The organism is Streptomyces sp. NPDC098101 (genome assembly GCF_044760185.1).
Taxonomy (GTDB): Bacteria; Actinomycetota; Actinomycetes; order Streptomycetales; family Streptomycetaceae; genus Streptomyces.
This window is the reverse complement of record NZ_JBIWAS010000002.1, coordinates 780683-893603: the sequence shown is the minus strand read 5'-3', so window position 1 is coordinate 893603 and position 112921 is coordinate 780683. Positions and strand designations below refer to the sequence as shown.

Here is a 112921-nt window from a genome sequence, read left to right as displayed (position 1 = left end):
CACGGTGGTGCGCACGGCGGTCGAGGAGCGGCACCTGGCGCCGCCGGCGACGACCCCGCCGGTGCCCGACGAGAGCCCGGCGCCGTCCCGGCAGATCCAGTCGTACAAGCCCGGGGACGACGGCCGGAAGCTGACGGTCGCCTTCTGGGGCGGGGTGTGCAGCACGTACGGGGTCAGGGCGGAGCAGACCCCGGAGCGGGTCGTCCTGCGGATCGAGGAGTCCGTGCCCGACCCGGACCGGGTGTGCGTCGCCATGGCGGTGGAGGTGGTCCTGACGGTGGACCTGGACGCCCCGCTCGGCTCGCGGCCGGTGGTGGACGGGGCGAGCGGCGAGGCGGTGCCGCGCCGCTGACGTCTCCGTAGACGCGCACGCGTGAGGGCGGGCCCCGGAATTCCTTCCGGGGCCCGCCCTCGTTCACGCGTACGACTTAGCTGAACGAGTCGCCGCAGGCGCAGGAGCCCGTGGCGTTCGGGTTGTCGATGGTGAAGCCCTGCTTCTCGATGGTGTCGACGAAGTCGATCGAGGCACCGCCCAGGTACGGGGCGCTCATGCGGTCGGTGACGACCTTGACGCCGTCGAAGTCCTTCACGACGTCGCCGTCGAGCGAGCGCTCGTCGAAGAAGAGCTGGTAACGCAGGCCGGAGCAGCCACCGGGCTGAACGGCGACGCGCAGGGCCAGGTCCTCGCGGCCTTCCTGGTCGAGGAGGGCCTTGACCTTCGCCGCGGCGGCGTCGGACAGGAGGATGCCGTCGCTGACAGTGGTCTTCTCGTCCGATACGGACATCTGCTTCTCTCCCGGTGTGTACGGAGACTGCTTGCCGACGGTTGAAACCGACGGTGCCCCGGATTCATTCCGGGCCGAGTGGGGTTTTCCTCCTTTCATGCTCGCACACCCTGTCCAGCCGTGCGGAAGGCGAATTCGTCACATCGACACTATGGACATCGTCAACGTGACGTGAAGGGGTTATGATAGATAGCGTCATTTAGACGAAAAGGTTCCCCGAAGAAAGGGTGCGTGACGTGACCACGGCCCAAACCCGTCATGAGCTCGACGTTCAGCCGACGCCGCTCGCCCTCCTCCTGCTCGGCCGCGAGGCGGACCCGAAGAGCGAGCGCGGCGTGGAGTGCCCCGGCGATCTGCCGTCGCCCTCCGACCCCGACCTCGTGGAACGCGCCCGCGCGGCCAAGGAGAAGCTCGGGGACAAGGTCTTCGTGCTCGGCCACCACTACCAGCGCGACGAGGTCATCCAGTTCGCCGACGTCACCGGCGACTCCTTCAAGCTCGCGCGCGACGCGGCCGCCAAGCCGGAGGCGGAGTACATCGTCTTCTGCGGCGTGCACTTCATGGCGGAGTCGGCCGACATCCTGACCGGCGACGAGCAGAAGGTCGTCCTGCCCGACCTCGCGGCCGGCTGTTCGATGGCCGACATGGCCACCGCCGAGCAGGTCGCCGAGTGCTGGGACGTGCTGACCGAGGCCGGGATCGCCGAGCAGGTCGTGCCCGTCTCGTACATGAACTCCTCGGCCGACATCAAGGCCTTCACCGGCAAGCACGGGGGCACCATCTGCACCTCGTCCAACGCCGAGCGGGCCCTGAACTGGGCGTTCGAGCAGGGCGAGAAGGTCCTGTTCCTGCCTGACCAGCACCTGGGCCGCAACACCGCCGTCCGCGACATGGGCATGTCCCTGGACGACTGCGTCCTGTACAACCCGCACAAGCCGAACGGCGGCCTGACCGTCGAGCAGCTGCGCGACGCCAAGATGATCCTGTGGCGGGGGCACTGCTCGGTGCACGGGCGGTTCTCGCTGGAGTCGGTCGAGGACGTACGGGCCCGCATCCCCGGGGTGAACGTGCTCGTGCACCCCGAGTGCCGGCACGAGGTCGTCGCCGCGGCGGACTACGTGGGCTCGACCGAGTACATCATCAACACCCTGGAGGCGGCCCCGGCCGGTTCCAAGTGGGCGATCGGCACCGAGCTGAACCTCGTCCGGCGCCTGGCCAACCGGTACGCCGACCAGGGCAAGGAGATCGTCTTCCTCGACAAGACGGTCTGCTTCTGCTCGACCATGAACCGCATCGACCTGCCGCACCTGGTGTGGGCCCTGGAGTCCCTGGCCGAGGGCAAGCTGATCAACCGGATCGAGGTCGACAAGGAGACGGAGAGCTTCGCGAAGCTGGCCCTCGAACGGATGCTGGCGCTGCCGTAACGATTCCCCGCACTCCCGTACGTACGCCGAAGGGCGCCCCGCGCGTGTCGCGGGGCGCCCTTCGGCGCGTGCCGGGCCAGGACGGCCGGGCTCAGTCCAGGAGGTCCAGCAGGCTCGCGTCCAGCGGCGAGACGTCCGGCTGCTCCGCGTTGTGCGCCATGTCGTCGTCCTTCGCCTTCTTCTTCGCGGCCCGCTTCTCCGCCTTCCTCTTCGCGCGGCGCTCCTTGCGGAGCTCCACCATCGCGTAGAGCGTCGGGACGAGGAGCAGGGTCAGCAGCGTCGAGGTGATCAGACCGCCGATCACGACCACGGCCAGCGGCTGGGCGATGAAGCCGCCCTCGCCGGTGATGCCGAGGGCCATCGGCAGCAGGGCGAAGATCGTCGCCAGGGCGGTCATCAGGATCGGGCGGAGCCGGTGCCGGCCGCCCTCGACCACCGCTTCGACGACGCCGAGGCCCCGCTCCCGGTACTGGTTGATCAGGTCGATCAGGACGATCGCGTTGGTGACGACGATGCCGATGAGCATCAACATGCCGATCATCGCCGGGACGCCCATGGCGGTGTCGGTGACCACCAGGAGGCCGATCGCGCCGGTCGCCGCGAACGGGATCGAGACCAGCAGGATCAGCGGCTGGACCAGCGACCGGAAGGTCGCCACGAGCAGCATGAAGACGATCGCGACGGCCGCGAGCATCGCGAGGAACAGGTTGAGGAAGGCCTCGTTCTGGTCCTCGGAGACCCCGCCGATGGTGGCGGTGGCGCCCGCCGGCAGGTCGAGCGCGTCGATCTCCGACTGGAGGGAGGCGCTGACCGCGCCGGTGTTGTCGCCGACCGGCTTGGCCGTGATCGTCGCGGCGCGGGCGCCGTCGATCCGGGTCATGGAGACCGGGCCGGGCACCAGCTCCACGGTGGCGACGTCACCGAGCCTCACCGGGCCGAGGGGCAGCGCCTTCAGCTCGGCGAGCGTGGTGGCGGGCTTCGCCGAGGTGATGAGGACGTCCCGCTCGCTGTCGTCGAGGGTCGCCTTCGCGGCCGGGGTGCCCCGGACGGCCTGGGCGACGGCCATGCCGAGCGAGGCGGAGTCGAAGCCGGCGTCGGCCGCGGCGGGCTTCGCCGTGACGGAGACGCGCGGGACGGACTGCGAGAGGTCGCTCTGGACGTCGGTGACGTCCGCCATCCCGGCGATCGCGGCCCGGACCTGCTCGGAGGCCTTCTTCAGGACCTCGGCGTCGGCGGCCTTGACGACCACGCTCAGGTCCTGGCTGCCGAAGCCGTCACCGGCCGCGAGGGTGGTGTCGCCGATCCCGTCGAGGCCGGCGAGCCCCTTCTGGAGGGCGTCCCGCGTCCTCTCGTACGAGGCGGACTCCTCCAGGCTGATCTGGTACGAGGCCTGGTTCGCGCCCGTGCCGCCGCCGAAGGCCGCCATGAAGCCGGACGAGCCGACGGTGACCTGGTAGTCCTTGACGCCCTCGGTCTCCGCGAGGACCTTCTCGACCTTCTTCGCGGCCTCGTCGGAGGCGCTCAGGGAGGTGCCGGGCGCCAGCTCCTGCTTGATGCTGAGGACCTCCTGCTCGCCCTGGTCGAAGAAGTTCGTCTTCAGGAGCGGGGTCATGCCGAAGGTGACGACCAGGACGGCGAACGCGATGCCCAGGCTGGCGAGCCTGCGCCGGGTCGCGAACCGCAGGACCGGCACGTACAGGCGCTGGAGGCGGCTCTTCTCCTCCGCCTCCTCGGCCTTCCTGCGGGCCTCGGCCAGGTCCTCGGGCGTGCCCTCGGGGGCGCGCAGGAACCAGTACGAGAGGACCGGGACGACGGTCAGGGAGACGAGCAGCGAGGCCAGCAGGGCCGCCGTGATCGTCAGCGAGAACGAGGCGAACAGCTCGCCGACCATGCCGCCGGTGAGGCCGATCGGCAGGAAGACGGCGACGGTGGTGAGGGTGGAGGAGGTGACGGCGCCCGCCACCTCGCGGACCGCGGTGAGGATCGCCTCCCGGCGCTCCTCGCCGTAGCCGAGGTGGCGCTTGATGTTCTCCAGGACCACGATCGAGTCGTCGACGACCCGGCCGATGGCGATGGTGAGCGCGCCGAGCGTCAGCATGTTGAGCGAGAGGTCGCGGGTCCACAGCACGATGAGGGCGAGGACGACCGAGAGCGGGATGGAGACCGCGGTCACCAGGGTCGAGCGGACCGAGGTGAGGAAGACCAGGATGACCAGGACGGCCATGACGAGGCCGAGGGCGCCCTCGGTGGTGAGGCCGGAGACGGCCTTCGCGACGGCCGGGCCCTGGTCGGAGACGACGGTCAGCTCGGCGCCGGCGCCGAGGTCGCGGCGCAGCTCGGGGAGCTTCTCCTGGACGGCGTCGGAGATCGCGACGGCGCTGCCGTCCTTGTCCATGGTGGCCGTGACGGCGAGGCTGGGCTTGCCGTTGGTGCGGGTCAGGGAGGTGCGCGGGGACTCCTCCTGGCGGACGGTGGCCACGTCCGCGAGGCGGACGGCCCTGCCCTTGCCGGGGGCGGCCGCCGGGATGCGCAGGTCCTCGATCTGCCGCAGGGAGGTGTAGCCGCCGCCGACCTGGATCGTGCGGCTCTTTCCGTCCTCGGCGAAGGAGCCGGCCGGCATCGTGCCGCCGCCGGCGCGCAGGGCCTCGGCGAGCCGCATGGTGCTGAGTCCGGCGGCGGCGAGCTTCCGCTCGTCGGGGGTGACGGAGACCTGGAGGTCCTGGACGCCGCCGACGGAGACCTGGCCGACGCCCTCGATGTCCTGGAGGGCGGGCACGACGGTCCGGTCGAGGAGGTCCGCGAGGGCCTGCGGGTCCCGGTCGGAGGCGGCGGCGAGGACGACGGTCGGGATGTCGTCCGTGGAACCGGCCACGACCTGCGGGTCGACCGTGTCGGGGAGCTGGGCGCGGGCGCGGTTCACGGCCTGCTGGACGTCGGCGACGAGCTGCTTCGTGGACTCGTCGCCGTAGTCGAAGGAGGCCATGACGAGGGCCATGCCCTCGGAGGCGGTGGAGGTGACCGACTTCAGGCCGTCGACGGCCTTCAGGTTGTTCTCCAGGGGCTCCACGACCTGCTTCTCGACCACGTCGGGCGAGGCGCCCTGGTACGGGGCGAGGACCGAGACCACGGGCAGCTCGATCGAGGGGAACAGCTGCTGCTTGAGCTGCGGGATCGCGATCGCGCCGAACACGAGCGCGACGAGGGACGTGAGCCCGATCAGGGCCCGTTGCGCGAGGCTGAATCTGGACAGCCAGGACATGGGATGGGGTCTCTCTTCCGTGGCGTACGCGTCGGCGGTCGGGAGCGGCCGGAACCGCGGCCTTCGACCGGCCCGAGACGCCCCCGTCCATACGATCGGCCATGCGCCGCCGGAATTCCTCGGCCCCCGGGCGCACTTCCCCGTGCCGCGCGTACCGCGTCTGGAGTACGTCCGCGGCCGGGATCACTCCACCCTCGGGCGTACCAGTCCCGACTCGTAGGCGGTGACCACCAGCTGGGCCCGGTCGCGGGCGCCGAGCTTGGCCATGGTCCGGTTGACGTGGGTCTTCACGGTGAGCGGGCTGACGTCGAGCCGCCGGCCGATCTCGTCGTTGGACAGGCCGCCCGCGACGAGGACGAGGACCTCGCGCTCGCGGGCGGTGAGCGCGGCGAGGCGCTCGGAGCGGGCCCGGACGTCCCCTTCCGCGGCGCCCGCGCCGGCGTCCCGGGCGCCCTGGGCGAGGAAGGTGGCGATCAGGCCCTTGGTGGCGGCCGGGGAGAGCAGGGCCTCGCCGGCGTGGGCGATCCGGATCGCGCCGAGCAGCTCTTCCGGTTCGGCGCCCTTGCCGAGGAAGCCGGAGGCCCCGGCGCGCAGCGACTGCACGACGTACTCGTCGACCTCGAAGGTGGTCAGCATGACGATCCGCACGCCGGAGAGGTCGGGGTCGGCGGTGATCGCGCGGGTGGCGGCGAGGCCGTCCGTGCCCGGCATCCGGATGTCCATCAGGACGACGTCGGGCCGCTCGGCGCGGGCCAGCTCGACGGCCCGGGCGCCGTCGGCGGCCTCGCCGACGACCTCCATGTCGGCTTCGGAGTCGACCAGGATCCGGAAGGCGCTGCGCAGCAGGGCCTGGTCGTCGGCGAGCAGCACCCGGATCGTCATGTGTCCTCTCCCTCGCCCTCCCCGGTGCGGGGGGTCACGGGCAGTATCGCCTGGACGCGGAAGCCGCCGCCGTAGCGGGGTGCGGTGGTCAGGGTGCCGCCGAGGGCGCCGACCCGTTCGCGCATCCCGAGCAGCCCGTGGCCGCCGGCCGGGGGCGGGGCGGGGGCGGTGGCGGGCGGGCCGTTGTCGAGGACGGTGATCTCGACCGTACGGCCCACCCGCACGACGCTGACCTCGGCCTCGGCGTCCGGTCCTGCGTGCTTGCGCACGTTGGTCAGGGCCTCCTGGACGATCCTGTACGCGGCCAGGTCGACGGCGGCGGGCAGCGGCTTCTCGCCGTCGGTGCGGGCCAGGGCGACCGGGAGGCCGGCCTTGCGGAAGCTGTCGAGCAGTCCGTCGAGGACGGCGAGGCCGGGGGCGGGCTCGGTGGGGGCCTCGGGGTCGCCGGACTGGCGCAGCAGGCCGACGGTGGCGCGCAGCTCGTCGAGGGCGGAGCGGCTGGCCTCGCGGACGTGTGCGAGGGCCTCCTTGGCCTGGTCGGGGCGCTTCTCCATGAGGTGGGCGGCGACGCCGGCCTGGACGTTCACCAGGGCGATGTGGTGGGCGACGACGTCGTGGAGGTCGCGGGCGATCCGCAGCCGCTCCTCGGCGACCCGGCGCCCGGCCTCCTCCTCGCGGGTGCGTTCGGCGCGTTCGGCGCGCTCCCGGATGGCGTCGACGAAGGCCCGCCGGCTGCGGACGGCGTCCCCGGCGGCGGCCGCCATGCCGGTCCAGGCGAAGACGCCGAGGTTCTCCTGCGCGTACCAGGGGGTCGGGCCGAAGACCATGGCCGCGGCGGTGAGCACCGTCATGGTGGCGAGGCCGACCCGCCAGGTGGTGGGCCGGTCGGTGCGCGCGGCGACCGTGCAGAGCGCGACGACGACGCTCATGGCGATGGGGGCGGGTCGGGTGTCGTCGACCAGCTCGACGAGGGCGACCGCCACGGTGAGGCAGAGCACGGCGAAGGGCCTGCGGCGGCGCCACACCAGCGCGACGGCCCCGGCGACCATGAGCAGCACGCTGCACGCGTCGGGCGCGCGGTCCCCGAAGGTGGGCCCGCTGGGGCTGCCGTGCGGGTCGGTGAAGGACCCGGCGACCATGCAGCCGAGCACGCCGAACGCCAGCACCGCGTCGAAGGCGAGCGGATGCGCCCGGAACCAGTCGAGGAGCCGCCGAGCGGAAAGACCGCCGACGGCGGATCCGGTGGGAGTCACGGGAGGCAACGGTACGGGCCGAAACCGGGGCCGGGCACCGGACCTCCGGAACCGGACCTCCGGAACCGGGCCTCCGGGCCGAGGGGCCTGGGAGGTCGGGGGCCAGGGCCCCGGGGCAGAGGTCGGGGGCCGAGACCAGGGGCCGGGACGCCAGAGGCCGGGAGCCAGGGCTCAGGATCCGGAGGCCGGGGCCGAGGAGCAAGAGGGCCCAGGGGCCCGGGACCGGGCCGCCTGCTCCGGGGTGGGGACGAACGGATGTGCGATACGGGCCCAGGGGCCGGAGGCCCGGGCGGCCCAGGGTTCGGGCCCGGGGGCTCCGGGGCCCGGAGGCTTGAGGTCCAAGGTTCGGGCTCGGGGGCCCGGGAGGCTGGGCCCGGGGGCCCGGGGGTTCGAGCCCAGAGGCTCCGGGGCCCGGGGCCTTGAGGTCCGGGGTTCGGGCCCGGGGGCCCGGGGCCTTGAGGTCCAGGGTTCGCGCCCGGGGTTCGGGGGGCCGGAGGCTTGAGCTCTGGGGTTCGGGCCCGGGGGCTCCGGGGTCCGGGGCCTTGAAGGCCGGGGTTCGGGTGCTTGGCGAAGGGGCCCGCAGCGCGAAGGTCCCGGCCCGCGAGGGGTCGGGACCTTCGGGAGCGAGAAAGGGTCAGCCGGGGATGAGGCCGTCGTCGGAGAGCATCTTCCTGACTTCCTCCAGGCTCGCGTCCGGGGCCGGGAGGATCAGCTCCGAGGGTTCCAGGACGTCGTCCGGGAGCGGAGCGCCCAGGCGTCGGACCGCGTCGAGGAGGGCGCCGAGCGTGCGCCGGAAGCCGGCCGTGTCACCGGTCTCCATCTCCGCGAGCAGTTCGTCGTCGAGCCGGTTCAGCTCGGCGAAGTGGCTGTCGGCCAGCTTCCACTGGCCCTCCCCCATGATCCGTACGATCATGACGCGTCCTGTTCTTCCGGAGAACCGAGGGCTACTTCTCGAAGCGCGGGTGGGACTGCTGCTGGTTCTGCTGCTGCGGCGCCGCCGTGCCGTTGCCGCCCTCCAGCGCCTGCTGCTGCGCCGACGGGCCCCCGGCCAGCTCGGCCTTCATCCGCTGGAGCTCCAGCTCGACGTCCGTACCGCCGGAGAGCCGGTCCAGCTCCGCCTGGATGTCGTCCTTCGCGAGCCCGGACTGGTCGTCCAGGGCGCCCGAGGCGAGCAGCTCGTCGATCGCGCCGGCGCGCGCCTGGAGCTGGGCGGTCTTGTCCTCGGCCCGCTGGATCGCCAGGCCGACGTCGCTCATCTCCTCCGAGATGCCGGAGAAGGACTCCGCGATCCGGGTCTGGGCCTGGGCCGCCGTGTAGGTCGCCTTGATCGTCTCCTTCTTGGTGCGGAAGGCGTCGACCTTGGCCTGGAGACGCTGGGCGGCGAGGGTGAGCTTCTCCTCCTCGCCCTGGAGCGTCTGGTGCTGCACCTCCAGGTCGCTGACCTGCTGCTGGAGCGCGGCCCGCCGGGACAGCGCCTCGCGCGCCAGGTCCTCGCGGCCGAGCGCCAGCGCCTTGCGGCCCTGGTCCTCCAGCTTGGCGGACTGGCCCTGCAGCTGGTTCAGCTGGAGTTCGAGCCGCTTGCGGGAGGTGGCGACGTCGGCGACGCCCCGTCGCACCTTCTGCAGCAGCTCCAGCTGCTTCTGGTAGGAGTAGTCGAGCGTCTCGCGCGGATCCTCGGCCCGGTCAAGGGCCTTGTTCGCCTTCGCGCGGAAGATCATCCCCATACGCTTCATGACACCGCTCATGGGCTTCGCGCGCCCCCTTCTGACGGACTCGGCTCCAGCTCTTCAACAAGGTCCACAGTACGGGCCCCGACTCCATTACCGCACTGTTCGGAGCGGGATGCGCTCCTCCCCAAGGACGACTGCGTGCGGCGCCCCCTCCCGCGCAGGGAGTAGACGGAGTCCGGGGAAACCCGTGGCCTTCCCCCGTACGTACCGCCCAAGACGCAGTCCGTTAGCGGATCGTTCCCGCCCGGCATGGGGTTCATGCCCCCTACCCCGTACCCTTGGGTTTTGTGTTCCGTAGCCGTTCGAAGGACGAGAAGGCCCCCACCGACAAGGTGACGGCGGACCTCTCCACCCAGCAGCCCCGCGACCCCGAGGCCCCCAAGGGCCGCCCGACGCCGAAGCGGAGCGAGGCGCAGTCCCAGCGCCGTCGCGCCTCGACGGTGCCGCTCGACCGCAAGGAGGCCGCCAAGCGCCAGCGCGAGGCACGCCGCTCGGACCTGGCCCGTCAGCGCGAGGCGCTGGCCAGCGGCGACGAGCGTTACCTGCCGGCCCGTGACAAGGGTCCGGTGCGCCGCTTCGTGCGCGACTTCGTCGACTCGCGGTTCGCGATCGCCGAGTTCTTCCTGCCGATGGCCGTGGTGATCCTCGTGCTGTCGCTGTTCGGCAACGCCAACCGGGCGCTGCAGAACATCTCGCTGCTCCTCTGGCTCGGCGTGATCATCCTGATCGTCATCGACTCGATCGGCCTGTGGATCCGGCTCAGGAAGCAGCTCAACGCCCGCTTCCCGAACGAGCCGAAGCGCGGAGCCGTGGCCTACGGTCTGATGCGTACGCTCCAGATGCGCCGACTGCGGCTGCCGAAGCCGCAGGTCAAGCGCGGAGAGCGACCCTGAGCGCCGACCGCTCGGAGTTCGGCGGCCCCCCGTTCGAGGGGTCCGCGTCGGAGGCGGCGGCTCCCGTGCTGCCCGCCGTCGCGCACTGGCCCGCCGGGACCGGCGGGCTGCGCGACACCATCCGTCAGGAGATCGTCGCGCGCCAGCTCGACGAGCAGATAACCGGCCGCTACCCCGTGGGGCAGCGGCTGCGGATCCTCGACGCGGGCATGGGGCAGGGCAACCAGGCCCTGCGCCTGGCCAGGGCCGGTCACACCGTGACCGGCCTCGAAGCCGATCCCGACCTCCTGAAGGCGGCCCGCGAGTCGCTGGCGACGGAGCCCGCCGGGATCCGCGAGCGGGTCCGGATGATCGAGGGCGACGGGCGCGAGACCGGGGTGCACTTCCTGCCCGGCAGCTTCGACGTGGTCCTCTGCCACGGCGTGCTCATGTACGCGGACGAGCCGGACGCGCTGCTCGCGGGCCTGGCCCGGATGCTGGCCCCCGGGGGGCTGCTCTCCCTGGTGGTGCGGAACGCCGACGCCCTGGCCATGCGGCCGGGGCTCGCCGGGGACTGGGCGGGGGCGCTGGCGGGCTTCGACTCGGACGTCTACACCGACGACGACGGGGTGAAGGTGCGGGCCGACCGGCTCGACGCGCTCACCTCGACGCTGGCGGGGATCGCGGCGCCGCTGCACGCCTGGTACGGGGTGCGGGTCTTCACGGACGGCGTCCCGGCCGAGGTGGGCCTGCCGGCCGCCGACGAGCTGGACCGGCTGTTCGCGGCCGAGGAGCGGGCGGGCCGTACGGATCCGTACCGGCGGATCGCGGCGCTGCTGCACCTGTGCGGGGTGCGGGGGTAGCGGGTCCCCGGGGCCCGGAGGCCCCCTGATCGGGTGCGCTCGCCGGGCCCGGGACGGGGAGGAAACGGATACTCCGGACATGGACGTATCCCGTGCCCCTGCCCGTACCCGCCGCATCCTCCTTCCCCTGGCCGCCGGGGCCTGCGCCGCCGTGCTCGTCGGGGGGTGCTCCTCCGCCGGGGAGGCGGGCGGTCCCGAGCGGTCGACCCGGGCGGTGGCGCCGCGCTCGGCCAACGCGCTGGAGGACGACTACCGGGCCGTCATCAAGGACGTCCTGCCGTCGGTCGTGCAGATCGACGCGGCGAACAGCCTCGGCTCGGGGGTCGTCTACGACGACAAGGGCCATGTCGTGACCAACGCGCACGTGGTCGGCCAGGAGAAGAGCTTCAAGGTCACGGCGGCCACCGGCGGGCAGCCGGTGACGGCGCGGCTGGTCTCCACGTACCCCGAGCAGGACCTCGCCGTGATCCGGCTGGAGAACGTGCCGCAGGGGCTGAAGGCGGCGAAGTTCGGGGACTCCTCCGCCGTCGACATGGGGCAGATCGTGCTCGCGATGGGCTCCCCGCTCGGTCTCTCCGGCAGCGTGACCCAGGGGATCGTCTCGGCCACCGGCCGGACGGTCAGCGAGGGGCGGGCCGGCGGCGGTACGGGCGCGACCATCGGGAACATGGTGCAGACGTCGGCCGCGATCAATCCGGGGAACAGCGGGGGCGCCCTGGTGAACCTCGCCGGGGAGGTCGTCGGCATCCCGACGCTGGCGGCGTCCGACCCGGAGATGGGCGGCGGCTCGGCGCCCGGCATCGGCTTCGCCATCCCCGCGTCGATGGTGCGGACGGTCGCGGACCAGATCATCAAGGACGGCAAGGTGACCGATTCGGGCCGGGCGGCCCTGAACATCACCGGGCGCACGGTCCTGGACGACGACTACGAGCCCGCGGGCGTCGCCGTGGTCGAGGCACCGGCGAACGGGGCGGCGGGCCGGGCGGGCCTGAAGCCGGGCGACGTAATCACCCGGCTCGGCGACACGGACATCACCACGATCACCTCCCTGTCGGAGGCCCTGGCCTCCCGGAAGCCGGGCGAGAAGGTCCAGGTGACGTACGTGCGGGGCACGGAGACGGCGAAGACGGAGGTCACGCTGGGCGAGATGTGACGGATGCCGACCGGCCCGTCACGAAGTTGCGGGACCGCCCCGCGAAGCCCCGGCCGGAAGCCCACCGGGCGCCTCGCGCGCGGGCCTAGCGGCCCGGAACCCGAGAAGGGTGCGGGACCCGTCGGCCCAAGGTCCGAGAGCGCTCGGGCCCGTCAGTCCCAGGGCTGAAGGGCGCGGGGTTCGTCAGTCCCAGACCCTGAGGGGGCGGGGCCCAGCGGGGCCGGAGCCCGAGAAGGGCGCGAGACCCGTCGGCCCGGGCCCGAAGGGGCGCAAGCCTCGTCTCGTCCCCGGCGCTCCAGAGGGCGCAGGCCCCATCGACCCTGGCGCCCCAGGGGGCGTAGGGCCCGTCGGCCCCCGGGCTCAAGAGGCCGGGGCCCAGAGGGCTCGGGTCCGTCGGTCCCCGGGGTCGGCGAGGCCGGGGCCCGAGAGGGTGCGGGGCCCGGCGTGGGCCCCGCACCCCCCGGTCGCCGGGCGCCCTAGCCCTCCGCGTTCAGGGGCATCGGGCCGTAGATCTTCGTGCCGTCCTCCGAGAGGGTGACCTGGTCGGCGCCGCCGCCGAGGAGGTCACGCCAGTGCTCGCCGATCCAGCTCTCCGCGTCGCCCTGGGTGGTGAACTCCTCGGGGGTCACCACCGGCTCGACCTCCGTGCCGTCGGACTTCTCGAACCGCCACGTCCATGCCATGTCCGCCTCCTGGCGCTCACCGGATGATCGGTTTCCTGCCCGCAGCGTAGCCGGGCGCGCACGCCTCGCGGCGGCGCGGGAGGATCTGAGGGTGGAACTGACTCTGCTCGGCACCGGCGCCCCGCTCGGCCTCCCCCGTCCCGACTGCCCCTGCGCCGTGTGCGCGCGCTCCCGGGGGCCACGCGCGCGTGCCGCGACCGCGCTGCTCGTGGACGGGGCCCTGCTGCTCGACCTGACCCCGGGGGCCGCCCTCGCGGCGGCCCGGTCGGGGCACTCGCTCGTGGGCGTGCGGCAGGTGCTGCTCACGCATCCGCACGACGGGCCGGCCGTGGAGCTGCCGGCCGGTCTCCCGACGGCCGGGCGGGTGCCGGACGGACGCGAGTTGACGCTCATCAGCGGGCACCGGGTGCGGGCGGTGGCGATGGACTCCCCCGGCACGGGGTACGAGGTGATCTCGGCGGACGGCGAGCGGCTGCTGTACCTGCCGCCCGGCGGGGCCCCGGCGGGGCTCGGGGACGACCACCGGGCGCCGTACGACGTGGTGGTGGCCGACGTGACGGGCCGTCCGGACGGGCTGGCCCGGATGCGGGCGTCCGGGGCCGTCGGCCCGGCCACGGACGTGATCGCGGCGCACCTGGACCACGACGTGCCGACGGGCGCCGAGCTGGACCGGCGGCTGGCGGCGGCGGGGGCGCGGGCGGTGCCGGACGGGGCGACGCTGTACACGGGCGAGTACCACGAGGTGCCGGACGTGCCCCGGCGGACCCTGGTGACCGGCGGGGCCCGCTCGGGGAAGTCGGTGGAGGCCGAGCGGCGCCTGGAGACCTTCCCCGAGGTGCTGTACGTGGCGACCGGCGGGACCCGGGAGGGGGACCCGGAGTGGGCGCGGCGGGTCGGGCTGCACCGGGAGCGGCGGCCGGGTTCGTGGCGTACCGCCGAGACCTGCGACCTCGTGCCGCTGCTGGCGGAGGACGGGCCCGCGCTGCTCGTCGACTGCCTGTCGCTGTGGCTGACGCACGCCATGGACGAGGTGGGCGCCTGGGACGACGAGGCGTGGGAGGACGGCGGGGAGAAGGCGCTGCGGGAGCGGACGGCGGAGCTGGTGGCGGCGGTGCGGGCGACGCGCCGCACGGTGGTGGCGGTGACGAACGAGGTCGGCGCGGGCGTGGTGCCCGCGACGGCGGCGGGGCGCCGGTTCCGGGACGAGCTGGGCCGGCTGAACGCGTCCTTCGCGGACGAGTGCGAGCAGGTGGTGCTCGTGGTCGCGGGCCAGCCGCTCGTACTGCGCGGGTAGGGTGCGAGCACCGATGGCCCTCGCTGATGTGTTTCAAGGCGGAACCGTGAACCTGGACGACTTCTCCGATCTGATCGAGCGCCCCGACGGGGGGATACGGCGTGACGCCGAGGAACGCCGGGAGCGGCTCGTCGTGCCGCCGGGGGCGCTCGGCCGCCTCGACGAGCTGGGCGAGTGGCTGTCCGCCGCGCAGGCCTCGGTCAAGGTGCGGGCGATCGAGCAGCCGAAGGTCGTCCTGTTCGCGGGCGACCACGGGGTGGCCTCGCTGGACGTGTCGGGCCGCCCGGCGGGCACCGCGCACGAGCTGGTGCGGGCTGTCCTGGACGGGGCGAGCCCGGTGGCCGTCCTGGCCCGGTCGATGCGCGTGCCGGTGCGGGTCGTGGACGCCGGTCTGGACTGCGACCCGGAGCTGCTGCCCGCCGAGGTCGTGCGGCACCGGATCCGGCGCGGCAGCGGCCGGATCGACGTGGAGAACGCGCTGACGTCGGAGGAGACCGAGGCCGCGGTCCGGCTGGGCGTCGCGCTCGCGGACGAGGAGGCGGACTCGGGCACCGACCTGGTGGTGCTCGGGGACCTGAGCGTCGGCGGCACGACCCCGGCGTCCACGCTGATCGCGGCCCTGTGCGGGACGGACGCCTCGGTGGTGACCGGCCGGGGCGGCGCGGGGATCGACGACCTGGCGTGGATGCGCAAGTGCGCGGCGGTCCGGGACGCGCTGCGGCGGGCCCGGCCGGTCCTCGGCGACCAGCTGGAGCTGCTCGCGGCGGTCGGCGGCGCGGACCTGGCGGCGACGACCGGCTTCCTGCTCCAGGCGTCGGTGCGGCGGATGCCGGTGATCCTGGACGGCGTGGTGGGGGCGGCCTGCGCGCTCGTGGCGCAGCGGGCGGCGTTCCGGGCGCCGGACTGGTGGCTGGCGGGCCAGGTGAGCGGCGAGCCGGCGCAGTCGAAGGCGCTGGACCGGATGGCGCTCAACCCGTTGCTCGACCACGGCGTCCATGTGGGTGAGGGAACCGGGGCACTGCTCGCGCTCCCCCTGGTCCAGGCCGCGGCGGCGTTCGCCGCGGAGCTGCCCGAGCGTCCGGATCCGACCACTCCGGACGACGGGGGCGACACCCCGGGAACCCCCGGGGCCTGACGGGGAGGACGGCGGACTCACATCGTCTCCGGGGCGGCCGTACGCGACGCGCGTGCGGCCGCCTCCGGCGTCGCCGCACGGCAAGCGGTGCCCCATATGATCGCTTTTCATGGGAGAGGTCCGTTTGTCCGCCGAAGGAGCGCCCCGGGGCACCACCGCCCGTTCACGGCGCAGCGCCGCGTTCGCCGTCTGGTACCTGCGCGTCGTCACGTTCATCAATTTCCTGAGCGCCGTCTGGGTCTCGTTCGGACAGGACCTGCGCCGCCACAACGAGGACGACTACTTCACCCCGTACCTGCTCACGGCCGGTTTCGCCTCGGGGCTCTTCACCCTCTTCCTGGCGATCACCATGCGCCGCCGCAAGCGGGCCGCGTGGATCCTCAACCTGGTGCTCGGCGGGCTCTTCCTGCTGCTCTTCGCGCTGGTGATGCTCTTCCCGGAGATCCGGCAGCACGCCCAGAACTGGGTCTCGCTGGCCCTGACCGCCGCCTTCGTCCTCGCGCTGCTGCTCGGCCGCAGGGAGTTCTACGCGAAGGGCGACCGCTCCAATCCGCTGCTCGCCGCGGTCGTGGCGGTCGGCGGGCTGCTCGTCACCTCGCTGCTCGCGGCCGTCCTGGTGACCGTCACCAACGACTCCCCGGGCCACTCCACCTTCGTGGACCGCTGGCGGTACGGCCTGATGCGCCTGGTCACGCTGGCCTCGGACGACTCGCGGTTCCCCGGGATCGACACCCCCGGCTGGGTGGACGTCACCATCAACGTCCTGTCCACGCTGCTGCTGGTCGCGGTGCTCTTCGCGGCCTTCCGCTCCCGCCGGGCCGTCGACCCGCTGACCGGGAAGGACGAGGAGCGGCTGCGGGCGCTGCTCGACAAGCACGGGGACCGCGACTCGCTGGGCTACTTCGCGCTGCGCCGCGAGAAGAGCGTGGTGTGGTCGCCGAGCGAGAAGGCGGCCGTCGTCTACCGGGTGGTGGGCGGGGTGTCGCTGGCCTCCGGCGATCCGATCGGGGACCCCGAGGCCTGGCCGGGCGCCATCGAGCCCTGGCTGGCCGAGGCGCGCGAGCACGGCTGGATCCCGGCGGTGATGGGCGCGGGCGAGGAGGCCGGGACGATCTACGCCCGGCACGGCCTGGACGCCCTGGAGCTGGGCGACGAGGCCATCGTGGAGACCGACGAGTTCACGCTGGACGGGCGGGCCATGCGGACGGTCCGGCAGGCCTTCAACCGGGTCAAGCGGGCCGGGTACGAGGTCCGGATCCGGCGCCACGAGGACATCCCGGCCGAGGAGATGGCCGCGCTGGTGCGCAAGGCGGACGACTGGCGGGACGGGGCGACCGAGCGCGGCTTCTCGATGGCGCTGGGCCGGCTCGGCGACCCCCGGGACGGCCGCTGCGTGATGCTGGAGTGCACCGACGCCGAGGGCGAGCTGCGGGCGCTGCTCTCGTTCGTGCCGTGGGGTCCGAAGGGCCTCTCGCTCGACCTGATGCGCCGCGACCGGGAGTCCGAGAACGGTCTGATGGAGTTCATGGTCATCGAACTCCTCCAGCGCGCCGAGGAGATCGGGATCACTCAGGTCTCGCTGAACTTCGCGATGTTCCGTTCCGTCTTCGAACGCGGCTCGAAGCTCGGGGCGGGGCCGGTGCTGCGGATGTGGCGTTCGCTGCTCAGCTTCTTCTCCCGATGGTGGCAGATCGAGTCGCTGTACCGCGCGAACGCCAAGTACCGACCGATCTGGGAGCCCCGATTCATGCTCTTCGAGAAGAGCGCCGACCTGTTGCGCATCGGCCTGGCCGCCGGGCGGGCCGAGGGCTTCCTGGAGGCCCCGGGGCTGCCGAAGTGGCTGCACCGCCGGCACCTGGAGGGCGGGCGTTGAGCGGGACCTCCCGGGGCGGGACCTCCCGGGGCGGGGACTCCCGGGAAGGGACCTCCCGGGGCGGCGGCGTCCGGGGGTTCGCCCGCCGTGAGTGGGGGCCGCTGTTCACCACCGTACGGACGGCGCTCGTCACGAAACGGTGGCGGGCGATACCGATGACGCTGGCGGCGGTCTGCCTGACGGCCCTGTTCCAGGTCGTGCAGAACCAGGACTGGGGCTACGGGCCGGTCCACGACATCGGTTTCGTCCGGGCCGAGGACCCGCTCTGGCTCGCGCTGCTCCGCACCCCCCTCTCGCTCTTCGTGCCCGCGCTCGACCTGCCGGTCTGGGGCGCCCTCGCGCAGGTGCTGCTGGTGTTCGGGATCGCCGAGATCTGCCTCGGGCGCCGGCGGACGCTCGCCGTGGCCTATCTGGCGACGCTGGCCGGCACGCTCTACGCGCGCGTGGGCATCGCGATCGGCCCGGACAGCCCGTTCGGCCTGCCCGCGTCCGACGCCCTCGTGGTCGACACCGGCCCGTCGGCGGCCGTGGTGGGCCTCGCCGTCTACGTCTGCTGGCGGTACCGCGCCTACTGGACCGGCGGTCTGGTGGTCCTCGCGATGGTCGTGGAGGTGATCGTCAAGCCGAACCTGGCGGGCAAGGAGCACCTGGCGGCCATCGCCGCCGCCCTCGTCCTGATCGCGGTCGTCTCCTGGCGCGAGCGGCGTCAGGGCGGGGTCGAGCCGGGCCCCGAGACGCGCTCCTGGAAGCCGCCGATCAGGTCCTGAAAGCGGCGGCGCACCTTGGTCCAGCGCCGGTCGTGGCGGTACGTGCGGAGCCGGGAGCGGGCCCTGGCCCGGTGGCGGCGGCGGTAGAAGCGCTTGGACCACCAGGAGCCGGGGCGGGCGAGCCGGACGGCGCCGACGAGCGCCACGAAGGGGACGAAGACCCCCATCACGGCCATCCGGAACTTCCCCTTCACCAGACTGACCAGGATGAAGAGGAAGTTGAGCACGATGGTGGCGATGAAGGCGGCCCGGTCCTGGCGCTCGTCCTCGGACACGTCGTTCACGCCGAGCGGCGAGAAGCCGCTCAGGGCGAGCATGACCAGGGCCGCGGTGAGCACCACCACCTCGACGCTCTTGCGGCCGTCCTCGCTCCAGTACACGTCGTCGAGGTGGAGGATCAGCGCGAACTCGTCCAGGACGAGCCCCGCGCCGATCCCGAAGACGACGGCGAAGACGGCCGCGCCGACGCCGTGCCGGCCGCTGCCCACCGCGCCGAAGCCGCCGACCACGGAGAGGACGACTCCGGGCACGACATGATGGATGTGGAGCCCGCCCGAGGAAACGTTCCCGAAGGGTCCCTTCCCCGCCCGGATGAGACGGGTGATGGTCCGGGTGACCAGGAACGTCACGACAAATGAGGTCAGGGCGAGGAGCAGCGGGAGCTTCCCCGGTTCGAGGATGTTCCGCGAGAACCAGTGACCCATGCCACCCCCTTCCGAAATGGGCGTTATGCGCAATCTACCGTCCGGAACCGGCGATTACCCTGCCCGGATGGACGGCCTGCGTTTCGCCTTCGGCACCCTCACGGTGCTCCCCGCCCGCATCACCCGCTGGGACCGGGACGCGGCGCGCGCCGGAATGCTCTGCGCCCCGCTCGCCGGGCTGACCGTCGGTCTGGCCTCGGCCGCGCTCGGCGGGGCGTTCCTGCTGCTCGGCTCGGGCCCGCTGCTCGCGGCCGTCGTCACCGCCGCCGTCCCCGCCGTCCTCACCCGGGGCCTCCACCTCGACGGCCTCGCCGACACCGCCGACGGCCTCGGCAGCGCCAAGCCGGCCGAGGACGCGCTGCGCATCATGAAGCAGTCGGACATCGGCCCGTTCGGTGTGATCGCCGTCGTCCTCGTCCTGTTCGCCCAGGTCGCCGCCCTCTTCCGGCTGTACGGGGAGGGCTGGGCGCACGGGGCCGTGGCCGCCGTCCTGGCCGCCACCGTCGCCCGCCTCGCCCTCACCCACGCCTCCCGCCACGGCGTCCCGGCGGCCCGCCCCGAGGGGCTCGGCGCGATCGTCGCCGCCACGGTCCCGGTCCGCTCCGCGACCCTGGTGACGGCCGCCTTCCTGGTCCTGGCCGCCGGGGCGGGCCTGCTGCTCTCCCCGTACGACGCGGTCCGCAACGTCCTGGCGGCCGGTGCCGCCCTGGGTGCGGCGGCGCTGCTGCTGCGCCGGTGCGTGCGCCGGTTCGGCGGGGTCACGGGCGACGTGTTCGGGGCGGTGGAGGAGGCCGCGGCGACGGCGGCCCTGATGGCGCTGACGCTGGGCTGACCGGCCTCAGCAGGGCTTGCGCCAGACCCCGAGCTCGTACTTCTTGAGCATGGAGTCGAGGCCGAGCCGCCGGGACTGCGGGCAGAACCGGTCGGTGGTCAGCTCGTACTCGACGTGGAAGACGGCCTTTCCGGCCTTCACGAACGGGGTGAGCCGGTCGCACTCGTCGTACTGGGCGCACTGCTCGTTGACCGCGAAGTCGAAGTCCGGGAGGAGTTCGGGGATCTGGTCGAGGTCGTTCTTGAGGCCGACCGCGAGGCCGCGCTCGTGGGCCAGACGGGCGATCAGGCGGTTGTAGCGGAGCTGGTCGGCGGCGGTGAGGGGGAAGCCGGTGCGGTTCTTGTAGCCGTCCATGTTGTCGGGCTCGACGGCGTCGAAGCCCTTGTCGCGGCACATGTCGAGGCGTTCGGCCATCAGGGGGCCGAGGACGTCGGTGCGGCGGACGTCGAGCCAGCGCTCGCCCTCCCAGCCGTTGCCCCGGCCGAGCACGGCCTTCGGGAAGCGGCCGGCGTCCGGGCGGAAGTCCTCCCAGGCGCCGGTGGAGAGGTAGCAGATCACCTTGCGGCCCCGGGCGTGCAGGTCCTTCACGGCGGACGCCGGGTGGTCGAAGCCGTCGATGTCGTACACGGGGACGTCGACCGTCGGGTCGAGCCGGCCGCTGAGCTGCCACTGCCAGGCCAGGCCGGGCTTCGGCCGCCAGCGCTCGTCGGCCCGCTTGGCGTCGGGGGCGGGGGCCGTCGTGCAGGCGGTGGCGAGGAGCAGCAGCCCCGCGAGCAGGGGTGCCAGGCGTCTCATCGGGCGGGCTCCAGGAGGTGCGGGAGGGTGCCCCAGGGGTGCGCGCCCGCGCCGGGGACGGCGCAGTGCACCGGGGTGGCGGGGCGGAATCCGGCGGGGGCGGCGTAGACCAGGTGGCAGTAGTGGTCGGCGACCGGCAGGTCGAGGGTGCGGTAGGTGTCCCAGGGTCCCTCGAAGGTGACGAGCAGGTCGGCCTGGGCCTCGTAGCCGGGGTCCGGGTGGGCCCCGTGGTTGAAGACCAGGGTCGCGGCCCCGGCGGCCCGGGCGCCGACCGCGATCCGGCGGTAGTGGGCGAGGGCGCCGGGCGCGGTCGCCACCTGGTCCAGGAAGGCGCCGTCGGTGGCGTACCAGTCGCGGTGGCGCAGCAGTTCGCCGACGACCTCGGCCTGCGGGCGGCGCCCGTAGGCCGTGTCCACGTAGCCGAGGACCCGGACGCCGGCCGTCCGCAGCCGGGCGGCCGCCTCGGCGAACGCCGGGTCGGGGGCCGGGCCCGCGCCGCTCGCCGGGTTGAGGACGACGCCGTACAGGGCGGGCGCCGCGTCGGCCAGCGCCGCCCAGGCGTCGGGTCGTTCGGCCGGGTGCTCGTAGAAGGGCACCAGGAGGGACGGGGTCGTCATCACACCACCTAGACGCGATGGGCGGTCGGTCGTACCAGCAGAACACAGGTGAGGACGGCGAGCACGGCCGCCGCTCCCCCGGCGGCCGCCGGGCCCGCCGCGGGCAGCGCGGTCTGCGCGGCGGCCGCGAGCAGGCAGACGGTGGCGGCGCCGAGCACCGCGCCGAAGGCCTGGAGGAGCAGCCCGAGCCAGAGCGCGGTCCCGACCAGGAGCAGGGCGAGCAGGCGCGGGAGCGTCGGCCAGGGCGCCCCCGGCCAGGCCAGGGTGACGGCGAGGGCGAGGGAGACGAGGACGGTGAGGTAGCCGCCGAGGCAGAGGACGAGGGTGCCGGTGACCGCCCGCCGGAACGCGCGGGCGGTGGTGAGGGTCCGCAGCCGGGTCAGGCTCTCGCCCCGGAAGCGGTGCAGCAGCCATTCGGCGGGCCCCATGGAGAGGGTGAGCGCGACGACGGCCCCCGCGCCGCCGACCGGGGTGGCGCCGACGCCCGCGTGCAGGACGAGGAGCCCGCTGCCGAGCCCGAAGAGCCCGTACGGGAGGGAGGCCGCGCGCGGGGGTCCGCCGCGTCCCGCCGCCGCCCGCCGGAGGCCCGGCCGGAGGACCAGCGCGGCGAGGGCGACGGCCGCGGTGAGGGAGGCGAGGAGGAGGCCGATCCGCAGGGGGTCCGGCAGGTCCCAGCGGAAGGCGGGGACGGCTCCGGCGAGCGGCACCAGGGCGCCGAGCAGGGCCCGTTCGCGGCCGAGGACCAGGAGGACGGTCGCGGCGGCGAGGTAGAGCGCCTGTCCGGCGGCGAAGACGGCGGCCGGGGTCTCGCCGGGGGCGGCGACCGCGAGGGCCACGCCCGTCCCGGCGAGGGCGCCGGGCAGCGCCCCGGTGAGCAGGGCGCGGGCGGCGGCGGGCCGGTCGCCGAGACCGAGCCAGGTGTACGCGCGGTGGGACAGGGCCTGGTTCCAGACCCAGCCGGTGACGGCCCCGGCGAGCAGCGGAACCGTTCCGCCGGGGAGGCCGAACCGGCCCTGCTCCCCCGCGAGCAGCGGGGCGGCGAGGACGTACGCGAGGCCGGGCAGCGCGAAGACGAACCCGCGCAGGAGGCAGTGCGCGAGGCCGTCGAACCGGGGCCCGGCGGGCGGCGCCTGCGGCGCGGGGTGGCGCCGCTCCACGCGCGCGTAGAGGTCCTCGGCGAGGGCGAAGGAGTCGGCGCGGCCGTAGGTGAGCCGGATGTGATCGTCGGTCATGCCGTCGGACTCCAGGAGCGCGGCCACCTCGTCGGGGTGCACGGCGGCGGCCACGAACCCGTCGATCCGCTCGGCGAGTTCGTCGAGGGGGTCGGGGGCGAGGTCCGCGTCCGGGGCGCTCTCCGCGTGCGGGGTCTTCTCCGCGTGCGGGGTCTTCGGCGTGTCCGGGGTCTTCGGGGCGTGCGGGGTCTTCGGGGCCTCCTCCCTGCGGGGTCTCGGGATCGCCGGGAGGGTGGCCCCCTCCCGCGGGGGCTTCAGCCAGAGGGAGCCGCTCATGCGGGGGTGCCTCCCGCCACGAGGTCCGCCGGGGTGCGGTGGAGGGCGGAGGGGCGGGCCGTCCGGATCTTCGGGGCGGGGCGGGGGGACGGGCCCGCGCCCGCCAGTTCGCGGTAGATGCGGCGGAAGCCGTCCACCGACCGGTTCAGGGTGAAGCGGTCGACGACCCGCTGCCGGGCCAGGCGGCCCAGTTCGGCGCGCCGGGCGCCGTCGCGCAGGAGCGCCGAGAGCGCGGCGGCCATGACGGCCGGTTCGCGGGGCGGGACGACGAGTCCGGTGTCGCCGACGGCCTCCCGCACCCCGCCGACGTCCGTGGAGACGGTGGCGCGGCCGCAGGACATGGCCTCGATGAGGGAGAAGGGGAAGCCCTCGCTGATGGAGGAGAGCACGACCACGCTGCCGGCCGCGTAGGCCGAGGGGACGTCGGAGACGCGGCCCTCGAAGGTGAGGCCGTCGGTGACGCCCAGTTCGGCGGCGAGCTTCTCCAGGCGGGTCCGGTAGTCCTCGTTCCCGGCGGGCACCGGGCCGAACAACCGCAGCCGCAGCGCGGGGAGTTCGGCGCGGCAGATCGCGTACGCCCGGATCAGGGTCTCCAGGTCCTTGATGGGGTCGACGCGTCCGCACCAGCTGAGGGTGGGGGTCGCGGGCTCGGGGCCGGCCTCGGGGAAGAGGGCCGGGTCGACGCCGTTGTAGACGGTGCGGATGCGGTCGGCGGGGGCGCCGCCGCGCTCCTCCCAGCGCCGGTTGTACTGGTTGCAGGGGGTGATGAGGTCGGCCTTGCGGTAGCCGAGGGTGTTGAGCTCGCGGTAGAAGGCGAGCATCAGGGCCTTGACGGGCCAGGGCTGCGTCTCGGTGCGGTAGCCGAGGTACCGCTCGCGGAGGTAGATGCCGTGTTCGGTCAGCAGGAAGGGGACCCCTTCGAAGTGCTGCGCGGCGAGGGCCGGCAGGGTGGCGAGTCCGCTGGAGACGGCGTGCGCCACACCGCCGGTGGATATCCGGGCGGCGAGCGGGCGCAGGGCGTGTTCGAGCAGGTCGGTGGCGGTGAGCGCGTCGTGGACGGTGGGCCGGGCCGCGCGCGTCGGCAGGTGCGGCATGGCCCACGTCCACATCAGGGAGCGCAGGGCGGCCTCGGAGCGGAGGGCGGCGGTCAGCCGGCCCCGCCGGGCGAGCGCGGCCAGCTCGTAGAGGCTCGTGCCGAAGTCGTAGCCGGTCCCCGGGTCGAGGAGGGAGAGCAGGAGCCGCTCGTACGTGTCGAGGAAGCGGTGGTGGTCCCGCCCGCGCGGGGCCCGGCGCGCGCGGACGGGCGCGGCCGGGCCCCGCGAGGGGCCCCAGAGGGGGAACGCGGTGTGCCGGACGACGTTGGGCGGCAGGTCCCAGGTGACGGGCTCCCGTCCGCTGCCGGTGAGGGCGAGGATCTCGAAGTCCACCTCGGGCATTCCCCGGACGAGTTGGTCGCACCAGGTGCTGACCCCGCCGTGGACGTGCGGATAGGTGCCTTCGGTGAGCATGGTGACGTGACGGCCACTGCTCGGCATGTGCGGTTCCCCCCGGAACGTGCTGGGTCAGCTGGTCGGGATCGTGAGGGTGACGGCGCTCTGGAGCAGTTCGGGCGAGGTCCAGGCGGAGCGGGTGCCGGCGTAGGCCGTGCCGAAGGCGGTGGTGCCGAGGAGCAGCTTCTTGCGGGTGCCCTCGGGGGCGGTCACGGGCGCGGTGACGCCGGAGGGGGCCTTGACGGTGACGGTGGTGCCGATCCGGTAGGCGGTGACCTTTCCGGCGGCGAGGGCCTGGTCCCAGGCGGTGCGGCGGGTCAGCTCGGTGCCGACGTCCCGCTGGGCGGGGTTGACCAGGGGCGCGGAGGGGGCGAACAGGCCCCGGTAGTCGGCCAGTACGCGGTCGAGGACGGGGTAGAGGAGCCGCTCCTCGGCGAGGTTGGACTGGTGCACGTAGTGCGGGCGCGGGTCGTTGCCGAGGACGTGGGAGAGCGCGGTGCGCGCCTCCTGCGGGACGATGTGGTCGGCGTAGCCGGTGGCGAGGGGCAGCGGGGCGGGGAGGCAGGTGGAGGCCGGGTTGGACTCGCAGATGCCGCTGCCGCCGTCGGCGCGGGAGGTGTAGACCCAGTTGTACTCGTCGGCCATCTCGGCGGCGGTGCCCACGTTGTAGTACACGTTCATGGGGTGGCGGGGCACGGTCTTCGCGGCGCCGGAGGCGGTGGTGAGGGCGCGCTGCTGCGGCTCGCGGGAGTTGTCGCTGCCGGTCCACTTCACGCCGTTGTCGGCGAGGGCGCCGGCGAGGTTCGGGTTGTCGACGGGCTGCTGGGGCAGGGTCCTCAGGCCGGAGTGCTCGCCGGTGACGAGTTCGGAGCGGTCGACGGCGATGCCCTTGCGGACGGCCCAGTCGTGGTTGTCGCGGATCTGCGCGGACAGCTCGGCGCGGGTGACCCAGAGGGTGTTGCCCCGGGCGTCCGTGGCACACCGCCAGGGCACGACGGTGGTGTCCTGGACGCAGCCGAGGAAGGGGTGGGTGTAGGTGTGGTTGATCCACCGGTACTGGGCGCGGTCGGCGACGAGCCGGTCGGTGAGCGGGTCGGAGCCGCCGTGCTCGGCCTTCCACTGCTCGCCCTGGCCGCCGTTGTAGACCATGTCGAGGGTGAAGCCGGAGGCCTTCTGCCAGGCGGCGGCGTACTGGGCGTCCGCGACGGTCATGCGGATCGGGTCCGTGCCCTCGCCGTCGTCGCCGGCGCAGTCGAAGTCGCCGGGAGTGCAGTCGAGTTCGGTGTCCCAGCGGGCGTCGGGGGCGAAGACGTCGTCGACGTGGACGGAGAGGTAGTTGCGGCTCTGGCCGAGGTGGACGCCCTGGGTGAGCCATTCGACGATGCCGCGGGCGAGCGCCCGGAACTGCCGCTGGTACTGGTTGTAGGCGAAGGTGACGACGAGCTCGCGGCGCCCGTCGGCGGCGTACTCGCCGACGAGGCTGGCCCGGCCGCCGCCGTCGACGGGCAGGTCGAGGTAGCTGGTGTAGCCGGCGCGGGGGCGGCCCGCGTAGCCGTAGCTCTCGGCGATCGTCGGGTCGTTGTCCTCGAAGGTGAGCGATCCGGCCAGGTAGCGGAAGGGGCCCGCCTTCCCGGCGGGGGTGACGGAGGTGGTGACCCCGTCGAGGACGCCGGACGTTCCGCCCTCGTTGGTGTAGTCGAGGCCGACGCCCGGGTGGGACCAGGTGTAGGCGTCGACCTGCGGGATCCCGAAGGTCCGCTCGTACGTCCGGAGCGCGGTGTGCTCGGCGGAGTCGGGGCCGAAGGCGGTCTCGTGGGGCAGGACGACGCCCTGGTACTTGGCGCGGGGTCGCCCGTCGACCGTGTCGCTGAGGAAGGCCTGGTTCACGACCGGGCGGTTCGGGTCGTTGAGGTCGATCCTGCGGTACGGGACGCCGGAGCCCTTCAGCTCGGCGGTGATCGCCCCGACCGCGCTGCCGCCGTCGTCGACGACCAGGACGGTGAGGTCGACGCGGGGCGCCGGGGCGGTGGCGGCCTGCGCGGACGGCACGACAGTGGCGATCAGCGCGGCGGCGGCGAGGGCCGCGATCCGGCCCGTGCGGGATCCGGGGCGGGCGGCGCGGGACGGGGCGCGGTCGCCCGGGGCGGTGCGGGACGCGGTTCTGGGCGTACGGATTCGGCCGGAGTCCATCGGTGGTTCCCCCCTCTGCAGGACCGCGCCGGGCCGGGACGGGACCGGGCGGACCTGTGGAGATGTTGCAGATGATGCGAAGGCGAGGGCGTCGCCCTTGCGTGAATGAGGCGAGTGTGAAGGGAGCTCCTCGACCCTGGCCGGTAAACATGAAAGAGACACCACGGATGAGTGAATCAACGCCGCCGTGAGCGAACCGGGCGAGCGAGCGTAGGCTCGTTCCCGGCGCTCTCCGGGCCGAAATACGATGCGGCGGGCACGGTCGGCCCATCCCTCGACCGCCACAGAACTCAATGGAAGCGAGAATTCACCACCGTGACTGCTCTCACTCTCAGCACTGCCGGCGCGGCGACGCTGCGCGCCGACGTCCTCGTCGTCGGCGTCGCCAAGTCCGGGAAGGAGCTGATCGTCGCTCCCGGCGCCGAGGCCGTCGACAAGGCCTTCGACGGCCGGCTCGCCGCCGTCCTGGAGACCCTGGGCGCCTCGGGTGCCGAGGGTGAGGCGACCAAGCTGCCCGCCCCCGCCGGTCTCAAGGCCCCCGTCGTCCTGGCCGTCGGCCTGGGCGGCGCCCCCGAGGACGGCGAGGCGTTCGGCACGGAGACCCTGCGCCGCGCCGCCGGCACCGCCGCCCGCGCCCTCTTCGGCACGAAGAAGGCCGCGTTCGCCCTGCCGGTCGCCGAGGCCGAGGCCGTCTCCGCCGTCGCGGAGGGCGCCCTGCTCGGCGCGTACGCCTTCACCGCGTACCAGGAGGCCGGCAAGGACGCGAAGAAGCCGCTGGCCGAGGTGGCCCTGCTCGGCGCCAAGCCGCGCGACAAGGCCCACAAGGCCGCCGCCGAGCGCGCCCAGGCCGTCGCGGAGGAGATCAACCGCGCCCGCGACCTGATCAACACCCCGCCGAACGACCTGACCCCGGCCGCCTTCGCCGCCGCGGTGCAGACCGCCGGCAAGGAGCACGGCCTGAAGGTCCAGGTCCTCGACGAGAAGGCGCTGGCCAAGGGCGGCTACGGCGGCATCCTCGGCGTCGGCGCCGGCTCGGAGAACCCGCCGCGCCTGGTCCGCGTCGCCTACACCCACCCGAAGGCGGAGAAGACCCTCGCCCTGGTCGGCAAGGGCATCACCTACGACTCGGGCGGCATCTCCCTGAAGCCGGCCGGTCACAACGAGACGATGAAGTGCGACATGAGCGGCGCCGCCGCCGTGTTCTCCACCGTCGTCGCCGCGGCCCGCCTCGGCCTGGAGGCCAACGTCACCGGCTGGCTGGCGCTCGCCGAGAACATGCCGTCCGGCTCCGCCACCCGCCCGGGTGACGTGCTGCGCATGTACAGCGGCAAGACCGTCGAGGTCCTGAACACCGACGCCGAGGGCCGGCTCGTCCTGGCCGACGCGCTGACCCGCGCCTCCGAGGAGAACCCGGACGCGATCGTCGACGTGGCGACCCTGACCGGCGCGATGATGATGGCGCTGGGCAGCCGCACCTTCGGGATCATGGCCAACGACGACGAGTTCCGCTCCACGATCCACGAGATCGCGGAGGAGGTCGGCGAGGCGTCCTGGCCGATGCCGCTCCCGGCGGACCTGCGCAAGGGCATGGACTCCCCCACCGCCGACATCGCCAACATGGGCGAGCGGATGGGCGGCGGCCTGGTCGCCGGCCTCTTCCTCCAGGAGTTCGTGGGCGAGGGCATCACCTGGGCCCACCTGGACATCGCGGGCCCGGCCTTCCACGAGGGCGCCCCGTACGGCTACACCCCCAAGGGCGGCACCGGCTCCTCGGTCCGCACCCTGGTGCGCCTGGCCGAGCGGGCCGCCGAGGGCGAGCTCTGAGCACCGCCTGACCCCGTGCGACGGGTACGGCCCCGGGCTCCGCGCCCGGGGCCGTACCCGTCGTGTTCCCCCGTCCGGGTCCTTCCGTACGGGGGATCGGCCGTCTCGGAGAACGGCCCCGCGTCCCGCCTTCCGTCAACAAGTGCGAAGATGGGTTCTCGGCAGGACAGGGCCCCCATCACAGGGCCGGAAAATAAGCGGCCGAACACCAGCCGCCGCCCGGTCATGGACGACCGGCGACGAGCGCACATGCATGGAGGACGTGACGTGGCGAACGACGCCAGCACCGTTTTCGACCTAGTGATCCTCGGCGGCGGTAGCGGCGGTTACGCCGCGGCGCTGCGCGGAGCGCAGCTGGGCCTGGACGTCGCACTGATCGAGAAGAACAAGCTCGGCGGCACCTGCCTGCACAACGGCTGCATCCCGACGAAGGCCCTGCTCCACGCCGGCGAGGTCGCCGACCAGGCGCGCGAGGCGGAGCAGTTCGGTGTCAAGGCCTCCTTCGAGGGCATCGACATCAAGGGCGTGCACAAGTACAAGGACGACGTGATCGCGGGCCTCTACAAGGGTCTGCAGGGTCTCGTCGCCTCCCGCAAGGTGACCTACATCGAGGGCACGGGTCACCTCTCCTCCCCGACCTCCGTCGACGTGGATGGCCGTCGCGTCGAGGGCCGTCACGTCCTCCTGGCCACGGGTTCCGTGCCGAAGTCGCTGCCCGGTCTGGAGATCGACGGCAACCGGATCATCACCTCGGACCACGCGCTGACCCTGGACCGGGTCCCGGAGTCCGCGATCATCCTGGGCGGCGGCGTCATCGGCGTCGAGTTCGCCTCGGCGTGGAAGTCCTTCGGCACCGAGGTCACCGTCATCGAGGGCATGAAGCACCTGGTGCCGGTCGAGGACGAGAACAGCTCGAAGCTTCTTGAGCGCGCGTTCCGCAAGCGCGGCATCAAGTTCAACCTCGGCACCTTCTTCCAGTCCGCCGAGTACACCGACAACGGCGTCAAGGTCACGCTGGCCGACGGCAAGACCTTCGAGGCCGAGGTCCTCCTGGTCGCCATCGGCCGCGGCCCGGTCTCCGCCGGTCTCGGTTACGAGGAGCAGGGCGTCGCGATGGACCGCGGCTACGTCCTGGTCGACGAGTACATGCGCACCAACGTGCCGACGATCTCGGCCGTGGGCGACCTCGTCCCCACCCTGCAGCTCGCGCACGTCGGCTTCGCCGAGGGCATCCTGGTCGCCGAGCGCCTGGCCGGTCTGAAGACCGTCCCGATCGACTACGACGGCGTGCCCCGGGTGACGTACTGCCACCCCGAGGTCGCCTCCGTCGGCATCACCGAGGCGAAGGCCAAGGAGATCTACGGCGCGGACAAGGTCGTCGCCCTGAAGTACAACCTCGCGGGCAACGGCAAGAGCAAGATCCTGAAGACCGCGGGCGAGATCAAGCTCGTCCAGGTCAAGGACGGTGCCGTGGTCGGCGTCCACATGGTCGGTGACCGCATGGGCGAGCAGGTCGGCGAAGCGCAGCTGATCTACAACTGGGAGGCGCTGCCGGCCGAGGTCGCGCAGCTCATCCACGCCCACCCGACGCAGAACGAGGCGCTCGGCGAGGCCCACCTGGCCCTGGCCGGCAAGCCTCTGCACTCCCACGACTGACGCTCACGTCATCACAGGGCGCGACGACCACTTTCCGCAATTCGTTAGGAGCAACTGAAACCATGTCGGTTTCCGTAACCCTGCCGGCGCTCGGCGAGAGCGTCACCGAGGGCACCGTCACCCGCTGGCTCAAGGCCGAGGGCGAGCGCGTCGAGGCCGACGAGCCGCTGCTCGAGGTCTCGACCGACAAGGTCGACACCGAGATCCCCGCCCCCGCCTCGGGCATCCTGGCCTCCATCAAGGTCGCCGAGGACGAGACGGTCGAGGTCGGCGCCGAGCTGGCCATCATCGACGACGGCTCCGGCGACTCCGCCGAGGCCAAGGCCCCGGCCGCCGAGTCCGCCCCGGCGCAGGAGGCCCCCGCGCCGGAGGCCCCGCAGGCCGAGCCGTCCACCGAGACCGAGGAGCCCGCCCCGGCCCCGACGGCCGAGGCCGCTTCCGGCGGCGGTTCCGCCGAGGGCACCGACGTCGTGCTGCCCGCCCTGGGCGAGTCCGTCACCGAGGGCACCGTGACCCGCTGGCTGAAGTCGGTCGGCGAGACCGTCGAGGCCGACGAGCCGCTGCTCGAGGTCTCCACGGACAAGGTCGACACCGAGATCCCGGCCCCGGCCTCCGGTGTCCTCCTGGAGATCGTCGTCAACGAGGACGAGACCGCCGAGGTCGGCGCCAAGCTGGCCGTCATCGGTGCCGCGGGCTCGGCTCCGGCCGCCGCCCCGGCGCAGGAGGCCCCGGCCCCCGAGGCCGCTCCGGCCCCGAAGCAGGAGGAGGCCCCCGCGGCCCCGGCTCCCGCCCCGGCCGCTCCCGCCGCCCCGGCTCCGGCCGCTCCGGCTCCGGCTCCGGCCGCCCAGGCTCCGGCCGCTCCGGCCCAGGCCGCCCCGTCCATCGCCCCGGCCGTGGTCACCCCCGTCCCGTCCGCCCCGGCTCCCGCCGAGGACGGCGCGTACGTGACCCCCCTGGTCCGCAAGCTCGCCACCGAGAACGGTGTCGACCTGGGCTCCGTCAAGGGCTCCGGCGTCGGCGGCCGCATCCGCAAGCAGGACGTCCTCGCGGCCGCCGAGGCCAAGAAGGCCGCTCCGGCTCCGGCCGCCGCCGCCCCGGCCGCGTCCGCTCCGAAGGCTCCGGCCCAGGAGACCTCCCCGCTGCGCGGCCAGACCGTCAAGATGACCCGGATGCGCAAGGTCATCGGCGACAACATGATGAAGGCGCTGCACGGCCAGGCCCAGCTGACCTCGGTCGTCGAGGTCGACATCACCAAGCTGATGAAGCTGCGCGCCCGCGCCAAGGACGCCTTCGCCGCCCGTGAGGGCGTCAAGCTCTCCCCGATGCCGTTCTTCGTGAAGGCGGCGGCCCAGGCGCTGAAGGCCCACCCGGTCATCAACGCCCGGATCAACGAGGACGAGGGCACGATCACCTACTTCGACACCGAGAACATCGGTATCGCGGTGGACTCCGAGAAGGGTCTGATGACCCCGGTCATCAAGGGTGCGGGCGACCTCAACATCGCCGGCATCTCGAAGAAGACCGCGGAGCTGGCCGGCGCCGTGCGCGCCAGCAAGATCACGCCGGACGACCTGGCCGGCGCGACCTTCACCATCTCCAACACCGGTTCGCGCGGCGCGCTGTTCGACACGATCATCGTGCCCCCGAACCAGGTCGCCATCCTGGGCATCGGCGCCACCGTGCGCCGTCCGGTCGTGATCAATCACCCGGACCTGGGCGAGACGATCGCGATCCGCGACATGACGTACGTCGCGCTGTCCTACGACCACCGTCTGGTGGACGGCGCCGACGCCGCCCGCTACCTGACGGCCGTCAAGGCGATCCTGGAGGCCGGCGAGTTCGAGGTCGACCTCGGCCTGTAGTCGCGTGCGGGCGGGCTCCGGCCCGGCCGCAACGTAACGAGCCTCACCTGCGGCGCCCCCGTCCGGAAGTGTTTCCGGACGGGGGCGCCGCCGTATTGTCTAAGGGTCAACACTCCCCGAGGAGCCCTTCATGACCGTCCCCGTCGTCCACTCGCTGCGCGAACAGATCCGCGAGCACATCGTGGAGGGGATCGTCAGCGGCCGCTGGAAGCCGGGCGAGCGGATCGTGGAGCGCCGGATCGCGACCGAGCTGGAGGTCAGCCAGACCCCGGTCCGCGAGGCGCTGCGCGAGCTGGAGTCGCTGCGGCTGATCGAGTCGGCGCCCAACAAGGGCGTCCGGGTCCGCAACCTGACCGCGGCCGACCTGGAGGAGAGCTATCCCGTACGGGCCGGTCTGGAGCAGATCGCGGCCGAGCTGGCGGCCGGACGCCTCTCGGCGGACTGCTCGGCCCTGGAGCCGCACGTGGCGGCCCTGTACGAGGCGGACGCGGCCGCGGACGGGACGGCGCAGGTGCGGCACACGGTGGCCTTCCACCGGGAGCTGGTGAAGGCCGCGGGGAACGCCGTGCTGCTGCACACCTGGGAGACACTCGGCATCGAGGTCTTCACGGCCCTCTCGATCCGCTGGCTGGGCACGGTCCAGAAGTCGTACGCGGAAGAGCACCAGGAGCTGGTGGAGGCCTTCCGGCGGGGCGACCCGAACATCGGCGCGCTGGTGAAGGCGCACGTCCTGGGCTGCGCGCCGCGCGCCTGACCGTACGGCGGGCCCGGCGTACGACCGTACGGGAACACCGGCGGGTCCGTCCTTCGGCGGGCCCGCTTCGTCGTGTCCGGGCGCCCGCTCATCCGTGCGCGGACCCCCTCAGAAAACCGCTCCCACCTGCGAAAACAAGGCACCGGGTGCCCCTTTTCGCGGCACCCTGTGCCGACTTTCTCGATCTGGAGAGGTTTTCGCCTTCAACCCTTTGATCGATCATCGATCGCCGGTTTACAGTCTTCGGCGGGCCACACCCGGCCCTTCGCCCTGTCCTGCCAGACAAGGGCCCATCTCCACCCCCACCTGTCCGGAAGGCGGCGATCATGACCGATCCCGTAGGCAAGATTCCGAGCGAGCTCGACCAGCTCCCGGACCGTGACACCGAGGAGACCGCCGAGTGGGCGGCCTCCCTGGACGCCGTCACCAAGGCCGCCGGCCCCCACCGGGCCGCCTACCTGATGCGCCGCACGCTCCAGCACGCCGAGGGCGCGGGCCTCGCCCTCCCCAAGCTCCTGGAGACGGACTACGTCAACACCATCCCCACCTCCGCCGAGCCCTCGGTCACCGAGCTCGGCGGCGACGAGGAGATGGAGCGGAAGATCACCGCGTGGAACCGCTGGAACGCGGCCGCGATGGTCTCCCGCGGCTCCAAGTACGGCGTCGGCGGCCACATCGCCACCTTCGCCTCCGCGGCCTGGCTCTACGAGACGGGCTTCAACCACTTCTTCAAGGGCAAGGAGTCGCAGGACGCCCCCGGCTCCGGCGACCAGCTCTACATCCAGGGCCACGCCTCCCCCGGCATCTACGCCCGCGCCTTCCTCGACGGACGCCTGAACGAGGCGCACCTCGACAACTTCCGGCAGGAGTCCGGCGGCAACGGCCTGCCCTCCTACCCGCACCCGCGCCGCCTCCCCTGGCTGTGGGAGTTCCCGACCGTCTCCATGGGTCTGGGCCCGCTCTCCGCGATCTACCAGGCGCGCTTCAACCGCTACCTGACCAACCGCGCCATCAAGGACGTCTCCGCCTCCCACGTGTGGGCGTTCCTCGGCGACGGCGAGATGGACGAGCCCGAGTCGACCGCGGCCCTCGCGCTCGCGGCCCGCGAGGGTCTGGACAACCTGACCTTCGTCATCAACTGCAACCTGCAGCGCCTCGACGGCCCGGTCCGCGCCAACTTCAAGATCGTGCAGGAGCTGGAGGCCCAGTTCCGCGGCGCCGGCTGGAACGTCGTGAAGTCGCTGTGGGGCAACGCCTGGGACGAGCTGTTCGCGCTCGACACCACCGGCGCCCTGGTCCGCCGCCTCCGCGAGGTGCCGGACGCGCAGGTCCAGACGTACCAGACCCGCGACGCCGCCTACATCCGCCAGGACTTCTTCGGCAAGGAGCCGGCGCTCGTCGAGATGGCGAAGCTGCTGAGCGACGACAAGATCCTGGAGTGCTTCCACCTCTCGCGCGGCGGCCACGAGCCGCGCAAGGTGTACGCCGCGTACAAGGCCGCCCTGGAGTTCAAGGGCGCGCCGACGGTCATCCTGGCGCAGACCGTCAAGGGCTTCACCCTCGGTGAGGGCTTCGCGTCGAAGAACGCGAACCACCAGATGAAGAAGCTCTCCACCGACGAGTTCAAGAACATGCGCGACCTCCTCGGACTCCCGATCTCGGACGCGCGGTTCACCGACGGCCAGGTGCCCTACGGCCACCCCGGCGCCGACTCCCCCGAGGTCCGCTACCTCCAGGAGCGCCGCGCGGCGCTCGGCGGTCCGGCCCCGGCCCGCCGCGTCCACCCGCTGGCCCCGCTGCCGGCCCCGGCCGACAAGTCGTTCGCCGCCTTCGACAAGGGCTCCGGCACGCAGTCGATGGCCACGACCATGGCGTTCGTCCGCCTGGTCAAGGACCTGATCCGCGACAAGGAGACCGGCAGGCGCTGGGTCCCGATCGTCCCGGACGAGGCCCGCACCTTCGGCATGGAGAGCCTCTTCCCGTCCCTCGGCATCTACTCGCCGAAGGGCCAGACGTACGAGCCGGTCGACCGCGACCAGCTGATGTACTACAAGGAGGCCAAGAACGGCCAGATCCTCAACGAGGGGATCACCGAGGCCGGTTCGATGGCCGACTTCATCGCCGCTTCCACCGCGTACTCCACACACGGCGAGGCGATGATCCCGTTCTACATCTTCTACTCGATGTTCGGCTGGCAGCGGACCGCCGACCAGATGTGGCAGCTCGGCGACCAGCTCGGCCGCGGCTTCCTCGTCGGCGCCACCGCCGGCCGCACCACCCTGACCGGTGAGGGCCTCCAGCACGCCGACGGCCACTCGCCGGTGATCGCGGCCACCAACCCGGCGGCCCTGACCTACGACCCGGCGTTCGCCTACGAGGTCGCGGCCATCGTCAAGGAGGGTCTGCGCCGGATGTACGGCGAGGCCGCCGAGGGCGAGGACCAGGACGTCTTCTACTACCTCACGGTCTACAACGAGCCGATGCCGCAGCCCGCCAAGCCGGCCGGGGTCGACGAGGGCATCGTCAAGGGCCTCTACCGCTTCAACACGGCCGAGTCCGCCGGGATCGACCTGCCGGCGAACCCCTCGCGGATCCAGCTCCTCTCCTCCGGCACGGCCATCCACTGGGCCCTGGAGGCGCAGAAGCTGCTCGCCGCCGAGTGGGGCGTGGCCGCCGACGTGTGGTCCGCGACCTCCTGGACGGAGCTGCGGCGCGACGCCCTGGAGGCGGACGCGGCGCTGCTGCGCGGCGAGGAGCGGGTGCCGTACGTCCGCGAGGCCCTGGCGGGCGCCGAGGGCCCGGTGCTCGCGGTCTCCGACTACATGCGCCAGGTCCCGGACCAGATCGCGCAGTGGGTCGAGCAGGACTGGTCCTCGCTCGGCGCCGACGGCTTCGGCCTCTCGGACACCCGCGACGCGGCCCGCCGCCACTTCGGCGTCGACGCGCAGTCGATCGTCGTCGCGGCGCTCGCGCAGCTCGCGCGGCGCGGCGAGGTGCAGGCGTCGGCCGTGAAGGAGGCGCGCGAGCGCTACGGCCTGTAGGGGTCCTTCCGTTCCCCGGGGCGGGCGGCACGCATGATGGAGTCATGCGCGCCGCCCGCCTCATCAAGTTGGTCCTGCTGCTCCAGTCCCGCCCGTCGATGACGGCGGCCGAACTCGCCGCCGAACTGGAGGTGTCGGAGCGGACGGTCGCCCGGGACGCGCTCGCGCTCTCGGAGGCGGGGGTGCCGGTGTACGCGGACCGGGGCAGGGCCGGCGGCTACCGGCTCCTCGACGGCTACCGCACCCGGCTCACCGGCCTCGCCCGGGGCGAGGCCGAGGCGCTGTTCCTGTCCGGCCTCCCGGGCGCGCTGCGGGACATGGGCCTGGAGGACGCGGCCTCGGCGGCCCGCCTGAAGGTGTCGGCGGCGCTGCTCCCGTCGCTGCGGGACGCGCCCCGTACGGCCGCCCAGCGCTTCCACCTGGACGCGCCCGGCTGGTACCAGGAGCCGGTGACCCCGGAGCTGCTCCCGGCGCTCGCGGAGGCCGTCTGGGACGACCGGTGCGCCCGGGTCCGCTACCGGCGCGGGGACGGCACGGAGGTCGAGCGGGAGCTGCGGCCGTACGGGCTCGTCCTGAAGGCGGGCGTCTGGTACGCGTGCGCGTGGACGGGCGGTTCGTTCCGCACGTACCGGGTGGACCGTTTCACGGCGGTGGCGGTGGGCGGGGAGCGCTTCGAGCGGGACCCGGACTTCGACCTGCCCGCGTTCTGGTCCGCCCGCTCCCTGGAGTTCACCCGTTCCCTGCTCCAGGCCGAGGCCGTGCTGCTCCTCACGGAGGAGGGGGCGCGGCGGCTCCCGTACGTGACGGACCGGGCGGCGGCCGGGGAGGCGCTCGCGGCGGGCACGGCGGAGGCCGACGGGCGGCTGCGGGTGACCCTGCGGGTGGAGGACGAGGAGGTGGCCTTCGCCCAGCTCCTCGGCCTGGGCCCGGAGGCGGAGGTGACGGCCCCGGCCGCGCTCCGGGAGCGGTTCGCGGAGGCGGCGCGGGGTTTGGGGAGGCTGTACGGGTAGAGACCGCCGGGTTCTACCGGTAGTCGTCCACCGACACGTCCTCGTCCGTCTCCTTGGCGACGATGAAGCCCCACGCGTCCGGCCGTGAGCCGTCCGCGTCCGTGAAGCCGTACTCCTTGGCCAGCTGGCCGCTGGAGAGCGAGTGGCCGTTCCAGCGGGCCCGGCCGGGGTCGGCGGCGAGGGCGGCGACCGCGCGGCCGACGTAGACGGGGGACTCGGCGACGGCGAAGTCGGGGAGCTTCTCGGCGGCGTCGCGCCAGTTCTCCTCGGTCACGCCGAAGTGGTCCAGCATCTGCTCCGAGCGGAGCCAGCCGGGGGTGAGCGCGACGGCCGTGCAGCCGGCCGGCTCCAGTTCGCGCGCGAGGCCGAAGGCCATCCGGATCGGGGCGTTCTTGGCGAGGTCGTAGTAGACGTTCTCGCGGTAGCGGGTGGCGTTGTACTCCCGGGTGCCGTCGGTGACCTCGACGAGGAGGCCGCCGGGGTGCCGGGTGAGCAGCGGGGTGGCGGCGGCGCTGGTGATCAGGTGGCTCTTCACGCCCAGCTCCAGCATCCGCAGGCCGTCGGCGAGGTCCACCTCCCAGATCTTCTTGCCGAATCCGGCGACGACCAGGTGCTCGCCGCCCCAGATGTCGTTGACGAGGACGTCGAGGCGACCCCGCTCGCGGTCGATCCGGTCGACCAGAACGCGGACCTGCTCGGGTTCCAGGTGGTCGGTGGGGACGGCGACGCCCTCGCCTCCGGCGGCCGTCACCAGTTCGGCGGTCTCCTCGATGGTCTCGGTGGTCCGTCCGACCTCGCTGACCTTCTCGCGGGTGGTGCGCCCGGTGACGTAGACGGTGGCTCCGGCGGCGCCGAGCTGGACGGCGATGGCCCGTCCGGCGCCCCGGGTGGCCCCGGCGACCAGGCAGATCCGTCCGCGCAGGGGCTTGCTGTCAGGTGTCTCGGTGGTCATGGACGTCACCCTGGCAGGAAAGTACGACACCTTCTGTCCGGATTCATTTCGCGGTTTCCGGGTGCGTCGTCCCCGCCGGGGCAGGATGCTGGTCCCGTGATGGACGAGACCGAGTTCTGGAAGATCATCGACGCCGCCCGGGAGGACGCCGAGGGCGACGCCGAGGAGCAGGCGGACCTGCTGGTGGAGCGGCTGACCCGGCTGGACCCCGACTCGGTGCTCGACTACGCGCGCCATTTCGAGGCCCGCTACAACCGCGCGTACCTCTGGGACCTGTGGGGTGCGGCGGCCGTGCTGTTCGACGGGGCGGGCGAGGAGACCTTCGACTCCTTCCGCTGCTGGCTGATCGGCCAGGGCCGGGAGGTGTACGAGGGGGCCGTGCACGAGCCGGACGCGCTCGCGGAGCTGCTCGACGACTTCGACGTGGAGATCGACGGGGACGGCGAGGAGATCGGTTTCGCGGCGGACGAGGCGTACGAGCAGCTGACCGGCGCCGAGACGCCGGACCTGGGCATTCCGATGCCGGGGGGCGAGCCGCTGGGGACCCCGCTCGACCTGGCGGACGACGAGGCCCTGGCGGCCCGCTTCCCCCGGCTGTGGGAGCGCTTCGGGGCGGGGTGAGGTGGATCCGGCCCCGGGCGGCTCCGGGGCGGGCTCGCGGCCGGACCGGGCGGAGGCGCGGGAACCGGCCGGACCCGGGCGGGGCGCGGAGATCGGCCGGGCCTCCTCAGTCGGTCAGTGACCGGCCCATGCACACGTCGTCCACGTACCGGCCGTCGATCAGGAACTCCCCCGGCAGCACGCCCTCCACCGCGTAGCCCTCGGAGGCGTAGAGCGCGCGGGCCGGGGCGTTGTGCCCGAGGACCCGCAGGGTGAGCCGGGTGGCGCCCCGCTCCCGCGCCCGCTCGGCGGCGGCCCGCAGCAGCGCCCGCGCGACGCCCCTCCCCCGGGCCGCCCCGGCGACCACGAGGCCCTGGATCTGGAGTACGTGCGCGTGGGAGGCGAGCGGGATGGGCTGCACGATCCGGACGTAGCCGACGAGCGCGTCCCCGCCCACCGCCACCAGGTAGTCCTCGGGCAGGTGGCGCTCGTCGAAGAAGGGCCCGTACGGCGGGACGGGGGCGGGGACCACCGCGTGGAGGGGGGACCAGGCGGCCCGGTCGAGGGCGCCGAGCGCGGCGTCGTCGTCGCGTTCGGCGGTACGTATCCGCGTCTCCGGCACGATCATGGAGGTCACTGTGCCATGCCCCGGCCGGAAGGGGGCAGGATGGCCCCATGCAGCGTTCCGCCTCCCGCAAGCGTGTCGCCGTCACCGGCGCCTCCGGGCTCATCGGCTCGGCCCTGGTCCGCTCCCTGCGCGCCGACGGCCACGACGTCCTCCGGCTCGTCCGCCGCCCGGCCCGCACCGCCGACGAGGTCGAGTGGGACCCCGCGCGGCTGTACGTGGACGCCGCCGGGCTCGTCGGCGTGGACGCCGTCGTGCACCTGGCGGGCGCCGGGGTCGGCGAGCGCCGCTGGAACGAGGCGCACAAGAAGGAGATCCGGGACAGCCGGGTGCTCGGCACGACGGCGATCGCCCGGGCGCTCGCCGGGCTCGCGGAGCCGCCGGAGGTCCTGGTGTGCGGCACGGCGCTCGGCTGGTACGGGGACACCGGCAGCCGCGCGGTCGACGAGGGCGCCCCGGCGGGGACGGGCTTCCTGCCCTCGGTGTGCGTCGAGTGGGAGGCCGCGGCGGCGCCCGCCGAGGAGGCCGGCATCCGGGTCGCGTACGCCCGCACCGGTCTGGTGGTGGCGCGCGAGGGCGGGGCGTGGGGGCGGCTCTTCCCGCTCTTCCGCGCCGGGCTCGGCGGGCGGATGGGCGACGGGCGCCAGTACTGGTCCTTCATCTCCCTGCACGACGAGGTGGCCGCCCTGCGGCACATGGTCGACACGCCGTCCCTGTCGGGTCCGGTGAACCTGACGGCCCCCGAGCCGGTCACCAACCGCGAGGTGACGGCGGCGATGGGCCGGGTGCTGCGCCGTCCCACGCTCCTCACGGTCCCGGCGCCGGCCCTGCGGATCGTCCTCGGGGACTTCGCGCAGGACGTGCTCGGAAGTCAGCGGGTGCTGCCGGGGCGGCTGTTGGAGACCGGTTTCGACTTCGCGTTCCCGACGATCGACGAGGCGGTCCGGGCCGCGGCCCGCTGACGCGCCCCCTCCTCCCCCGTCCCCTCCCTCCGGCCCCTTCCGTGCTCCCCCGTGCCGCGCGCACCCCGGCGCGCGCTCCTGGCACCCGTGGGAGCGCTGCCTAGGCTCGACGCGGACCGTGAACTCCGGCATTCCGGAGGCTCGTTGGGGGCATAGGCCTCCCACCGGCCGCGCCGACCTGGGGAGGGGCACGTGCTCAGCAGCGCAGACGACACCGTCAGCAGCACGAACAACACAGGCAGTACCGGCAGTACGGGCAGTACGAACAACACCGACAGCACGAGCAGTACAGGTAGTACGGGCAGTACGAGCGCCACGGGCGCCACCGTCGGTACCGGCGGTGCGCACGAGGTCGTCGACGTCGTGGTCGTGGGGGCCGGGGCGGCGGGGCTCGCGGCCGCCCACCGGCTGACCCGCGCCGGGCTCTCCGTCGCCGTCCTGGAGGCGGAGCCGTGGATCGGGGGCCGGATGGCGACCGCGTCCGTCGACGGCTTCCGGCTCGACCGGGTGGGCGGGCCGCTCACCCTGTCCCACGAGGAGCCGCGGCCCCTGCCGGGGCTCGACGCCCTCGCGCTGCGGCCCTTCGCGCCGGGGGTCCTCGTGCACAGCGACGGCCGGTACGCGCGGTGGGGCGCCCCGCACCCGCTCCGGCCGGCCGGAGCGCCCCGGGCGGTGGGCGGCCGGAGCGTGGGGGGAGCGTTCAGCGTGGCGCGCGCCCTCGCGAGCGCCCCCCGGCATCCGGCGGCCTCGCTGGACCAGGCGCGGCTCGGCGCGTCCCTGGTGCGCCTCGCCGCGACCCCGGCGCAGCGGATCCTGGCCCGGCCCGAGCGGACCGCGCGCGAGGCGCTGACCGCGCGGCTGCCCGCCCGGACCGTCCAGGGGGTGCTGCGGCCGCTGCTCGCGGCGCTCCTGGCCGACCCGGACCTCGGCACGTCGAGCCGCCGGGCGGACCTGGCGCTGCGCGCCTTCGCCCGGGGGCGGCTCGCCGTGCCGGAGGGCGGCGCGGCGGCGCTCCCGGAGCTGCTGGCGGCCGCGCTGCCGCCGGGCACGGTCCGTACCGGCGTACGGGTCACGGAGGCGTCCGTCTCCCGGGTCACGACGGCGGAGCACGGGGTGTTCCGCTGCCGCTCGGTGGTGCTCGCCACGGGGGCGCGCACGGCGGCGGAGCTGCTTCCGGGGCTGCGGACGCCCGCGTTCCACGCCGTGACGGTGCTGCACCACACGGCGCCGGTCGCGCCCACCGCCGATCCGGCGCTGCTCCTGGAGTCGGACCCGGGCGGGCCGGTGGCCCACACGGCGGTGATGAGCGCGGTCGATCCGGGGCGGGCCCCGGCGGGGCGGCCCCTGATCACCTCGACGGTGCTCGGGACGCCGCCGGACGACACGGAGCGGCGGGTCCGCAAGCACCTCGCCGCGCTGTACGGCACGTCGACCGACGAGTGGGAGCTGCTGGCGCTCCGGCACACCCCGGACGCGGTCCCGGCGATGCCGCCCCCGCACGACGGGGACCGTCCGGTCCGGCTGCTCGCGGGGCTCTACGTCTGCGGCGACCACCGCGCCGCGAGCACCGCGCGGGGCGCCCTCGCCTCGGGCCGGCGCGCGGCCCGGGCCCTCCTGACCGACCTGGGGGTGCGGCTGCCGGCGGAACCTCCTTGGGCGGAGGCCGCGTAGGGCCCGTCCGGCCGGGTCAGCCGATCGCCGCCACCCGGTCGCGGTAGGTGCGGGCGGCCGCCGCGTCGCGGTAGGGCTCCAGGCGGCGCTCGAAGTCGCGCACGTACTCGACGGCGCGGGCCGAGCGCATCTCGGAGGCCTCCTTGGCGGCCTCGGCGCCGAGCGCGCAGGCCTGCTCCAGTTCGCCGAGGGCGAGCCGGGAGGTGGCGAGGACGACCCGGCAGAAGAGGCGGCTGCGGGCGAAGCCGGGGGCGCGGAGCTGGAGGGCGCGCTCGGCGTGCTGGGCGGCGGTGCGGTACTGCTGGAGGTCGCGGTGGCAGTGCGCGAGTTCGTCGGCGAGCTGCGCCTCGTCGAAGGCGCGGGCCCAGTAGGGCACCTCGTCGCCGGGCCGGGCGGTCTCCAGGGCCCGTTCGGCCCGGACGAGGGAGGCGCTGCACGCGCGCGCCTCCCCCAGGACGGCGTGGCCGCGCGCCTCGACCGCGTGCAGCATCGCCTGGACGACGGGCGGCGCGGCGGGCCCGACGCCCTGCTGGGCGACCCGGGCGAGCTGCACGGCCTCCCGCCCGTGGCCGAGGTAGACGGCCTGGCAGCTCATGGTGAGCAGCACGTACGAGCCGTACGCCCGGTCCCCGGCCGCCTGCGCGAGGCGCAGCGCCTGGACGAAGTAGCGCTGGGCGAGGCCGTGGGCGGCGATGTCGTACGAGGTCCAGCCCGCGAGCCGGGTGAGGTCGGCGGCCGCGGCGAAGAGGCGGCGGCCGGTGGACTCCCCGTACGTGCCGCGCAGCATCGGCTCGGCCTCGTGCTCCAGGTAGCGGACGAGGGCCTGGCGGGCGTGGCCGCCGCCGTAGGCGTGGTCGAGGGTGCGGAAGAGGTCGCCGACCGAGCGGAGGGCGGCGATGTCGCCGCTGGAGACGCGCTGGCCGGGTCCCCGGTCCGTGCCGCGCTGGCGGGGCACGGAGAAGCGGCCCTGGGGCGGGACCCGGGGATCGTGCGGGGGCGTCCCGGCGGAGGCGCGGGCGGGCTCGCCGCGCGCCACCCGCTCGTCGGCGCGGCCGATCAGCCAGTCCCGGCTGGGGACGACCAGGCCCGCCGGGGTGAAGGCGATCTTGCGGAGTTCGGCGTGGCTGCCGGAGTCCTTGCGCCACAGGCCGCCGACGATGTCGACCGCCTCCTCGGGAGTGGCGGCGAACTCCAGGCCCGCGTAGACGGGCGCGCAGGCGTCGAGGCCGAGGTCCTGGGCGGAGAGCCGGCGGCCCAGGCGGCGGGTGAAGACCTCGGCGATGAGGGCGGGGGTGGTGCCGCGCGGCTGCTGGCCGCGGAGCCAGCGGGTCACGGAGGTCTTGTCGTACCGCAGGTCGAGGCCGTGTTCCAGGCCGAGCTGGTCCACCCGTCTGGCGAGGCCCGCGTGGGAGAACCCTGCTTCGGCGATGAGCGCGGCGAGCCGGCTGTTCGGGATGCGCTGCGGGGGTCGTTCCGTCATCAGCTGTGCGGTCTCCTGTTTTCGGGGCCCGGGCGGCACCCCTTCGGACCCTCCTGGAACGGCGTGAATTTAGCGGTCTCCACGGTCCGTACCGCCACCTTCGCCCCACATTCATCCGATCGTGTGAGGATTGGCGGGATCGCTGACGTGGGGCTCCCGACAGTCCCCCGTCCGCCCGTCGCCGCCGGTCGTCCGGGGCCGCCGCCCGTCCACCGTCCGCCCGCCGGAGGGGTGGTCCCGGCGCCGCCGTACAGTGGCATGGGCGCGAATGACGCATGGTGCCGAGCCGGCCCGGGATGATCCCCGGTCCCCGGACTCCCGGCACAGGAGGAGGCATGGCCGTGAGTGAGCTGCGATTCGTCCGTCTCGGCTTCGGCGAGGAAGCCGTCGACTACCAGGTGGCCTGGGACAAGCAGCGCGAGGTGCACGCCGCGCGGTTCGCCGACGAGATCGGGGACACCTGTCTGCTCCTGGAGCACCCGCCGGTCTACACGGCCGGCCGGCGCACCGCGGAGAGCGAGCGCCCCCTCGACGGGACGCCGGTGGTGGACGTGGACCGCGGCGGGAAGATCACCTGGCACGGCCCCGGCCAGCTGGTCGGCTACCCGATCATGAAGCTGCCCCGTCCGGTGGACGTCGTCGCGCACGTGCGCCGCCTGGAGGAGGCCCTGATCCGCACGGCCGCCGACTTCGGCCTGGAGACGACGCGGATCGAGGGGCGCAGTGGGGTGTGGGTGCTGGGGGAACCCCGACAAGCAACAGATCAGCGGCCTTCGCTGGGCGGGCTCTCGCTCGACTTCGACCCGCGCCTGACCGACGAGGAGTTCGACCCGCGTCTGAACGGGCCGGAGTACGCGCCCTCGAACGCGGGCCAGCGCCGCGAGGACCGGAAGCTGGCGGCGATCGGCATCCGGGTCGCCAAGGGCGTCACGATGCACGGCTTCTCGCTCAACGTGAACCCGGACAACGCCTGGTTCGACCGGATCATCCCGTGCGGCATCCGCGACGCGGGCGTCACCTCCTTCGCCAACGAGCTGGGCCGGGACGTCACCGTCGAGGAGGTGCTGCCGGTGGTCGAGGGGCACCTGCGGGAGGTCCTGGAGCACGCGGAGCTCAAGCCGCGGGCCGTGGAGCCCGCGTCCGTCTGACCGCCGCCCCCGCCCCGAGGAATGCGGGGCGCTGGCCAGAGGTTGGCCGGACGTAGGCAGGCATGGAAGCCACGGGCGTACCCTGGTGTACGCCGAAGAATCGAAGCTACAGGAGCCGATGTGTCCGCAGTCGCACCCGACGGACGCAAGATGCTGCGCCTGGAGGTCCGGAACGCCCAGACCCCCATCGAGCGCAAGCCCGAGTGGATCAAGACCCGGGCGAAGATGGGGCCCGAGTACACGAAGATGCAGGGCCTCGTGAAGAGCGAGGGCCTGCACACGGTCTGCCAGGAGGCGGGCTGTCCCAACATCTTCGAGTGCTGGGAGGACCGCGAGGCGACCTTCCTCATCGGCGGCGACCAGTGCACCCGGCGCTGCGACTTCTGCCAGATCGACACGGGCAAGCCGCAGGCCCTCGACCGCGACGAGCCGCGCCGCGTGGGCGAGTCGGTCGTCACGATGGACCTGAACTACGCCACGATCACCGGCGTCGCGCGCGACGACCTGGAGGACGGCGGCGCCTGGCTGTACGCGGAGACCGTGCGCCAGATCCACCAGCAGACGGCGGGCCGCGAGGCGGGCCGCACCAAGGTCGAGCTGCTCGCCCCCGACTTCAACGCGGTGCCGGAGCTCCTGGAGCAGGTCTTCGACTCCCGCCCCGAGGTCTTCGCGCACAACGTGGAGACGGTGCCGCGCATCTTCAAGCGCATCCGTCCCGGCTTCCGGTACGAGCGCTCCCTGGACGTCATCACGCGGGCGCGTGACTACGGTCTGGTCACGAAGTCGAACCTGATCCTCGGCATGGGCGAGACCCGCGAGGAGATCAGCGAGGCGCTCCAGCAGCTGCACGACGCGGGCTGCGAGCTCATCACGATCACGCAGTACCTGCGCCCCTCGGTCCGCCACCACCCGGTGGAGCGCTGGGTGAAGCCGCAGGAGTTCGTGGAGCTGAAGGAGGAGGCCGACGAGATCGGCTTCTCCGGCGTGATGTCGGGCCCGCTGGTCCGTTCCTCGTACCGCGCGGGTCGCCTGTACCAGCAGGCGATGGAGAAGCGGGCGGCCGCGCAGGGCGCGTCGACCGCCGTGTGAATCCGAGCACAAGCAGTTACCGGCCGGTAGTGGCCGGATCCGGTGCGGTCCGTACGACCCCGCAGCTCAGCGGGGGCGTACGGGCCGCACCGCCGTTTCCGCACTGGGCCGACCGGCCGCACCGACGTTTCACCAGTGTTTGACCGCCGGGTCACGCCCTGGTAACACCGATCTGTGAGCCTGGCTTCACCCACCGCCACCGTCCGCTCACACCCCCACCTCGTCTCACCCGCCATCGAGGGAGGACCCCGCCATGCCGGCCGCATCGACGCACGTCCGCGTCACCGCGATCCCGTCCGTCACCGACGCCCTGAGGGCCGTGGAGTCGCTGCTCCTGGGCTCGGGACAGCGCACCGCCCGGCGCAACGCCTGGAACTCCGTCCTGGAGGACCGGCGCCGCGCCAAGGACCGGGTCGAGGCCCAGCGCGTGATGGAGGTCGCGTCGGGCCGCGCTTCCCGGGCCACGTAAACTTCAGGACATGGCGAGGAAGGCAAACACGAGCAGCGCTGACGCTGCCAACCCCGGGCGACTGAAGCAGATCGCCCTCACGTACAAGATGACCCGGAAGGCCGACCCGAAGGTCGGTCTCGTCGTCGCGGGCGTGGGCATCGGCGTACTCGGTGTCCTCCTCGCGATCGGCTTCCTCATCGGTCATCCGGTCTACCTGGGCATCCTGGGCTTCGTCCTGGGTCTCCTGGCGGCGGCCATCGTCTTCGGACGGCGTGCCGAGAGCGCGGCCTTCGGGCAGATGGAGGGCCAGCCGGGCGCGGCGGCGGCGGTGCTGCAGAACATCGGGCGCGGCTGGACGACGACCCCGGCGGTCGCGATGAACCGGAACCAGGACGTCGTGCACCGCGCGGTCGGCCGGGCCGGCATCGTCCTGGTGGCCGAGGGCAACCCGAACCGGGTCAAGGCGCTCCTGGCGGCCGAGAAGAAGCGCATGAACCGCGTCGTGATGGACGTGCCGGTGCACGACATCATCGTCGGCGACGGCGAGGGCCAGGTGCCGCTGAAGAAGGTCCGCACGACCATGCTCAAGCTGCCCCGGGTGCTCACCGGCCCGCAGGTGACCGTGGCCAACGACCGGCTGCGGGCGATGGGCGACCTGATGAGCAACATGCCGCTGCCGAAGGGTCCGATGCCCAAGGGGATGCGGATGCCGCGCGGCGGAAAGATGCGCTGACGCGCCCGACCGAACGCACGAGAGGGGCTCCGGACCGCACGGTCCGGAGCCCCTCTCGCGTGTCCGATGGGATCAGATGCGGACCTGGACGGCCCCGGAGAGGCGGTCGTGGAGACCGCGGCCGTCGCGGTCCCAGATCAGGGCCGGGATCGCCAGGCAGACCAGGACGGAGCGGAGCACCACCCGGAGGACGCCGAGACGGCCGCCGCGCACCGAGACGACCCGCAGGCCGAAGAGCCGCTTGCCGGGCGTGGAGCCCACGGTGCCGACCGTCAGGACGCTCAGGACGAGCAGGATGCCGAGGGCCCAGTTGCCGGTGGCCTGGTTGTAGCCGTCGGTGATCAGGCCGTATGCGATCACCATGCAGAGGGCCCAGTCGACGGCGAGGGCGCCCAGCCGGCGGCCCGGGCGGGCGATCGAACCGGGACCCTCCTCGGGCAGCCCCAGCTGCTGACCGCGGTAGCCGAAGTCGACGCCTGCGTCCTCGGCCGCCGCGCGGGGGCCGGAGAGCCAAGATCCGAGTGCTTGCCTGTTGTCCACCCGACCACGGTACTGTGCCCGATTTCGATCTCTTCGGCCCGGGTGGGGCAAGGGGCCCGGCGGCCCCGGAGCGGGGCGCCCCCGGGCACGGACGGCACCCACCCCGGTTAACTTCGACGAAACAATTGGGTCATGCTTGAGAAATCCCGTCTGCCTATGGTCGGGTCCAGCGTGTGCCACCGCACTGGCCGCACGAACGAGCTGCAACCCCGCCCCTCCCCGGGCCGGGAGTAGGAGGAGTGGGATGTCCCAGACGCACGGGTTCCAGAACGCCGAAGAGGCTCAGAAGTTCATCAAGGACAACGACGTCAAGATGGTCGACGTCCGGTTCTGCGACCTTCCGGGCGTGATGCAGCACTTCACGATCCCCGCCTCGGCCTTCGACCCGTCGGAGGAGCTCGCGTTCGACGGCTCGTCGATCCGTGGCTTCCAGGCGATCCACGAGTCCGACATGGCGCTGCGCGCCGACCTGTCGACGGCCCGGGTGGACCCCTTCCGCCGCGACAAGACGCTGAACGTCAACTTCTTCATCCACGACCCGATCACGGGCGAGCAGTACAGCCGTGACCCGCGGAACATCGCGAAGAAGGCGGAGGCGTACCTCGCCTCCACCGGCATCGCCGACACCGCGTTCTTCGGCCCCGAGGCGGAGTTCTACGTCTTCGACTCGGTGCGCTTCGAGACCTCGGCGAACCAGGGCTTCTACCACATCGACTCCGAGGCCGGAGCCTGGAACACCGGTGCGGTGGAGAACAACCGCGGCTACAAGGTCCGCTACAAGGGCGGCTACTTCCCGGCCCCGCCGGTCGACCACTTCGCCGACCTGCGCTCCGAGATCTCCCTGGAGCTGGAGAACGTCGGCCTCCAGGTCGAGCGCCAGCACCACGAGGTCGGCACCGCCGGCCAGGCCGAGATCAACTACAAGTTCAACACGCTGCTCGCCGCGGCCGACGACCTGATGCTCTTCAAGTACATCGTGAAGAACGTCGCCTGGCGCAACGGCAAGACCGCGACCTTCATGCCGAAGCCGATCTTCGGCGACAACGGCTCGGGCATGCACGTCCACCAGTCGCTGTGGGCCAACGGCGACCCCCTGTTCTACGACGAGACGGGCTACGCGGGCCTCTCGGACACCGCCCGCTACTACATCGGCGGCATCCTCAAGCACGCCCCGTCGCTGCTCGCCTTCACCAACCCGACGGTGAACTCGTACCACCGCCTGGTCCCGGGCTTCGAGGCCCCGGTCAACATGGTGTACTCGCAGCGCAACCGCTCCGCCGCCATGCGCATCCCGATCACGGGCGCGAACCCGAAGGCCAAGCGCGTCGAGTTCCGCGCGCCGGACCCGTCCTCGAACCCGTACCTCGCCTTCTCGGCGCTGCTCCTCGCGGGCCTCGACGGCATCAAGAACAAGATCGAGCCCCTGGAGCCGATCGACAAGGACCTCTACGAGCTGGCTCCCGAGGAGCACGCCAACGTCCCCCAGGTCCCGACCAACCTGGAGGCAGTCCTCTCCGCCCTGGAGGAGGACAACGAGTACCTCCAGGCCGGCGGCGTCTTCACCTCGGACCTGATCGAGACCTGGATCGACTACAAGCGCACGAACGAGATCGCCCCGATCCAGCTGCGGCCGCACCCGCACGAGTTCGAGCTGTACTTCGACCTCTAAGTCGCGAGGCAAGTGAAGGCCGCCGCCCGGAGGGTTCCGGGCGGCGGCCTTCGCCGTGCGTACGGTGCCCGTCAGCGCCCGTAGCGGATCAGGGCGCGGACCATGCGGCAGGTGGTGTCCGAGGGCGGGTGGATGCCGAGCTGTTCGGCGGTGGTGGTGATGGTCGCGTTCGTGGCCTTCGACGGGACGTAGACGCCGGCGTCGAGGAGGGCGATCGCGAGGCGCATGGCCTTCAGGCGCCGGTTGTGCGTGACGTACCACTCGCGGGGCCGGCCCGCGGGGAGCGGCTGCTTCTGGAGCGGCTTCCAGGGTTCGAGGGACGGCGTCCGGATCACGGCGAGAGCCATGGGCTACCTCCTGGCGAACGGCGGGGTGCGGGCCCTCCTCGGGACCCTCACCTTCACCCATTATTTTACCGGTCCCCACTGACAATCGTCCCTGGCCAGGACCGGTTTTCGGCACTGCGGAAGGGGGGCCCGGGGGTACCGTGGGCGCCATGGAGATCTGGATCAATCCCGCCTGTTCCAAGTGTCGCGCCGCCCTCACCCTCCTCGACGCCGAAGGGGCCGACTACACCGTCCGGCGCTATCTGGAGGACGTGCCCTCGCCCGCCGAGATCCGGGAGGTGCTCGGGCGGCTCGGGCTCGAACCGTGGGACATCGCCCGGACGCAGGAGGCGGAGGCGAAGGAGCTCGGGGTGGAGGAGTGGCCCCGGGACGCGGAGGGCCGCGACCGGTGGATCGAGGCCCTCGCCGCGCACCCGAAGCTCATCCAGCGGCCGATCATCACCGCCGAGGACGGCACCGCCGTCGTGGGGCGGTCCGAGGAGGCCGTGCGGGACGCCCTCTCCCGCCGCTGAGGACGGCCGGAGGGCGGCCGGCCCTCAGCGCCCCGCCGTCAGCCGCTCCGCCTCCGTCAGGATCTCCGTGAGGCGCAGGCCGAAGCGGGCGTCGCAGGGGTGCGGGGTGCCCGTGCGGGCCGCGGCGACCAGGGCGTCCACGGCCGCGCCGAAGGCGTCGAGCGCGCCGTCCCAGCGGGGCATCTCGGCGCGGCCCTCCGTGCCGTACAGGGCGAGGGCCGCCTCCGCCGCCTCCGGCGGGGCGCTCAGGGTGAGGGTGGCGGTGCTGCTCGCGCCCGACGCGTGGCGCAGCACCAGGTGGTGGGTGTCCCCCGGGCCCGGCGCGGCCGTGATCTCCGTGACGTCCCCGAGGACCGGCAGGTAGACCGAGAGGACGTGCGGGCCCACGTCCCACAGGCCGCCCTTCTCGCGCCGCCAGGGCGAGGCCGCGTACTCGCTCGTGGAGCCGGAGCCGTACAGCGAGCCCAGCCAGTGCGCCTCGCCCAGGAACCAGCCGTCCGCCGCCGCCTGCTCCTCGATCCAGGAGGCCGTCGGCTCCGCGAAGCGCAGGGTGCAGAAGACCACCGACGCCACTCCGGCCGCCTCGACGGCGTCGGCGACCTCGCGGGCCCCGGCCACCGTCGTGGCGACCGGCTTGTCCAGGAGGACGTGACAGCCCGCGGCCGCGGCCCGTACCGCCAGCGGGGCCTGGACGTCCGGCGGGAGGGCGAGGGCCACGGCGTCGCTCGCCGCGAAGAGGGCGTCCACGTCCTCGTACGCGCGCGTGCCCGACGCGGCGGCCAGCGCCTCCGCCGCCTCCGGGCGCCTGCCCCACACCCCGCTGAACTCGACGTCCGGGTGCCCGACGAGCGCGGGCGCGTGGGTGTGACCGGCCCAGGGGCCGGTGCCGAGGAGTCCGATGCGGGGCCGCGCCCCGAGCTGCTTCGCCATGGGCACAGTCTGCCGGGTGCCCCCGCCGGGCGGTGATGACGGGGGTGACACCGAAACCCCCTCGCTCTCCTTCCCCCTCACGCGTTAGCGTTCCCCCGCCGGCCGCGGGACTCCGGTGCGACTTCCGGAACCTGCCTATGAAGCAACGTCTTCGCTGTTCGCGCCCTCATTCCCCGGCCGGCACCCGAAGGAGGGGAAGGCCCGTGTCCGAGCTCGTCGCCGCCGAGGACGTGCTCCTCTTCGTCAACGCCGCCGTCACCGCCACCGGGCAGCGCGAGTTCCGCTCCTCGGCCGGCGAGCAGCGGCTCTCGCTCGCCTTCCTCCACGCGTACGTACGGGTCAACTACCGGCCCGTGTACGCCGCCGCGCTCGCCCTCGACATCAACGACCACAACGCGGCCCTCGTCGTCGAGCACCTGCTGCGCACCCCGGCGGAGGCCGGGCCGGGCGAGGGGCGGCTGATCGCCGCGCGGCTCGCCGTGCTGCCGCCGCAGCGGGTCTACCGGCTGTTCGGGGCGCTGCGCGCCGCCAAGGTCAACAACCGGCGCACGCGCGCGATCGTGCGCGAGTGGCTCGCGGCCCGCCCGGATCCGGCGCTCGACGCCGTGAAGTACCGGGCCGGTCTGAAGACCGCGCTCCGGCACGTCCACGGGCGGACGGCGGACCCGGAGACGGGCGACTTCCTCTTCGCGCCCCGGCGCCGCGTCCGCTACGGGAGCCCGCTGCTGGACGCCCACCGCCGGGCGCACCACGAGCAGGGCGCGCTGTACGAGCTGCCGTTCACCGTGGCGGAGGGGTTCGCCGCGAAGCACGGGGTGCCCCGCGCGCTGTTCCTGGAGCGGATCGCGCCCCGGATGACCCGGTTCGAACGGCTCAGGACCGAGCGGGCGGCGGGCGGCGCGAAAGACCTGTCCGTCATGCCGCTGACCCGGCTCGCGGTGTACGTGCTCTCGCTGCCGTTCGGGGAGCGGGTCGCCCGGCGGGCCGAGCTGACCGGGGCGCTGCGGGCCGCCGCCCGGCGGGTCGCCGGGCCGTACGCCGGGAGCTGGGGGCGGGTCGTGGCCGTGCTGGACGACAGCTTCTCGTCGTCCGGTTCGGCGGTGAAGCGGCGCCGTCCGCTGGCCGTGGCCCTGGGCTGCCACTTCCTCCTGGAGGCTCTGGCGGCGCCGGGCGCGTACCGCCCGCTGTGGACCTCGGGCGGGGACGATCCGCTGCTCGTCCGGCCGTACGGGCCGACCCCGCTCGGCCTGCGGGTCCTGGACGCCCTGGAGACCGGGCCCGAGCGGCTGGTGATCGTCTCGGACGGCTGGGACAACGCGCCGCCGGGGCTCGCGGGCGAGGTGCTGCGGGTGTGGCGGACGCGGCTCGATCCGGAGCGGCGGACGAGCGTCGTGCACCTCAACCCCGTATACGACGCCGGGGGCTTCGACGTGCGCGGGCTCGCGCCGGGCGTGCCGGTCGCCGGCATCCGGGACGCGGAGGACCTGGCGGCCCTGGTGGAGATCGCGCAGTTCGCGGAGGGGCGGACGGGGTTCGCGGAGCTGCGGGCCTATCTGGACCGGCGGGTGGAAGCGTTCCTGAAGGGGGCCGGAGGGTGAGCGGGATCGATCTGGGCGGGCTGGACGCGCGGCCCGCGCAGGTGTGGGGCGGGGTGCGGCTGGTGCCGCTCGTGCGGGACGGGCCGGTGCCCGGACTGCGGCTGCGCCGTGAGGCGTACGAGGGGCCGGGGACGGCCTCGGTGGAGCTCGGCCGCCGGGCGGAGTACACCTCGTACGTCCCGCACGGCTTCGTCGCCGACTGGTCCGGCTCCCGGCAGGACGGCGAGTCCGCCGCGTACGGGACGCTGCTCGGCGACCGGACGGAGGGGCCGCCGCCGTGCGTGCCCGTGCGCCGCGTCCACCGGCTCGCCAAGCGCCGGCAGGGCGAGCGGCGGCTGCGGTTCCTGCCGCTGCACCTCGCCCTGGAGGGCTATCTCTCGCTGCACTTCGGCGGCCCTCCGGTGGTCTGGGACGACTGGTCCCGGGAGGCGGTGCGGCGCGGGCTCTCGCCGCGGGCCGAGGCGGCGTACGCCGGGTGGCGGGTGCCGGGGCTCGGGGAGGCGCTGCGGGTCTTCGAGCTGCACCCGGGGCAGTGCGGGACGCTCCTGTACGTGGCGGACGCCCTGGCCGCGGCCTTCGTGGTGCCGCATCCGGAGGACTACCGGGTGCTGCACCCGACGCTGGTCGAGGACCTGTACGGGGAGCTGGTCCACCAGTACGCGCACTACGGCGCCCCGGTGCCGGAGTTCACGGCGCGGATCCGGGACGGCGCCGGGGGGATCCGTACGCTCGCGGACCTGCGGGCGGCGGCCCTGGGGCAGGAGCGGGCGTGGGCGGCGGCGCACGACGGGCTGATGGCGCGGGACCTCCTGGAGACGCCGTACTCCTTCGAGCGGGTGTACCGGGCGGGGACGTTCGACCTGTACCGGTTCCTGCCGCCGTTCCGGCGGGACGGGCGGGAGCAGCACATCGGGGAGCTGATCACCGACCACCGGGGGCGGACGGCGTATCTGAAGACCTTCCGGCTCTCGGAGAAGCAGGTCAGGAAGGGGTACCTGCTGCACCGGCTGGCGGACCACGACTGGCACCCCGGGCGGACCGCGGAGGCCCTCGGCACCACGTACGCCGAGCTGGTGCGGCGGATCGGGGCGGCCGGGCTGGGCGGGCTCCTGGACGCCCACGTGGTCGCACGGAAGGCGCGGGAGGAGCGGGAAGGCTGAGTAACACGGGGTTCACAAACGGGCAACCGACGGGAAATCCCGTGTTGCGAAGCTGCGGTCCGAAAGCAACCGTACGGTCCGGCTCCGGCCGGATCGCGCGGAGACCGCAGCTTCTCGCAGCGCCGCGAGCCGCCGCGGGCAGCCCCTCCCGCCGCCTCCGGGCGCCGGGGGAAACCCCAGCAGCACGCCACGCGCCCTAAGGATGAGCCCCGTGACCTTCAAGGCTGAGTACATCTGGATCGACGGCACCGAGCCGACCGCGAAGCTTCGCTCCAAGACGAAGATCATCGTGGGCGGGGGCGCGGCGCTCGACGAGCTGCCGATCTGGGGCTTCGACGGTTCGAGCACGAACCAGGCCGAGGGCCACGCCTCGGACCGCGTCCTCAAGCCGGTCTTCGTCTGCCCGGACCCGATCCGCGGCGGCGACGACGTCCTGGTCCTGTGCGAGGTCCTCAACACGGACATGACGCCGCACTCGTCCAACACGCGTGCCGCGCTCGCCGAGGTCGCCGCGACGTACGCCTCGCAGGAGCCGATCTTCGGCATCGAGCAGGAGTACACCTTCTTCAAGGGCTCGCGTCCGCTGGGCTTCCCCGAGGCCGGCTTCCCGGCCGCGCAGGGCGGCTACTACTGCGGCGTCGGCGCGGACGAGATCTTCGGCCGCGACGTCGTCGAGGCGCACCTGGAGAACTGCCTGGCGGCCGGTCTCGGCATCTCCGGCATCAACGCCGAGGTCATGCCCGGCCAGTGGGAGTTCCAGGTCGGCCCGCTGGCGCCGCTCGAGGTCTCCGACCAGCTGTGGATCGCCCGCTGGCTGCTGTACCGCACGGCCGAGGACTTCGACGTCTCCGCGACCCTGGACCCGAAGCCGGTGAAGGGTGACTGGAACGGCGCGGGCGCGCACACCAACTTCTCCACGAAGGCGATGCGCGAGGGCTACGACGCGATCATCACCGCGTGCGAGTCCCTCGGCGAGGGCTCCAAGCCGCTCGACCACGTCAAGAACTACGGCGCCGGCATCGACGACCGCCTGACGGGCCTGCACGAGACCGCACCGTGGGACAAGTACTCCTACGGCGTCTCGGACCGCGGCGCCTCGGTCCGCATCCCGTGGCAGGTCGAGCAGGACCGCAAGGGCTACATCGAGGACCGCCGTCCGAACGCCAACGTGGACCCGTACGTGGTGACCCGCCTCCTGGTGGACACCTGCTGCGAGGCCCTGGCGAAGGCCGGCCAGGTCTGATCCGCACGCCTTCCGGAAGGGGCGTCCACCGTTTCGCACGGTGGGCGTCCCTTCCGTCATGTGGGATGGATGACACAGGCTTTGGCCGGTACGGGGGTCGTCCTGGTGTTTCCCTTCTGGTTCAATAGGGATATGGCCAACTTGCAGAACGACACCGCGACGGGTCGTCACGACCTCGAGCCGTTCTGGCCTTCCCGGCAGCACCACGACTTCGACCGGGTGTGTTGCCGCGCGAGGAACGCGTCGGCCCTCTAAAGCCCCGATCGGCCCTGTCCGATCCCCGGCCTTCGGCCGACGCGCACGACGTACGACGCCTGTCCGTCCGTTTCTCCGCGCGAAAGAGCTGACCTGCCATGGCCCACACCCAGAGCGCCTCCCTCACGGCCGTCCGTCCCGGCCGGCACCGACTCCGTGCCGTCGATCCGAACGAGGTCGTCGACTTCTCCCAGGTGGCGGACTTCCTGCCGCCCGGTGCCACCCTGCTGCCCGCGCCGCAGCACGCGCTGCCCGTGCTGCCGGGCCGCCCGCCGATGGTCGGGTACCTCGTCCTGGTCCCCGCCGACCAGCAGCCGCACCTGCCCGTGGCCGTGCCCTCCCCGGTGACCGCGCCCGTCGCGGCCGAGGAGCGGGGGCCGGTGACCATCGACGACGTCCAGCGGATCGCCGTCGTGGACGGGGAGCCGCTGGACCTGACGTACCTGGAGTTCGAGCTCCTCGCCCACCTGGTGGCACACCCCCACCGGGTCCACACGCGCGACCAGTTGGTCACGACGGTGTGGGGGTACGGCCACGTCGGCGACGGGCGCACGGTGGACGTGCACGTGGCCCGGCTGCGCCGCAAGCTGGGCGCCGAGCACCGCCACACGATCCAGACCGTGCGGCGGGTCGGCTACAAGTACACGCCCTGACCGGGCCGTTCGGCCCGGCCGGGACGTCCGTTCCGGTCAGGCCGCGCCGTCTCCCGACGCCTTCGTCCTCGCCCTCGTCCTCACCTTCGCGGTGAGGGCGAGGGCGAAGTCGACCGCCAGGAAGAGCAGCAGGCTGATCCCGAGCAGCGGGACGAACCAGGCGACGAGCGCCGTGGCCGCCGCGAGCGGGAGCAGCAGGGCGGCCGGGACCTTCCGCCAGGCCCCGCGCGCCGCCGGCCGGCCCGGGCGGCGCAGCCACCACATCCGGTAGCCCCAGAGGATCATCAGGACGAGCGCGAGGGCGAGGGCCGCGAGCAGCAGCTGGTTGAACAGGCCCAGGAAGACGCCCATGTGCGCGTCGATGCCGATCCGGGTGAGCTTCGCGAGCAGCGGGTAGTCCGCGAAGGCGAGCCGGTCGAGGACCGTGCCGTCGGCCGGGTCGACGGCCACCGAGTCCAGTTCGAGCGGGAACTGGGTGTCGGTCTCCTTGACCACGTACCCCTTGCCGTCGGCGGGCAGGGCCACCGAGATCCGCGGGCTGTCGATGCCGGCGGCGCGGGCCGCCTCGACGGCCCGGTCGAGACCGACGTCCGGGCCCTGGGCGGTGGTGCCTCCGGAGTGGCCGCCGCCGTGGCCCTCGTGGCCGTCGGAGCCGGCGGGCGCGCCGTCGAGGGTCGCGGTGAGGGTGGGGGTCGCGCCCCCGAGGCCGTCCTGGACGGTGCCGATGTTCTCGCCCGCGTACCGCGACCAGGTCAGGCCCGTCGCGGAGAGCAGGACGAGACCGGCCGCCGCCCACAGGCCGACCGAGCCATGCCAGGAGAGGGTGCGGCGGCGGGAGGCCGGGCCGCCCTCCGGCACGAACAGGGCGCGGCGGTTCTTCCGGCGCCGGCCGATCCAGAGCAGCAGGCCGCCGAGCGCTATCACCCACAGCCAGCTCGCGGCGAGCTCGCTGTAGTTGCGGCCGAACTCGCCCAGGTGCAGGTCACGGTGGAGGCCGTCGATCCAGGTGCGCAGCGGCAGGGCGCCGGAGCTGCCGTAGCTGGGCAGCTGCCCGCGGACGTCCCCGGTGTACGGGTCGACGAAGACGGCGAGCGAGGTGCCCTCGGGGGCGTCGGGGTCGGCCATCAGGACCCGGGTCGTCGCGCCGGGCTCGGCGCCGGGCCAGACGGCGGTGACGGTGCCGTCCGGGTTGGCCCCGCGGGCGATGTCCACCTGCCGGGAGAGCGGCAGGGCGGCGTCGCCGACGGGCACCTCCAGCTCGTGCGCGTAGACCACCTTCTCGGCCTGGAAGGAGAGCGCGTAGAGCAGGCCGCTGAGGGCGGCGACGAGGAGGAACGGGGCGACGAGGACGCCCGCGTAGAAGTGGAGACGGAGGAGGAGCGGGCGCAGGCCGCTCCAGGCGGTGGGCTTGCGGGGAGCGGAGGGCGGTTCCTGCACGGGGGTTTCGGGGCGTGCGGGATCGTCGATCGTCATGGGTGACTGTCCTGGGTTCTCGGTGCAGACAGGGGGAAGCGGCCCCCGGGTCAGACGTGTGCTCCGAGGACCGTGGCGCGGGATGCGGACGGTCGGGGCGGGCCGCGCCGGGACAGGGTGTGGGCGAGGACGACGGTGTGCGGCCGGTGGGCGTTCCGCCGCGCCCGGCGGACCGGGCCGCGCGGGGCGTCGGGGACGCGGACGAGCGCGCGCAGCAGGCGCAGCGGGGTGAAGGCGTACGCGAGGGCGGCGCGGGCGAGCGCGAAGAACGCGGCCTCGCCGTGGGCCAGCCAGAGGCCGCAGAGGAGCGCGGCGAGGAGGTGGACGGCGACCATGCCGGGGCCGGAGGCGGTGGCGGAGTCCACGGCTTGGGCGACGGCGGGGTCGAGGGCGGAGGCGGCTCCTTCGGTGCCCGCCGTGGGGACGGCGGTGCCGTGCATGGCGTGGGTGCCGTGCATGGTGTGCATGGCGTGCATGGCGTGGGTGCCGTGCGTCGCGTGGTGGGCGGCTGCGCTTCCGCCGGGGGCGCTCGTCGTGGATCCGTGGGCGCCCGTCGTCGAGAAGAGGACGTGGAGCGCGCCCTGGAGGGTGAGGAGCGCGCCCGCGATGGCGGGTGTGCCCCGGCGGCGGCCGGCGGCGGCCCAGGCGACGGCGGCCGTCACGGCGAAGGCGCCGAGCAGCGCGGTGGCCGGGAGCCGGTGCGCAGACATGGACGAATGCCCCACGGCGGCCAGAGCCACGCACACCACCGCGAAGAGCGCGGCTCGCAGGGCGCGCAGGGGCGACCGGGCATCCGTCATCGCCCGCCATGGTGCCATCCCGCCGTCCGGCGGGACAGACCACCTCCCGATGTCCGGTCCCCCGCCCGTTTCCGCCCCCGGCGGAATCCTCCGGGAGCGGAAACACTGGTCCCGTCCCGGGCGGCGGGGGCAGGCTCCGATCATGAAGCTGCTGATGCTCGGAGGCACGGAGTTCGTGGGTCGCGCGGTCGTCGAGGACGCGCTCGACCGGGGGTGGGAGGTGACGGTCTTCCACCGGGGGCGGCACGCTCCCCCGCCGGGGGCCCGGTCCCTGCTCGGGGATCGCACCGCGGGGCCGGAGGGCCTCGCCGCCCTCGCCGGCGGTTCCTGGGACGCGGTCGTGGACACCTGGTCGGCGGCGCCCTCGGCGGTGCGGGACGCGGCCGGGCCGCTCGCGGACCGGGCCGGGCGGTACGCGTACGTGTCGAGCCGTTCCGTGTACGCCTGGCCCCCGGCGGCCGGGCTCGGGGAGGACGGCCCGCTGGTGGCGGGGTCGCCGGACGACGGGGACGTGCCGTACGGGGAGGCCAAGCGCGGGGGCGAGCTGGCCGCGGAGGCCGCCTTCGGCGCCGACCGGACGCTGCTCGTCCGCGCGGGCCTGATCCTCGGGCCGTACGAGAACGTGGGCCGGCTCCCCTGGTGGCTGAACCGGATCGCGCGCGGCGGCCCGGTCCTGGCCCCCGGCCCCGAGACGGCGCCGATCCAGTACGTGGACGTGCGCGACCTGGCCGCGTGGACGCTCGACGCGGTGGAGGCCGGGCGGTCGGGGCCGTACAACCTCGTCTCGCCGCCCGGGCACACCACGATGGGCGGGTTCCTCGACGCCTGCGTCCGGGCCACCGGTTCGGGGGCGGAGCTGCGCTGGACCGCGCCGGAGGCGCTGGTCGCGGCGGGGGCGGAGCCGTGGACGGAGCTGCCCGTGTGGCTGCCGCCGGGCGAGACGTACGACGCGATGCACACCGCCGACGTGTCCCGCGCGCTGGCGGCCGGGCTGCGCTGCCGGCCCGTGACGGAGACGGTCGCGGACACCTGGGCCTGGCTGGAGTCCCTCGGCGGGACCGCGCCCCAGCGCCCGGACCGCCCGGGCCCCGGCCTGTCCCCGGAGCGGGAGGCGGAGGTGGTGGCGGCGCTGGCCGGGGGGTGAGGGGCCGCCCGGAGGCCGTGGCGGCGCCCTATTCCGGGCGCGGCGCGTCCAGGGCCTTGAGGACGTGTTCCAGTTCGTACGGCATGACGGCGATGAGGACGGTGCCCTCGGGGGAGGCGCACTCGACGATCCGGGAGCCGCCGTTGATGGTGATCGCCTCGCGGACCGTGGGGACGCGCAGGCCGACCCGGCGCAGCCCGGCCGGGAGCGACAGGGCCGCCCCGGCCCTGCTGCCGGGCTCCCAGGTCATCCCGGCGGGACCGATCAGCATCCGGCCCCGCAGCCAGCGGCCTTCGCGCGCGGGGTGCCGCACCATGCAGGGGACCCCGATCTCGTCGCCCCGTTCGGCGTCCTCCGCGCGCTGCCGCACCTTGCGGCGGATCAGCCAGGTCACCAGGGCGCCGCCCGCGAGGGCCGCCAGTACGTCGATCATCCGGGCATTCAAGCAGCCCCGGTGACCCGGGGGCCCGCCAGGACCTGCCCGTACCGGTGCGATCCCTTACGGTCGACGGGAAGGGCCCGAAAGGGTGTGAAGGGTACGAACCGGAGGAGTCGACGTCATGGCCGCCATTCCCGCCGTCTCCGTCGCCAACCTCCGTGACCTCGGGGGCCTGCCGCTCGCGGGCGGACGGACGGTCCGTCCGGGGCTCGTGTTCCGCTCCGCGCAGCTCGACCGGCTCGACCCCGGCGATCCCGCCGTGGCGGGCCTGGGGGTCCGTACGGTCGTGGACTTCCGGACGGACGCCGAGCGCGAGGAGCGGCCCGACCGGCTGCCGGCCGGCGCGCGGCCGCTCGTCGCGGACGTGCTCGCCGACTGGCTGGCCACCAGCGGGCTTCCGCCGGCCGCGCGCCTGAAGACGCTGCTCTCCCAGCCGGCCCTGGCCGAGGAGCACCTGGGCGGGGGCCGGATGCGGGAGGCCTTCGCCCGCACCTACCGGGCCTTCGTCTCCGCCGACTCCGCCCGCGCCTCCTACGCCGCCCTCCTCGCGGAGCTGGGCGCGCCGGACGCCGGGCCGCTGCTCTTCCACTGCACGGCGGGCAAGGACCGGACGGGGTGGGCGGCGACGGTCGTCCTGTCGCTGCTCGGGGCGGACGAGGAGACGGTCCGGGAGGAGTACCTGTCGGTCAATCCGGCGGTGCGGCAGGCGTTCGCGCCGATGATCGAGGGGTTCACGGCCCAGGGCGGCGACCCGGAGCTGGCACTCGAACTGATCGGGGTGCTCCCGGAGTACCTGGACGCGGCGCTCGACGAGGTGGCGGTGCGGCACGGTTCGATGGAGAAGTACGTACGGGAGGGGCTCGGGGTGCCGGACGAGGTGACGGAGCGGATCCGGGAGCGGCTGACGGCGGACGGGGGTTGACGGGGCCTGCCGGTACGGTGGCCGCTCACCGGCACCGGGGTGGGCATAGGCCGGGGTGACCACCGGCCGGTGGCCATCGGCCGGGGTGGCCGCCGACCGGGTGACCACCGGCCAGGGTGACCATCGGTTGGGTGACCACCGATCGGGTGGCCATCGGCCGGGGTGACCATCGGAAGAATCGCTCGTTCTGCTGAACGTGAGCACCCAGGATCTCGCCCCCTCCCCCACGGGTCCCGTCGACGTCGAGCAGGCCGAGGCCGCGCTCGTCGAGCGCTATCCGCGGCTCGTCCGCATCGCCTATCTCGTCCTGCCGCCCGCGCTCGGCCGCAACCGCCGGGTGCTGACCGCCCACGCGCTCGTCCAGCGCTCGCTGCCGCGCCGCCGGGTGCCGGGGCCGCGACGGGCCGAGGACGCGGTCGATCCCGGGTACGCGTACGTACGGGGCGAGGTGCTGCGGCAGGCCCTGGTCGCCGGGCTGCCGCTGCGGCGGCTGGCGCTGCCGCGCCGGGCGCAGTTCCCGCCGCTGCTGCCGCACGTGTGGGGGCTGCGGCTGTTCCCCCGGGTGGGCGGCGCCGACGAACTCGCCCTGGACCAGCGGCTCTCCCGCCTCTCCGGCCCCGGCCGCGCGGCCTACGTCCTGCGCGGCCTGGAACGCCAGGGCGACCCGGAGGTCCTGCGCGTCCTGGCCTCGGCGGGGGTGGAGGACCCGGCGGCGGCTTTGGCGGAGGCGGACGCGGTGGACGCCGTGGACGCGTGGGACGCGTCGGAGGGCGGGGCGGACGCGGGCGCCCCCGCCGCCGACCGCCCCTCCGTGGTCGGCGGGCAGGGGCGCCGGGGCGGTGGGCCCGGGGCGGCCGGGGACCCCGGGCGGGCCGACGCCCCGGACGCGCCGGGCACGTCAGGTGCCGGTGGCCCGGCCCGTGCCGGGCACGGACGCGCCGAAAGGTCCGAGCGGGTCGGCGAGCAGGGCGGTCCGGGGAGGACCGGGGGCCGGGCGGGACGCCCGGGCGGGCCTGGCGGGGTTGGCGGGCCGGAAGGCGGCTCGGGGGTCGGGCACCCGGTGCCCCGCACGGGGACCGCGGCACCCGGTACGGAGGCCACGGCGAAACCCGGGCATCGGGTACCCGGTGCGGGGGCCACAGCGGGATCCGGGCGCCCCGCACCCGGTGCGGAGGGCACGACGGGGCCCGGGGGCCCCGGGTCCGGCATCGGGTCCGTGTCCGGTGCCGGGGGGCCGGCGGGCGCCCCCGGGGGAACGGTCGCCCGAGGTCCCCGGCTCAGTGGGGCCGCCCTGCTCGAATCGGACGAGTTCGATCCCTGTGCGTTGCAGGCGCGGCCGACCGATCTGTTGCGGCGGCGGCAGCACGTGCGGGCCGGGGTGACGGCCGTTGCGGCGTTGGTGGTGTGCGGGGCGCTGCTCGGGCTGCCGGGGGACGGGTGGGGGCGGGACGGGGCCGCGGCGCCCCCGTACGCGCGCAACCCCGCCGCCGAGGCCGCGCTCGATCCGGCCGCCGTCAAGCGGGTCGGGCCCGCGGTCTGGCCGGGGGCCACCCGGCGGGACTTCTCCGTGTGGCCCGCGCGCGGCGACCTGGCCGGGGACGGTGCGCTGCTGCGGCGGGCCCTCGCCGTATGGGCGCGGCCCGGGGGCGCCGTGCAGTCGTCCGCGACGCCGGGGACCCCCGTCGGGCCTCCGATGGGGCCGCCGCAACTGCTCTTCGCGGGCCGGGTGGACGCGGTGCGGGTGGTGCTCTTCCACGACGGGCTGCGGGCCGTGCGGTACGCGGAGCCGGTGGAGGGGACGGCGGGCGTCGCGCTCGACTTCGCTCGGACGGACGGGGCCGACGCGGTCGGCTCGACGGCGCTCGTCGTGTCCCGCGCGGCGGGCAACGTCCGCTACCTCACGGCCCCCTGGGTGCGGGAGACGGCCGTACGGAACCTGCTGGCGCCCGCGAAGGAGCCGTACGCCCTGGCCCGGGACGCGCGCGGCGTCACCGATCCGGTGCCGAGTCCGGCGCAGGCGAAGGGCTGCGTCCGCTGGAACACCCTCCAGACGCGGGACGGTTCGGGCCTCCGGCTGTTCACCGACCTCGGCGAGCTGGCCCCCGCCCGGCTCCTGTGGGGCCGCCCGGCCGCCCCGGCGGACGCGACCGGACCGGAGGCGCGGGAGGCCTGGGCGCGGACGGCCTGCCAGCTGACGACGGTGCGGGCGCACGGGGTGCGGTCGGTGAACGCCTGGCGGTTCGCCCGGCAGCGGCTGCCGGAGGGCGCGGGGCTCGGCTCCTGGCTGTGCACCCGCGCGGAGACCTGGCGGGGCACGGGCGACCGGGTCCTCGCCCAGTTCCTGGTCCCGTCGCCGGAGGTGCCGGCGGCGCTCGCGGCCCGCTCCGAGGGCTCGCCGGCCTGCGGGGTGCGCGATCCCCGGGTCCTGGCGGGCGTGCTGTGGCAGGCGCCGGGCGGCAACCGGTACGTCCTGGCGGCGGGCTCCCCCGACTTCGCGTCCCTGGAGGTCTCGGGCGGGGTGAAGGGCCGCGCGGACGGCCCCGTCCTCGCCGTGCGGGCGGGTGCGGGCGCCGTGGCGGACCTGGACGGCACCCTGCGGGACGGGACGCGGAGGGCCGCGCTGCGGTGAGGAACGCGGGGGTGGGGGCGGGGGCGGGTACGGGGGAGGGCCCGCGCCCGGGCCCTCCCCCGCAAAAAGAAGCCGCACGCACCTGTTCCCGCCGCTTACCCCTCAGTACATTGACGGCATGTCTAATACGCAGCCTGCACCGGTGGCGTCGGAGCACGTCGAGCTCAAGGCCCGCAAGGTCTCCTTCGACTGGGAAGAGACGCCGCTCCACTGGGTTCCGGGCGATCCGTTCACCACGCACACCATCAACGTGCTGCACCTGCTGCTCCCGGCCGGCGAGCGCTGGTTCGTGCACGTCTACAAGCAGGCGCTGCCGTACATCACGGACGACCGGCTCCGCGAGGACGTCATCGGCTTCATCGGCCAGGAGGCCATCCACTCCCAGGCCCACGACGACGTCCTGCCGCACCTGCGGAAGCTGGGCCTCGACCCCACCCCGTACACCGCGCAGGTCGACTGGTTCTTCGAGAAGCTGCTCGGGGACCGCGCCCTGCCGCCGGGCCGGGCGCGCCGCTGGTGGCTGATGGAGCGGGTCGCGGTCATCGCCGCCATCGAGCACTACACCGCCTTCCTCGGCGACTGGGTGCTCAACGCCGACGAGCTCGACCGGATCGGCGCCGACCCGACCATGCTCGACCTGCTGCGCTGGCACGGGGCCGAGGAGGTCGAGCACCGCTCGGTCGCCTTCGAGCTCTTCATGCACCTCGACGGCGGCTACCGGCGCCGCGCCCGCACCTGGGCCGTCGCCTTCGGCGGGCTCGCCTTCTTCTGGCAGCGGGGCGTCCGCTTCTTCATGGAGAACGACCCGAGCCTCTTCGACGCCAAGCCCTCCCTCGCGGACTTCGTCCGCCGGGGACAGCGGGGCGTGCTGCCCTCCACCCCGGCCATGCTGCGCTCGATCCCGCGCTACCTCAGCCGCTCCTACCACCCCACCCAGGAGGGCGACACCGCGCAGGCCGTGGCCTACCTCGCCTCCTCCCCCGGCGCCAACGGAGGCCACTGATGGCCCGGTTCGCCGCCGTCGCCCTCGCCGCCGGAGCCGCCCTGCTCGTCCGCCGCGCCGTCCGCAGCCGCATCTCCACCGCCCCGCTGTGGCCGCTGCCCGCCCTGGACGAGCCGGTCTCCGGATACGGCCGGGGCCGCACCGTCCCCCTCAAGGCCCTGGTGACCGGCCGCTCCGCGCCCGCCGAGGGCGTCGTGGAGCTGCGCCTCGAAGGCGCCGGGCTGCCCGCCTGGCAGCCGGGCGCCCACATCGACCTGGTCCTGCCCTCCGGGCTCGTCCGGCAGTACTCGCTCTGCGGCGACCCCGCCGACACCGGCGCGTACACGGTGGCCACCCGGCTGATCGAGGCCGGGCAGGGCGGCCGGGGCGGGTCGCGGGAGGTCCACGAGCAGCTCCACGAGGGCGTGGAGGTCGAGGTCCGGGGCCCCCGGAACCGCTTCCCGCTGGTCGACGCGCCCGCGTACGCCTTCGTCGCGGGCGGCATCGGCATCACCCCGCTCCTGCCCATGCTGCGCGCCGCCGAGGCGGCCGGGGCGGACTGGCGGCTCCTGCACTGCGGCCGGAGCCGCGCCACCATGCCGTACCTCGCCGAGACCGAGGCGCTGGGCGGCGGGCGGACGACCGTGGTAGCGGAGGACGAGTCCGGCCTGCCCGACCTGGGTTTCCTCGGGGACCTGCCGGAGGGGACCGTCGTGTACTGCTGCGGTCCCGACGGCCTGATGGACGCGGTCGGCGCGGCGATGCCCGAGGGCCGGACCCCGCGCCTGGAGCGCTTCTCGGCGTCCGCGACGACCGGCGGCACCGCCTTCGAGGTCGAACTGCGCCGCTCCGGCCGCACGGTGGCGGTGGCGGCCGGCCAGTCGCTCCTGGACGCGGTCCGCACGGAGCTGCCCGACGTCTCGTACTCCTGCCGGCAGGGCTTCTGCGGGACCTGCCAGCAGCGGGTCCTGGAGGGCGAGATCGACCACCGGGACGAGCTGCTCACCGACGCCGAGCGGGACGACTCGATGCTGATCTGCGTCTCGCGCTGCGCGGGGAAGCGGCTCGTGCTCGACCTGTGAGGTCCCGGGCCCCCTTAGGGGAGGACCAGCCAGTCCAGGGCGAGCGCGGCGAGCAGGCCGCCCACCAGGAGCCAAGTGCCCAGTCGGGTACGGCCGTTGCGGGAGAGTTCGATCACGACCCCGCAGAGGATCATGGCGAGTCCGTACACGCCGACGACCAGGACGGACGTACGGCTCGCGAGGCGGACGGCGAGGACGACGGCGAGGGCGACGAGGAGGACGGAGGCGGCGGCGACGCGGAGGCGCCTCGCCTGCTTGGGGGTGAGTCCCCCTACGGGCCGCCCGTCGGCCTCGTCCTCCTCCTCGTCCCCTTCGTCCTCGTCCTCGTCGAGTGCGTCGTCCTCCCCCGCGGGACCGTCATCGGGCTCGTCGGTGGGCTCGTCGGCGGCGGGCTCCCGTATGCCCGGGGCTTCGGACGTCCCCGCCGCGTCGGGGACTTCGGGGCCTTCGGGGACTTCCGCGGCCCCGGCGGGCTTCGGGGCCCCGGGGGCCTTCGGGGTCCGGGTCGCCGGGGTGTCCTGGTCGGAAGCGCTCATGGGGCAGGAGCGTAACGGACACCGTTAGGCTGTTCGCATGACGACCGGGGTACGCCGCAGGATGGGCGTCGAGGAGCGCAAGCAGCAGCTGATCGGGGTGGCCCTCGAACTCTTCGGCCACCGCTCTCCCGACGAGGTGTCCATCGACGAGATCGCCGCGGCCGCGGGCATCTCGCGACCGCTGGTCTACCACTACTTCCCCGGCAAGCAGAGCCTCTACGAGGCCGCCCTCCGGCGGGCCGCCGACGAGCTGGCGGCCCGGTTCGTGGAGCCGCCCCGGGGGCCGCTGGGCGCCCGGCTGCTGCGGGTGATGGGCCGGTTCTTCGACTTCGTGGACGAGCACGGCCCCGGTTTCGCGGCGCTGATGCGGGGCGGCCCGGCCGTCGGGTCCTCGACGACGAACGCGATGATCGACGAGGTGCGGCAGGCCGCGTACGAGCAGATCCTCGCGCACCTGGAGGTCGAGGAGCCCTCGGCCCGCCTGGAGTTGGTGGTCCGCTCCTGGGTGTCCCTCGCCGAGTCGACGGCGCTGCTCTGGCTGGACGGGCGGCGGGTGCCGCGCGCGGAGCTGGAGTTGCAGCTCGTGCACGACTTCGCGGCCCTCGCCGCGGTGAGCGCCGCGTACGACCCCGGGATGGCGGAGATCCTGGTCGGGATCCTGGCGGACGAGCCGGCCGACGGGCCCTTCGGGGACCTGGTGGCCCGGCTGGTCGCGCTCGCCCCGGCCCCCGCCCCGGCCCAGGACGCCCTGTCCGCCGTACCGGACCAGAGGGCCCCGTGACGACGGCGGAAGTGACCTTCCGGCGGGCCGGGGACGGCGATCCGGAGCTCCTGGCCGGGATGTACGACGGGGCCGCGCGCTGGATGCTGCGCGGCGGCATCGACCAGTGGAGGCCCGGCGGCAAGGACGCGGCGCACTTCCGGGAGCGCATCGCCGGGGGCGAGGTGTGGCTGGCGTGCCACGCGGGCCGGGAGGTCGGCGCGTACGAGCTGTGGTGGGAGGACGAGCAGGCCTGGGGGCGGCGGGCGCCGGTCGCCGGGTACGTCCACCGGCTGATGACGGTCCGGGGCGCGGCGCCCGCCGGGACCGGGCGGGCGCTGCTCGCGCACGCGGAGGGCCGGATCGCGGCCGCCGGGCGGACCGTGGCCCGGCTCGACTGTCTGACGGGCAACCCGCGGCTCCGTACGTACTACGAGGCCGCGGGCTACCGTGCCGTCGGCGAGGAGCCGGGAAAGCTCGCCGCCGACGGCACGCGCTACGGGGTCACCCTGATGGAGCGGGTGCTCCCCAGGGAGCCGGTCATCCGGCCTTGAACACCGCCACCGTCCGCGCCGGGACCGTGAAGGTGCCCGAGTCCTTCGCGTAGGCGGCGGTCTTCACGACCGCGTCGGAGCCCTCGGCCTGGACCGGGTGCAGGCGGTAGCCCCTGCCCGCCAGGTCGGTAACCTTCTGCTCCTGTGACCCCGGGGTCGCGTTGAGGACGACGACCAGGTCGCCCAGGCGCATGGTGATCACGCCGGGGGTCTCGTCGCGGCCGGAGAGCGGGAAGGTCAGGGTCGACCGCACCCGGTCGGTGGTGGCCAGGGAGAAGACCGGTTCGGTGGTGCGGATCCTCTGGAGGTCCCGGTAGGCGGCCGAGGCGCCGTCGATCTGCGCGCAGCCGACGGTGAGGGACGGGTTCGTCAGGAGCGGCTTGCCGAAGCCCCACTTGGGCCGGTTGTCGGCGGCGGGCGGGAGGCCCCGGCCGAAGCCGTTGCCGTCGCGGCAGTCCCAGTGGACGGCGTTGAACCAGTCGCCGCTGTCGTACGAGTTGCGGTCCAGGGACTTGGAGCGCAGCAGGTCCGAGCCGGCCTGGGAGAGCGCCGGGCCCTGCGAGAGGGTGGCCGTCGCCATGGCGAGGACCTGGGCGCGGGCGCGGTCGGCCGGGGAGGTGCCCGCCGGGAGCTTGAAGGCGAGCGCGTCGTACAGGGACTCGTTGTCGTGGGCGTCGGCGTAGGCGAGGGCGTCGCCGGGGGCGGCCGCGTAGCCGGCCGGGGAGCCGTTGTAGTCGACCTCGGAGCCCTTGACCGTGCGGCCGGAGGTGTCGGTGAAGGCGTAGTCGGCGAGGTTGCCGGTCAGGCCGACCTTGATGAGGTCCTGGTAGTGCAGGAGGCGGGCCTTCTGCTCGGCCGGGGTGCCGTTGGCGGCCGAGGTGTTGGGGTCGGTGTAGAGGCCGGAGGCGAAGCCCTGGACGCCGGGGTCCTCGTCGAAGGGGCCGCCGCCGCGCACGGCGTCGCGGGCCCGGTCGGAGAAGGTCGCGATGCCCGTTCCGGCCATGTTCTTCTGGGTGGCCTGGACGAAGCGGGCGTCGTCGGCGACCTCGCCGAAGTTCCAGCCCTCGCCGTAGAGGACGATCGCCTTGCCGTCGACGCCGTCCTTGGCGACGGTCAGGGCGTCGAGGGCCTTGCGGACGGCAAGGATGTTCTCCTTCGGGTGGTGGCCCATGAGGTCGAAGCGGAAGCCGTCGACCTTGTAGTCCTTGGCCCAGGTGACGAGGGAGTCCACGACGAGCTTGCCCATCATGGCGTTCTCGGGCGCGGTGTTGGCGCAGCAGGTGGAGGTGGTGACGGCGCCGTCGGCGTCGAGCCGCTGGTAGTAGCCGGGCACGATCCGGTCGAGGACGGACTTGTCGGACTGTCCGGCGGCGACGGTGTGGTTGTAGACGACGTCCATGACGGTGCGCAGTCCGTCGCCGTTGAGGGCCTGGACCATCCGCCGGAACTCGACGGTGCGGCGGGTGCCCTCGGGGTCGGTGGCGTAGGAGCCCTCGGGGACGGTGTAGTGCAGCGGGTCGTAGCCCCAGTTGAAGCCGTCCTTCGCCGCGGCGGCGGTGACACAGGCCTGCTGCTCCTCGGAGTCGGGGGCGTGTGCCTTGAGGTCGCAGGCCGGGGTGGTCTGCTCGGACTTCTTCTCGGGGATGGTGCCGATGTCGAAGGCCGGGAGGAGGTGGACGTAGGAGGTGCCGGAGGCGGCGAGGGCGCGCAGGTGCTCGGAACCCTTGCTGTCCTTGTCGGTGAAGGCGAGGTAGGTGCCCCGGTGGTCCGCGCGGGCCGTGGGGTCGGCGATGGAGAAGTCCCGGATGTGGAGTTCCTGGATCTGGGCGTCCCGCAGCGGCACGGCGGCGGGCTTCTTCAGCGTCTTCCAGCCGGTGGGGGCGAGCTTCGGGTCGGTGAGGTCGACGGCGAGGCTGCGGGCGGAGTCGGTGGTGAGGGCGGTGGAGTAGGGGTCGGTGACCTTGTTGGTGACGACCTTCTGGACGGTGGGGGCCCAGACCTTCACGGCGTAGCGGTACGGCTTGCCGGTCCAGGACTTCGGGCCGGTGGCGGACCAGACGCCGGTGGTGTCGTCGCGGCGCATGGCGACGGTCCGGCCGTCGAGTTCGAGGGCGACGGACCGGGCGGTGGGGGCCCAGACGGAGAGGGTGACGCCGTGGCGGCCGAAGACCGGTCCGAGGGCGGCCTTCGCGGCCTTCGGCGCGTACAGGTCGTCGAGGACACCGGCGGTCTGGACGCCGGTGGCGGCGAGCAGGGCCCCGTTGGCGGCACGCTGGGTGGCGATCAGCTGGCCGCGCAGGGACTCGCGGGTCCGGTCGGCGTCGCGCGGGTCGACGGTGAAGGCCGGGTAGTCCTTGAGGTGCGGGTACTTGGCCTTCTGGGCGTCGGTGAGCGCGGCCTGATGGAGCCGGAGCCACTGGCCCTCGGTGTTCAGGGCGCCGCCGGTGACGGCGATCCCGCCGTCCTTCGCGTACACCAGCTGCTGGCTGGTGGCGTCGGTGGCCTTCACCTTCCAGACGACGGTGTTCCGGTCGATCCACTGGGCCGAGGCCTTGGCGAGGTCGAGGTCGGGGGCGCCGCCGACGGTCGGCAGGAGGTACTTGGGCTGTCCGGAGAGCAGCCAGACCTCGTGGCCGTAGGTGGCGAGGTCGAGGGACTGGTCGGTGGGCAGGTCCTTCTGGTCGCCCTTGTGGAGGATGTACGAGAGGGAGGTCGCGCCCTCAGCCAGCGGCACCTCGTAGACGGCGCCGTACGCGTCGACGCGGACGGGCATCAGGGGCTTGGACCAGTCGGTGGGCTGGGCGGCGCCGGTCCAGGTGTGCAGGCCCCAGCCGTCGTGGTCGCCGTCGGCGCGCTGGTAGTGCAGGACGGCCTTGGTCTTGTCGGGGGTGATGGGGGCGGGGTTGGTGTCGGACTGGCCGTCCTGGCCCTGGGTGATCCAGACCTCGCCGGTACGGCCGAGGTCGACGGTCCGCTGCGGGCCGTCGGCGGCGCCGTCCTTCTCGACGGTGTACGGGATGGTGGAGGCGCCCTCGGGGACCTTGACCCAGGCGAAGGCGCCGTGGGCGTCGCGGCCGGTGAACGCGGCCTCCTGGCCCGCGGCCTTCAGCTTCCAGCCGTCGTAGTTCCCGTCCGCGCGCCGGTAGTGGACGATCGCGTGGGTGCGCTCGACGGCGACCGGCTTCTCGGGGGCCGGGGGCGCGCCCGCCGTGGTGGCGGCGGTGGCGCTCGCGGTGCGGCCGGAGCTGTCGACGGCGACGGCCTTGTAGCGCAGGGCGGTGCCGGCGGGGGCGGTGACGTGCTGGGTGACCTTGTAGGGGGCGTGGTCGGCGGTGCCGAGGGTCTGCCAGCGGCCGTTGCCGACCTGGGCGGCGAAGACGACCCGGTTGAGGCCGCCGCCGGTGACGTCGGCGGAGAGCTCGACGGTGCCGGTGGCCCCGGCGGCCGGTGCCTCGAGGCGTACGGAGGGCTTCACGGCCGGGGCGGGGAGGGCCCGGTCGGCCTTGAGGACCAGGGAGGAGAGGGCCGGGACGGTGACGGTGACCTCGCCGCCCTTCGCCGTGACGGCGCCCCGGCCGCCGTACAGGGTGCGGAAGGCCGCCGAGTCGACGGGGACCGTGACGGTCTTGTCGGCGGTGGAGCCGTTGCTGGCGACGAGGTACTCGGTGCGCGCCTTCGCGTCCGTGCGGGAGAAGGCGTAGACGGAGCCCTCGGCGTACCGCTCCTGCTGGATCCCGTCGCGCAGGGCCGGGTGTTCGCGGGTGAGCTTCGACAGGACGGCGACGGAGCGGTAGACCGGGTGGCCGGTGTCGTACGCGTCGGTGGCGTGGGTGCGGTCGGTGCCGAGCTGGTCGTCGTCCAGGTAGTCGGCGGCCTTCGAGGCGAAGAGGGGCTGGCGGGCGTCCTTGTCGCCGCCGGCGCCGGTGAAGCCCTGCTCGTCGCCGGAGTAGATCACCGGGTTGCCCCGGGAGAGGAACATCAGCTCGTTGGCGAGCCGGGCCCTCTTGAGGAGTTCGGCGTCGGTGGCGTTCGGGTTGTCCTGCTTGAGGAAGGTGCCGATGCGGCCCATGTCGTGGTTGCCGAGGAAGGTCACCTGCTCGTAGGCGTTGGCCTTGTCGGTGGTGTACCGGTAGTCCTCGGCGAACACCTTGGCGAGGCGGTCGGCCCCGGCGCCCTGGGAGGCGAAGGCGCGGGCCGCGTCCTGGAAGGGGAAGTCGAGGGTGGCGTCGAGCCGGCCCCGGGTGACGTAGGGGGCGGTGACGGCCGTGTCGGCGGAGTACACCTCGCCGAACATGAAGAAGTCCTCGCGGCCGCGCTTCTTCGCGTAGGCGTCGAGGGCGGTGGCCCACTGGGTCCAGAAGTCCAGGTCGACGTGTTTGACGGTGTCGATGCGGAAGCCGTCGATCTTGAAGTCGCGGACCCACTTCTCGTAGATCCGCTTCATGCCCTCGACGACCTCGGGCCGCTCGGTCCAGAGGTCGTCCAGGCCGACGAAGTCGCCGTACTCGGCGGACTCGCCGACCCAGGTGGAGTCGCCCCGGTTGTGGTACATCGTGGGGTCGTTGAGCCAGGACGGGACCTTGACGCCCTTCTCGGCGTCCGTCTTCGCGACCGGGGTGTACGGGAAGGAGTCCGCGTCCACCCTGCCGATCGCGTTCCGGTCGTCGAAGGGGCGGCCGTCCTCGTCGAGGTAGGGGTAGGCGCCCTTGGGGCGGTAGCCGTACTTCTTCTCGGCGTAGTCGACGGTGTCGGCGGTGTGGTTGGTGATGACGTCGAAGAAGACCTTCATGCCCTTGGCGTGGGCGGCGGCGATCAGCCGCTCCAGGTCGGCGTTGGTGCCGAAGTGGGGGTCGACCTGGGTGAAGTCGGTGATCCAGTAGCCGTGGTAGCCGGCGCTGGCGTTCTCTCCCTCGCCCTGCACGGGCCGGTTCTTGAAGATCGGCGCCATCCAGATGGCGGTGGTGCCGAGGCCCTTGATGTAGTCGAGCCGCCGGGTCAGGCCCTTGAGGTCGCCGCCCTGGTAGAAGCCCTTGTCGGCGGGGTCGAAGCCGGTGCGGGTGCGGCTGCCGGTGAGGCCGCCGCGGTCGTTGGACGGGTCGCCGTTGGCGAAGCGGTCGGGCAGGACGAAGTAGAACTGCTCGCGGGTGAGGTCCTGGCGGGCGGGCTCGGCCGCGAGCGCCCGGTCGGACGGCGGGGCCGGGGGCTTCGGCGCGGCGGTCGCGGGCACGGCGGGCACGAGGGCCGCGCACAGGGCGGCGGCCAGTGCGACCGCCGTTCTCTTGCGTATCACGGGGAGTCTCCCTGGAGGTACGGGAAGAGGGGGCCGCCCCGGACGGGGCGGCCCTCGCGGTGCGGGATCAGCGGGTGGAGTGCGGCTGGTGGGGGGTCAGCCGCGGAACGTGTCGTTCAGGACGAGCTGCCCGGAGGCGGGGACGGTCGCGGTGCGGTTGGCGCCGGACTCCCAGGTGACGTTCCCGGCGGCGTCCTTGCGGACGTACTTGTACTCGAAGGTCGTCCCGGCGGGCAGGGAGAGCGTCAGCTTCCAGACCGGGTAGGCGGCCGGGTCGAGCTTGGGGGCCGAGGCCGGGGACCAGTTGCCGAGTTCGGCGCGGTTGCCGGTGACGTGGATGTTCTGGCCGGTCACCGTGGTGGCGGTGGCCTGGAAGGAGGTGCCGGTGGCGGCGGGCGGGTTGGTGCCGCAGCTCTTGGCGTTCACGTGCAGGGCGAGCGCGGTGTTGGCGCCGAGGGTGGCCGTGAACTGTCCCGATCCGTTGACCGTCACGGGGTTGTTCGACTGCACGTCGCAGTAGGTGCCGGCGGGCAGGGAGGTCTGGTAGGTGCGGGTGAGCGCCGAGGACTCGTGGTTGATGGCCACGTAGGCCTTGGAGCCGCGGCCGAACGCGATCGCGTTGTTGCCGTTGTCCCACCAGTCGGTGACGGCCTGGCCGCGCGCGGTGTTGCGGAAGCCGACCATGGAGGAGATCTCGCGCCAGGCGTGCTGGCACTTCCAGCCGTCGCTGTAGCAGGCGTTCACCTGGCCGCCGTTGGGCGGGCCGGCGTCCTTGTCGGTCCACTCGTAGCCGGAGTGGACGTCCGGGGAGCCGTAGGGCCAGGCAAGCATGAAGACGGAGGCGAGGGTGTAGTTCGCGCCGTCCTTGTAGGACAGGGTGTCGCCGACGCGCTCGGTGTCGTGGTTGTCGACGAAGACGCCGGACTGACCGGAGGGCATGTAACCCCAGGCCTCGCCGAAGTTCTTGAGGTACGCGAGCTTCTCGTTCTGCAGGACGCGCTTGAGGTCGCGGGCGTAGCGGAACTCCTGCACGTCGCCGCTGCCGAGGTACTCGCTCGGGGAGACGGCCTCGCCGGCGCCGTGGATGGCCTCGTGCTTCCAGTACGCGTGGGGGTTGGTGAGCCGCGACTTGATGTTCGCGAGGTCGGCGGCCGGCATGTGCTTGGCGGCGTCGATGCGGAAGCCGTCGACGCCGAGGGAGAGCAGGTCGTTGAGGTAGCCGGCTATCTTCCCGCGGACGTAGTCCTCGCCGGTGTCCAGGTCGGGGAGCTTGACCAGCTCGCAGTTCTGGACGTTGGCGCGGTCCTGGTAGTTGGTGATCTCGGCCCGGCAGTCGTCCATGTCGGCGCCGGAGTACAGGCCCGGGTAGTCGTACTTGGAGAACGGGGTCCCGCCCGTTCCCGTGCCCGACCCGTTCGCCATGTGGTTGACGACGGAGTCCACGACGACCTTCACGCCCGCCGCGTGACAGGTGTCGATCATGCTCTTGAAGGCGGTGCGGTCCCCGAGGCGGCCGGCGATCTTGTAGCTGACCGGCTGGTACGAGGTCCACCACTGGCCGCCCTGCACGTGCTCCTGGGGCGGGGAGACCTGGACGTAGCCGTATCCGGCGGGTCCGAGGCGGTCGGTGCACTCCCGGGCGACCGAGGAGAACTTCCACTCGAACATCACCGCGGTGACGTCCTTCTCACCGGGCGGCGCGGCCTGGACGGGACTGTTCCCCGTGACGGCCACAGCGGCTCCCGCCACGAGGGCGAGTGCAGCGGCCACGGTCTTTCTGGCCATGTTTCCTCCTGCTGACTTCACTGTCGCAAGAAGTTGCCGAAAAAATCAGCAACTGTTTTCAGCCGTGACCGTATGAGCGCCCCGACGCCCGGTCAACCCTCCGGACGCCGCAACGCAAGTTGTTACGAAAGGACTTGCGGTCCCGAGGCGTCCGGGGCGACCCGGGCGGGCGGCTGCGCCGTCGAACCGCGCACCACCAGCTCCGGCTGGAACACGAACTCCGTGCGCTGGACGGGGTTGCCCTCGATCTCCTCCAGGAGCGCGCCGACGGCCGCCGTCGCCATGGCCTGCACGGGCTGGCGGACGGTGGAGAGCGGCGGGCTGGTGAAGGCGATGAGGGGCGAGTCGTCGAAGCCGACGACGGAGACGTCCCCGGGCACGTCGAGGCCCCGGGCGCGGACCGCGCGGATCACGCCCAGCGCCATCAGGTCGGAGCCGCAGACGATGCCGGTGCAGCCCTCGCCCAGCAGGATGTCGGCGGCCGCGTGGCCGCCCTCGACGCCGAAGAGCGTGGGCCTGATGAACCGTTCGGCGTCCGCGCGCTCGACGCCGAGGAGCTCGTACAGCTCGGCGGTGAAGCCCTCGGCCTTGCGGCGGGAGGGGACGTAGCGGGTGGGGCCGATGGCGAGGCCGATGCGCTCGTGGCCCAGCTCGACCAGGTGCCGCACGGCCATCCGGGCGGCGGCCCGGTCGTCCGGGGAGACGAAGTTGGCGTCGACGTGCTCGTTGTAGCCGTTGATGAGGACGAACGGCACGCCCCGGGCGGCGAGCCGGGCGTAGCGGGCCGGGTCGGCGGTGGCGTCCGCGTGGAGCCCGGAGAGGAAGACGATGCCGGACACCCCGCGCTCCACGAGCTGTTCGACCAGCTCGTCCTCGGTGGCGCCGCCCGGCATCTGGGTGCAGAGCACCGGGGTGTAGCCGTGCCCGGCGAGGACCTGCTCGACGACCTGTGCGAACGCCGGGAAGATCGGGTTGGTCAGCTCGGGCACGACGAGCCCGACGAGGCCCGCGCTGCGCCGTTTGAGGCGTACGGGGCGCTCGTAGCCGAGCACGTCGAGCGCCGCGAGCACCTTGTGCCGGGTCGCGCCGGCCACCCCCGCCTTGCCGTTGAGGACGCGGCTGACGGTGGCCTCGCTCACCCCGGACTGGGCGGCGATGTCCGCGAGCCGCGGGGCGCCCGTTCCGGCGCCCCGCGGCAGGGGGATCGTCACACCGCCCACCAGACGGTGGTGTCGGCGGGCAGCTCCACCGTGTCCGCGCCGGGGGCGACGGGCTCGTTGGAGAGGAGGAACCGGCCGGGCAGCGGGACGGAGATGGCCCGGCCGGTGGTGTTGGCGGTGCAGACGAAGCCGTCGCGCCGGAAGGCGAGGACGCCCTCGGGGGCCTCCAGCCACTCGACGTCCTCGCCCGCGCCGAGCCCGGGCCGCGTCCGCCGCACGGCGAGCGCGCTGCGGTACAGCTCCAGGGTGGAGCCCGGGTCGCCGGTCTGCGCCTCGACGCTCAGCGCGCCCCAGGTCGCGGGCTGCGGCAGCCAGGAGCCGCCCGCGCCGAAGCCGTACGAGGGGCCCCCGGCGGTCCACGGGATCGGGACCCGGCAGCCGTCGCGGAAGCCGTCCTGGCCGCTGGCCCGCCAGAAGGACGGGTCCTGGCGGACCTCGTCGGGCAGGTCGGTGACGTCGGGCAGGCCGAGCTCCTCGCCCTGGTAGACGTAGGCCGAGCCGGGCAGGGCCAGCATCAGGAGGGTGGCGGCGCGGGCCCGGCGCAGGCCGAGTTCGCGGTCGCCGGCCTCGCGGAGCTGGGTGCCGAGGCCCGCCGGGTTGGCGAAGCGGGTGGCGTGCCGGGTGACGTCGTGGTTGGAGAGCACCCAGGTGGTGGGGGCGCCGACCGGGCGCATCGCGGACAGCGAGGCGTCGATGACGGTGCGCAGCTCGGTGGCGTCCCAGTGGGTGCCCAGGTACTGGAAGTTGAAGGCCTGGTGCATCTCGTCGGGGCGCACGTAGTTCGCGGTGCGGTCGACGGTGGGGGTCCAGGCCTCGGCGACGAGGACGCGCTCGCCGTCGTACTCGGCGAGGACCTTGCGCCAGGAGCGGTAGATCTCGTGGACGCCGTCCTGGTCGAAGAAGGGCATGACGTCGTTGCCGAGCAGCTTCAGCTGGTCGTGGGCGCCGATGTCGGGCAGCCCGGCGGCCTTGACCAGGCCGTGGGCGACGTCGACGCGGAAGCCGTCGACGCCCATGTCGAGCCAGAAGCGCAGGATGGAGCGGAACTCGTCGCGGACGGCCGGGTGCTCCCAGTTGAAGTCGGGCTGCTCCGGGGCGAAGAGGTGCAGGTACCAGTCGCCGGGGGTGCCGTCCGGGTTCTCCGTGCGGGTCCAGGCCGGGCCGCCGAAGATGGACTCCCAGTCGTTGGGCGGCAGTGCGCCGTCCGGGCCCTTGCCGGGGCGGAAGTGGTAGCGCTCGCGCAGCGGCGAGCCGGGGCCCTCGCGCAGGGCCCGCTGGAACCACTCGTGCTGGTCGGAGGAGTGGTTGGGGACGAGGTCGACGATGATCCGCAGGCCCAGGGCGTGGGCCTCGCGGATCACCGCGTCGGCGTCGTGCAGGGAGCCGAACATCGGGTCGATGGCCCGGTAGTCGGCGACGTCGTAACCGGCGTCGGCCTGCGGGGAGGCGTAGAACGGCGAGAGCCAGACGGCGTCGACGCCCAGGTCCTTGAGGTACGGCAGCCGGCTGCGGACGCCCTCCAGGTCACCCATGCCGTCGCCGTTTCCGTCGGCGAAGCTGCGCGGGTAGACCTGGTAGATCACGGCGTCTCTCCACCAGCCCGTGTGCGTTCCGGTGGTGGGGACGTCGGCCGGGGCGGCGAGATGCTGGGTCATGTCTTCCCTGGGAGGTAAGGAGGGGCGTGCGAAGGCGGTGGTCGGGCTCAGCCCTTGACGGCACCGGCGGACATGCCGGTGACCAGGTGCCGCTGGGCGAAGAGGAACACCAGCGCCGCGGGGATGGCGATGAGCACGGAGGCCGCGGACATCGGGCCCCATTGGGCGCCGTACTGGTTGACGAACTTCTGCAGTCCGCCCGCGAGGGTGAGGTTCTCGTCGCCGACCATGAAGGCGGAGGCGTAGGCGACCTCGCCCCACGCGGTGATGAAGGAGTAGAACGCGGTGACGGCGATGCCCGGCTTGGCGAGCGGCAGGATCAGCCGCCAGAAGGTGCCGAAGGGGGTGAGGCCGTCGACGTAGCCGGACTCGTCGATCTCGCGCGGGATGGTGTCGAAGAAGCCCTTCATCATCCAGGCGCAGAACGGGACGGCGATGGTCAGGTACGTGATGACCAGGCCGGCCGGCTGGTTGAGCAGGCCCATCGACGACATGATGTTGTAGATCGGCACGATCAGGACGGCGACTGGGAACATCTGGGTGATGAGCAGCGTCCACATCAGGCCGCGCTTGCCGGGGAAGCGGAAGCGGCTGACGGCGTAGCCGGTGGTGGCGGAGATGAAGACGCCGACGACGGTGGTGAGTCCGGCGATGAGCAGCGAGTTGCCGAACCAGGTGAGGAACGGGGTGTCCCTCAGGAGGTTCGTGTAGTTCTCGAACGTCGTCTCTTTGAAGAAGTCCGTGGTGATGGCGTACTTCGCGGGCTTCAGCGAGGTCAGCAGCACCCAGAGGACCGGGAAGACGGCGATCACGGAGGCCGCGATCAGCGTCAGGTGCAGCGCGGCCGAGGACAGCGGCGAACGGCGTCCGCGGATCGGCGCGTTGGTGACGGCCCGGGGGGCGGGGGTCGTGGTGGTCACCAGACTTCTCCCTGCTTGCGGAGGACTCGGCGGTAGACCGCGGCGAAGAGCATCAGGAGGATCAGGATGAGCACGCCCCAGGTCGACGACTGGGCGAAGTCGCGCGGGCTGACCTCGAAGGAGAACTTGTAGGCCTGGGTGACGAGGATCTGGGTGGCCTCGCCGGGCCCGCCCCGGGTGAGCAGGAAGATCACCGGGAACATGTTGAAGGTCCAGATGGTGGAGAGCAGGACCACCGTCGTGGAGACCGAGCTGAGGCCGGGCATGGTGATGTTGCGGAACCGCTGCCAGGCGTTGGCGCCGTCCATCTCGGCGGCCTCGTACAGCTCGCCGGGGATGGACTGGAGGCCGCCGAGGAGGGCGACCATCATGAACGGGACGCCGAGCCAGACGTTGGTCGCGATGACCGAGAGCTTGGCCCAGGTGGGGTCGTTCAGCCACGGCACGGCGTCGATGCCGCCGCCCGCGAGGATCTTGTTGAGGAGGCCGTTGTCCTGGTTGTAGAGGAAGCGCCAGGCGAAGACGGAGACGAAGCCGGGCACGGCCCAGGGGAGGATCAGCAGCAGCCGGTAGAAGGAGCGGCCGGCGATCTTCCGGTTGAGGATGTTGGCGAGGGCCAGGCCGAGGGCGAAGGTCAGCGAGACGCAGGCCACCGTCCAGACCAGGGTCCAGCCGAGGGTGGAGAGGAACTGGCTGCCGGTGAGGGCGTCGGCGTAGTTGTCCAGGCCGACGAACTCGTAGGTGGCCGGGATCTCGTTGACGCCGATCGACCGCGCGACGTTGCGCTCGTTGGCGTTCGTCAGCGACAGGTAGACGCCGCGGACCAGCGGATAGCCGATGATCACGGCGATCACGACGATCACCGGGGCGACCATCGCCCAGGCGTACCAGTGGGTGGAGAGGGAGCGCTTCTCGGCTCTCCTGCGCTTGCCAGTTCCGCGGCTCCGGCCGCGGGCGACGCTGTCGCCCGCGGCCTTCGCCACCGACTGGCTGGGAGTGTCCACAGCCATCAGCCGGTCTGCCTTCCTGTTACTTCCAGTCCTTGAGGAGCTTGCGGTAGGCGTCGCCGGACGCCTTGGCTCCCGCTTCCGGGGTGGTCTGGCCGGTCAGGACCTTGGTGTACTCGGTGACGAGCGGCGCGAAGAGGCTGCCGGTCTCCGGGATCCAGGGGCGCTCGACGGCCTTCTGGACGACCGGCTTGAAGAAGGAGATCATCTCGTTGGTCGCCACGTCCGGCTTGATGTAGACGGACTCGCGGGTCGGCAGGAGGCTGAGCTCCTTCGCGATCGTGGTCTGCGTCTCGACCGAGGTCATGTACTCGGCGAAGGCGTAGGAGGCGTCCAGGTTCTTGGAGCCCGCGTAGACGGCGAGGTTGTGGCCGCCCTGCGGGGCGCCCTGGCCGCCGGAGCCGGCCGGGACCGGGGCGATGCCCAGGTTGGCCTTGTCCGTGAACTCCTTGCCGGCGTAGGTGTCGGCGACGGCCCACGGGCCGTTGATCATCATGGCGACCTTGCCTTCCTTGAAGGCGGTCTGCATGTTGTTCCAGCCGTCGGTCGCGTCGGTCTTGGCCGCGCCGGAGTCCACCAGGTCCTTGACGACCTTGAAGGCCTTCACGCCGGCCGGGTTGTCGACGGTGACGGTCTTCTTCTCGGCGTCGACCAGGTCGCCGCCCTCGCCGTAGAGGAAGGAGAGGAACCAGTAGGCGTCGTCGCCGCGCAGGTAGAGGCCGGGCTTGCCGGTCTTCTGCTTGATCTTGGCGGAGGCGGTCTTCAGCTCGTCGATGGTCTTGGGGACCTCGACGCCGGCCTCCTTGAAGATCTTCTTGTTGTAGAAGATGCCCATGGAGTCGATGACCTGCGGGACGGCGTAGGTCTTGCCCTTGTACTTGGTGGAGGCGGCGGCCTGCTCCAGGAAGTCGTCGGCGTCCTTGAGGGCCGGGGTGCCGTCCAGCGGCGCCAGGTAGCCGAGGTCCGCGAACTCGGGGGTCCAGGCGACCTCGGAGCGGATGACGTCGGGCGCGCCGGAGCCGGACTGCGCGGCGTTCTTGAACTTGTTCTGCGCCTCGCCGAACGGCACGTTCACGTACTTGACGGTGACCTTGGGGTGCTTCTTCTTGAAGTCCTCGGCGGCCTTCTTGAAGACCTTGTCCTCGGAGCCGACCGTGGAGGTGTCCCACCAGGTCACGGTGCCGGAGAGCTCGCCCGAGCCCTTCGAGCCGCCGTTGTCGGAACCGGTGTCGCTCCCGCACGCCGCCAGGGTCACGCCCAGGGCCGCGACCAGCGCGGTGGCCGCTATGCCACGCCGCATGTGAACTCCTTCAACTGATCCCGGGGGGACGAGGGGCTGGAACCTTCCTCATGCGACCGCTCCCTCGCGGCGCTCCGGGTTGGCAGGAACGTAACAGGGATGAAAACGAGCCGAAAGACCTTGCGGGATTTTTCTGCAAGAGCCGGGGATCGTTACATCCGCGTGTCCCTAAGGTTGCCGACGGGTCGCTTGACAGGGGCGGGAGTGCGCCCTTTCGCACCTCGCGCGCCCGTGACGCGCCCCTGGCGGGCCCCGCAAGAACTGCAAGACCTTGCAGAAGGACGCCTCCCGGCCACGGCGGACGGGGTGCGCCGGGGCGGTGGGCAATACGCCCCGTGACCGGTACAGTCCACTCCCATGACCGCGCGGCTCTCCGACATCGCAGCCCAGGCGGGGGTCAGTGAGGCCACAGTCAGCCGCGTGCTCAACGGAAAGCCCGGCGTGGCCACCGCCACCCGCGAATCCGTCCTCGCCGCGCTCGACGTGCTCGGCTACGAGCGGCCCGTGCGCCTGCGGCAGCGCAGCGCGGGACTCGTCGGCCTCATCACCCCCGAGCTGGACAACCCGATCTTCCCCGCCCTGGCGCAGGTCATCGGGCAGGCCCTGACCCGGCAGGGGTACACGCCGGTCCTGGCCACCCAGACCCCCGGCGGGTCCACGGAGGACGAGCTCACCGACATGCTGGTGGAGCGCGGCGTCGCCGGCATCATCTTCGTCTCGGGGCTGCACGCCGACACCACGGCCGACATGACCCGCTACGACCAGCTGCGCGGCAAGGGCGTCCCGTACGTCCTCCTCAACGGCTTCTCGCCCAAGGTGCGGGCGCCCTTCGTGTCCCCCGACGACCGGGCGGCGATGCGGCTCGCGGTGACGCACCTGGCCTCGCTCGGGCACACCCGGATCGGGCTCGCCCTCGGGCCGAAGCGGTTCGTGCCGGTGCTGCGCAAGATAGAGGGCTTCCAGAAGGGCATGGAGGAGCGGCTCGGCCTCGCCCCGGAGGAGTCCGAGGAGCTGATCCAGCACTCCCTGTACACCCTGGAGGGCGGCCAGGCGGCGGCGGGCGCGCTGATCTCCCGGGGCTGCACGGCGGTCGTCTGCGCGAGCGACATGATGGCGCTCGGCGCGATCCGGGCGGCCCGGCAGCAGGGGCTCGACGTGCCGAGGGACGTCTCCGTCGTCGGCTTCGACGACTCCCCCCTCATAGCGTTCACCGATCCGCCGCTGACCACCATCCGGCAGCCGGTGCAGGCGATGGGGCAGGCCGCGGTCCGCGCGCTCCTCGAAGAGGTGGGCGGCACCCCGGCCCCGCACTCCGAGTTCGTCTTCATGCCCGAGCTGGTGGTCCGGGGCTCGACCGCCTCCGCGCCGTCGGCCGTGAGGCCTCCTTCCTGAGGCTGACCGGGTGCGCACCGGACCCGACCTTGGGATGATCGGTCGGGGGCGGCCATCTGGCAGACTCTCTCCCCATGGGTGAAACGACCGTGAAGAGTTTGGACGACCGGACGACCCCGTCGTCACCCATCGCGGCCGGCGGCGGGTTGTCGCGGCTGCGCGCGCACGTGCCCCGGCGCCCCACGATCTGGTTCGAGATCCTGCTGATCGCGGTGAGCTACTGGACGTACTCGCTCATCCGCAACGCGGTGCCGGAGCAGAAGGCCCAGGCGCTCAGGAACGCGGACTGGATCTGGCGGGCCGAGGAGTCCGTCGGGCTCGCCTTCGAGCACACCGTCAACCACGCCGTGAACTCGGTGACGTGGCTGATCGTGGCGATGAACTACTACTACGCGACGCTGCACTTCGTCGTGACCATCGGTGTGCTCGTGTGGCTGTACCGGTGGCAGCCGGGCCGTTACGCGGCGTTCCGCACGGTCCTGTTCGCCACCACCGGCGTCGCCCTGGTCGGCTACTACCTGTATCCGCTCGCGCCGCCCCGGCTGATGAACGGCCAGGACTTCATCGACACGGTCCTGGTCCACCACACCTGGGGCTCGATGGCCTCGGGCAACCTCAAGCACGTGTCGAACCAGTACGCGGCGATGCCGTCGATGCACATCGGCTGGTCGCTCTGGTGCGGGATCACGATCTTCCTGCTGGCGAAGGCGCCCTGGGCGCGGATCCTGGGCCTGCTCTACCCGACGGCGACCCTCGTCGTCATCGTGGCCACCGCGAACCACTTCTGGCTGGACGCGGTCGGCGGCATGATCTGCCTGGCCTTCGGCTTCGCCGTCTCGTACTTCTGGTACGGCTCCCGGCCCCACCGGCTGCCGAAGCTGGTCGAGGCGGTGGAGCCCGCGGGCGTGGTCGCGCACGGCGGCCCCGCCCCGGAGACGGGGCCGGACCGCGAGAACGACGCGGAACGGCCGGTCGACTCCCGGCGGTAGGGCCCGTCCCCGCGGTACGCGGCCGTCCTTCCGGGGGCCACCGCCCCCGCCGGAGGCGTCACGCCCCGTAGAAGAGTTCCTCGACGACCGCGCGGGCCCGGCGGGTGATCCGCCGGTAGTCGTCGACCATCTCGCCGACGTGGCCCGACTCGTAGCCCAGGTACCTTCCGACCGCCGCGAGTTCGCGCGGCTCGGAGGGGAAGGTGTCGCCGGGGCGGCCGCGCACCAGCATCACCGCGTTGCGGACGCGGGTGGCCAGGACCCACGCCTCGTCCAGGATCTGCGCCTCCTCGGTGGGGACGAGCCCGGCCGCGTGGGCGGCGGCGAGCGCCTCCCGGGTCCGGGTCGTCCGCAGCCCCGGCTCGGCCCAGCCGTGCCGCATCTGGAGCAGCTGGACCGTCCACTCGACGTCGCTCAGACCGCCGCGCCCCAGCTTGGCGTGGAGCGTCGGGTCGGCGCCGCGCGGCAGCCGCTCGGACTCCATCCGGGCCTTGAGGCGGCGGATCTCGCGGACCGCGTCCTCCCCCAGCCCCTCGGCCGGGTACCGCAGCGGGTCGACCAGCTCGATGAACCGCTCACCGAGGTCCCGGTCGCCCGCCACGTGCTCGGCGCGCAGCAGCGCCTGGCTCTCCCAGACGAGCGACCAGCGGCGGTAGTAGGCGGCGTACGACTTCAGGGTGCGGACCATGGGGCCGCTCTTGCCCTCCGGCCTGAGGTCCGCGTCGATGAGCAGCGGCGGGTCGGCGGTGGGCACCTGGAGGAGCCGCCGCATCTCGGTGACCACCCGGTTCGCGGCCCGGGCCGCCTCCTGCTCGTCCACGCCCTCACGCGGCTCGTGCACGAAGAGGACGTCGGCGTCGGAGCCGTACCCCACCTCGTGGCCGCCGAAGCGGCCCATGCCGATGACCGCGAAGCGGGTCGGCAGCTCATCACCCCACTCGGCGCGTACGGCGGCCCGCAGCGCGCCCGCGATCGTGGCCGCGTTGAGGTCGGTGACGGCCTCCCCCACCCGGTCGACGAGCGCGCCCGGGTCGGGCTCGCGGGGGCTGTCCTCGGTGCCGTACGAGCCGATGAGGTCGGCCGCGGCGGTGCGGAACAGCTCCCGGCGGCGCACCCCGCGCGCCGCCGCGACCGCCTGCTCGGCGTCGTCCGCGCGCTTGACCGCCGCCAGGACCTCCTGCTCCAGGTGGCCCCGGTCGCGCGGTTTCAGCCCCTCCGGGTCGCCGAGGAGCGCGACCGCCTCGGGGGCGCGGAGCAGCAGGTCGGGGGCGAGCCGCCCGGCGGAGAGCACCCGGGCGAGGTTCTCGGCGGCGGCCCCCTCGTCGCGCAGCAGCCGCAGGTACCAGGGGGTCTTGCCCAGGGCGTCGGAGACCTTGCGGAAGCCGAGGAGTCCGGCGTCCGGGTCGGCCGAGTCCGCGAACCAGCCGAGCAGCACGGGCAGCAGGGTCCGCTGGATCGCCGCCTTCCGGCTCACCCCGGAGGACAGCGCCTCCAGGTGGCGCAGGGCGGCGGCCGGGTCCGCGTACCCCAGCGCTTCGAGGCGCTGACCGGCCGCCTTCGGGCTGAGCCGGGTCTCGCCGGGGGCGAGCTGGGCGACGGCGTCGAGCAGCGGGCGGTAGAAGATCTTCTCGTGCAGCCGCCGGACGACGGCCGCGTGCCGCCGCCACTCCTTGGTGAGCGCGGCAACCGGGTCGGTGCGCAGGCCGAGGGAGCGGCCGAGGCGGCGCAGGTCGGTCTCGTCCTCGGGGACGAGGTGGGTGCGGCGCAGCCGGTAGAGCTGGATGCGGTGCTCCATGGCCCGCAGGAAGCGGTACGCCTCGTCCAGCTGGGCCGCGTCGGCCCGGCCGACGTAGCCGCCGGCGGCGAGGGCCGCGAGCGCGTCGAGGGTGGCGCCGCTGTGCAGGGTGGCGTCGCTGCGGCCGTGCACCAGCTGGAGGAGCTGGACGGCGAACTCGACGTCCCGCAGGCCGCCGGGGCCGAGCTTCAGCTCGCGGTCGATCTGGGCGGCCGGGATGTTGTCGACGACCCGGCGGCGCATCCGCTGCACGTCGGGGACGAAGTTCTCGCGCTCGGCGGCCTGCCAGACGAGCGGGGAGACGGCCTCGATGTACCGGGAGCCGAGCTCCGGGTCGCCCGCGACCGCGCGCGCCTTCAGGAGCGCCTGGAACTCCCAGGTCTTCGCCCAGCGCTGGTAGTAGGCGAGGTGGGAGGAGAGGGTGCGGACGAGGGGGCCGTTGCGGCCCTCGGGGCGCAGGTTGGCGTCGACCGGCCAGATGGTGCCCTCGACGGTGGTCTCGGAGCAGATCCGCATCAGGTGGGAGGCGAGCCGGGTCGCGGCCTGGATCGCCTTGCCCTCGTCGGCGCCCTCGGCCGGCTCCCCGACGAAGATCACGTCGACGTCGGAGACGTAGTTCAGCTCGTGGCCGCCGCACTTGCCCATCGCGATGACCGCGAGCCGGCACTGGGCGGCGTCGGCGGGCGCGGCGGCCTCGGCGAGGGCGAGCGCGGCGCGCAGGGTCGCCGTCGCCAGGTCGGCCAGCTCGGCGGCGGCCTGGGCGACGTCGGTGGTGCCGCACACGTCACGGGCCGCTATGGCCAGCAGGCAGCGGCGGTAGGCGACCCGCAGCGAGACCGGGTCGTCGGCTTCGGCGAGTCCCCGTTCGAACTCGGCGACCCCCGGGTGCAGGTCGGCGGCCTCGTACGTGACGAGGGACTCCCAGTCGCGGGGGTGGCGGGCCAGGTGGTCGCCGAGCGCCTCGGAGGCGCCGAGCACGCCGAGGAGCCGGTCCCGGAAGGGCTTGGCGGAGAGCAGCGTGGCGGTGAAGGTCTGCCGCTCGGTCTCGGGCTGCGCCTCGACGAGCCGGACCAGGCCGCGCAGGGCGAGGTCGGGGTCGGCGGTGGCGCCGAGGGCGTCGAGGAGGACGGAGTCGCCGCGCAGCGCGGACAGCTCGGGCACGTCCAGGAGCCGCTCGGCTCCCGAGGGGTCGGTGAACCCGTGCCGCAGCAGACGTGAGAACGTACTGCTCCTGCGTCCCGGCACCGTCATTCCGCCGCTCCCTCCGAGCACGTCCGAGCCCCGGGGCGAGCCGGGGGGATCGAGCCTATCCGGCGCGGGGGGCGGGAGCGTGCGGGCCTTCGGTTCGCAGCGGATCACACGTGATGTCCCGCACATTGATCGCTTTTCGGGCTCGATGAACCGTATTTCTTGAAAGTCCGTCTTGCCGACCGCGAGACCCGCTCACCCGCGCGAACGGCACCCCCGGCACCCCGGGGGCCGTACGCCTGCCCGCCCGTCCGCCTGCTCGTCCGCCTCACGTCCGCCCGTCCGCCGTACGCCTGCCCGCCCCTCCCCCTCACGCCTGTCCGTCCGTCCCTTCTTCGAAAGCGCGCCGCCCGCCCATGTCTGTCCGCCTCCGCCGTCTTCGCCGTCCCCGCCGTTCCGACCTGCCGTCCCGTCGTGGGACCGCCGTGACCGTGGTCACCGCCGCCCTGGTGGGCGGCGCCCTCGCCGGGGTCCTCGCGGTGGCGGGCGCGCCGGAGGGGCCGGAGGCGCACGCGGCGACGGGCGCGAAGGCCGGGACGCCCGCGCTGGGCAGGGCGGCGGCGAAGCCCGTGCCCGCGCCGCCGGCCGCCGCCTCGGTGGTGCAGGTGGTCGCGCACCCGGACGACGACCTGTTCTTCATGAACCCGGACATAGCGCAGTCGCTCCACTCCGGGAGCCCCCTCACCTCCGTGTACCTCACGGCGGGCGAGTCGGACGGCGTCAACGCGCGCCCGCGCGACGCCGCCGGGACCGGGGCCGACAAGGCGGGCTACGCCGAGGCCCGGCAGAACGGCATCCGGGCCGCGTACGCCGAGATGGCGACGGGCGCCAGGACCAGCCCCTGGGACCGGGTCGCGATCCCCACGGCCGGCGGCGCGTGGGCCGAGCTGGACACCCTGCGGGCGAAGCCGCACGTCAAGCTGGTGTGGCTGCAGATGCGCGAGGCCGGTTCGATCAGCGGCGACCGTCCGCACAGCCTCAACGGCCTGTGGCACGGGCGGGTGACCGAGCTGGGTTCCCAGCTGTCCGCCGGCACCCCGGGCGCCGCCGACTTCTCGTACAACAAGGACCAGGTCGTCGAGACGCTGACCGGGCTCCTGGAGCGCTTCCGGCCGACCTTCGTGCGGATGCAGGACCCGACCCCCGGCACGTACCCGGGGACGGGGGCGTACCGGGACCACCAGGACCACCTGTACGGGGCGCGGTTCGTCCAGGAGGCCCTGGCCCGGTACGCGGAGCGGCCCGGACACCCGCACGTCGGCGTGCAGAACTACCTCGGCTATCCGACCAGCGCCCTGCCGCACACCCTCGACGCCGAGGCGGCGGGCGCGAAGCTGAAGACCCTGGAGACGTACGCCTGGCTGGACGGGGTCGCGGACTGCGGGACCCTGGCGGGCTGCGGCGACCTGAAGGTGGCCGCGCGGCCCGGCGGGCGGGGCTGGACCCAGACCGTCCGCTACGCCCGGGGCACCTCCACCTCCTGGGTGCAGCGGGACCCCGACGGCGGCCTGCGCGCCTTCTCCGTCCTCGACGGGCGGCTCGCGACCTGGCGGAAGGCGGCGGACGCGGTCGTCTGGCGGGGCCCTGAGCTGCTGCCGGGCGGCGGCCTGGACAGCGGCGTCACCTCCGTGACCCTGCCCGACGGCCGGATCGCGGTCTACGGCACCCGGACGGTCCTCGCGGACTACCGCCGGGAGGTGGTGACGACCGCGCAGACGGTGCCGGGCGGCGGCTTCAGCCCGTGGCGGTCCCTCGGCACCCCCGAGCGGGACGACGCCTCCGGCACCTCGGACATCAGCGCGCCCGCCGTGACCGTGGGCGCCGGGGGCCGGGCGACCGTGGTCCTGCGGGACAGCCGCCACCGCCTCACCGCCCGCGAGCAGCTCGCGGGCGGGGACTGGGGGCCGTGGCGGGTGCTCGGCGGCGCGGACGTGTACGGCGACCCGGTGGCGGCGACGGACGCGGCCGGGCGCGGGTACGTCTTCGCGAGCACTCCGAAGACCGTCCTGGCGTGGGCGCGGCAGCACCCCGGCGGGCCGCTGACGGGCCCGGCGCCGACCGGTCTGCCGCCGACGACGCTGGCGCTGAGCGCGACGGCGTCGCCGTCCGGCGACGGGGTGCGGCTCTGGTTCCGCAAGCCGGCCTCGGGCGACCTGCGGAGCGCCGACTTCTCGGGTACGGCCCCGGTCTCCCCGTTCACGGAACTGCCGGGCACCGGGGTCGCGGGCTTCGGCCCGGTGAGCGGCGGCGACGGCCTCCTCGCGGTCCGCTCCCGCACCGGCTTCCTGGCGACGGCGTCGCACGGCAGGACGGGCACGGGAAAGACGGGCGCGGGAACGCGACCGGCGTGGACCCTGGACCGCTTCCTGTTCGCGGGAGCCCCGGACGCGGGCACGGACGGGGTCGCGGCGATGGGCCTGGACGGGCGACTGCACTGGACGCCGGCGGGGCGCTGAGCGGGGGCCTCCCGGCCCCGGGCGTCAGGCGTCGAGAGTTCAGGCGTCGAGGAGCTCAGGCGCCCAGGAGCACGGGAAACGCCTCCATGTCGTTCTGCGTCATCACGGGAAGCTTGCGGATGTCGGCGTCCGGCACCGCGAGCCGCAGCCGGGGGAAGCGGGCGAAGAGGGCGGGGAGGGCGATCCCGGCCTCGACGCGGGAGAGGGCGGCGCCGGGGCAGATGTGCGGGCCGTGGCCGAAGGTCATGTGCCGGATCGGGGCGGCCCGGGTGACGTCGAACGCGTCGGCGTCCGGCCCGTGCTGCTCGGGGTCGCGCCCGATCGCCCGGTAGGAGATGACCACGCCCTCGCCCTCGGCGATGACGCCGTCGCCCACCTCGATGTCCTCGGTGGCGAACCGCATGAGCAGATGGGTGGTGGGGGTGTCCCACCGCAGCGTCTCCTCGATGACGGTCTCCCAGGAGACCTCCCCGTCCAGGACCAGCTTGAGCTGGTCGGGGTGGGCGAGCAGGGCGCGCACGGCGTTGAGGATGAGCCCGATCGTGGTCTCGTGCCCGGCGGCGACCATCGCCTTGAGGTTGCCGATCACCTCCTCCTCGGTGAGCGGCTCGCCGCCCTCGTCGGCGAGGATGAGCGCCGAGGTCAGGTCGTCGGTGGGCCGCGCGGTCTTCTCGCGGACGAGCCCCGCGTAGAAGACGTCCAGGTCGGCGAGGAGGGCGAGGCGCTCGTCCTGCGGGGTGAGCATCGAGAAGAACTTCTTGTACTGCCGGGTGAGCATGGCGTTCGAGGCGGGGTCGACGCCCATCAGCATCCCGACGACCTTCATGGGCAGCGGCTGCGCGAACACGGACTTGAGGTCGACGACGGCGCCGTCCCGGCCGCCCTCCTCCAGGGCGTCGAGGAGTTCGGCGGTGAACTTCTCGATGTCGGGGCGTATCGCTTCGAGCCGGCGGGGGGTGAGCGCCTGGGAGGTCTTGGCCCGCAGCCGGCGGTGCTCGGCGCCGTCGACGGTGAACATGGACCGGCCGGCGTCGATCATCCCGATGAGCGGCCACGCGTGCGTGACCTCGCCGCTGCGCCACAGGCCCCAGGCGTCGAGGTCCTTCACGAGCCGGGGGTCGACCAGGAGCCGCCGGGCGTCGGCGTGCCGGGTGACGGCCCAGGCGGGCACTCCGAGCAGGTCGATCCGGGCCAGCGGACCGGCGTCGCGCAGCCGCGCGGTCTCGCCGTCCAGGTCCTGGACCATCGGGTCGATGACGACGGTCCCGCCGTTCCGGGCGGCGGCCTGTGCTGCGGCGGCATGGGGGCAGGTCACGAGAGGTCTCCTGTCGTGCGAACGGGGGTGAACCGGACGGGGAGCGAGGTGGTGCCGCGCAGGAAGGCGGAGGGCCGCCGGACGAGTTCCCCCGCGGGGACGGCGAGTTCGAGGTCGGGCAACCGGTCGAGGAGGACCTCGATGCCGGTGCGGACGATGATCTCGGCGATCTCCTGGGCGGGGAAGGGGCAGCGGTACTCGCCGTGGCTGAAGGCCAGGTGCGCGCCGCCGCCCCCGTGGGCGCCCTGGGGGCCCTGGCGGATCAGCGGGTCGGTGTTGCCCGCGCCGAGGCCGAGCAGCAGCATGTCCCCGGCCGCGATCCGCTGCCCGCCGAGCCGGGTGTCCCGTACGGCCCAGCGTCCGGCGAGGATCTGGGTGGGGGCCTCCTCCCACAGCACCTCGGTGGTGGCCTCGGAGACGCTGCGCCGGCCGCCGGCCATCGAGTCGGCGAACTCGTCCTCGGTGAGCATCAGGCGCAGGGAGTTGCCGAGCCAGTCGGCGGTGGTGAGGTGCCCGGCGGCCGTGATGGCCATCAGGTCGAGCGCGTACTCCTCGTCGGTGAACGCCTCGGGGAAGGCGAGCATCCGGGAGGTGACGTCGTTCCCGGGCGCGGCCCGCTTGGCGGCGACCAGACGGGCCATGTGCTCGCCGAACCGCTGGTGGGCGCTCTGCGCGCCGGGGCCGCCGTCGGCCAGGTCCTTGAGCACCTTGGCGATGTCGTCGCCCTCGTCGTCGGGGAAGCCGACGAGGCGGGCGAGGACGAGGACGGGGAGGGGCTCGCAGAAGTCGGCCACGAGGTCGGCCGTGCCCCGGCCGCACACGGCGTCGACGAGCCGGTCGGCGAGCTGCTCGCAGTGCCCGCGGATCTCGAAGGGGTCGGCGCCCTCCAGGGCGGGGACCACCATGCGGACGTGCCGCCGGTGCTCCTCCCCCGCGGTGAAGTAGATGGAGGGCAGGGGCTGTCCGACCATCGGGAGCAGCGGCCAGTCGGCGGGGATGTGCGGCCACTGGTTCCACAGGCTCACGTCGCGCGGGAACAGCTCGCCGTCGCTGGTGACCCGGTGGAGCTCGCGGTACCCGATGACCAGCCAGGCGGGCACCCCGCCCGGCAGCTCGACGGGGACGACGGGCCCGTGGTCGCGGCGCATGGCCCGGTAGAGGGCCTGAGGATCGACCTGGAAGCCGGGTCCGTCGAGGGGGACGGCGGGGGCCGTGCCCGCGTGCGCCGGGCACCCGGGGGGCGGCTGCTCCGGGGGCGGCTGCTCTGAAGGGGGGCGCGTCATGAGTCCTGAACTCCCGACTCCTGTGGCGACAGCCGCACGTGTCGCGTTCATGTGATCAACGCTGGCTCACTATAGGGAGGTTGTGTGTCGCAGGAGCCCTCAATCGCGATCAATTCCGCACAGTGGACGGAAGAGGAGGGGCAGTTGACGATCAGAAGGGGATTACGGAGGAACAAAGAAGGAACAAGGGGGAGCATTCCCGCCCTTGTGCGCGCTCCCGGCTCCGAAACCGGACGGGGGGAGGGACGATTTTCCGTCAGGTCGGTGACGCCGGGGGCTGGCTTCGGCCCTGGCCCCGCCCCCGGCCCGGCCCGGCCCTCCGCAGCGAACCGAGGAGAGAACCCATGAGCATGAACTGGACCCTGGAAGTGGTCCCGGTCCCCGTCACGGACATGGACCGGTCGAAGGAGTTCTACGGCGAGAAGTGCGGCTTCACCGTCGACCTGGACGACGAGGTGGCCCCCGGCGTGCGGATCGTCCAGGTGACCCCGCCGGGCTCGCGCTGTTCGATCGCGATGCTGAGCGGGATGCCGCCGATGCCGGGCACGAAGCAGACGCCCCCGGGCGGCCTGCACGGCCTCCAGCTCTGCGTCACGGACATCGAGGCGGCGCGGAAGGAGCTGGTGGCCCGGGGCGTCGAGGTCTCCCCCGTGATGCACGTCGGCGCGACGGGCTGGGAGGAGGGGAAGGGCGGCACCTGGAACTCGTTCATGACCTTCGAGGACCCGGACGGCAACGGCTGGGTGGTCCAGGAGGCCCCGTCGGAGCTGACGGAACGCTGAGGGGCCGGGGAGTCCCGGAACCCCGGACGTCTCGAAACCCAGGCGTCTCAGGGCTCCGGACGCCTCAGAACACCGGGCCTCTCAGAACCCCGGACGTCTCAGAACCCCACGTAGAAGTGCCGGAGCCCGTCGGCCTCCGCGACACACCGCATCCCGGCGGCCGCCATGACCCGGTGCGAGGCCGGGTTGTCCAGGTCGGCGTCCCCCTTGACCCCGGAGACGCCGGCCACCCGGGCGGTTTCGAGGAGCGCGCGCAGGGCCTCGGAGGCGTACCCCTGCCCGCGTGCGCCGGGCACGAGCCCGTACCCCACGGTCACGACCCCGACCTCGTCGGGCGGCCCGTGGAACCCGATCCCCCCGACGGCGACCCCGCTCCCGAGAAGCTGTATCTCGTACGCCCGGAAGACCCCGGGGTCCCCGCGCTCGGCCACGCCCCGCAGAAACCCACTACACCCCCGGACGTCCCCGTCCTGCGGATACTCCTCGGCCCAGAGGTCCCCGTCGAGGGGCGTCCGCGAGACGATCCGCTCGGCGGCGTCGGCGGTCAACGGGCGCAGGAGGAGCCGCGCGGTGGCGACGAAAGGGATCTTCACCCCGGCAGTGTGAACGCCCACCGTGCGCCGGGCAACGGATTTCAGCAGGCCAGAAGCCGCACCACACCGACCCAGACGTCCCCGCCCGTCGCCTGATGGGCCCCGACCCGCCACCGGCCCGCCGGCAGGTCGACGTCGGTCTGTTCCGGCATTCCCGTGCCGTCGGGGTACGGCGTCCCGAGGTCGGCCCCGGCGTCGGCGGAGTCCATGAGCACGGCGCCCCCGTCCGTCTCCCAGACGCCGCACTCCTCCCAGGGAGTACGGGGATCGTCCAGCAAGGCCTCGGCCGCGGCGACCAACTCCTCCTCGGAGTCGGCCCCGAGCCACCGCACGAAGGCCCGCCGCCCGACCAGGTACCGGGTGGTCGCGGGCTCGTCGCCGAGCACGAGGACGTTCCCCCCGATCACCCCGGCGAGCCCCTCCACCGCACAGGCCCGATCGTAGTCGTCCGGCACCTCACCACCCCCGACGAGCACCCCGCCCTCCGTACACCCACTCCACTCCCGAAGCCCGGACGACGGAACGACGACGAGCGGCCCGCCCATGGACTGCACCCAGTTCTCCACCCACGGAGCATGTCACCGCCCACCGACAACACCCCGGCCCACACTGACGGACCACCACCGCTTCTACGAAACGAACCGCCGCCCGTCATGAGCGCGCACCCAGGGCCCGCCCCCACCCACGGCATCGAGAAGCCGCACGGCATACACCTCGGCCATCCGCTCCCGGACCTCACCAGGAGTGAGCCACTCAACGGCACCGGCCTCATCGGAAACCCGCGCCTCCCCACCCACGGGCCGACACCGGAACACGAGGGCGACGATCCCCCGGGCCATGTTCTTGTAGACCCCGGTGAGCCGCTCGACCTCGACCCGAACCCCGGTCTCCTCAAACACCTCCCGCACGACCCCTTCCTGCGGGGTCTCGTCGAGTTCGAGAACACCACCCGGCAACTCCCACCTACCGTTGTCGGCCCGGCGAATGGCCAACAACCGCCCGTCCTCCCGCACGACGGCACCGGCGACGGACACGGAGTGCAGGGGTGTCATCGACCGGCCTCAGCCGATCTCCAGCACCACGGAGGGAAGTTCCCCCTCCAGGACGCGGGCGCGGGGCAGGGAGAGGCCGAAGTGGCGTTCGACGACGTGGAGTGAGGTGCGGTGGGCGTCCCCGGGAGGGAGGTTCTCGTCGGGCAGGCCGGCGGCCGTGAGCAGCCGCTCGAGCTGCGGGGCGACTTCGGGGTCCCCGTCCACGCCGGCGGAGCCCCACGAGTGGTCCAGGTGCAGGTTGAAGCCGCACAGGAGGCGCTCGTCGTGGAAGTAGTGGAACCACGGCGGCACGGGCTTGCCGTTCTCCTCCTCGAACTCCAGGTGGAAGACGTGGGCGCCGTCGCGCGAGACGGGTGCGAGGCTCCCGAACTCGTCCTGCCAGCCGCCGTACAGGACGGCGAAGACCCACTCGCCGTCCCGGCCGAAGCGCAGGGCCGCCTCCGTGGGGCAGTCCCCGTACTCGTCCTCCAGCACCTCGATCAGGCCCTCGCCGGTCAGCTCGCCCAGCGACCGCGGCACGCGTCGGCCCCCGTACACCGCCGCCCCCGCGAGCCGGGACACCAGCTCCTCCTCGTCCAGGCCGCGCGTCAGCAGCACGCAGTAGCCGCCGTAGGCGATCGATTGAGGAGCGGCGAGCCAGGTCATTCCGTCGGTCATGCCGTCATTGTGGCCCGGTCCGAGCGGGGCCGGGTCCGCAGGGCGGGGAGCAGGGCGTGGTCTTCGGGGCGGGCCAGGCCCTCGCCCAGGGCCAGGAGCGAAAGGAGCTGGACCGGGCGGTCGGTCGTGGCCGCGGCCTCCAGTTTGTGGTGTCCGTCGAGCAGGAAGTGGGTCAGGCCCCAGTGCCGGTAGTGGTCGTGCCCGAAGCCGACGGCGGGTTCGCACACGTCGAGCGTGGAGACCGCCACGGCCGTCGGGACCGTCCCCCGGCCCATGAGTTCGGCGTACTCCTCCACCCGCCCCCTCTCGTTCCACGTCGGGGGAACCATGGGTACAACGAACTCGTAGAGGTGCGCGCCCGCGTCGACCTCCGTCTCGAAGGTCCGGTAGTACGGCGTGTGCGGGTACTCGGGGAGCCCCCAGAACTGGTTGAGGCCCCAGGTGTCCACCTGCTCGCCGCTGAAGTAGTCGCCGTCCTTGCCGGGGACGACGAGCCGGGGCTCCACGCGGAGCAGCATCGGAAGGTACTCACCTTCCGGCAGCAGCGCGCCGAACGTGTCCAGGACACCGCCCTCGTCCGGATCGGCCAGCGTCCCGGTGAGCAGTTCCCGCGTGCTCTCCAGCGACAGCTTCTCCCGGGCGGTCTCCAGCCGGCGGAACAGCAGCGGACACGACCCGCACCAGAAGCTGAGCTCGAAGGCGGGATCCCCGTCCACCACGAGCAGCCTGCGCCCCGGCCCGCCCCCGACCTCCTGGGTCTCCACCTCGAAGCGCAGCCGCGCGTCGGAGGAGGGGACACCCAGCCTGCGGGGTTCGCCGAATTCGATCGCCATGGCCCGAACCGTACGTCGCGTCACGACGCGGAAGCCACGTACACGGAGAGCTCCGTATGGCGGCCCCCGGTATAGCGGGGGTCCGCCAGGGTCGGCGGCAGGTCGCGGAGGATGTCCAGGGCGATCGCGTAATCCCCGTGAGCCTCCGCGACGGGCCCGGCATCAGGCCAGACCACCACCGCGTGGGGCACGTCCAGGTCGTGCAGGCCGTTCCAGAGCGAGTCGGCCAGGGCGTCCCACACGTGGCGTGTGGTGCTGAGCGGCGGGTCCAGGGGGAGGGTCTCCCGTACGGCCCGGAAGAACGCCTCCTTGTCGGTGCGCCCGCCGGTCGACAGCGTGAAGGCGGGCACGCCCCGGCAGGCGGCCTCCGCGAGGAGTTCCGGCACGCTCGACGCCGGGACCTCGTGGAAGCCGCCGCGGATCTCCGGCATACCTACAACACCGGCAGGTTCTTCCGCAGCTCGAAGGCCGTGACCTCGCTCCGGTACTCCTCCCACTCCTGCTTCTTGTTGCGGAGGAAGAAGTCGAAGACGTGCTCGCCCAGAGTCTCCGCGACCAGTTCGCTGCGCTCCATGAGGGAGATCGCCTCGCCGAGGTTCTGCGGGAGGGGCTCGATGCCCATCGCGCGGCGTTCCGAGTCGGAGAGGGCCCAGACGTCGTCGTCGGCGCCGGCCGGGAGTTCGTAGCCCTCCTCGATGCCCTTGAGGCCGGCGGCGAGGAGGACGGCGTAGGTCAGGTAGGGGTTGGCGCCCGAGTCGATGGAGCGGACCTCGACGCGCGAGGAGCCCGTCTTGCCCGGCTTGTACATGGGGACGCGGATGAGGGCCGAGCGGTTGTTGTGGCCCCAGCAGATGTACGAGGGGGCCTCGCCGCCCGAGCCGGCCGTGCGCGTCGAGCCGCCCCAGATGCGCTTGTACGAGTTGACCCACTGGTTGGTGACGGCCGAGATCTCGCCGGCGTGCTTCAGGAGGCCCGCGATGAAGGAGCGGCCGACCTTCGAGAGCTGGTACTCGGCGCCCGACTCGTAGAAGGCGTTCCGGTCGCCCTCGAAGAGGGAGAGGTGGGTGTGCATTCCCGAGCCCGGGTACTCCGAGAACGGCTTCGGCATGAAGGTGGCCTGGACGCCCTGTTCGAGGGCGACCTGCTTCATGACCAGGCGGAACGTCATGATGTTGTCGGCCGTGGAGAGCGCGTCGGCGTAGCGCAGGTCGATCTCCTGCTGGCCCGGCGCGCCCTCGTGGTGGGAGAACTCGACCGAGATGCCCATCGACTCCAGCATGGTGATCGCCTGGCGGCGGAAGTCCATGCCGACGTTCTGCGGGGTGTGGTCGAAGTAGCCCGAGTTGTCGGCCGGGGTGGGCCGGGAGCCGTCGAGCGGCTTGTCCTTCAGGAGGAAGAACTCGATCTCGGGGTGGGTGTAGAAGGTGAAGCCCAGGTCCGAGGTCTTGGCCAGGGCCCGCTTCAGGACGTAGCGCGGGTCCGCGAAGGACGGCGAGCCGTCGGGCATCAGGATGTCGCAGAACATCCGGGCCGTGCCCGGGGCCTCCGCGCGCCACGGCAGGATCTGGAACGTGCCCGGGTCCGGCTTGGCGATCATGTCCGACTCGTAGACCCGGGCGAAGCCCTCGATCGCGGAGCCGTCGAAGCCGATGCCCTCGTCGAAGGCCTGCTCCAGCTCGGCCGGGGCCACGGCCACCGACTTGAGGAAGCCGAGCACGTCGGTGAACCACAGGCGCACGAAGCGGATGTCGCGCTCTTCGAGCGTACGGAGCACGAATTCCTGCTGCTTGTCCATTTCCACACCCATCCTCGCTGGTCAGGCCGCCTGTCCCACCGCCTCGGGCACTCGGGGGCACCTGAGCATCCCACCACATGGTTTCGCGCACGTTGCACACCCATACTGCCTGCTCGGTTGTGACTCAGGTAACGGGGGACGGGACCTTCCCGGCCGCCGTTCCTCCTCTCCCGTCCGCCCTCCGGTACTCAGTGGTACCCCGTTCGGCCCACGGAGGGCCTCCGCCCACTACGATCTCGGCCCATGGGGGCCCCACGGCTCGTACGCCCGTCCCGGCACGCGCGTCCCATGGCACTGGTGAGTGCCGTGGCGACGCTCCTCGCCGCGCTCTTCTTCTGTCTGGGGACCGGGCCGGAGGCGGGGCCGGGGTCCCATCACGGGGCGGTCCCGGAGCAGGAGGCGCGGGCGGCGGCCGCCGTCCCCGTCGAGTACGTCTGCCCGTACGACCGCGGCGGCTGCTCCCTCTTCCCCTCGCTCTCCCCCGCGGTGCTCGGCGCGCCCCCGCTCGATCCCCCGCTCCAGGCGGCGGACGGGCTTCCGCGTCTCGCCCCGGTCTCCGGCGACGGGCCGGCGCGCCGCTCCGGCGTCCGGCCGCGCGCGCCGGACCTGCACGTCCTTCAGGTTCTCCGGACCTAGACGGTCCGAGGGCGGCCCGACCGCCGCCGTCACCGCACGTCCGTGCCCGAACCGAACTCCACCCCCACTTCCGAAGAAGGACGACACCACCATGGCCGCCAACCGCTCCTCCAACGCCGACCGCCGCGCCCGAATAGAGGAGATGCGCCGCGCCGAGCAGGCCCGCGAGCGCCGCAACCGTCTGATCACCATCGGCGTCTCGACCGTCGTCGTCCTCGGCCTCGTCGGCTTCGGCGGCTTCGTGCTGATGAAGAAGTCCGACGAGCAGGACAAGAAGGAGGCCGCCGCCAAGGCGCCGATCTCCGCCGAGAAGACCTGGGACCCCGCGAAGCTCGGCCGCAACCACGTCCAGACGGCCGTGAAGTACGACATGAAGCCGCCGGTCGGCGGCGACCACAACCCGGTCTGGATGAACTGCGACGGCGACGTCTACACGAAGGCGATCCCCGAGGTGAACGCCGTGCACTCGCTGGAGCACGGCGCCGTCTGGGTGACGTACAACAAGCAGGCCGCCAAGGGCGACGTGGACGCGCTGGCCAAGAAGGTCGGCAAGACCAAGTACACGCTGATGAGCCCCGTGGACGACCAAGCCGGGGCCCTCATGCTGTCCGCCTGGGGCAAGCAGGTGACCGTGGACGGCGCGGACGACCCGCGCATCGACGCCTTCCTCACCAAGTACGTGCAGGGCCCGCAGACCCCGGAGCCGGGCGCGGCCTGCACCGGCGGTCTGGACGCGGAGGGCGCGGCCGGCGCCGGGATGGGCCAGTGAAGGTGAACCGCGCGCAGGGGGCGGCGATCACCGCCGTCGCCCTCGCGCTGCTCTTCGCCGGGGGCGCCGTCACCGTCGCCTCGGCGGACCGCGACGAGGCGCCCGCCACGCCCGTCTCCGCCTCGGCGGACGCCGGGTTCGCCCGGGACATGGCGGTCCACCACCAGCAGGCCGTCGAGATGTCGTTCATCGTCCGGGACCGGACGAAGGACGAGGCCGTGCGCCGGCTCGCGTACGACATCGCCAACACGCAGGCCAACCAGCGGGGCATGATGCTCGGCTGGCTCGACCTGTGGGGGCTGCCCAAGGTCGAGTCCGGCGTCGAGCCGATGAGCTGGATGGGCATGGGCGGCTCGGGCGACACCGGTCCGCTGGACGGGGCGCTCATGCCGGGCATGGCGACCAAGACGCAGATCGAGGAACTCCGGAAGGCCAGCGGCCGGGAGGCCGAGGTCCTGTACCTGAAGCTCATGACCGAGCACCACAGGGGCGGGGTCCACATGGCCGAGGGCTGCGTGCGGAAGTGCGCGGTGGGCGCCGAGCGCGCGCTCGCCCAGGGCATGGTCGACGCGCAGAAGTCCGAGATGCTGCTGATGGCGGACATGCTGAAGGAGCGCGGGGCCTGATCCCGGGCCCGTGAGGGAAGGCGCCGGCCCCCGTGACCCGCTGCGGTCGCGGGGGCCGTGCCGTGCGCCGACAATGAGTGGGCTCGGGGATTCGTACGACGTTCGACGACGAAAGGTACGCGACCCCATGACCACGGCGAAGGACATCATGCACCCCGGGGCCCAGTGGATCCCGGCTCACGAGACGCTCGACCGCGCCGCGCAGCTGATGCGCAACCTGAACGTGGGCGCGCTGCCCATCGCCGACGAGAACGAACGTCTCTGCGGCATCCTCACGGACCGCGACATCGTCGTCGGCTGCGTGGCCATGGGCCACGACCCGTCCAAGGTGACCTGCGGCGAGATGGCCCAGGGCACTCCGCGCTGGGTCGAGTCGGACGCCGACGTGGGCGCCGTCCTGGAGGAGATGCAGAGCCACCGGATCAAGCGGCTGCCCGTCATCGAGGAGAAGCGGCTCGTCGGCATGATCAGCGAGGCCGAGCTGGCGCAGCACCTGTCGGACGAGCAGGTCAAGGCGTTCTGTATGAGCGTGTACGCGCCTTCCTGACGCGCCCGGTGCGTCCAGGGGCGGCTACGCGCCCTTCCGGCGGCTCCCGACGTCCAGGACTGCCCGGGCCACCGCGTCCGGGCGGTCCCGCATGACCAGGTGGCCCGACGGCTCGGCCGCCTCGTAGCGGGCGCCGAGCCGCCGGGCCAGGGCGCGCTGGCGCCGCTCCCAGCGGGCGGAGCCGTCGGGGGCGGCGAGGACGGTGACGGGGAGGCCGGGCGGGAGGGGGCGGTCCTCCCGCAGGGCGAGCAGCTCGGCGGCTACGGCCCCGTAGTGGGCGTTCTCCAGGAGGGTGCCGCGCAGCACGCGCGAGGTGCGGTAGACGCGGCGGACGAGGGCGGGGTCGGTACGGGCGAGGGCGGGGCCCGTACCGACGGGGGCGGGGTCGGTGTCGGTGCCCGGGGTCCCTCTCCGTACCGTTCCCGCCCGGACCGTGAGGTTCCGGACCGCCGGGCCGAGGGCCGCCGGGAGTCCGGCGGCGCAGAGGACGGCGCCGAGGAGGCGGGCGGGCGCGGTGGTGCGGGACGGCCGGGGGTCCTCCTCCACCGAGGAGTCGACGAGGACCAGGCCGGCGGTGCGGTCCGGGTGCAGCCGGGCGAAGGCCTCCGCGTGGAACCCGGCGATCGAGTGCCCGACGACGGTGGCGGGCCCCCGGTGGCCGAGCGCGTCGAGGACGGCCGCGATCCGGTCCGCCTCGCCCGCCGCCGTCGGCGGGACGGCCGCCGGGGCGGAGAGGCCGTGGCCGGGGCGGTCGAAGCGGACGACAGTGCGGTACGGGACGAGGTGCGGGACGACCGGGTCCCAGTCGAACCAGCTCATGCCGAGGCCGGCGCTCAGGACGCAGACGGGTCCCGAGCCCCCGGTCACCACGTGGTGGGGGACGCCCCCGATCCGTACGAAGGTCACCGCCGTCCCTCCCGGGCGTCCGTGGCGAGGGAGTACGCGAGGACGGCGAGCCACGCGGCCACCAGGAGGACCTGGAGCCGCTGTCCCGCGCCGAGCGCCCAGACGCCCTTCCCGGCCTCGAAGGCGGCGACGGCGGCGAGGGTCCAGGCGGTGGCGGCGAACTCCAGGGCGACCAGGGCCGGTCCGGTACGGGCGAGGGGGCCCCGGCGGTCGTGCCGGCGGGCGGCGACGGTCAGGGCGACCAGGGCGGCGAGCGCGCCCGTCATCGCCAGGGTCGAACTGACGGCGTGGGCCGCGTGGGTGGCGGGGACGAGCCCGGCGGTCTCGCGGGCCGCGCACACGGGGTCGACGGTCGGGGCGCAGCTGAGCGGCAGCCGGGAGTCGGCGACGGTGGCGGCCCCGAAGACGGCGAGGGCGATCCAGCCGCCGACGGCCCAGGGGTCGCGCCCGGCGGTACGGTCGCCGGGCCGCCTCCCCCACGTCCCCGCCAGGCCCGTCAGGGCTCCCGCGAGGACCAGGAGGCCGGCCGTGAGGTCGGTGGCGCGGAAGAGGCCGCCGAGGGGCTGGTCGGCGGCGGCCAGTTCGGAGACGTACGTCCGGACCGGGTCGAGACCGGTCCAGACGAGGACTTCGAGGACCCAGGCGGTGTACGCGAGCGCACCGAGGGCCAACAGGGCAGCGGCCGTTCGCGCGACACTCCTGGACATATGGGTTCGAACGCGGGGGCGGGGGCGGAGGTTCCCGGCGGGGGCCCGAACGAGTGGGGCGCGGGGGTGGGCGTGCGGCGGGCTCGCGGCGGGGCGTACTGCGATGCGGGGCGGGGGCGGGTCACGAACGCGCATCGCCCATGAAATGCCTGGCCAGGGCGGGTGCAGCCGGTTTAACGTCAGGTCTTCGGATCAGCTCGGAGGACCTCGTATGACCATGCCCGGACACACCCCCGGCCCGCCCGCCTGGGAACCGCCGCCGTTCCAGGCGCCGCCGCCCCAGAGCTCCGGGCTCGGAGTCGCCGCCCTCGTCGTCGGCATCGTGGGCCTGGTCTTCGGGATCGTCCCGTTCCTCTTCTGGCTCGGCGGGATCCTGGGGATCCTGGCCCTCGTCCTCGGCGTCGTCGGCCACGGGCGCGCCCGGCGCGGCGAGACGAACGACCGGGGGCAGGCGATCGCGGGCATCGTCCTCGGCTCTGTGACGATCGTCGTCGCGCTCGCCTGGCTGGTCGTCTTCGTCGTGGCGTTCGCGGCCGACCGCGCGGACGACGGGACGCACGGGCGGGGGGCGACGTCCTCCGCCGCGCCCGCCCCGGCGCCGGAGAGCACGCGGGAGAGCGTGCCGGAGCCCACCGAGACCGGTCCGGCGGTGCTGGCGTTCGGGAAGACCCACACGTACGACGACGGGGTGAAGGTCACCGTCTCCGAGCCCCTCCCCTACCGGCCCGACCGGTTCGCCGCCGGGTACGAGAAGGGCGACACCGCCGTCCGGGTGACCGTGACGATCGTCAACGGCAGCAAGAAGGTCATCGACGTCACCACGGCCCTGCCGGACGCGAGCGACGCGGAGGGGGCTGCGGCGGGGGCAATCTTCGACGGCAGCCGGGCGACCGAGATGTTCCAGGGCAAGGTGCTCCCGGGCAAGCAGACCAAGGGCGGCTTCGCCTTCTCGCTGCCGGCCGGCGCGGACGGGGAGATGCAGGTGGAACTGGCGCCGCAGCTCCTGGAGTACGAGCCGGTGATCTGGACCGGGCCCGTGAAGCGGGCCGGGTGAGGCGCGGTCACGTACAGGGGGCGGTCGCCGAGGGGCACCGCTCCCCGGCGATCGCGGCCGGGGGTCACAGCTCCCCCGGAGGCCGCTCCGTATCCGTGATCCCGTCCCCGGAACCCCGTATCCCAAGACATAGCGTCGGTCTGACGATTACACTGGCCGGGTGCCTCAACTACGCCTCGCCCTGAATCAGATCGACTCGACCGTCGGAGACATCGCCGGGAACGCCGAGGCGATCGTGCACTGGACCCGGCACGCCGCCGGGCAGGGCGCGCATCTCGTCGCGTTCCCCGAGATGGCGCTGACCGGATACCCCGTCGAGGACCTCGCGCTGCGCCCCTCCTTCGTGGAGGCGTCCCGGACGGCCCTGCGCGGGCTCGCCCGGCGCCTCGCGGAGGAGGGGTTCGGGGAGGTGCCGGTGGTCGTCGGCTACCTGGACCGCTCGGAGCGGGCGGAGCCCCGGCTCGGCCGGCCGGCCGGGTCGCCGGAGAACGCCGCCGCCGTGCTGTACGGGGGCGAGGTGGCGCTGCGGTTCGCCAAGCACCACCTGCCCAACTACGGCGTCTTCGACGAGTACCGCTACTTCGTGCGGGGCGACACGCTGCCCGTCGTCCGGATCCACGGGATCGACGTGGCCCTGGCGATCTGCGAGGACCTCTGGCAGGACGGCGGCCGGGTCCCGGCGGCGCGCGCCGCGCGGGCCGGGCTGCTCCTGTCGGTGAACGCCTCGCCGTACGAGCGGAACAAGGACGACACGCGCCTCGAACTGGTCCGGGCGCGGGCCCGGGAGGCCGGGTGCGTCACCGCGTACCTGGCGACGACCGGCGGCCAGGACGAGCTGGTCTTCGACGGCGACTCGATCGTGGTGGACGCGGAGGGCGAAGTCGTCGCGCGGGCCCCGCAGTTCGTCGAGGGCAGCGTGATCCTGGACCTGGACCTTCCCGCGTACGACCCGGACGCCCCGGAGGGGCCGGTCGGCGGGGACGGGCTGCGGATCGACCGGGTGGTGCTCTCGGAGAAGCCGCTGCCCGCGTACGAGCCGGAGCTGACGGGGGGTTACGCGCACCGGCTCGACGACGACGAGGAGGTGTACTCGGCGCTCGTCATCGGTCTGCGCGCCTACCTTGCGAAGAACGGTTTCCGCTCGGTCCTGGTCGGCCTGTCCGGCGGCATCGACTCCTCGCTCGTCGCCGCGATCGCCTGCGACGCGCTCGGCGCGGAGAACGTGTACGGGGTGTCGATGCCGTCCAGGTACTCCTCGGAGCACTCGCGCGGCGACGCGGCCGAGCTGGCCCGCAGGACCGGGCTGAACTACCGCACGGTGTCGATCGAGCCGATGTTCGACGCGTACATGGGGGCGCTCGGCCTCACCGGGCTCGCGGAGGAGAACCTCCAGGCCCGGCTGCGCGGCACGGCCCTGATGGCGCTCTCCAACCAGGAGGGGCACCTGGTCCTCGCGCCGGGCAACAAGTCCGAGCTGGCGGTGGGGTACTCGACGCTGTACGGCGACGCGGTCGGCGCGTTCGGGCCGATCAAGGACGTGTACAAGTCGGACGTCTTCCGGCTGGCGCGCTGGCGGAACCGGGCGGCCGAGGAGCGCGGCCAGACCCCGCCGATCCCGGAGAACTCGATCTCCAAGCCGCCCAGCGCCGAGCTGCGCCCGGGGCAGGTCGACACGGACTCGCTGCCGGACTACGAGGTCCTGGACGGCATCCTCGCCCTGTACGTGGACCGGGACCGGGGGCGGGACGAGATCGTGGCCGCCGGCTACGACGAGGAGCTGGTGACGCGGACGCTGCGGATGGTGGACACGGCGGAGTACAAGCGGCGCCAGTACCCGCCGGGCACCAAGATCTCGGCGAAGGGCTTCGGCAAGGACCGGCGCCTGCCGATCACGAACCGCTGGCGGGAGAGCCCGGCCGGCTGACGGCCGGGGCTTTACCGGCCCACTGTCGACACGCCGCGCGGTCGCTGATCCCACACACCAGTCGTTTCCCACCGAGAACCATCGGAGAGTAACTGGAATTTAATGCTCCGTCAGGCCGGGTCATAGCATCCCCTCAGGCAACGGCAGCGCTCCGCGCCGAACGTCGCACGCCCTCATGGCGTGCGGGCACACCGCAGCAGTCGTGGGCACCACCGGTCGGAAACCGGGGTCGCCCTGGATGGCTGGCTCGTTCCCACCGCTGAGGCACGCCCCTGCCGCGTGGCAGCGCGCTCGCTCGCGCCCATGCCCCGGGCCTCGGCCCGGGTATCCCGGTACAAGCATCGCGCGGAAGCCGGGACGTCTTGGGCACCTAGGAGGCCCTAGTCATGACGAACCATCAGCGGGAAATCGTCGTCACGGACGAGAACGGCGTCACGTTCCGACTCCCCCGCCTCCCTGAACCACTGCCCGACCTGGATCCCAAGGGAACGGGCCGGCTCCGTCGGGCCCTTCAGGACAATCCACGGGTGAACCTCGGCAAGGAGGCCATCGAGGCCGCCGCCGGTCTCTTCGCCGATCCGTCTCGCACCGCCCGCCTGGCCACGTACGCCGATGGACACGACGGCCTGAGCGTCCAGACGACGGGCTCCGCCACCCTGTACGTTCTGGAGGGCCTGGCTTTCGCGGACGCGCTGCTGCCCGTGCTGGGCAACCCGCGGATCGCCCACCTGACGCAGGCCGCGTCGATGCCCGGCTCGCACGCCCCGGCGGATTCGCCCCCTTCGGCCCCGCCCTCGTCGGGCATGTACGCGCCCGACGGCACGACCCCGTTGGCCCAGCTCCGCGTCTGCTACGACGGGGTCGAAGACGCGCGTCAGGTGATCCGTACAACGGTCAAGGAGACGCTGAAGCAGCCGGGGGCGGACTACAGCGACTCCATCCTGGTCAACGGGGTGATGACCCCGGTCGAGGCCGTGCTCGTGGAGGTGGCCTACGCCGACGGCAGTCCGTCGTCCGTCGTTCCGGCGTTGTACGACGGCACCTCCCGCTGCACCAGCGCGGCCAAGACCCGGCACGGACTCGGCGCACGCTCCGCCGAGAACCTTCGGGACGAGATCGCCGATTTCTTCTCGGACGCCCTCGCACTCAGCGTCCGCACGCGTCGTACGAGGTACGGCAAGTCCGCGCAGACCGTGAACGCGGCGCTGGAACGGAACAACCTGACCATGCCCGTCCTGCGGGAGCGGATGACACGGCTGGTGCCCGTCCGGCTCGTCGTCGGGGCGGAGTTCCCTCCCGGATCCACCGCGTCCACGCTGCCCGACGCCGTGGCTACGGCCCAGAGCGCCCGGCACATCAGCGTCAATCCGTGGAGCGAACCCGCCCAGGACCTGATGACAGCCGAGCGGATCGTCTCGCACCTGAAACGGCAGGGACTGGTGCCGGACGCCTTCGTCGACCTGGTCAACGAGGAGCCGCTCCGGGACACGGACATCGAGCAGCTCTTCGGCGCCGCCACCGCCCCCCTGGTGCGTTACCACCGGACGGACTGGGTGGATCCGCTGTGGCGGGCGGCGAAGATCACTCACACTCTGACCAGGCCGTCCGTGTTCGAGGAGGCCAAGCGCTTCGTCCGCTCCGACCGGGGACTGACCTCGGTGCGCACGGAGCGGTACGCGGGATACCTGGGCGTGGTGATCGACATGTCGTTCCGGTTCTACAAGCCCAAGACGACTCCGGTGGCACGCCGCGCGTGGCGGGACGGCGGCGTGCTCTCGCGGGACGTCTTCGGATCCTGGGAGCTGATCGTCGCCTCTGCCCAGGAACTGCGCGTGCGGGCGCTGAAGGACGACGCGGACGCCCGGCTCACCCTCCAGGTCCTGGCCGGGACGGCACTGATCGCCGACGGCCTGCTCACCCCCGACTCGGGCCTCAAGGTCTCCAGCGGCCGGGCTCCCTACCGCACCGCTCCCCCGCTGCTCCTCGACGAACTGCTGCGGGTGCCACGCGGGGTCCGGCAGGCCGAGGCGGTTCTGATCCACTTCGATCCGGATCAGCCCGGCGGTGTCGGCACCCATGCGAAGTACACCTATCCGCGCCTCGACCACCTGGGTCGGGCCGAGCGCGACGGCGCGGGCGTCACCGTCCTCACCGAAGCCGACCTGCACTGGCAGGCCGATCCGGAACGGTCTCTGCTGGAGTACACCTCCCGGGAACAGAGGAGGGCGGCCGAGTCCCGCCCGGAAACCCCGGTAGAACGCAACCGGCGCCGCCGGCAGGAACTGATCCGCTATCTCGGTGAGGCGCAGCGCACCCTCGACGATCTGCGGAGTCAGCAGGCGCAGTTCCCCGACGACCTGGGCGAGCACCCGCTGGGCCTGCGAGCGGACTGGAACCAGATCCGCCTGTCCGTCCGGGAACTGGACGACACGCTGATCGACGCACGGCCTCCCGCGGACCCCGCCCCTCTCCCGGATCCCGAGGAGGACTAGCGGCGCCACGCGTTCCGACGTGCCGTGATCGGGTGCGGGCCTACCCGGGCATGTCAGACGGTACGTTCCGGCTGAGCCGCCGCCGCTCCGTCGCCCCGGGCGACCACGCGGGAGGCCCCCTCCGGTGTGCGGCGGTCGAGCAGGCCCGCCGCCGTCGCGATCGTCAGGCCGACGGCGGTGAGGGCCGCGCCGACCAGGGTCGGGGAGGTCCAGCCCCAGCCGGCGGCGACGGCCGTGCCGCCCGCCCAGGCGCCGCCCGCGTTGGCGAGGTTGAAGGCGGAGTGGTTGGAGGCGGAGGCGAGCGTCGGGGCGTCCTTGGCCTTGTTCATGACCAGCATCTGGAGCGGGGTGGTGGTCATGAAGCCGACCGCGCCGAGGACGACGACCGTGACCAGGGCCAGCCAGGGCACGTGGACGGTGAAGCGGAAGGCGACCAGGGCGAGGACGAGGGCGGCGAGCGAGCCGTACAGGGTGGGGCGCAGGGCGCGGTCGGTCAGCGGGCCGGCGGCGAGCGCGCCGCCGGTCATGCCGAGGCCGAAGAGGGCGAGGACGAGCGTGACGGTGGAGTCGCCGAAGCCCATCACCTCGGTGGTCATCGAGGCGAGGTACGAGTAGACGGCGAAGACGCCCGCGAAGCCGAAGACGGCGGTGAGCAGGCCGAGCAGCACCTGCGGGCGGCCGAGGGCGCGCACCTCGCGGCCCAGGCCCCGGTGTCCTTCGGCGGGGATCGGCGGGACCAGGCGGGCGAGCGCGGCCATGGCGAGCAGGCCGATCGCGGAGACCACGAGGAAGGTGGCCCGCCAGCCGAGGTGCTGGCCGAGGAGGGTCGCGGCCGGGACGCCGAGGATGTTGGCGACGGTGAGGCCGAGGAACATGGTGGCCACCGCCCGCGCCTGCCGGCCCTCGCGGACGAGCCGGGCGGCGACGACCGCGCCGAGGCCGAAGAACGCGCCGTGCGGGAGGCCGGCGAGGACCCGGCCCGCGACGAGCCAGCCGAAGCCGGGGGCGAGCGCGGAGGCGAGGTTGCCGACCGTGAAGAGCGCCATGAGCAGCAGGAGCATCCGCTTGCGCGGGATCCGGGAGCCGAGGGCGGTGAGCAGCGGGGCGCCGACGACGACCCCGATCGCGTACGCCGAGACGAGGTGTCCGGCGGTGGGGACGGAGGTGCCGAGGTCCTCGGCGACCTGGGGCAGGAGGCCCATCATCACGAATTCGGTGGTGCCGATGCCGAAGGCGGAGACGGCCAGGGCGAACAACGCCAGGGGCATGGGAAAGGGGCCTTCCGGAAGCGGGGAGGGTCGGGGAGGGTCGGACGGGAACGCGGATTAGTTCTTCGTCTGAACAAATTGTCTCAGGCGACGTGTTCCCGGTGGCTTCCGGAGGGTGAAGGAGAGGTTTCGGCGCGGAACGGCGGGGTCAGAGCTTCACGCGGGCCGCGACCGGGAGGTGGTCGCTCCGCGTGGCGGGCAGCGTCCAGGAGGAGACCGGCTCGACGTTCTTCACCATGATCTGGTCGATGCGGGCCATCGGGAACGAGGCCGGCCAGCTGAACCCGAAGCCGTCGCCCGCCGCGCCCTGGGTGGAGCGCAGCTGCGAGGTGACGGCGTTGAGGGCGCGGTCGTTCATGGTGCCGTTGAGGTCGCCGAGGAGGACGATCCGCTCGTGCGGGTCGCGGGAGATGGCCTCGCCGAGCGCGTCGGCGCTGTTGTCGCGCTGGTTGGCGGTGAAGCCGGCGTTCATCCGGACCCGCACGGAGGGCAGGTGGGCGACGTACACGGCCACCTCGCCCCGCGGGGTCACCACGGAGGCGCGCATGGCGCGGGTCCAGCCCATGTGGATGTCGACGGGCTGCGCGGCGCGCAGCGGCAGCTTGCTCCAGAGGCCGACGGTGCCCTGGACGGAGTGGTACGGGTAGGCCTCGGCGAGGCCCTTCTCGTAGACCGGGACCATGTCGCCCTTGAGCTCCTCCAGGGCGAGCACGTCGACGCCGGAGGCGGCCAGCTGCCGGGCGGCGCCCTCGGGGTCGGGGTTCTCGGCGTTCACGTTGTGGGTGGCGACGGTCAGGTCGCCGCCGGCGGCCGACTTGTCGGCGACGAGCCCGCCGAAGAGGTTGAGCCACACCACGGCCGGAAGGAGCAGGGCGATCAGCGCGGTGGCGGACCGGCGCAGCAGGGCGAGGACGAGCAGGAGCGGCACGAAGAGGCCGAACCAGGGCAGGAAGGTCTCGGTGAGGCTGCCCAGGTTGCCGATCCGGTTGGGGATGTCGGCGTGGAAGACCATGACGAGGGTGAGCGCCACGGCGGCCAGGGCGATCAGGACGCCCCGGCGCCAGATCCCCCGGTCGCGGCGGAGCCGGTCGAGGGCGGTCCGGAACCGGGAACGGGGACGCTCGCCGTTCACGTCGCCGTACTCGGTCCCCGTCGTGTCCACCCGCGTCATCGCTGCCCTCACTGCCTTGCCGCCGTGCCGTCTCGCCTGTCCGCCGTGCCCCGACCTCGACACTAGGCGATGAGGGGACGGCCGTACTCCCCCAGGGACGACACGGCACGCGTGGCGGGTTCCTGCGGGGGTGCGGAGGCGGGGCGGCTGTGACAGAACGCTCACATTCGCCCCGGTCCGCGCCCCGTGTCAGGTACGGGGGCGCAGGCCGTCCAGGACGGTGTCGACGACCCGCTCGGCGAGGCCGGGCTCCAGGGTGGAGCCGGGGCGGACGACGGTGCGCAGCAGCAGGGGGCCGGTGAGGAGGTCGTTGACGAACTCGACGTCGAGGTCGTCGCGGATCTCGCCCCGCTCCATGCCGCGCCGCACCGCGTCCAGGCCGAGGCGGCGGCGCGGTTCGATGACGGTGAGCTGATAGGCGTCCCACAGCTTGGGATAGAGCTGCATCTGCGAGAAGACGGTGTGGAGCAGGGCGGAGGACCGCTTGGCGAGGCCGCGCTGCCGCAGGGCCTCCAGGAGCGCCACGAGGTCGTCCCGGGCCGAGGTGCCGGGCAGCACCGGGTCCGGGGGCTCCAGGGAGCGCAGGAGGTCGACGAAGAGGTCCTCCTTGCCGGACCAGCGGCGGTAGATGGTGGCCTTGCCGACCCCGGCGGTACGGGCGATCCGCTCGACGGACAGCTCGGTCAGCGGCACCCCCTCGTCCAGGAGCCCCCCGACCGCCTCGAAGATCGCCTGCTCGACGGCCTCGGACCGGGGCCGGCCCCGGCGGCGTGCCGTCGCCCCGGGGCCGGGGGGCGGTGCCGTCCCGGGGCCGGGAGGCGGCGGGGAGCAGGGGCCGGGAGGCGGCGTCGTCCCGGCGTCCGGCCCCCCGCCGGGGCCGGTCCCTTCGGCGTCGGGGGCCGGGGTCTCGCCGTTCTGGAGCGACACGTGCGTTCCGCCTCTCGTCCGGGGCTGCGGGCTACCGTCGGGCCGATTCTCCCGTCCCGGCGGCGGACGCCGGTACCGAGGCCGCCGGGCGGGCGGCGGGGACGCCGGAGGCCCGCGTACCGGCTTCCGGCGTCCCCGCGCCCGGGTCCGCGTCCGGCGCGCCCGCTTCCGGGGCCGCCGGAGCGCGGCCCGGCAGGAACGCGGCGACGACCACCGCGCCGACCAGGGCGATCGCGGCCGAGGCGATCGCCGTGACGTGCATGGCGTCCAGGAAGGCCTGGTAGGCGGGGGCCACCAGGTCCCGGCCCGCCGGGCCGAGCTTCTCGGCGACCGCGAGCGTCGCCTCGACGGACTCGCCCGCCGTGGCCCGCAGCGCCGCCGGAACCCCGCCCAGGTGCCCCTCGATCTCGCCCCGGTAGACGGAGGAGAGGACCGAGCCGAGGACGGCCACGCCGAGCGCGCCGCCGACCTGCCGGAAGGTGTTGTTGATCGCCGAGCCGGAGCCCGCCTTCTCGCGGGGCAGCGCCTGCATGATCGCGACCGTGACCGGCGGCATGATGTGCGCCATGCCCGCACCCTGGAGGAAGAAGACGACTTCGAGGACCCAGACCGGGGTCGAGGCGTCGAAGAGGGCGAAGGCGGCGAGGCCGAGGGCGACGAGCAGCATTCCGGCGGCGCACACGACCCGGGCGCCGAGGCGCTCCACGACGAGCCGGGCCCGGGGCGCGAACGCCATCTGCGCGACGGCCAGCGGCAGCAGGAGCAGTCCGGACTGCAGGGCGCTGTAGCCGCGCACGCTCTGGAGGTAGAAGGCCGAGAAGAAGGTCACGCCCATGAGGGCGAAGAAGACGAGCGCGATCGCGGCGACGGCGGCCGAGAACGCGGGCTTCTTGAAGTACGCCATGTCGATGGCCGGGTGGTCGCTGCGCCGCTCGTGCAGGACGAAGCCGACGAGGACCACGAGGCCGCCGAGGACCGGGGCGAGGACGGTGACGTCGGTGAAGTCCGCCAGCTCGCCGCCCCGGATGATCCCGTACACGAGGAGGACGAGGCCGACGACGGAGAGCAGCACGCCGGGCACGTCGACGCGGCCGGGCCTCGGGTCCCGGGAGTCGGGCACGAGCCGGACCATCAGGACCAGGGCGAGGAGCACGACGGGCACGTTGACGAGGAAGATCGATCCCCACCAGAAGTGTTCGAGCAGGAGGCCGCCGGTGATGGGGCCGATCGCGATGGCGAGGCCGACGCCGCCGGCCCAGATGCCGATGGCCTTGGGCTGCTCGTCGCGCTCGAAGACGTTCATGAGGACGGCGAGGGTCGCGGGCATCACGAAGGCGGCGCCGAGGCCCATGACGGCCCGGAAGGCGATCAGCTCGCCCGGGGAGCCGGAGAACGCGGCGAGGGCGGAGCCGATGCCGAAGACGGTGATGCCGAAGAGCAGCACCTTCTTGCGGCCGAGGCGGTCGCCGAGCAGGCCGGAGGTGAAGAGGAGCCCGGCGAAGACGAGCGTGTAGGAGTTGATGGCCCACTCCAGCTCGCTCTGGGTGGCGCCGAGGCCGGTGGGGGCGGGGGCGGCGATCGTCCTGACGGCCACGTTCAGGATCGAGTTGTCGAGGACGACGATCAGCAGGCTGAGCATGAGGACGCCGAGGATCGCCCAGCGGCGCCGGTGGACGGCCTCGGGGACGCGGGGCCCGGCGGGGGCGGAGGGTGCGGGGGACGGCTGTGACATGCCGACCAGCGTAGGCCCATTTCGATACGAGACCGTCTCGTATCGAAAAAGCTGGACGAGTCTTTACGTTCCCGCCGGGCCGCTTCCGGCTCACTGCTTCCTGCCGGTCTCGTCCGGCCGACCGCGTCCGGCCGATCACTTCCGGCCGATCGCTTCCGCTCGGAGCCGGTGCCCGCCCCACCGCGCCCGGCAGCCCCGGCCCGTTGCCGTCTCCGCGGCGCTTCACACATTGCGGCGGTGTGAACAGCGCCACTCCGGCCCACTTTCCCGTCCGCCCGCCGAAGTGCCACCATGGATGTGGTCCGGGGACGCCGTGAGGGCGCCTCGAGATGACAAGAGGAGCCGTTCACCATGACGCTTCAGGCTGCCCAGAAGCCGCCCGCCGCCGGTGGCGACAGCACCAAGTCGCTCTACGGGGGCACGGGCACCCGCCGCATCACCGTCCACGACATCGCCGCCGCCAAGGCCCGCGGCGAGAAGTGGCCCATGCTCACCGCCTACGACGCGATGACCGCCTCCGTCTTCGACGAGGCCGGGATCCCCGTCATCCTCGTCGGCGACTCGATGGGCAACTGTCACCTCGGCTACGACACCACCGTGCCCGTCACGATGGACGAGATGACCCTGCTCTCCGCCGCCGTCGTCCGGGGCACCAGGCGGGCCCTCGTCGTCGGCGACCTCCCCTTCGGCTCGTACCAGGAGGGGCCCGTCCAGGCCCTGCGCAACGCCACCCGGCTCGTCAAGGACGCCGGCGTCGGCGCGATCAAGCTGGAGGGCGGCGAGCGCTCGCTGCCGCAGACCGAGCTGCTCGTCCAGGCCGGCATCCCCGTCATGTCCCACCTGGGCCTGACCCCGCAGTCCGTGAACACCATGGGCTACCGGGTGCAGGGCCGCTCCGACGAGGCCGCCCACCGGCTGCTCCGCGACGCCAAGGCCGCGCAGGACGCGGGCGCGTTCGCGGTCGTCCTGGAGCTCGTGCCGGCCGAGCTGGCCGCCGAGGTCACCCGCTCGCTGCACATCCCCACCATCGGCATCGGCGCGGGCGCCGGGACCGACGCCCAGGTCCTCGTCTGGACCGACATGGCCGGTCTGACCGGCGGCAAGGTGCCGCGCTTCACCAAGCAGTACGCCAACCTCCGCGAGACGCTCGGCGACGCCGCGCGCGCCTTCGCCGAGGACGTCTCCGGCGGGGCGTTCCCCGCCGAGGAGCACACCTTCCACTGATCCCGGAGGATCCCGGAAGATCCCGGAAGGCCCCTCGCAGAGGGTCCCGAGAAGCCACTGCGGCACCTCCGACAGCCCGCCGACATCCCCCATCGGCGGGCTGTCGGCCGTCTGTCGGAGCGTTGTCGGTGGTGCCTGGTCTAGTAGGGGCCATGACGCGATCACACACCAACGCCGTCGAGGTACGGGGCCTCGTGAAGCACTTCGGCGAGACGAAGGCCCTCGACGGGGTCGACCTGGACGTCCGGGAGGGCACGGTCCTCGGGGTCCTCGGGCCCAACGGCGCCGGGAAGACCACCCTCGTCCGCTGTCTCTCCACCCTCATCGTCCCGGACGCCGGGACCGCCACCGTCGCCGGTTACGACGTGGTGCGCCAGCCCCGGCAGCTGCGCCGCACCATCGGCCTCACCGGCCAGTACGCCTCGGTCGACGAGAAGCTGTCCGGCTGGGAGAACCTCTACATGATCGGGCGGCTGCTCGACCTCTCCCGCAAGGACTCCCGGGCCCGCGCCGACGAGCTCCTGGAGCGCTTCTCGCTCACCGAGGCCGCCAAGCGGCCCGCGATGAACTACTCGGGCGGAATGCGCCGGCGGCTCGACCTGGCCGCCTCGATGATCGGGAACCCTGCCGTCCTCTACCTGGACGAGCCGACGACCGGCCTCGACCCCCGCACCCGCAACGAGGTCTGGGACGAGGTGAAGCGAATGGTCGCCGAGGGCGCCACCGTCCTGCTCACCACCCAGTACATGGAGGAGGCGGAGCAGCTCGCGAGCGAGCTGACCGTCATCGACCGCGGCAAGGTCATCGCCAACGGCAAGGTCGACGACCTGAAGGCCCGGGTCGGCGGCCGCACCCTGAAGGTGCGCCCGGTGGACCCGGCCGACCTGACCGCGATGGCCGCCGCGCTGCGCGAGACCGGTCTCGACGGGGTCGCCGGCGCGACCGTCGTCCCCGACGAGGGCGCGCTGTACGTGCCGATCCTCGCCGACGAGCAGCTGACCGCCGTCGTGGGCCTGCTCGGCGCGCGCGGCTTCGGCATCGCCCACATCGGCACCCACCTGCCCAGCCTGGACGAGGTGTTCCTGGCGATCACCGGCCAGAAGACGACCGTGTCCGACGCGCTTCCCGAGGAGGTCGCCGCATGAGCACCGCCACCACGACCACACCGCTCTCCAAGACCCCCGTCGGCGCCCCGGACCCGGGCGCGGGCCCGGCGCGGGCGCTGCCCGGCGAGGGCCGGATCGGCCTGCGGGCCAACCTCCGCCACATCGGCGCCCTGGCCCGGCGCAACGCCCTCCAGATCAAGCAGGACCCGGAGTCGATGTTCGACGCCGTCCTGATGCCGATCATCTTCATCCTGCTGTTCGTGTACGTCT

At 73.3% G+C, this 112921-nt stretch carries 96 protein-coding genes (2 of these 96 cut by a window edge); 50 read left to right on the top strand and 46 right to left on the bottom strand.

Annotated elements, in window-relative coordinates; all coding sequences use genetic code 11:
- Window positions 1–352, top strand: partial view of a hypothetical protein gene (locus tag ACIQVI_RS11070; protein ID WP_403593863.1) — the 3' portion only. The gene continues 1178 nt to the left of window position 1, outside the view; 352 of the gene's 1530 nt are visible here — the last part of the coding sequence; its start codon lies off the left edge, out of view; its stop codon occupies window positions 350–352.
- A 76-nt stretch (window positions 353–428) separates the two neighbouring features.
- Here the strand turns inward: ACIQVI_RS11070 and ACIQVI_RS11065 are convergent, their stop codons facing one another.
- Window positions 429–785: an iron-sulfur cluster assembly accessory protein gene (locus ACIQVI_RS11065; protein ID WP_015033024.1), complete on the bottom strand. Its 357-nt coding sequence runs from the start codon at window positions 783–785 to the stop codon at window positions 429–431.
- Between the two features lie 236 nt (window positions 786–1021).
- Here ACIQVI_RS11065 and nadA point away from each other — a divergent pair, with 236 nt between their 5' ends.
- Window positions 1022–2209 (top strand): quinolinate synthase NadA, encoded by a 1188-nt coding sequence (nadA, locus tag ACIQVI_RS11060; RefSeq protein WP_121828451.1) that lies wholly within the window; start codon window positions 1022–1024, stop codon window positions 2207–2209.
- A gap of 91 nt (window positions 2210–2300) precedes the next feature.
- On the opposite strand, the gene ACIQVI_RS11055 is transcribed toward nadA, so the two are convergent.
- From ACIQVI_RS11055 to ACIQVI_RS11035, 5 genes are all read right to left on the bottom strand, one after another.
- On the bottom strand, window positions 2301–5468 hold the full coding sequence (locus tag ACIQVI_RS11055) for an efflux RND transporter permease subunit (protein ID WP_403593858.1): 3168 nt from the start codon (window positions 5466–5468) through the stop codon (window positions 2301–2303).
- Window positions 5469–5651: 183 nt separating this feature from the next.
- Window positions 5652–6350: a response regulator transcription factor gene (locus tag ACIQVI_RS11050; protein ID WP_351973566.1), complete on the bottom strand. Its 699-nt coding sequence runs from the start codon at window positions 6348–6350 to the stop codon at window positions 5652–5654.
- Window positions 6347–7603, bottom strand: a complete 1257-nt coding sequence (locus tag ACIQVI_RS11045) for a histidine kinase (protein ID WP_351973565.1) — start codon at window positions 7601–7603, stop codon at window positions 6347–6349. The genes ACIQVI_RS11050 and ACIQVI_RS11045 overlap by 4 nt, the downstream gene beginning before the upstream one ends.
- A 634-nt stretch (window positions 7604–8237) precedes the next feature.
- Window positions 8238–8516, bottom strand: coding sequence for a hypothetical protein (locus ACIQVI_RS11040; RefSeq protein WP_351973564.1), 279 nt, complete (start codon window positions 8514–8516; stop codon window positions 8238–8240).
- Window positions 8517–8547: 31 nt separating this feature from the next.
- On the bottom strand, window positions 8548–9348 hold the full coding sequence (locus tag ACIQVI_RS11035) for a PspA/IM30 family protein (protein ID WP_121828447.1): 801 nt from the start codon (window positions 9346–9348) through the stop codon (window positions 8548–8550).
- A 272-nt stretch (window positions 9349–9620) separates the two neighbouring features.
- Between ACIQVI_RS11035 and ACIQVI_RS11030 the strand changes: the two genes are divergently transcribed.
- From ACIQVI_RS11030 to ACIQVI_RS11020, 3 genes are all read left to right on the top strand, one after another.
- Window positions 9621–10226: a DUF3043 domain-containing protein gene (locus tag ACIQVI_RS11030; protein ID WP_053640362.1), complete on the top strand. Its 606-nt coding sequence runs from the start codon at window positions 9621–9623 to the stop codon at window positions 10224–10226.
- 65 nt (window positions 10227–10291) lie between these two features.
- Window positions 10292–11068: a class I SAM-dependent methyltransferase gene (locus ACIQVI_RS11025; protein WP_403593851.1), complete on the top strand. Its 777-nt coding sequence runs from the start codon at window positions 10292–10294 to the stop codon at window positions 11066–11068.
- A 79-nt stretch (window positions 11069–11147) separates the two neighbouring features.
- Complete coding sequence (locus ACIQVI_RS11020; RefSeq protein ID WP_121828446.1) at window positions 11148–12221, top strand: S1C family serine protease; 1074 nt, start codon at window positions 11148–11150, stop codon at window positions 12219–12221.
- A gap of 476 nt (window positions 12222–12697) precedes the next feature.
- Here the strand turns inward: ACIQVI_RS11020 and ACIQVI_RS11015 are convergent, their stop codons facing one another.
- Window positions 12698–12904 carry a hypothetical protein gene (locus ACIQVI_RS11015; RefSeq protein WP_030205728.1) on the bottom strand — a complete coding sequence of 69 codons (207 nt, stop codon included), beginning with the start codon at window positions 12902–12904 and terminating at the stop codon, window positions 12698–12700.
- 91 nt (window positions 12905–12995) lie between these two features.
- Between ACIQVI_RS11015 and ACIQVI_RS11010 the strand changes: the two genes are divergently transcribed.
- The 4 genes from ACIQVI_RS11010 to ACIQVI_RS10995 all read left to right on the top strand — a co-directional run bounded on the left by ACIQVI_RS11010 (window position 12996) and on the right by ACIQVI_RS10995 (window position 17973).
- Window positions 12996–14198: a bifunctional adenosylcobinamide kinase/adenosylcobinamide-phosphate guanylyltransferase gene (locus ACIQVI_RS11010; RefSeq protein ID WP_403593846.1), complete on the top strand. Its 1203-nt coding sequence runs from the start codon at window positions 12996–12998 to the stop codon at window positions 14196–14198.
- Between the two features lie 46 nt (window positions 14199–14244).
- A complete protein-coding gene (gene cobT, locus ACIQVI_RS11005; RefSeq protein ID WP_351973117.1) occupies window positions 14245–15333 on the top strand; it encodes a nicotinate-nucleotide--dimethylbenzimidazole phosphoribosyltransferase in 1089 nt (362 codons plus the stop codon).
- A gap of 109 nt (window positions 15334–15442) precedes the next feature.
- Window positions 15443–17206, top strand: a complete 1764-nt coding sequence (locus tag ACIQVI_RS11000; protein ID WP_403593843.1) for a phosphatidylglycerol lysyltransferase domain-containing protein — start codon at window positions 15443–15445, stop codon at window positions 17204–17206.
- A 101-nt stretch (window positions 17207–17307) separates the two neighbouring features.
- Entirely contained in the window at window positions 17308–17973 is a 666-nt protein-coding gene (locus ACIQVI_RS10995) for a hypothetical protein (RefSeq protein WP_403594530.1), read from the top strand.
- Here the strand turns inward: ACIQVI_RS10995 and ACIQVI_RS10990 are convergent.
- Window positions 17913–18677, bottom strand: coding sequence for a hypothetical protein (locus ACIQVI_RS10990; protein ID WP_121828443.1), 765 nt, complete (start codon window positions 18675–18677; stop codon window positions 17913–17915). The two genes, ACIQVI_RS10995 and ACIQVI_RS10990, sit on opposite strands and share 61 nt — an antisense overlap.
- 25 nt (window positions 18678–18702) lie before the next feature.
- Between ACIQVI_RS10990 and ACIQVI_RS10985 the strand changes: the two genes are divergently transcribed.
- Window positions 18703–19509 (top strand): adenosylcobinamide-GDP ribazoletransferase, encoded by an 807-nt coding sequence (locus tag ACIQVI_RS10985; RefSeq protein ID WP_403593839.1) that lies wholly within the window; start codon window positions 18703–18705, stop codon window positions 19507–19509.
- A gap of 6 nt (window positions 19510–19515) precedes the next feature.
- On the opposite strand, the gene ACIQVI_RS10980 is transcribed toward ACIQVI_RS10985, so the two are convergent.
- Genes ACIQVI_RS10980 through ACIQVI_RS10960 form a run of 5 tightly spaced genes read right to left on the bottom strand, consistent with a single transcriptional unit; the run spans window position 19516 to window position 26109 of the window.
- Window positions 19516–20304, bottom strand: coding sequence for an endo alpha-1,4 polygalactosaminidase (locus ACIQVI_RS10980; RefSeq protein ID WP_351973121.1), 789 nt, complete (start codon window positions 20302–20304; stop codon window positions 19516–19518).
- On the bottom strand, window positions 20301–20921 hold the full coding sequence (locus ACIQVI_RS10975; RefSeq protein ID WP_351973122.1) for a spherulation-specific family 4 protein: 621 nt from the start codon (window positions 20919–20921) through the stop codon (window positions 20301–20303). Before ACIQVI_RS10975 ends, ACIQVI_RS10980 begins: the two co-directional genes overlap by 4 nt.
- Window positions 20922–20929: 8 nt before the next feature.
- Window positions 20930–22429 (bottom strand): hypothetical protein, encoded by a 1500-nt coding sequence (locus ACIQVI_RS10970; RefSeq protein WP_403593835.1) that lies wholly within the window; start codon window positions 22427–22429, stop codon window positions 20930–20932.
- Window positions 22426–23964 (bottom strand): GT4 family glycosyltransferase PelF, encoded by a 1539-nt coding sequence (gene pelF / locus ACIQVI_RS10965; RefSeq protein ID WP_403593832.1) that lies wholly within the window; start codon window positions 23962–23964, stop codon window positions 22426–22428. Before pelF ends, ACIQVI_RS10970 begins: the two co-directional genes overlap by 4 nt.
- A gap of 27 nt (window positions 23965–23991) precedes the next feature.
- Complete coding sequence (locus ACIQVI_RS10960; protein WP_403593829.1) at window positions 23992–26109, bottom strand: hypothetical protein; 2118 nt, start codon at window positions 26107–26109, stop codon at window positions 23992–23994.
- A 315-nt stretch (window positions 26110–26424) separates the two neighbouring features.
- Between ACIQVI_RS10960 and ACIQVI_RS10955 the strand changes: the two genes are divergently transcribed.
- From ACIQVI_RS10955 to ACIQVI_RS10930, 6 genes are all read left to right on the top strand, one after another.
- Complete coding sequence (locus tag ACIQVI_RS10955) at window positions 26425–27933, top strand: leucyl aminopeptidase (protein ID WP_351974107.1); 1509 nt, start codon at window positions 26425–26427, stop codon at window positions 27931–27933.
- Window positions 27934–28200: 267 nt separating this feature from the next.
- On the top strand, window positions 28201–29589 hold the full coding sequence (gene lpdA, locus ACIQVI_RS10950) for a dihydrolipoyl dehydrogenase (RefSeq protein ID WP_161373686.1): 1389 nt from the start codon (window positions 28201–28203) through the stop codon (window positions 29587–29589).
- Between the two features lie 62 nt (window positions 29590–29651).
- On the top strand, window positions 29652–31451 hold the full coding sequence (sucB, locus tag ACIQVI_RS10945) for a 2-oxoglutarate dehydrogenase, E2 component, dihydrolipoamide succinyltransferase (RefSeq protein WP_403593825.1): 1800 nt from the start codon (window positions 29652–29654) through the stop codon (window positions 31449–31451).
- Window positions 31452–31581: 130 nt separating this feature from the next.
- Window positions 31582–32205 carry a GntR family transcriptional regulator gene (locus tag ACIQVI_RS10940; protein WP_121833460.1) on the top strand — a complete coding sequence of 208 codons (624 nt, stop codon included), beginning with the start codon at window positions 31582–31584 and terminating at the stop codon, window positions 32203–32205.
- 326 nt (window positions 32206–32531) lie between these two features.
- Complete coding sequence (gene aceE / locus ACIQVI_RS10935) at window positions 32532–35246, top strand: pyruvate dehydrogenase (acetyl-transferring), homodimeric type (RefSeq protein WP_403593821.1); 2715 nt, start codon at window positions 32532–32534, stop codon at window positions 35244–35246.
- A 44-nt stretch (window positions 35247–35290) separates the two neighbouring features.
- Window positions 35291–36256, top strand: coding sequence for a helix-turn-helix transcriptional regulator (locus ACIQVI_RS10930; RefSeq protein ID WP_403593818.1), 966 nt, complete (start codon window positions 35291–35293; stop codon window positions 36254–36256).
- Window positions 36257–36269: 13 nt separating this feature from the next.
- On the opposite strand, the gene ACIQVI_RS10925 is transcribed toward ACIQVI_RS10930, so the two are convergent.
- Entirely contained in the window at window positions 36270–37208 is a 939-nt protein-coding gene (locus ACIQVI_RS10925; protein WP_403593815.1) for an SDR family oxidoreductase, read from the bottom strand.
- Between the two features lie 99 nt (window positions 37209–37307).
- Here ACIQVI_RS10925 and ACIQVI_RS10920 point away from each other — a divergent pair, with 99 nt between their 5' ends.
- A complete protein-coding gene (locus tag ACIQVI_RS10920; protein WP_351974191.1) occupies window positions 37308–37829 on the top strand; it encodes a DUF4240 domain-containing protein in 522 nt (173 codons plus the stop codon).
- A gap of 106 nt (window positions 37830–37935) precedes the next feature.
- Here ACIQVI_RS10920 and ACIQVI_RS10915 read toward each other — a convergent pair whose 3' ends face one another.
- Entirely contained in the window at window positions 37936–38436 is a 501-nt protein-coding gene (locus tag ACIQVI_RS10915; protein ID WP_403593812.1) for a GNAT family N-acetyltransferase, read from the bottom strand.
- Window positions 38437–38483: 47 nt separating this feature from the next.
- On the opposite strand from ACIQVI_RS10915, the gene ACIQVI_RS10910 reads away from it, so the two are divergent.
- Both ACIQVI_RS10910 and ACIQVI_RS10905 read left to right on the top strand, forming a co-directional pair.
- Window positions 38484–39395, top strand: a complete 912-nt coding sequence (locus ACIQVI_RS10910; RefSeq protein WP_403593809.1) for a TIGR01777 family oxidoreductase — start codon at window positions 38484–38486, stop codon at window positions 39393–39395.
- A gap of 363 nt (window positions 39396–39758) precedes the next feature.
- Window positions 39759–41066, top strand: a complete 1308-nt coding sequence (locus ACIQVI_RS10905) for an FAD-dependent oxidoreductase (RefSeq protein ID WP_403594527.1) — start codon at window positions 39759–39761, stop codon at window positions 41064–41066.
- A gap of 16 nt (window positions 41067–41082) precedes the next feature.
- Here ACIQVI_RS10905 and ACIQVI_RS10900 read toward each other — a convergent pair whose 3' ends face one another.
- A complete protein-coding gene (locus ACIQVI_RS10900) occupies window positions 41083–42546 on the bottom strand; it encodes a regulator (RefSeq protein WP_403593806.1) in 1464 nt (487 codons plus the stop codon).
- A gap of 341 nt (window positions 42547–42887) precedes the next feature.
- Between ACIQVI_RS10900 and lipB the strand changes: the two genes are divergently transcribed.
- From lipB to ACIQVI_RS10880, 4 genes are all read left to right on the top strand, one after another.
- Window positions 42888–43694 carry a lipoyl(octanoyl) transferase LipB gene (gene lipB / locus ACIQVI_RS10895; RefSeq protein ID WP_403593803.1) on the top strand — a complete coding sequence of 269 codons (807 nt, stop codon included), beginning with the start codon at window positions 42888–42890 and terminating at the stop codon, window positions 43692–43694.
- A 120-nt stretch (window positions 43695–43814) separates the two neighbouring features.
- Entirely contained in the window at window positions 43815–44783 is a 969-nt protein-coding gene (gene lipA, locus ACIQVI_RS10890) for a lipoyl synthase (protein ID WP_389664659.1), read from the top strand.
- Between the two features lie 253 nt (window positions 44784–45036).
- Complete coding sequence (locus tag ACIQVI_RS10885; RefSeq protein WP_062756304.1) at window positions 45037–45252, top strand: hypothetical protein; 216 nt, start codon at window positions 45037–45039, stop codon at window positions 45250–45252.
- A 10-nt stretch (window positions 45253–45262) separates the two neighbouring features.
- A complete protein-coding gene (locus tag ACIQVI_RS10880; RefSeq protein ID WP_403593799.1) occupies window positions 45263–45967 on the top strand; it encodes a DUF4191 domain-containing protein in 705 nt (234 codons plus the stop codon).
- A gap of 72 nt (window positions 45968–46039) precedes the next feature.
- Here the strand turns inward: ACIQVI_RS10880 and ACIQVI_RS10875 are convergent, their stop codons facing one another.
- Entirely contained in the window at window positions 46040–46507 is a 468-nt protein-coding gene (locus tag ACIQVI_RS10875) for an RDD family protein (protein ID WP_403593796.1), read from the bottom strand.
- A 244-nt stretch (window positions 46508–46751) separates the two neighbouring features.
- Here ACIQVI_RS10875 and glnA point away from each other — a divergent pair, with 244 nt between their 5' ends.
- Complete coding sequence (gene glnA, locus ACIQVI_RS10870) at window positions 46752–48176, top strand: type I glutamate--ammonia ligase (RefSeq protein WP_121829944.1); 1425 nt, start codon at window positions 46752–46754, stop codon at window positions 48174–48176.
- A gap of 71 nt (window positions 48177–48247) precedes the next feature.
- Here glnA and ACIQVI_RS10865 read toward each other — a convergent pair whose 3' ends face one another.
- Complete coding sequence (locus ACIQVI_RS10865; protein ID WP_383408463.1) at window positions 48248–48523, bottom strand: hypothetical protein; 276 nt, start codon at window positions 48521–48523, stop codon at window positions 48248–48250.
- 149 nt (window positions 48524–48672) lie between these two features.
- Between ACIQVI_RS10865 and ACIQVI_RS10860 the strand changes: the two genes are divergently transcribed.
- Complete coding sequence (locus ACIQVI_RS10860) at window positions 48673–49035, top strand: arsenate reductase family protein (protein WP_403593792.1); 363 nt, start codon at window positions 48673–48675, stop codon at window positions 49033–49035.
- Between the two features lie 24 nt (window positions 49036–49059).
- On the opposite strand, the gene ACIQVI_RS10855 is transcribed toward ACIQVI_RS10860, so the two are convergent.
- Window positions 49060–49965 (bottom strand): Gfo/Idh/MocA family protein, encoded by a 906-nt coding sequence (locus ACIQVI_RS10855; protein ID WP_403593789.1) that lies wholly within the window; start codon window positions 49963–49965, stop codon window positions 49060–49062.
- Window positions 49966–50102: 137 nt separating this feature from the next.
- Here ACIQVI_RS10855 and ACIQVI_RS10850 point away from each other — a divergent pair, with 137 nt between their 5' ends.
- The 4 genes from ACIQVI_RS10850 to ACIQVI_RS10835 all read left to right on the top strand — a co-directional run bounded on the left by ACIQVI_RS10850 (window position 50103) and on the right by ACIQVI_RS10835 (window position 54874).
- Complete coding sequence (locus ACIQVI_RS10850) at window positions 50103–51563, top strand: hypothetical protein (protein ID WP_403593786.1); 1461 nt, start codon at window positions 50103–50105, stop codon at window positions 51561–51563.
- A complete protein-coding gene (locus ACIQVI_RS10845) occupies window positions 51560–52723 on the top strand; it encodes an ARPP-2 domain-containing protein (RefSeq protein WP_403593783.1) in 1164 nt (387 codons plus the stop codon). The genes ACIQVI_RS10850 and ACIQVI_RS10845 overlap by 4 nt, the downstream gene beginning before the upstream one ends.
- 211 nt (window positions 52724–52934) lie before the next feature.
- Window positions 52935–53966: a glutamine synthetase gene (gene glnII, locus ACIQVI_RS10840; protein WP_351972596.1), complete on the top strand. Its 1032-nt coding sequence runs from the start codon at window positions 52935–52937 to the stop codon at window positions 53964–53966.
- A 353-nt stretch (window positions 53967–54319) separates the two neighbouring features.
- The gene (locus tag ACIQVI_RS10835) at window positions 54320–54874 is read left to right on the top strand and encodes a winged helix-turn-helix domain-containing protein (protein WP_053650051.1); all 555 of its coding nucleotides are present in this window, start codon (window positions 54320–54322) and stop codon (window positions 54872–54874) included.
- A gap of 36 nt (window positions 54875–54910) precedes the next feature.
- Here ACIQVI_RS10835 and ACIQVI_RS10830 read toward each other — a convergent pair whose 3' ends face one another.
- Both ACIQVI_RS10830 and ACIQVI_RS10825 read right to left on the bottom strand, forming a co-directional pair.
- Window positions 54911–56347, bottom strand: coding sequence for a PepSY-associated TM helix domain-containing protein (locus tag ACIQVI_RS10830; RefSeq protein ID WP_403593778.1), 1437 nt, complete (start codon window positions 56345–56347; stop codon window positions 54911–54913).
- 50 nt (window positions 56348–56397) lie between these two features.
- On the bottom strand, window positions 56398–57147 hold the full coding sequence (locus ACIQVI_RS10825) for a hypothetical protein (RefSeq protein WP_403593773.1): 750 nt from the start codon (window positions 57145–57147) through the stop codon (window positions 56398–56400).
- Between the two features lie 142 nt (window positions 57148–57289).
- Here ACIQVI_RS10825 and ACIQVI_RS10820 point away from each other — a divergent pair, with 142 nt between their 5' ends.
- Complete coding sequence (locus tag ACIQVI_RS10820) at window positions 57290–58291, top strand: NAD-dependent epimerase/dehydratase family protein (RefSeq protein WP_403593770.1); 1002 nt, start codon at window positions 57290–57292, stop codon at window positions 58289–58291.
- A gap of 28 nt (window positions 58292–58319) precedes the next feature.
- Here the strand turns inward: ACIQVI_RS10820 and ACIQVI_RS10815 are convergent, their stop codons facing one another.
- Window positions 58320–58724 (bottom strand): hypothetical protein, encoded by a 405-nt coding sequence (locus ACIQVI_RS10815; protein WP_403593767.1) that lies wholly within the window; start codon window positions 58722–58724, stop codon window positions 58320–58322.
- Between the two features lie 127 nt (window positions 58725–58851).
- Here ACIQVI_RS10815 and ACIQVI_RS10810 point away from each other — a divergent pair, with 127 nt between their 5' ends.
- From ACIQVI_RS10810 to ACIQVI_RS10795, 4 genes are all read left to right on the top strand, one after another.
- Window positions 58852–59652 (top strand): tyrosine-protein phosphatase, encoded by an 801-nt coding sequence (locus ACIQVI_RS10810; protein WP_403593764.1) that lies wholly within the window; start codon window positions 58852–58854, stop codon window positions 59650–59652.
- A 196-nt stretch (window positions 59653–59848) separates the two neighbouring features.
- Window positions 59849–62281, top strand: a complete 2433-nt coding sequence (locus ACIQVI_RS10805) for a hypothetical protein (RefSeq protein ID WP_403593761.1) — start codon at window positions 59849–59851, stop codon at window positions 62279–62281.
- Window positions 62282–62399: 118 nt separating this feature from the next.
- Window positions 62400–63284 (top strand): metal-dependent hydrolase, encoded by an 885-nt coding sequence (locus ACIQVI_RS10800; protein WP_403593758.1) that lies wholly within the window; start codon window positions 62400–62402, stop codon window positions 63282–63284.
- Window positions 63284–64345 (top strand): PDR/VanB family oxidoreductase, encoded by a 1062-nt coding sequence (locus ACIQVI_RS10795; protein WP_403593755.1) that lies wholly within the window; start codon window positions 63284–63286, stop codon window positions 64343–64345. Before ACIQVI_RS10800 ends, ACIQVI_RS10795 begins: the two co-directional genes overlap by 1 nt.
- A gap of 14 nt (window positions 64346–64359) precedes the next feature.
- On the opposite strand, the gene ACIQVI_RS10790 is transcribed toward ACIQVI_RS10795, so the two are convergent.
- Window positions 64360–64881, bottom strand: a complete 522-nt coding sequence (locus tag ACIQVI_RS10790) for a hypothetical protein (RefSeq protein WP_403593752.1) — start codon at window positions 64879–64881, stop codon at window positions 64360–64362.
- Window positions 64882–64918: 37 nt separating this feature from the next.
- Between ACIQVI_RS10790 and ACIQVI_RS10785 the strand changes: the two genes are divergently transcribed.
- Window positions 64919–65662 carry a TetR/AcrR family transcriptional regulator gene (locus ACIQVI_RS10785; RefSeq protein ID WP_403593749.1) on the top strand — a complete coding sequence of 248 codons (744 nt, stop codon included), beginning with the start codon at window positions 64919–64921 and terminating at the stop codon, window positions 65660–65662.
- Window positions 65663–65721: 59 nt separating this feature from the next.
- Window positions 65722–66195: a GNAT family N-acetyltransferase gene (locus ACIQVI_RS10780; protein ID WP_403594524.1), complete on the top strand. Its 474-nt coding sequence runs from the start codon at window positions 65722–65724 to the stop codon at window positions 66193–66195.
- On the opposite strand, the gene pulA is transcribed toward ACIQVI_RS10780, so the two are convergent.
- From pulA to ACIQVI_RS10745, 7 genes are all read right to left on the bottom strand, one after another.
- The gene (pulA, locus tag ACIQVI_RS10775; RefSeq protein WP_403593746.1) at window positions 66182–71485 is read right to left on the bottom strand and encodes a pullulanase-type alpha-1,6-glucosidase; all 5304 of its coding nucleotides are present in this window, start codon (window positions 71483–71485) and stop codon (window positions 66182–66184) included. The genes ACIQVI_RS10780 and pulA overlap by 14 nt on opposite strands.
- Before the next feature lie 96 nt (window positions 71486–71581).
- Entirely contained in the window at window positions 71582–73270 is a 1689-nt protein-coding gene (locus tag ACIQVI_RS10770; protein ID WP_403593743.1) for a carbohydrate-binding module family 20 domain-containing protein, read from the bottom strand.
- Between the two features lie 122 nt (window positions 73271–73392).
- Complete coding sequence (locus ACIQVI_RS10765; RefSeq protein ID WP_403593740.1) at window positions 73393–74490, bottom strand: LacI family DNA-binding transcriptional regulator; 1098 nt, start codon at window positions 74488–74490, stop codon at window positions 73393–73395.
- Window positions 74478–76145 (bottom strand): glycoside hydrolase family 13 protein, encoded by a 1668-nt coding sequence (locus tag ACIQVI_RS10760; RefSeq protein WP_403593737.1) that lies wholly within the window; start codon window positions 76143–76145, stop codon window positions 74478–74480. Before ACIQVI_RS10760 ends, ACIQVI_RS10765 begins: the two co-directional genes overlap by 13 nt.
- A 47-nt stretch (window positions 76146–76192) precedes the next feature.
- Window positions 76193–77065, bottom strand: a complete 873-nt coding sequence (locus tag ACIQVI_RS10755; protein ID WP_403593734.1) for a sugar ABC transporter permease — start codon at window positions 77063–77065, stop codon at window positions 76193–76195.
- Complete coding sequence (locus ACIQVI_RS10750) at window positions 77062–78075, bottom strand: carbohydrate ABC transporter permease (RefSeq protein ID WP_403593731.1); 1014 nt, start codon at window positions 78073–78075, stop codon at window positions 77062–77064. Before ACIQVI_RS10750 ends, ACIQVI_RS10755 begins: the two co-directional genes overlap by 4 nt.
- A gap of 19 nt (window positions 78076–78094) precedes the next feature.
- Complete coding sequence (locus tag ACIQVI_RS10745) at window positions 78095–79372, bottom strand: extracellular solute-binding protein (RefSeq protein WP_351973501.1); 1278 nt, start codon at window positions 79370–79372, stop codon at window positions 78095–78097.
- A gap of 357 nt (window positions 79373–79729) precedes the next feature.
- Here ACIQVI_RS10745 and ACIQVI_RS10740 point away from each other — a divergent pair, with 357 nt between their 5' ends.
- Both ACIQVI_RS10740 and ACIQVI_RS10735 read left to right on the top strand, forming a co-directional pair.
- Window positions 79730–80764 (top strand): LacI family DNA-binding transcriptional regulator, encoded by a 1035-nt coding sequence (locus tag ACIQVI_RS10740; protein WP_351973502.1) that lies wholly within the window; start codon window positions 79730–79732, stop codon window positions 80762–80764.
- A 74-nt stretch (window positions 80765–80838) separates the two neighbouring features.
- Window positions 80839–81753, top strand: a complete 915-nt coding sequence (locus ACIQVI_RS10735) for a phosphatase PAP2 family protein (protein ID WP_403593726.1) — start codon at window positions 80839–80841, stop codon at window positions 81751–81753.
- Window positions 81754–81811: 58 nt separating this feature from the next.
- On the opposite strand, the gene ACIQVI_RS10730 is transcribed toward ACIQVI_RS10735, so the two are convergent.
- Complete coding sequence (locus tag ACIQVI_RS10730; protein ID WP_351973504.1) at window positions 81812–84799, bottom strand: bifunctional [glutamine synthetase] adenylyltransferase/[glutamine synthetase]-adenylyl-L-tyrosine phosphorylase; 2988 nt, start codon at window positions 84797–84799, stop codon at window positions 81812–81814.
- 422 nt (window positions 84800–85221) lie between these two features.
- On the opposite strand from ACIQVI_RS10730, the gene ACIQVI_RS10725 reads away from it, so the two are divergent.
- Complete coding sequence (locus ACIQVI_RS10725; protein ID WP_403593723.1) at window positions 85222–87252, top strand: PIG-L family deacetylase; 2031 nt, start codon at window positions 85222–85224, stop codon at window positions 87250–87252.
- Window positions 87253–87307: 55 nt separating this feature from the next.
- Here ACIQVI_RS10725 and ACIQVI_RS10720 read toward each other — a convergent pair whose 3' ends face one another.
- Together ACIQVI_RS10720 and ACIQVI_RS10715 are read right to left on the bottom strand one after the other, a co-directional pair.
- Window positions 87308–88567, bottom strand: coding sequence for a cytochrome P450 (locus ACIQVI_RS10720; RefSeq protein WP_403593720.1), 1260 nt, complete (start codon window positions 88565–88567; stop codon window positions 87308–87310).
- A complete protein-coding gene (locus tag ACIQVI_RS10715; RefSeq protein WP_403593717.1) occupies window positions 88564–89850 on the bottom strand; it encodes a cytochrome P450 in 1287 nt (428 codons plus the stop codon). The genes ACIQVI_RS10720 and ACIQVI_RS10715 overlap by 4 nt, the downstream gene beginning before the upstream one ends.
- A 350-nt stretch (window positions 89851–90200) precedes the next feature.
- Between ACIQVI_RS10715 and ACIQVI_RS10710 the strand changes: the two genes are divergently transcribed.
- Window positions 90201–90632: a VOC family protein gene (locus ACIQVI_RS10710; RefSeq protein ID WP_403594521.1), complete on the top strand. Its 432-nt coding sequence runs from the start codon at window positions 90201–90203 to the stop codon at window positions 90630–90632.
- Window positions 90633–90730: 98 nt separating this feature from the next.
- Here ACIQVI_RS10710 and ACIQVI_RS10705 read toward each other — a convergent pair whose 3' ends face one another.
- The 7 genes from ACIQVI_RS10705 to ACIQVI_RS10675 form a co-directional block, all read right to left on the bottom strand.
- On the bottom strand, window positions 90731–91225 hold the full coding sequence (locus ACIQVI_RS10705; protein ID WP_403593714.1) for a GNAT family N-acetyltransferase: 495 nt from the start codon (window positions 91223–91225) through the stop codon (window positions 90731–90733).
- A gap of 41 nt (window positions 91226–91266) precedes the next feature.
- Window positions 91267–91791, bottom strand: coding sequence for an Imm21 family immunity protein (locus ACIQVI_RS10700; RefSeq protein WP_403593711.1), 525 nt, complete (start codon window positions 91789–91791; stop codon window positions 91267–91269).
- A 63-nt stretch (window positions 91792–91854) separates the two neighbouring features.
- Complete coding sequence (locus ACIQVI_RS10695; protein ID WP_403593708.1) at window positions 91855–92277, bottom strand: NUDIX hydrolase; 423 nt, start codon at window positions 92275–92277, stop codon at window positions 91855–91857.
- A 9-nt stretch (window positions 92278–92286) separates the two neighbouring features.
- The gene (locus tag ACIQVI_RS10690) at window positions 92287–92934 is read right to left on the bottom strand and encodes a hypothetical protein (RefSeq protein WP_403593706.1); all 648 of its coding nucleotides are present in this window, start codon (window positions 92932–92934) and stop codon (window positions 92287–92289) included.
- The gene (locus ACIQVI_RS10685; RefSeq protein WP_403593704.1) at window positions 92931–93767 is read right to left on the bottom strand and encodes a hypothetical protein; all 837 of its coding nucleotides are present in this window, start codon (window positions 93765–93767) and stop codon (window positions 92931–92933) included. The genes ACIQVI_RS10690 and ACIQVI_RS10685 overlap by 4 nt, the downstream gene beginning before the upstream one ends.
- A 20-nt stretch (window positions 93768–93787) precedes the next feature.
- Window positions 93788–94198: a barstar family protein gene (locus tag ACIQVI_RS10680; RefSeq protein ID WP_403593701.1), complete on the bottom strand. Its 411-nt coding sequence runs from the start codon at window positions 94196–94198 to the stop codon at window positions 93788–93790.
- A gap of 2 nt (window positions 94199–94200) precedes the next feature.
- The gene (locus tag ACIQVI_RS10675) at window positions 94201–95562 is read right to left on the bottom strand and encodes a glutamine synthetase family protein (protein ID WP_030222136.1); all 1362 of its coding nucleotides are present in this window, start codon (window positions 95560–95562) and stop codon (window positions 94201–94203) included.
- Window positions 95563–95850: 288 nt separating this feature from the next.
- Between ACIQVI_RS10675 and ACIQVI_RS10670 the strand changes: the two genes are divergently transcribed.
- The 4 genes from ACIQVI_RS10670 to ACIQVI_RS10655 all read left to right on the top strand — a co-directional run bounded on the left by ACIQVI_RS10670 (window position 95851) and on the right by ACIQVI_RS10655 (window position 98140).
- Entirely contained in the window at window positions 95851–96198 is a 348-nt protein-coding gene (locus ACIQVI_RS10670; protein WP_403593697.1) for a hypothetical protein, read from the top strand.
- Between the two features lie 91 nt (window positions 96199–96289).
- Complete coding sequence (locus tag ACIQVI_RS10665; RefSeq protein ID WP_403593694.1) at window positions 96290–96967, top strand: DUF3105 domain-containing protein; 678 nt, start codon at window positions 96290–96292, stop codon at window positions 96965–96967.
- A gap of 2 nt (window positions 96968–96969) precedes the next feature.
- The gene (locus tag ACIQVI_RS10660; protein WP_403594518.1) at window positions 96970–97593 is read left to right on the top strand and encodes a DUF305 domain-containing protein; all 624 of its coding nucleotides are present in this window, start codon (window positions 96970–96972) and stop codon (window positions 97591–97593) included.
- 127 nt (window positions 97594–97720) lie between these two features.
- A complete protein-coding gene (locus tag ACIQVI_RS10655; RefSeq protein ID WP_403593691.1) occupies window positions 97721–98140 on the top strand; it encodes a CBS domain-containing protein in 420 nt (139 codons plus the stop codon).
- A gap of 24 nt (window positions 98141–98164) precedes the next feature.
- Here the strand turns inward: ACIQVI_RS10655 and ACIQVI_RS10650 are convergent, their stop codons facing one another.
- A complete protein-coding gene (locus tag ACIQVI_RS10650; protein ID WP_403593688.1) occupies window positions 98165–99046 on the bottom strand; it encodes an alpha/beta fold hydrolase in 882 nt (293 codons plus the stop codon).
- Window positions 99043–99753, bottom strand: a complete 711-nt coding sequence (locus ACIQVI_RS10645) for a DUF998 domain-containing protein (RefSeq protein ID WP_403593685.1) — start codon at window positions 99751–99753, stop codon at window positions 99043–99045. Before ACIQVI_RS10645 ends, ACIQVI_RS10650 begins: the two co-directional genes overlap by 4 nt.
- Window positions 99754–99964: 211 nt before the next feature.
- Here ACIQVI_RS10645 and ACIQVI_RS10640 point away from each other — a divergent pair, with 211 nt between their 5' ends.
- The 3 genes from ACIQVI_RS10640 to ACIQVI_RS10630 all read left to right on the top strand — a co-directional run bounded on the left by ACIQVI_RS10640 (window position 99965) and on the right by ACIQVI_RS10630 (window position 105223).
- Window positions 99965–100807 (top strand): DUF4190 domain-containing protein, encoded by an 843-nt coding sequence (locus ACIQVI_RS10640; RefSeq protein ID WP_403593682.1) that lies wholly within the window; start codon window positions 99965–99967, stop codon window positions 100805–100807.
- A 160-nt stretch (window positions 100808–100967) separates the two neighbouring features.
- Entirely contained in the window at window positions 100968–102731 is a 1764-nt protein-coding gene (locus ACIQVI_RS10635; RefSeq protein WP_403593679.1) for an NAD+ synthase, read from the top strand.
- Window positions 102732–103258: 527 nt separating this feature from the next.
- On the top strand, window positions 103259–105223 hold the full coding sequence (locus tag ACIQVI_RS10630; protein WP_403593677.1) for a hypothetical protein: 1965 nt from the start codon (window positions 103259–103261) through the stop codon (window positions 105221–105223).
- 53 nt (window positions 105224–105276) lie between these two features.
- Here ACIQVI_RS10630 and ACIQVI_RS10625 read toward each other — a convergent pair whose 3' ends face one another.
- From ACIQVI_RS10625 to ACIQVI_RS10610, 4 genes are all read right to left on the bottom strand, one after another.
- A complete protein-coding gene (locus ACIQVI_RS10625) occupies window positions 105277–106491 on the bottom strand; it encodes an MFS transporter (RefSeq protein WP_403593674.1) in 1215 nt (404 codons plus the stop codon).
- A gap of 148 nt (window positions 106492–106639) precedes the next feature.
- A complete protein-coding gene (locus tag ACIQVI_RS10620) occupies window positions 106640–107662 on the bottom strand; it encodes an endonuclease/exonuclease/phosphatase family protein (RefSeq protein ID WP_403593671.1) in 1023 nt (340 codons plus the stop codon).
- A 189-nt stretch (window positions 107663–107851) separates the two neighbouring features.
- On the bottom strand, window positions 107852–108589 hold the full coding sequence (locus tag ACIQVI_RS10615; RefSeq protein WP_403593668.1) for a TetR/AcrR family transcriptional regulator: 738 nt from the start codon (window positions 108587–108589) through the stop codon (window positions 107852–107854).
- A 31-nt stretch (window positions 108590–108620) separates the two neighbouring features.
- On the bottom strand, window positions 108621–110321 hold the full coding sequence (locus ACIQVI_RS10610) for an MFS transporter (protein WP_403593665.1): 1701 nt from the start codon (window positions 110319–110321) through the stop codon (window positions 108621–108623).
- A 351-nt stretch (window positions 110322–110672) separates the two neighbouring features.
- Here ACIQVI_RS10610 and panB point away from each other — a divergent pair, with 351 nt between their 5' ends.
- The 3 genes from panB to ACIQVI_RS10595 form a co-directional block, all read left to right on the top strand.
- Window positions 110673–111545: a 3-methyl-2-oxobutanoate hydroxymethyltransferase gene (panB, locus tag ACIQVI_RS10605; protein ID WP_121831434.1), complete on the top strand. Its 873-nt coding sequence runs from the start codon at window positions 110673–110675 to the stop codon at window positions 111543–111545.
- 152 nt (window positions 111546–111697) lie between these two features.
- Window positions 111698–112690, top strand: coding sequence for an ATP-binding cassette domain-containing protein (locus ACIQVI_RS10600; protein WP_121831433.1), 993 nt, complete (start codon window positions 111698–111700; stop codon window positions 112688–112690).
- Window positions 112687–112921 carry the start of an ABC transporter permease gene (locus tag ACIQVI_RS10595; protein WP_121831432.1) on the top strand. It continues 635 nt past the right edge of the window, so the window shows 235 of its 870 coding nt (coding positions 1–235); the start codon lies at window positions 112687–112689; its stop codon lies off the right edge, out of view. Before ACIQVI_RS10600 ends, ACIQVI_RS10595 begins: the two co-directional genes overlap by 4 nt.

What these genes read in the sequence shown, in the direction of transcription:
- ACIQVI_RS10640 (WP_403593682.1), top strand. Translation starts at nt 99,965, where the DNA reads ATGACCATGCCCGGACACACCCCCGGCCCGCCCGCCTGGGAACCGCCG.
- ACIQVI_RS10735 (WP_403593726.1), top strand. Translation starts at nt 80,839, where the DNA reads ATGGGTGAAACGACCGTGAAGAGTTTGGACGACCGGACGACCCCGTCG.
- ACIQVI_RS10620 (WP_403593671.1), bottom strand. Translation starts at nt 107,662, where the DNA reads ATGACGCGGGTGGACACGACGGGGACCGAGTACGGCGACGTGAACGGC.
- ACIQVI_RS10855 (WP_403593789.1), bottom strand. Translation starts at nt 49,965, where the DNA reads ATGGCGAAGCAGCTCGGGGCGCGGCCCCGCATCGGACTCCTCGGCACC.
- ACIQVI_RS10610 (WP_403593665.1), bottom strand. Translation starts at nt 110,321, where the DNA reads ATGTCACAGCCGTCCCCCGCACCCTCCGCCCCCGCCGGGCCCCGCGTC.
- ACIQVI_RS10690 (WP_403593706.1), bottom strand. Translation starts at nt 92,934, where the DNA reads ATGACCGACGGAATGACCTGGCTCGCCGCTCCTCAATCGATCGCCTAC.
- sucB (WP_403593825.1), top strand. Translation starts at nt 29,652, where the DNA reads ATGTCGGTTTCCGTAACCCTGCCGGCGCTCGGCGAGAGCGTCACCGAG.
- ACIQVI_RS10810 (WP_403593764.1), top strand. Translation starts at nt 58,852, where the DNA reads ATGGCCGCCATTCCCGCCGTCTCCGTCGCCAACCTCCGTGACCTCGGG.
- ACIQVI_RS10670 (WP_403593697.1), top strand. Translation starts at nt 95,851, where the DNA reads ATGGCACTGGTGAGTGCCGTGGCGACGCTCCTCGCCGCGCTCTTCTTC.
- ACIQVI_RS10795 (WP_403593755.1), top strand. Translation starts at nt 63,284, where the DNA reads ATGGCCCGGTTCGCCGCCGTCGCCCTCGCCGCCGGAGCCGCCCTGCTC.
- ACIQVI_RS10825 (WP_403593773.1), bottom strand. Translation starts at nt 57,147, where the DNA reads ATGACGGATGCCCGGTCGCCCCTGCGCGCCCTGCGAGCCGCGCTCTTC.
- ACIQVI_RS10885 (WP_062756304.1), top strand. Translation starts at nt 45,037, where the DNA reads ATGCCGGCCGCATCGACGCACGTCCGCGTCACCGCGATCCCGTCCGTC.
- ACIQVI_RS10990 (WP_121828443.1), bottom strand. Translation starts at nt 18,677, where the DNA reads ATGGGTCACTGGTTCTCGCGGAACATCCTCGAACCGGGGAAGCTCCCG.
- ACIQVI_RS10930 (WP_403593818.1), top strand. Translation starts at nt 35,291, where the DNA reads ATGCGCGCCGCCCGCCTCATCAAGTTGGTCCTGCTGCTCCAGTCCCGC.
- ACIQVI_RS10695 (WP_403593708.1), bottom strand. Translation starts at nt 92,277, where the DNA reads ATGACACCCCTGCACTCCGTGTCCGTCGCCGGTGCCGTCGTGCGGGAG.
- ACIQVI_RS10820 (WP_403593770.1), top strand. Translation starts at nt 57,290, where the DNA reads ATGAAGCTGCTGATGCTCGGAGGCACGGAGTTCGTGGGTCGCGCGGTC.
- ACIQVI_RS10900 (WP_403593806.1), bottom strand. Translation starts at nt 42,546, where the DNA reads ATGACGGAACGACCCCCGCAGCGCATCCCGAACAGCCGGCTCGCCGCG.
- ACIQVI_RS10655 (WP_403593691.1), top strand. Translation starts at nt 97,721, where the DNA reads ATGACCACGGCGAAGGACATCATGCACCCCGGGGCCCAGTGGATCCCG.
- ACIQVI_RS11020 (WP_121828446.1), top strand. Translation starts at nt 11,148, where the DNA reads ATGGACGTATCCCGTGCCCCTGCCCGTACCCGCCGCATCCTCCTTCCC.
- ACIQVI_RS10710 (WP_403594521.1), top strand. Translation starts at nt 90,201, where the DNA reads ATGAACTGGACCCTGGAAGTGGTCCCGGTCCCCGTCACGGACATGGAC.
- ACIQVI_RS10780 (WP_403594524.1), top strand. Translation starts at nt 65,722, where the DNA reads ATGTACGACGGGGCCGCGCGCTGGATGCTGCGCGGCGGCATCGACCAG.
- ACIQVI_RS10790 (WP_403593752.1), bottom strand. Translation starts at nt 64,881, where the DNA reads ATGAGCGCTTCCGACCAGGACACCCCGGCGACCCGGACCCCGAAGGCC.
- ACIQVI_RS10970 (WP_403593835.1), bottom strand. Translation starts at nt 22,429, where the DNA reads ATGAGCGGCTCCCTCTGGCTGAAGCCCCCGCGGGAGGGGGCCACCCTC.
- ACIQVI_RS10815 (WP_403593767.1), bottom strand. Translation starts at nt 58,724, where the DNA reads ATGATCGACGTACTGGCGGCCCTCGCGGGCGGCGCCCTGGTGACCTGG.
- ACIQVI_RS10860 (WP_403593792.1), top strand. Translation starts at nt 48,673, where the DNA reads ATGGAGATCTGGATCAATCCCGCCTGTTCCAAGTGTCGCGCCGCCCTC.
- ACIQVI_RS10800 (WP_403593758.1), top strand. Translation starts at nt 62,400, where the DNA reads ATGTCTAATACGCAGCCTGCACCGGTGGCGTCGGAGCACGTCGAGCTC.
- ACIQVI_RS11000 (WP_403593843.1), top strand. Translation starts at nt 15,443, where the DNA reads ATGGGAGAGGTCCGTTTGTCCGCCGAAGGAGCGCCCCGGGGCACCACC.
- ACIQVI_RS11065 (WP_015033024.1), bottom strand. Translation starts at nt 785, where the DNA reads ATGTCCGTATCGGACGAGAAGACCACTGTCAGCGACGGCATCCTCCTG.
- ACIQVI_RS10865 (WP_383408463.1), bottom strand. Translation starts at nt 48,523, where the DNA reads ATGGCTCTCGCCGTGATCCGGACGCCGTCCCTCGAACCCTGGAAGCCG.
- ACIQVI_RS11055 (WP_403593858.1), bottom strand. Translation starts at nt 5,468, where the DNA reads ATGTCCTGGCTGTCCAGATTCAGCCTCGCGCAACGGGCCCTGATCGGG.
- ACIQVI_RS10785 (WP_403593749.1), top strand. Translation starts at nt 64,919, where the DNA reads ATGACGACCGGGGTACGCCGCAGGATGGGCGTCGAGGAGCGCAAGCAG.
- ACIQVI_RS10960 (WP_403593829.1), bottom strand. Translation starts at nt 26,109, where the DNA reads ATGGACTCCGGCCGAATCCGTACGCCCAGAACCGCGTCCCGCACCGCC.
- ACIQVI_RS10745 (WP_351973501.1), bottom strand. Translation starts at nt 79,372, where the DNA reads ATGCGGCGTGGCATAGCGGCCACCGCGCTGGTCGCGGCCCTGGGCGTG.
- ACIQVI_RS11040 (WP_351973564.1), bottom strand. Translation starts at nt 8,516, where the DNA reads ATGATCGTACGGATCATGGGGGAGGGCCAGTGGAAGCTGGCCGACAGC.
- ACIQVI_RS10925 (WP_403593815.1), bottom strand. Translation starts at nt 37,208, where the DNA reads ATGACCACCGAGACACCTGACAGCAAGCCCCTGCGCGGACGGATCTGC.
- ACIQVI_RS10675 (WP_030222136.1), bottom strand. Translation starts at nt 95,562, where the DNA reads ATGGACAAGCAGCAGGAATTCGTGCTCCGTACGCTCGAAGAGCGCGAC.
- ACIQVI_RS10915 (WP_403593812.1), bottom strand. Translation starts at nt 38,436, where the DNA reads ATGATCGTGCCGGAGACGCGGATACGTACCGCCGAACGCGACGACGAC.
- ACIQVI_RS10770 (WP_403593743.1), bottom strand. Translation starts at nt 73,270, where the DNA reads ATGGCCAGAAAGACCGTGGCCGCTGCACTCGCCCTCGTGGCGGGAGCC.
- ACIQVI_RS10740 (WP_351973502.1), top strand. Translation starts at nt 79,730, where the DNA reads ATGACCGCGCGGCTCTCCGACATCGCAGCCCAGGCGGGGGTCAGTGAG.
- ACIQVI_RS10715 (WP_403593717.1), bottom strand. Translation starts at nt 89,850, where the DNA reads ATGACGCGCCCCCCTTCAGAGCAGCCGCCCCCGGAGCAGCCGCCCCCC.
- ACIQVI_RS10680 (WP_403593701.1), bottom strand. Translation starts at nt 94,198, where the DNA reads ATGCCGGAGATCCGCGGCGGCTTCCACGAGGTCCCGGCGTCGAGCGTG.
- ACIQVI_RS10880 (WP_403593799.1), top strand. Translation starts at nt 45,263, where the DNA reads ATGGCGAGGAAGGCAAACACGAGCAGCGCTGACGCTGCCAACCCCGGG.
- ACIQVI_RS10730 (WP_351973504.1), bottom strand. Translation starts at nt 84,799, where the DNA reads ATGACGGTGCCGGGACGCAGGAGCAGTACGTTCTCACGTCTGCTGCGG.
- ACIQVI_RS10760 (WP_403593737.1), bottom strand. Translation starts at nt 76,145, where the DNA reads ATGACCCAGCATCTCGCCGCCCCGGCCGACGTCCCCACCACCGGAACG.
- ACIQVI_RS10830 (WP_403593778.1), bottom strand. Translation starts at nt 56,347, where the DNA reads ATGACGATCGACGATCCCGCACGCCCCGAAACCCCCGTGCAGGAACCG.
- ACIQVI_RS10665 (WP_403593694.1), top strand. Translation starts at nt 96,290, where the DNA reads ATGGCCGCCAACCGCTCCTCCAACGCCGACCGCCGCGCCCGAATAGAG.
- ACIQVI_RS10600 (WP_121831433.1), top strand. Translation starts at nt 111,698, where the DNA reads ATGACGCGATCACACACCAACGCCGTCGAGGTACGGGGCCTCGTGAAG.
- ACIQVI_RS10750 (WP_403593731.1), bottom strand. Translation starts at nt 78,075, where the DNA reads ATGGCTGTGGACACTCCCAGCCAGTCGGTGGCGAAGGCCGCGGGCGAC.
- ACIQVI_RS11035 (WP_121828447.1), bottom strand. Translation starts at nt 9,348, where the DNA reads ATGAGCGGTGTCATGAAGCGTATGGGGATGATCTTCCGCGCGAAGGCG.
- ACIQVI_RS10910 (WP_403593809.1), top strand. Translation starts at nt 38,484, where the DNA reads ATGCAGCGTTCCGCCTCCCGCAAGCGTGTCGCCGTCACCGGCGCCTCC.
- ACIQVI_RS10850 (WP_403593786.1), top strand. Translation starts at nt 50,103, where the DNA reads ATGAAGCAACGTCTTCGCTGTTCGCGCCCTCATTCCCCGGCCGGCACC.
- aceE (WP_403593821.1), top strand. Translation starts at nt 32,532, where the DNA reads ATGACCGATCCCGTAGGCAAGATTCCGAGCGAGCTCGACCAGCTCCCG.
- panB (WP_121831434.1), top strand. Translation starts at nt 110,673, where the DNA reads ATGACGCTTCAGGCTGCCCAGAAGCCGCCCGCCGCCGGTGGCGACAGC.
- ACIQVI_RS11015 (WP_030205728.1), bottom strand. Translation starts at nt 12,904, where the DNA reads ATGGCATGGACGTGGCGGTTCGAGAAGTCCGACGGCACGGAGGTCGAG.
- ACIQVI_RS10985 (WP_403593839.1), top strand. Translation starts at nt 18,703, where the DNA reads ATGCGCAATCTACCGTCCGGAACCGGCGATTACCCTGCCCGGATGGAC.
- ACIQVI_RS10645 (WP_403593685.1), bottom strand. Translation starts at nt 99,753, where the DNA reads ATGTCCAGGAGTGTCGCGCGAACGGCCGCTGCCCTGTTGGCCCTCGGT.
- ACIQVI_RS10980 (WP_351973121.1), bottom strand. Translation starts at nt 20,304, where the DNA reads ATGAGACGCCTGGCACCCCTGCTCGCGGGGCTGCTGCTCCTCGCCACC.
- glnA (WP_121829944.1), top strand. Translation starts at nt 46,752, where the DNA reads ATGTCCCAGACGCACGGGTTCCAGAACGCCGAAGAGGCTCAGAAGTTC.
- ACIQVI_RS10920 (WP_351974191.1), top strand. Translation starts at nt 37,308, where the DNA reads ATGGACGAGACCGAGTTCTGGAAGATCATCGACGCCGCCCGGGAGGAC.
- ACIQVI_RS10685 (WP_403593704.1), bottom strand. Translation starts at nt 93,767, where the DNA reads ATGGCGATCGAATTCGGCGAACCCCGCAGGCTGGGTGTCCCCTCCTCC.
- pelF (WP_403593832.1), bottom strand. Translation starts at nt 23,964, where the DNA reads ATGCCGAGCAGTGGCCGTCACGTCACCATGCTCACCGAAGGCACCTAT.
- ACIQVI_RS11050 (WP_351973566.1), bottom strand. Translation starts at nt 6,350, where the DNA reads ATGACGATCCGGGTGCTGCTCGCCGACGACCAGGCCCTGCTGCGCAGC.
- ACIQVI_RS10835 (WP_053650051.1), top strand. Translation starts at nt 54,320, where the DNA reads ATGGCCCACACCCAGAGCGCCTCCCTCACGGCCGTCCGTCCCGGCCGG.
- ACIQVI_RS10975 (WP_351973122.1), bottom strand. Translation starts at nt 20,921, where the DNA reads ATGACGACCCCGTCCCTCCTGGTGCCCTTCTACGAGCACCCGGCCGAA.
- ACIQVI_RS10940 (WP_121833460.1), top strand. Translation starts at nt 31,582, where the DNA reads ATGACCGTCCCCGTCGTCCACTCGCTGCGCGAACAGATCCGCGAGCAC.
- ACIQVI_RS10625 (WP_403593674.1), bottom strand. Translation starts at nt 106,491, where the DNA reads ATGCCCCTGGCGTTGTTCGCCCTGGCCGTCTCCGCCTTCGGCATCGGC.